Consider the following 88,315-nt stretch of genomic DNA (forward strand, 5'->3'; position numbering starts at 1 on the left):
GCGCTGCTCCTGCTTGGTCAATGCGGCGCTATTATAATTTATTTCTTCTACACCCTCTTGGCGGCCCAAGAGAAAGTTACTGCGCCGCCGGGCGCACATCCCGGCCTCCGCCCTCAGCGCAAGCATGCGGCTTAAAAGTCAGGACAAGGAGGCGAGGGATGAAGCCAGGGGCGCGAACTCAAAACTCCCAGTTATCAATCAACCGCGTAGCCCCCAACCGCGCCGCCCCCAACACCACCAACGTCCCCACAGCATCCTCGGCCCTGGCCGGCTGCAGATCCACCCGCCGCCTTACCGTCAGATAGTCCGGCTGCCACCCCCGCGCCCGCAATCCATCCATCGCCTGCTTCTCCAATTCCACCCCTGGCTGCTGCCCCCAGCGCACAGCCAGCTGGCGCAAGGCCTGCGACAAGGCCACCGCCTCCTGCCGCTCCTGCAGGCTGAGGTAACCATTGCGCGAACTCAGGGCCAGGCCGTCGGGCGCGCGGCAGGTCTCGCCGGCGACCACGGTGATGGGCAGTGCGAACTGGCGCACCATCTGGCGGATCACCAGGAGTTGCTGGTAGTCCTTCTTGCCGAACACCGCCGTGCCGCCGCTCTGGCCGAGCACGCAGGCAAAAAGCTTCATCACCACCGTCGCCACTCCGGTGAAGAAACCGGGGCGGAAGTGGCCTTCCAGCAGGTCGGCCAGGGCCGGGTCGGGGTGCACCTTGAAGGTCTGGGGCTCGGGATACAGGTCGGCCTCGCGCGGGGCGAAGAGCACCTTGCAGCCTGCGGCCTGCAGGCGGTTGCAGTCGGCCTCCCAGGTGCGCGGGTAGCTGTCGAAGTCTTCGTGCGGCAAGAACTGCAGTCGGTTCACGAAGATGCTGGCCACTGTGACGTCGCCCAGGGGCAGCGCCTGTTCGACCAGTGCGATGTGGCCGTCGTGCAGGTTGCCCATGGTGGGCACGAAGGCCGGGCGGCGGTAGGGGGCCAGGGCCTGGCGCAGGTCGTCGATGGTGTGGGCGATCAGCATGGCGAATCAGCAAGCAAAAAAGAAGAAAGAAAAGAGAGAGGGGAAAAGCGTGTACGCCCGGCTACCAGGCATGCAGGGCGTTGTCGGGAAAACGTCCCTCTTTGACGGCCAGTACATAGGCCTCGATGGCGCCGCGCACGCTGCCGGCGTCCTGCATGAAGTTGTGGACGAACTTCGGGTTCTTGCCCAGGTTCATGCCCAGCATGTCGTGCAACACCAGCACCTGGCCGGCCGTGCCGTTGCCTGCGCCGATGCCGATGGTGTGGCAGCGCAGCAACTCGGCCGTGAGGTCGGCGGCCAGCACGGCGGGCACCATCTCCAGCACCAGCATGGCGGCACCCGCATCCTGCAACTCGTGCGCGTGCTTGCGCAGGGTGCGCGCGGCATCGTCGCTGCGCCCCTGCACGCGGTAGCCGCCCAGGGCGTGCACCGTCTGGGGAGTCAGGCCGAGGTGGGCGCAGACCGGCACGCCGCGCTGCACCAGGAACTCCACCGTGGGCGCGGTCCAGCCGCCGCCTTCGAGCTTGACCATGTGCGCGCCCGCCTGCATCAGCACGCAGGCGCTGCGCAAGGCCTGCTCGCGGCTTTCGGCATACGTGCCGTAGGGCAGGTCGGCCACCAGCCAGGCCGTGCCCTGCACGCGGTGCAGGCCGCGCGCCACGCTGGCCGTGTGGTAGGCCATGGCCTCCAGCGTCACGCCCACGGTGCTGGGCAGGCCCTGGCAGACCATGCCCAGCGAATCGCCGACGAGGATGCACTCCACGCCCGCAGCATCGGCCACCGCCGCAAAGGTGGCGTCGTAGGCGGTAAGCATGCACATCTTCTCGCCCGCATCCCGCATCTGCGCCAGGCGCGGCAGGCTCATGGGGCGGCGCTGCGGTAGGGGAGACGCCGGCGGCAGCGTGCCGTAGGGGGTGGCAGAAGGCGTTGGATCGGTCATGGGGCTCCTCTGGGCAAAATTGCGCGAGTGTAGGGTGTATGCAGTCGGGACAGCGGTGTCCCAAACCCCGGTCCCAGAAGCCGCTATGCTCGCGCCCCATGACCCATCCCAGCGACGATGAAAAAAGTGCCGAAGTGGCCGCCCTGGCCCGCGCGGACGTGTCCCGCGCCCTGGCAGAAGACGTGGGCAGCGGTGACCTGACCGCCGGCCTGATCGACCCTGCGCGGCGCGCCCGTGCGCGCATCCTGGCGCGCGAGGCCGCCGTGATCTGCGGCACGCCCTGGGTCGAAGCGGCCCTGCGTGCCCTCGACCCGGAGGTGCAGCTCACCTGGCAGGTGGCCGAGGGCCAGCGCTGCGCGCCCGACCAGGTGGTGCTGGAGATCGAGGGCAGCGCCCGCGCGCTGCTCAGCGCCGAGCGCACAGCGCTCAACTTTTTGCAGCTGCTCTCGGCCGTGGCCACCAAGACGGCCACCTATGCCGACGTGGTCGCCGGCACCCGTGCGCGCATCGTGGACACGCGCAAGACCCTGCCGGGCCTGCGCCTGGCGCAGAAGTACGCCGTGCGCGTGGGCGGCGGCACCAACCACCGCATCGGCCTGCACGATGCCGTGCTGATCAAGGAAAACCACATCGCCGCCGCCGGTGGCGTCACCGCCGTGCTGCGCGCCGCGCAGCAGGTGGCTGCGCAGGCCGCCTTCATCGAGATCGAGGTCGAGACGCTCGCACAACTGACCGAGGCGCTCGACGCAGGCGCCACCATGGTGCTGCTCGACAACATGCCCCTGCCCCTGCTGCGCGAGGCCGTGCGCACCAATGCCGGCCGCGCCATCCTCGAAATCTCGGGCGGCGTCACGCTCGACGGCCTGCGCGAACTGGCCGAGACCGGTGTGGACCGCATCTCCATCGGCACGCTGACCAAGGACGTCAAGGCCACCGATTTTTCGATGCGGCTGCAGGAACTGTCATGAGCAACACGGCCACGCTGAACCGCATCGACGTCGAGTACGACCAGCCGCTTGCGGTGCTGGAGGACGGCGGCGCTGTCTGCTCGACTAAGCACGCCTGGGCCCGCGTGCCGCCCGAGCCCTCGCAGGCCGAGCGCGCAGCGCTCAAGGACCGCATCCGCCGCCTGCTCAAGGAGAAGAATGCGGTCATGGTCTCGCACTACTACGTGCACCCCGATCTGCAGGACCTGGCCGAGGAAACCGGCGGCCTGGTCAGCGATTCGCTGGAGATGGCGCGCTTCGGCCGCGACCATGCGGCGCAGACCCTGGTGGTCTCGGGCGTGCGCTTCATGGGCGAGACGGCGAAGATCCTCTCGCCCGAGAAGACCGTGCTCATGCCCGACCTCGATGCCACCTGCTCGCTCGACCTGGGCTGTCCGGTCGACGAATTCAGTGCCTTCTGCGACGCCCACCCGGACCGCACCGTGGTGGTGTATGCCAACACCAGTGCGGCCGTGAAGGCGCGGGCCGACTGGCTGGTCACGTCGAGCTGCGCGCTCGAGATTGTCGGCGCCCTCAAGGCGGCGGGCCACAAGATTCTGTGGGCGCCCGACCGCCACCTGGGCGCCTACATCCAGCGCGAGACCGGCGCCGACATGCTGTTCTGGAACGGCGCCTGCATCGTGCACGACGAGTTCAAGGCCTTCGAGCTGGAGGCGCTCAAGCAGGCGCACCCTGGGGCCAAGGTGCTGGTGCACCCGGAGAGCCCTGCGGACGTGGTGGCGCTGGCCGATGCGGTGGGCTCCACCTCGGCCATCCTCAAGGCCGCGCGCGAGATGGATGCGCGCGAGTTCATCGTCGCCACCGACAACGGCATGATGCACAAGCTGCGCACCCTCAACCCCGGCAAGACCTTTTACGAAGCCCCCACCGCCGGCAACAGCGCCACCTGCAAGAGCTGCGCGCACTGCCCCTGGATGGCGATGAACGGCCTGGCCGACGTGGCGCGCGTGCTGGAAACGGGTGCCAATGCGGTGTATGTGGACCCGGCGCTGATCCCGCGCGCCCGCCAGCCCATCGACCGCATGCTGGCCTTCACGGCCGCGCTCAAGGGCGGGCAGCCCGCCGCAGGGCTGGTGCCGCACCTTGGCGCTGCCTGAACCTGCAGACACGGCTGCCCGCAGAACCGGGTGGCGAGATTCCTTCCTGTGACCACAACTGTCCATTCGCGTATCGATTTCACCCAGCCGCAGGAGCCCGGCACACTGCGCCTGCGCCACGCTTTCGGTCCGCCGCGGCAGGTGCTGGCGGCGCATGCTCTGCACGAGGTGCGCGGCGTGCTCGATGCGGTGTACGCCGCCGCACAGGGTGGGGCTTGGTGCGTGGGCTATGTACGCTACGAGGCTGCGGCGGCCTTTGACACCGCCCTGCGGACCCACACGGCGCAGGGCCCGTTGGCTTGGTTTTCGGTGCACGATGAAGCCCTGCCTTGGCCGGATGGACCACAGCCCGACGCAAGCGCCGAAGTGACATGGGCCGATGGCCTGCCGCGTGCCGACTTCGATGCCTCGCTGGCCCGCATCCACCAGGCCATCGCCGATGGCGAGGTCTACCAGGTCAACTACACCGCACCCCTGCAGGGCCGTGCGCAAGGCAGCGCACAGGCGCTGTTCGAGGCACTGCACCGCACCCAGCCCGAGGGCTACTGCGCGCACATCGATGCCGGCGATACCCAGGTGCTGTCGGTATCGCCCGAGCTGTTCTTCGACTGGACCACCGATGCGGCGGGCGGCGACATCCTTGCTCGCCCGATGAAGGGCACGGCCCCGCGTGGCGCCACGCCCGACGCCGATGCCGCCCAGGCCGAGTACCTGCGCACGGCGCCCAAGGAACGGGCCGAGAACGTGATGGTCGTGGACCTGCTGCGCAACGATATCTCGCGCATCGCGCAGTCGCACAGCGTGCGCGTGCCGTGCTTGTTCCACACCCAGGCCCTGCCCACTGTGTGGCAGATGACGTCCGACGTGCAGGCCCGCACCCGGTCGGGCACCACGCTGGCCGATGTGTTTGCCGCACTGTTCCCCTGCGGCTCGGTCACGGGCGCGCCCAAGGTGCGTGCCATGCAGCTGATCCGCGATCTGGAGCCCGCGCCGCGCGGCGTGTACTGCGGTGCCGTGGGCGTGGTGCGCCCGCACGGGCCACCGGGCCAGGGCGGCGTGGCCGCGACCTTCAACGTGCCCATCCGCACCGTGGTGCTGCAGGCGCGCGATGGCACGGTGCAGGCCACCTGCGGCATCGGCAGCGGCATCACCTCGGGTGCCGAGGCCGAGGCCGAATGGCATGAATGGCGCCACAAGCGCGCCTTCGTGGAGCGCGCCAGCGCAGCGTTCGACCTGCTCGAAACCCTCGCGCTCGAGGGTGGGCAGTTCCGCCACCTGGGCGAGCACTTGGCGCGCATGGCCGTGGCCGCTGGGCACTTCGGCTATGGGTGGGACGCCGATCGCGTTCATGCCCGCCTGCAGGCGCTGGCCGCGCAGCACGCCAGTGGCGCATGGCGCGTGCGCCTGCTGCTGGACAGCCGGGGCGCACCCCGCGCCGAGGCCTTCGCGCTGCAGCCCACGCAGGTGCCTGTGCGCCTGCAGCTCGCCGGCCGTGCCTTCGACGAGGCCGACAGCGAATTCGTGCGCCACAAGACCACGCGCCGCGCGCACTACGCGGCGTTTGCGCCCACCGCGCCCGGCGTGTTCGATACGGTGCTGTGGAACCGTGCCGGCGAGATCACCGAGGGCACCTTCGGCAACCTGGCCCTGCGGCTCGATGGCCGCTGGGTCACGCCGCCGCTGGCCTGCGGCCTGCTGCCTGGCGTGGGGCGTGCGGTGGCCCTGCGCGAGGGCCGCGTGGCAGAGGCCGTGGTGCGGCTCGACGACCTGCCGCATGTCGATGGCTGGGCCTTCATCAACAGCCTGCGCGGCTGGCTGGCCGCGCAATTGATGGCCTGAGCCGCAGGGCTGCACGCGCTTGCGTGCACTGTGCACTCGCCTTCGCGCTCGGGCGCTTGCCTGTGCGTATACACCAGGCTGCGAGAGGATCGCTATGCATGCTTATTTCCCGCACTGGTATGCAAGGGTTTACCCCAGGACTGTCACACAGCTTTTTTCTAATGAGCCCAGCGCCCCACCATGGGGTGCCGACCGGTAAGACGCCTGCCCTGCGGTATGCCCATGTCCCGGTGATCTGCCCATTTCGAAGAAGTGAACTCCATGAAACTCAAGCTCCTTGCCCTCGCGGCCCTGACCCTTGCCGCCGGCGCCCATGCACAGTCCAGCGTCACCCTCTTTGGCGTGGTCGACGCCTCGGTGGTCCACATGTCCAGCAACACCAACAGCGTCACCGGCCTGTCCAGCGGCGGTCAGTCCAGCAGCCGCCTGGGCTTTCGCGGCGTGGAAGACCTCGGTGGTGGTCTGAAGGCCGGCTTCTGGTTGGAGGGTGGCCTGGCCGCCGACAACGGCACCGCCGCCGGATTCCGCTTCGACCGCCGTTCCACCGTGAGCATTTCGGGCGGCTTCGGTGAAGTGCGCCTGGGCCGCGACAAGTCGCCCGCCTACCTGAACATCGAGACCTTCGATCCTTTCGGCGATTCCGGCGTGGGCGGCAACAACGGCGCCAACATGGTGGGCAGCGCCACCTCGGCCGCCGGCACGCCCGAAGGCAGTGCCCCCAAGCGCACCAGCAACGGCCTGAACTACCTGCTGCCCGAACTGGGCGGCTTCTACGGCCAGCTGCAGTACGCCCTGGGCGAGCAGCTGTCGAACCAGGTCAACGACCGCATGGGCAACTCGCTGGCCCTGCGCGCTGGCTACGCCAACGGCCCCCTGAACGTGGCCGTGGCCTTCGGCGAGACACGCGGCGGCGCCGCCACTGCCAACTCGGTCGACTACAAGGCCAGCAACGTGGGCGTGTCCTACAGCTTCGGCGTGGTCAAGCCCATGGCCTTGTTCGCCACCGAGCGCGGCGCCGGCCGCCGTGTGGACATGTTCACCCTGGGCGCCACGGTGCCGCTGGGCGTGGGTGAGCTGCGTGCCTCGTACGTCAACTTCAAGCGCAAGGACGTGAACAACGCCGACTCGCAGAAGTTCGCCATCGGCTACGGCCACAACCTGTCCAAGCGCACGCAGCTGTACGCCACCGTGGCGCGCATCAGCAACGACGGCGCCGCAACGCGCGGTCTGGCCGTGTCCTCCTCGTCGCTCGGCAGCCCGACGATCGGCGCCGGCAACGACGTGACCGGCTACGAGTTCGGCGTTCGCCACACGTTCTGATGGCGGACGGGCCAGGGCACCTGTTGCAGCGGGTGCCCTGGCCTTGAGGCCGTGCTGTGCGCCTTCCACCTGGTGGGGATGCGAGGGGGGCGCAGCACGGACTTTCCTGCGTTACAGCAATGACAAAGCCGCCCAGGGCAGTGCCCGGGGCGGCTTTGTCATTGGGGACTGCCTGCCAGGCAGATTCTTACAGCTTTTCCTTGGCGTACGAGCCGCGGTCCATATCCACGATCTCCACGCTCAGCTGCACCAGCACTCCCTGCGGCTTGGGGGTGAGTTCGCGCAGCACGCCGGCGATCAGGTCCGACAGCTCCTTCTTGGCCTCGGGCGTGCGGCCCGAGAGCACGCGCAGCTGCGCATGCACGAAAGCGCGCTGCGCCGGGGCGGTGCCGATCTCGAAACTGTCGGCCACCACGAAGCGGGTCTTGAGGTCCAGCTCGTCCTGCACCTGGGGGTGGGCGCACAGCGCGGCATTGAGCGCGGTCAGCGCTTCGGCCTCGGGGTAGTGCGGCAGGTTGCCGGAGTATTCGACGATGAGATGGGGCATGGCGGTTCCATGAAAAATCGGTGCGCCCTGCAGTGGGCCGGCGCGGTGATCGAAAACGCCACGGGTGTGCGCGGCGCAGGGAGGCTGAGTTTATCGGCTTGGCGTGACATTGGCAGGGCCGGCGGTGTCTGTGGCGCTGGCACCCCGGGGGCTTGCCAGCAGGAACCCGCTGAACAAGAATCGCACCGGCCTGGTTGTTCTCCGGGCTGTGGCAACGTGCACCACCCGGTGCCGTTCCTGACGTTCTCCGCCCGCCGCCTGTTTCCACACGTTGAAGGACGCGCCCGCATGCGCATCCCCATGCAGGCAGGGTGGTGCCATCCGTTTTCGCTATCAATCAAAACCATGACATACCAGACATTGATTCGACACATGGCCCTGGGTTGCCTGACCCTGTGTGCCGCCCTGGCCCACGCCGAGGGGCATGCTCCGCATTGGGACTACAAGGGCAAGCTCGGTGCCACCCATTGGGGCGCACTGGATGCGGGCTTCGAAGCCTGCGCCCGCGGCACGGCCCAGAGCCCTGTCGACATCCGCAAGACGGTCAAGGAAGCCTTGCCGGCGCTCGACTTCCAGTACGCATCCGGGGCACCCACCCTGGTCAACAACGGCCACACGGTGCAGGTCAACATGCCCGCTGGCAGCAAGCTGGTGGTGGGCGGCCGGGCGTTGGAGCTGCTGCAGTTCCACTTCCATACCCCCAGCGAGGAGGCCGTGGGCGGCAAGCGCGCAGCGATGGTCGCCCACTTCGTGCACAAGGCCGAGGACGGCGGCCTGGGCGTGGTGGCCGTGCTGATCCAGCCGGGCAAGAAGAACCAGGCCTGGGAGCCCATCTTCGCGCACCTGCCGCGCGTAGGCGAGCAGGTCACGGTCGATGGCCTGGCGCTGCATCCCGCCGCCCTGCTGCCGGAAAAGCACGGTTACTACAGCTTCGAAGGTTCGCTGACCACGCCACCCTGCTCCGAAGGCGTGCAGTGGATGGTGCTCAAGGAGCCCGTCAAGCTAAGCGCGCAGCAGATCAAGTCGTTCCGCCGGGTCTACAGCGCCAATGCACGGCCGCTGCAACCGCTGCATGGGCGCGTGGTCAAAGAGAGCACCTAATTTGACAGCAAGATCCGTGCAGCCACTGGCTGCACGGACTCAAGCCACGGCGGGTGCGTGCGCCGCGTGCCGGTGCAATGCCTGCAGCAGCTGGTCGACGTCCTCGGCGGTGTGCGCTGACGACAGCGCAATGCGCAGCCGGGCAGTGCCGGCCGGCACCGTCGGCGGCCGTATCGCGGGCACCCACAGGCCCTCTGCTCGCAGGCTCTCCATTACCGCCAGTGCGGCCTCGTTGCTGCCGATCACCAGCGCCTGCACGGCGGTGTGCGAGGGCAGCAGGCGCCAGCCCAGTGCGTCAGGCAGGGCTGCAAGCCCGGCGCGCAGTTGCGCGATCCGGGCGTCAAGCTGCTGGCGCCGGTCATCCGCAGCCGCGATCAGCTCCAGGCTCTTGCGCAGTGCACTGGCCAGCAGCGGTGGGGCGGCGGTGGCGAAGATGTAGGTGCGCGTCTTTTGCAGCAGCCATTCGATGAGCGCGCCATCGCCCGCCACGAAGGCACCCGCCACCCCGGCGGCCTTGCCCAGCGTGGCCATGTAGAGCACCCGGCGCGATGCGGTGGCACCCGTGAGGCCTGCCTCGGCGAGGCTGCCACGCCCCTGGGGGCCCAGCACGCCAAAGCCATGGGCGTCGTCCAGCAGCAGCAGGGCATCGAAGCGTTCGCACAGGGCCAGCAGGGCCGGGATATCGATGAGGTCGCCGTCCATGCTGAACACGGCATCGCTGACCACGAGTTTGCGCCGCGCTGTGCTGGCGGCCAGGGCCGCCTCCAACGCGGCCAGGTCGGCGTGCGGGTAGCGGTGGATGGTGGCGCGCGACAGGCGCGCACCGTCGATCAGGCAGGCGTGGTTGAGCGCGTCCGAGAACAGCGCATCGCCTTCGCCCACCAGCGCCGGGATGATGCCGGTGTTGGTGGCGTAGCCGGCGTAGAAGTACAGGGCCCGGGGCAGTTGCACGAAGGCCGCCAGCTCATGCTCCAGCGCCGCGTTGGCGGCGCTGTGCCCGCTGACCAGGGGCGAGCCGCCCGAGCCCACGCCAAAGGTGTGCGTGGCTTCGCGCGCAGCTGCGGCCAGCGCCGGGTGGCTGGCCAGGCCCAGGTAGTTGTTGCTGCAAAAGGCCAGCATGGGCTGCCCATCCACCAGCAGGTGGGCGCCGCCTGCGGGCTGCACCACGCGGCGGCGGCGCAGCAGATGGGCGCGCTCGATGTCGGCCAGGCGTGCCGGAATCTCGTCGAGCCAGGAGGGTGGGGAAGAGGGGGCGAAAGGGGTCGTCATAGCCAGTGGGCAGGCAGTTCGAAGACCAGGCCGCGCGCTTCCGGCAAGGCCTGGTAAGGTACGTCGGCGAGCAGGGGAGCTCCCAGGCGCGCACACAGGTAGGCCTTGTTCTCCTCCACGGCTTGCATCGCGGGGTCTACCTGGTTGGCCACCCAGCCGGCCAGCGTGAGGCCGCGCGCGCGGATGGCCTCGGCCGTCAGCAGTGCATGGTTCAGGCAGCCCAGGCGCAGGCCCACCACCAGCACCACGGGCAGGGCCAGGGCCAGGGCCAGGTCGGCGCCGGTCGTGGTGTCCGACAGCGGCACGTGAAAGCCGCCCGCACCTTCCACCACCACCGCGTCGGCCTGGGCCGCCAGTGCCTGGTAGCAGTGCACGATGGCGGCGATGTCGATCTGCACACCGGCGCGGGCCGCCGCGATGTGGGGCGAGAGCGGGTCGGGCAGCAGCACCGGGTTGTCCAGCGCGGCCGGCACCGCCACGGTCGATGCGGCGCGCAGCGCAATCGCGTCTTCGCTGGCCCAGTCGCCGCCCCAGGGCACGACGCCGGCCGCCACCGGCTTCATGCCGACCACGCGGCGGTGGTGCGGCGCCAGCGCATGCAGCAGGCCGGCGGACACCAGCGTCTTGCCCACGCCGGTGTCGGTACCGGTCACAAAACATCCAATCATCAACAGATTTCCTCTTGCAGGGTGGCGTTCAGCGCGTCGAGCGCGCCGCTGGCCAGGCAGTCAACCGCCTCGCCGTCGAGCACATAGGGTGGCATGGCATACAGCGTGTTGCCGATGGGGCGCAGCACCAGCCCCCGCGCCATGGCCTGCTGGTGGTAGCGGCGCGAAAAATCGGGCAGGGTGGTGTCGATGTCCCAGGCCCAGACCATGCCCAGGCGGCGCGCATGGCGCAAGCGCGGGTGCTGGGCCAGGGGCGCGCAGGCGGTGTCGATGCGCTGCGCCAGCCCCGCGTTGGCCTTGAGCGCATCCAACTGCTCGAACAGCTCCAGCGTGGCCAGGGCCGCACGGCAGGCCAGCGGGTTGCCGGTGTACGAGTGCGAGTGCAAAAAGCCGCGCGCCACCTCGTCCGCATAGAACGCCTGGTACACCGTGTCCGTGGTCAGCACCGCCGACAGCGGCAGGGTGCCACCCGTAAGGCCCTTGGACAGGCAGATGAAGTCGGGCCGGATGCCCGCCTGCTGGTGCGCGAACATGCTGCCCGTGCGGCCAAAGCCCGTGGCGATCTCGTCCACCACCAGGTGCACCTCGTAGCGGTCGCACAGCGCGCGCGCCAGGCGCAGGTATTCGGGGTCGTGCATGGCCATACCGGCCGCGCACTGCACCAGGGGCTCCACGATCAGCGCGGCAGTGTCGGCGTGGTGCTCGGCCAGCCAGGCGTCAAGGGCGGCGGCGCTGCGCCGGGCCACATCCTCGGGGGATTCTCCAGGCGTGGCCTGGCGCGCATCGGGGCTGGGCACGGTGGCGGCCAGGCGCACCAGCGGGGCGTAGGCCTCGCGGAACAGCGCGATGTCGGTCACCGCCAATGCCCCCACGGTCTCGCCGTGGTAGCCACCAGCCAGGCCCACGAAGCGGCTCTTGCCCGGGCGGCCCGTGTTGCGCCAGTAGTGGGCGCTCATCTTGAGCGAGATCTCGGTGGCGGCCGCGCCATCGCTGCCGTAGAACGCGTGGCCCAGGCCCGTGAGCACACCCAGGCGCTCCGACAGCTCGACCACCGGCGCGTGCGTGAAGCCGGCCAGCATCACATGGTCGAGCCGCTCCATCTGGTCGGCCAGGGCGGCCTTGATGTGCGGGTGGCTGTGGCCGAACAGGTTGACCCACCAGGAGCTGATGCCATCGAGGTAGCGCCGGCCGTCGGTGCCGTACAGCCAGGGGCCTTGCGCGTGCGCGATGGCCACGGGCGGCTGGGCCTCGTGCCGCTTCATCTGCGTGCAGGGGTGCCAGACGTGGGCCAGGCTGCGAGCGACCAGGTCTTTCCTGGCCGTCTTGGGTGCGGTGGTGAACGCCATCACTGCAGCGTGAAGTCGAGCGCGCAGCTGTCGCCCAGCGCCTCGCGCCACACGCGCACGCGGCTCACGCGCGGGCGCAGTTCGGCAGGCAAGGCCTGCGCGATGAAGAGGCACAGGTTCTCGAGCGTGGGAATGCCCAGCCCGGATACCTCGTCGAGCATGTGGTGGTCGAGCTGCTCGCGCACCACCTCCAGCCCCCGGCGCAGCAGGCCGAGGTCCAGCACCATGCCGGTAGCGGGGTCGCGCGGGCCGCTGAGCGAGACCTCGGCATGGTAGGTATGGCCGTGGATGCGGCGGCTGCCTTCGGCCTCGATCTCGCGGCGCAGGGTGTGGGCCGCGTCGAAGAAGAAGCGCTGGGAAATGGTGAACTGCATAGCTATCGGATGCCGCTGATCTTGTGGGTCTGCAGGCTCAGCCGCCAGGCGGGCTGTTCCATGCAGGTGGCAATACAGAGGGCGATGTGGGCGGCCTGGTTGGGGCCATCCATGGGCTGTAGGAAGCGGTGGGCGAACTGCCCCGTCTGCCCGATGGCCGCAAGGTCCATCCCGGCCTGGGGCCAGACCAGCTTGAGCTCCTGGCCCTGCTGCTGCACCCAGGGCGCGCCGGCCTTGGGGCTCACGCACAGCCAGTCGATGCCCGGCGGCGCGGCCACCGTGCCATTGGTCTCCACGGCAATGCGGAACTGCCGTGCGTGCAGGGCCTCGATCAGGGCCGCATCCACCTGCAGCAGGGGCTCGCCCCCCGTCAGCACCACCAGGCGGTGATCGGCATCGTGGGCCGGCCACTGGGCCGCAATGCGTTCCGTCAGGGCATCGGCCGTGGTGAACTTGCCGCCCAGGGTGCCGTCGGTGCCCACGAAGTCGGTGTCGCAGAAGCGGCAGATGGCGCTGGCGCGGTCGGCCTCGCGGCCACTCCAGAGGTTGCAGCCCGCAAAGCGGCAGAACACGGCGGGCATGCCCGCCTGCCCGCCTTCGCCCTGCAGGGTGTAGAAGATTTCCTTGACGCTGTAGGTCATACCTTGTCAGGCCACCGGTGGCACGAGGATGGTGGGGGCCGCAGGGGCGGCCAGCTCGGGGTAGTCGCGGCTGAAATGCAGGCCCCGGCTCTCGCGGCGCATCTGCGCCGAGCGCACGATGAGCTCGGCCACCTGCACCAGGTTGCGCAGCTCCAGCAGGTCGCGCGTGACGTGGAAGTGCGAGTAGAACTCGTGGATCTCGCCCTGCAGCAGCGCAATGCGGTGGGCCGCGCGTTCGAGCCGCTTGTTGGTGCGCACGATGCCCACGTAGTCCCACATGAAGCGGCGCAGCTCGTCCCAGTTGTGCGAGATGACCACGCACTCGTCGGCATCGGTCACGCGGCTGTCGTCCCACTGGGGCAGCTCGGGCAACTCCACGGCTGGCGCTGCGGCAATGGCCTGGGCGGCCGCGCGTGCGAACACCATGCATTCGACCAGCGAATTGCTGGCCAGGCGGTTGGCGCCGTGCAGGCCCGTGCAGGCCGTCTCGCCGATGGCGAACAGGCCCGGCAGGTCGGTGCGGCCTGCCAGGTCGGTGAGCACGCCGCCGCAGGTGTAGTGGGCGGCCGGCACCACGGGGATGGGCTCCTTGGTGATGTCGATGCCCAGTTCTGCACAGCGCGCGAGGATGTTGGGGAAATGCTCCTGCAAAAATTCCGGGCTCTGGTGCGAGATATCGAGGTGCACGCAATCGAGGCCGCGCTTCTTCATCTCGTAGTCGATGGCGCGGGCCACCACGTCGCGCGGCGCCAGTTCGGCGCGCTCGTCGTGCTGCGGCATGAAGCGCGTGCCGCCGGCCGATGCAGGCAGCTTGAGCAGGCCACCCTCGCCGCGCACGGCCTCCGTGATCAGAAACGACTTGGCGTGCGGGTGGTACAGGCAGGTCGGGTGGAACTGGATGAACTCCAGGTTGGCCACGCGGCAGCCCGCGCGCCAGGCGGCCGCGATGCCGTCGCCCGTAGCCGTGTCGGGGTTGGTGGTGTACAGGTAGACCTTGCCCGCGCCGCCCGTGGCCAGGATGGTCTGGGGTGCGCGGAAGGTGAGGACCTCGTCGGTGGCTTCGTCCAGCGCGTACAGGCCCAGACAGCGGTCGGAGCCCTTGGCACCCAGCTTGCGTGCCGTGATCAGGTCCACCAGCGTGTGCTGCTCGAACAGCGTGATGCCCGGCGTGGCGCGCACCACGTCGATCAGCGTGCGCTGCACCGCCGCACCGGTGGCGTCGGTGGAATGCACGATGCGCCGCGCACTGTGGCCGCCCTCGCGCGTGAGGTGCAAGGCGCCGTCTTCCAGCGAAAAGGGCACGCCCAGTTGCTGCAGCCAGGCAATCGCATCGGGCGCGTTCTCCACCACGAAGCGGGTGGCGGCCAGGTCGCACAGGCCGGCCCCGGCCACCAGGGTGTCTTCCACATGCGCGCCAAAGCTGTCCCCGTCGGCCAGCACGGCCGCAATGCCGCCCTGGGCCCAGGCGCTGGCACCATCGTGCAACTGGCGCTTGGTGATCACCGCCACGCGGTGCGTGGGCGCCAGGTGCAGCGCGGCCGAAAGCCCGGCGAGGCCGCTGCCTACGATGAGAACGTCGAAGTCGTGAGATGCCATGGCTTGCTGGGATGGAGAGGTGGTGGGACCATGGCCGCCCGCCATGGCCAGAAATCAGGCGGCGGTGTTCAGGCGGGCGTGTACGCCAGTCGCACGTAGATCGGCGCGAAGGCCTCGGCCTGGGTGATCTCGATCAGCGTCTCTTTGGCCAGTTCCAAGAGGGCGATGAAGGTCACCACCAGCACGGTGCTGCCGCGCTCGGGCTCGAACAGCTCCTCGAACTCCACGAAGCGGCGGCCCTGCAGCGTCTTGAGCACCATGCTCATGTACTCGCGCACCGAGAGTTCCTCGCGCGTGATCTTGTGGTGCTGCACCAGCTTGGCGCGCTTCATGATGTCGCGCCAGGCCTCCTGGAGCTCCACCACGTGCACGTCGGGAAAGCGCGGTTGCAGGCTCTGCTCGATGTAGACCTGGGCCTTGAGGAAGTCGCGTCCGTACTGCGGCAGCTGCGACAGGCGCATGCCGGCCATCTTCATCTGCTCGTATTCGAGCAGGCGGCGCACCAGCTCGGCCCGGGGGTCCACGGGATCTTCGCCCTCGGCCTGCTTCTTGGGCGGCAGCAGCATGCGCGACTTGATCTCGATCAGCATCGCCGCCATCAGCAGGTACTCGGCGGCCAGCTCCAGGTTGCGGCTGCGGATCTCGTCCACATACGCCAGGTACTGCTTCGTGACCCCCACCATGGGGATATCGAGGATGTTGAAGTTCTGCTTTCTGATCAGGTACAGCAGCAAATCCAGCGGCCCTTCGAAGGCTTCGAGGAAGACTTCGAGCGCATCGGGCGGGATGTACAGGTCGGTGGGCAGGGCGAACAGCGGCTCGCCGTACAGGCGCGCCAGGGCAACCTGGTCCACCACGTCGGGCATGCCCTGGTCCTGGACCGCGGCATCGGCTTCGCTCGCGCTGTTCATCAATTTGCTATGAAATAAAGAGCTTCAAACGCTTTGTGAAAAAGCGATGGAAGCCGTTTTCATGCGGAAAATTCGCTCAGTCGGCGTTGGTCTGGTAGACGTAGGGCTTTTGCTCGACCTGGCCTTCGCGGTACTCGCCCCAGATCTTGCGGTCCACCTGCTTGTCCCACAGCAGGGCGCGGCCTGCCACCTGCTGGGCGTCCAGTTCGGGCCGGCTCGCCTTGAGCTGGTTGATGAACTGCGTGGTGTCGGATTGGTAATCGGGGCGGCGGAAAATGGACATGGACTGGTAACCTCTTTTCCTTGATTTTACCGGGATGACCCCATGCCCCCATTTTTTCGTGCCGTGGCAGCCGCCATCACCACCCTGGCGCTGCTCGCCGCCGCTGGCTGCGACCCCCAGCGCATCAGCGAACTGCAGCCCGGCGTGTCCACCGAGGCGGACGTGCGCGACCGCTTCGGCGTGCCCGAGAACACCTGGAACGAGGCCGACGGCACCCGCACCTTCGAGTACAACCGCCAGCCCGCCGGCCAGGTCAACTACATGATCGCCATCGGGCCCGACGGCAAGCTGATCGCCGTGCGCCAGGTGCTCACGCCCGAGAACTTCGCCAAGGTCCAGCCCGGCATGGGGATGGATGCCGTGCGCCGCTTGCTGGGCAAGGCGGCCAAGGTGGTGCCCTACCCGCTCAAGGGTGAAACCCATGTGCAGTGGCGCTTTGCCAACGCGCGCAACGAGCCGCAGGTGTTCACCGTGGTCCAGGGGCCGGGCGCCCAGGTGCTGCGCACCGAGACCGGGCCCGACCTGGATGCCCCGGAATTCAAGGGCGGCAAGTAGCCACTCATACATTGATGCCGGTACTGCCTTGCGCGGCGAGCCGGTCGGCAAAGCCAGAGCGCTCCATCAGCGAGCGCGGCTGCTCGTGCAGATGCACGATCTGCAGATGGCCGCCGCGCTGTGCCACCGCCTTGAGCACCTGGCCGAGGGCATCGAGGCCGGTGGTGTCCAGCGCCACGAGCTCGCTTGCGTCCAGCACCAGGTCCACGCCGGCGGGGACGGTCTCCACCGCTTGCACGATGGGGTCGATCTTGGCCGCCGCGCCGAAGAACAGCGCGCCGTGCAGGCGCCAGGTCTGGGTAGCCCGCCCTGGCGTTGCCGCGGCAGGCGGCTGCAGCTCGGCCCTGAACAGCCCGCTCATGCGCCGCACGAACAGTGCGCAGGCCATGAACAGGCCCACCTCCACCGCCACCGTGAGGTCGAACACCACGGTGAGGAAGAAGGTGCCCAGCATCAGCAGCCGGTAGTGGTTGCTGAAGTGGCGCAGGCGCACGAACTCGTGCCACTCGCCCATGTTCCATGCCACGAACAGCAGGATGCCTGCCAGCACCGCCAGTGGAATGTGCAGTGCCAGCGGCGCTGCAGCCAGCACGATCACCGCCAGCGTCAGCGCGTGCACGATGCCTGCGATGGGGGAGGTGGCGCCCGATCGGATGTTGGTCACCGTGCGCGCAATGGTGCCCGTGGCCGGCATGCCGCCGAAGAAGGGCACGACCAGGTTGGCCAGGCCCTGGGCCATGAGTTCCTGGTTGGGGTCGTGCTTGCGGTGGTGGGGGTCGGTGGCCAGCTGGTCGGCCACCCGGGCACACAGCAGCGATTCGATGGCGCCCAGCAGGGCGATGGTGAGCGTGGGCGTGACTAGCAGGCGCACGGTCTCCCATGAGCATCGATCAGCCGGGGGTGGAAGGCGAAGGACAGCTGCATGGGGCGGTGGGTTCCAGTGTATTCCCCAGGCCGGTGAGCGCAACCATGGGTCGCTGGGCCAGACGGGTGTGGGGTGCGCCGAGAATGCAAGCATGTCCTGTGCCGGTGCTTGCACCACCCTTCTGGCGCAGTGCTTGCTTGTGCAAATGCATGCCCCCCGGTGGGTTGCCGCTGTATCCTGACGAACCGACCATGCCTGACACCCCCGCCCCGACCACCGAAACCGACACCCCCCCGTCGTTGCGCCATGGCACCTATGAGGACGCCCAGGCCATCTTCGCCGGCACCTTGTTCGTGGCGATGGCGCTCATGCTGTTCAACCAGGCGGGCCTGCTGGTGGGCGGCACGGCGGGCATTGCCTTTTTGCTGCACTACGTCACTGGCGTTTCGTTCGGCAAGCTGTTCTTCCTCGTGAACCTGCCGTTCTACTGGTTCGCCTGGACGCGCATGGGGCGCGAGTTCACCATCAAGACCTTTGTCTCGGTGGCGCTGCTGTCGGGGCTGACCGAGCTGTTCCCCCATGTCATGCATGTGGACTACCTCAACCCCCTGTTCGCCTCGCTGCTCGGTGGCCTGCTGCTGGGCACGGGCTGCCTGTTCCTGGCGCGGCACCGCTCCAGCCTGGGCGGGGCCACGGTGCTTTCGCTGTACATGCAGGACCGCTATGGCATCCGCGCCGGCAAGGTGCAGATGGGCATCGACTGCGCGGTGGTGCTGCTGGCGCTGTTCATCGTGCCCGTCGACCGGGTGGCGTACTCGGTGCTGGCGGTGCTGGTGATGAGCGGCTTTCTGTGGATCAGCCACCGGCCTGGGCGCTACGTGGGGCACTGAGCCCCTTGGGTCAGAACCGGTACAGGTAGCCCGCCGTCACGGCCGGCTGGCTGGACCGATTGACCAGCGGGCTGTCCTTGATGGCGCTGCCCAGCCGGGTGGCGCCCACGTCCACGAACACCCACTGCCGCGGCGCCAGGGTGTAGCCCACGCGCACGCCGGCCTGCAGGTTCAAGGCCGAGCTGCCTTCATAGGCCGGGCGGCCCAGTAGGGCCTCGGTACCCTCGACGCCATAGTAATAGTCCACATATTTGCGGTCCTGCTGCTGCAGCGCCAGGCGCGGCGTGATGTCCCAGGCGCCCAGCTGGAAGCGGCGCTCGGCCTTCAGCGTGAACTGGCGCCCCTTGCTGTGGCCCGAGGCATCGGCCAGCAGCTCGGCCGACAGCTGTACCGGCCCGGTGTCCCAGGTCGCGGCCGCACCCAGCCAGAGGCTGCCCTTGCGCTCGCGCATGCCGGCGAGCCAGGGCGAATCCTCGGCCTCGTAGCCATCGAAACCAAAGCGCGAGCGCAGCCGCAGGCCCACCGGGCCCAGCGAGGGCAGCTTGACGTCCACGCCCGGGCCGGCAATGTGGATCCAGCGGTTTTCATAAGTCAGCAGGGGCAGCGGCTGCAGCTTGTCGTCGAAATCGCGGTAGGGCTTGCGGTCGGCGGCCACGGCCAGGCCCAGGCCCCAGGAGGAGGCGGCGCCTGCCTCCTGGGCCTGGCTGCTGGCGGGCGCCAGCAGGGGCAGTGTGGCGGCCAGTGCCGCCAGGGGGCGGAGGATGGAATGCGGGAGGCGAAGCGTCATGGTCTCAATTTCCACAAGAAGAAGGGGATACGGGGCAGGTCAGGCCTGCGTGGACAGGGGGCCGTCGCGGTGGTAGCTTTGCCGCGGCGGGCCGGTGGACTGTAGGAAGGCTTTCTTAGCCTGCGGTTAGCCCCATGGATGGTCAGGGCAGGCACTGCTCATGGCGGGCTAAGAAACCCGCGCTACGCTGTGGCCAGCCCTGTTCTTTCGAGGAGACCCCGTTGCGCGCATTGCTGGTGGAAGACGACGACATGATCGGGCGCGGCCTCACGCACGCCCTCAAGGGCGCGGGCTGGTCGGTGGACTGGGTGCGCAATGGCGACTTGGCCCACAGCGCCCTGGCCGACGGCGACTACAGCTGCGTGTTGCTGGACCTGGGCCTGCCGGGGCTGGACGGCACCGAGGTGCTGCGCCGCGCGCGGGCGCGGGGCGACCTCACGCCGGTGGTGGTGCTCACGGCGCGCGACGGCGTCGAGGACCGGGTGCTCGGCCTGGACATCGGGGCCGACGACTACCTGCTCAAGCCCTTCGAGATGACCGAGTTGCTGGCGCGCATGCGCGCCGTGGTGCGCCGGCGCAGTGGTGCGGCCCAGTCCGTGGTGGGCAACGGGGTGGTGCAACTGGACCTGGCCACGCGCGAGGTGCTGCAGGGCGGCGTGCGCGGTGCCCTCACGGCCCGCGAATTCGCGCTGCTGCACGCGCTGCTGGAGCGGCCCGGCGCCATCCTCTCGCGCGAGCAGCTCGAAAACCGCATCTACGGCTGGGGCGAGGAGGTCAGCAGCAACGCCGTGGACGTGCTGATCCACGGCATGCGCCGCAAGCTCGGGCCCGATGCGATCCGCAACGTGCGCGGCCTGGGCTGGCGGGTGGCGGCGCCATGACGGGCGCTGTGCCCGAGGGGGGCGCGCGCTGGTACCGCCCCCGGTCGCTGCGCGGGCAGATCGTGCTGTGGCTGGCGCCCTGGATCCTGGCGGGCGCCGTGGTGGCAGGCGGGGCCTTCTGGGCCAGCTACAGCGCGCTGATCCATACCTTCATGCAGTACCAGATGGAGATACTGGCGCGCTCGCACCTGGCCGGCGGGCCGGTGCGGGCAGGCCAGGCAGAGGCTGTGGTCGAGCCGCTGCCGATGCTCAGCCGCACCAACATCGTGGAATGGGGGGCCTTCGTCGTGCAGGTCTGGTCCGCCGACGGGCGCCTGCTCGCCACCTCCGGCCCCGACATCGGCGTGCCCCTGCAGGCGGCGCCCGGCCACCAGCGCCTGCACACCAGCGATGCCTGGGCGCCGGGGTGGCGCGCCTACACCACACCCGCGGCCGGGCCGCACCAGCACCGCGTGCAGGTGCTGCAGAGCGAGCAGTTCCTGCAGGAAGAGGTGGCCGTGCGCACCCTGTACGCCATCGTACCCCTGGCCCTGCTGGTGCCCGCACTGCTGTTCACGCTGTGGCGGGTGGTGGGGCGTGCGTCGCGCTCGCTGCGGACGGTGGCCGACGAGGTGGCGCAGCGCAACGACCGCAGCCTGGGCGCCATTCCCGTGGGCCGCGTGCCCGAGGAAATCGTGCCGCTGGTCGGCTCGTTCAACGCCCTGCTCGCGCGCCTGGACGAGGCCTTTGCCGCCCAGCGCCGCTTCGTGCAGGACGCCGCGCACGAGCTGCGCACGCCCATGGCCGCCATGGCGCTGCAGATGGAGAACCTGCAGCCCCTGCTGCCCCTGGGCGAGGCGCAGCAGCAGTTTGCCCAGCTTGATGCCGGCATGCGCCGGGCCCGGCACCTGATCGGCCAGTTGCTGCGGCTCTCGCGCCAGGAGGCACCGGCGTCCACGGGGCTGGCTGCGCAGCCGCTGGACATCACGGCCCTGCTGCGCGAGAGCGTGGGCCAGCTCATGCCGCTGGCGGACCAGCGGCGCATCGAGGTGGGTTTCAGCGGTGCCTGTGCCGTGCATGTCGACGCCGTGGCCAGCGACCTGCGCAGCGTGTTCGACAACCTGCTGGACAACGCGCTGCGCTACACCCCCGAGGGTGGCAGCGTCGAGGTGCGCCTGCACCCGCTGGCCAGCGGCCCGGTGGTGGACATCATCGACACCGGGCCCGGCATTGCTCCCGAGCTGCTGGAGCGGGTGTTCGACCGCTTTTTTCGCGTGCCCGGTGCCGCCGCCGACGGCAGCGGCCTGGGCCTGGCCATCACCCGGGCCGCGGCGCTGCGCCAGGGGCTGCGGGTGGAACTGCTGGCGCGCGACGATGGTGCGGTGGGCCTGGTGGCGCGGGTGCACCTGCTTGCTCATTCAGCGGTAAGCCAGGGCTAATTCCCGCCTGAGTCGCGCTTTCTAGAGTGGATGGATTCCCATTCTCTCAAGGTATCTGCGATGAAAACACGCCTCTTTTCCTCCCCCGCCCTGGCCTGGTCCTGGGGCCTGCTGGCGCTCTCAGCGCTGGCCATCGGCCTCTTTTCGCTGCGCTATGCGCTGCCCGGCATGCCCTTGCCGTCGGACCTGCCCAGCCTCGCACTGTCGCCTCGGCCCTTCGTCGTGCATGCGGTCAGCGCCTCGCTGGCGCTGGTGCTCGGGCCGCTGCAGTTCGTTCCGGCCTGGCGTGCGCGGTTTCCGGCCCTGCACCGCTGGGTAGGGCGCGCCTATGTGCTGTCGGTCGCTGTCGCCTGGCTGTCGTCGCTGCCGCTGGCCGTGAACGCCATGACGGGCGCGGTGGCCGCCGCCGGCTTCTTCGCGCTGGGCCTGGCGTGGATCGTGGCGACCGGCATGGGCCTGGCACGCGCGCTGCAGCGGCGCTTCGCCGAGCACCGGCGCTGGATGCTGCGCAGCTTTGCGCTCACGGCGGCCGCCATCACGCTGCGCATCTACCTGGGCGCCAGCATGGCAGCCGACATCGACGAAGCGCTGTCCTACCCTTTCATCGCCTGGCTGTGCTGGGTGCCCAACATGCTCGTGGCCGAGTGGTACCTGCGGCAAGGAGGCCAGCCGCAGCGCCCGCAGGCGCTGCAGTTCTGAAGGTCAGCGCACCCGCATGCCCGGCGTGGCGCCGGGCCAGGGGTTGAGCACGTAGATGCCGGGGTTGGCCTTCTCGTCGCCATGGCTGGCGGCGAGCACCATGCCCTCGGAGACGCCGAACTTCATCTTGCGCGGGGCCAGGTTGGCCACCATCACCGTCTGCTTGCCGATCAGGTCGGCCGGCTGGTAGGCGCTGGCGATGCCGCTGAACACGTTGCGCGTGCGGCCTTCGCCCACGTCCAGCGTCAGGCGCAGCAGCTTGGTCGAGCCTTCGACGGGCTCGCAGTTCACGATCAGCGCGATGCGCAGGTCGATCTTGGTGAAGTCGTCGATGGTGATGGTCGGTGCCAGTTCCTCGCCGCCGGGGGCTGCCACTTCTTCCTTTTCGGGTTCGGCTACCACCGGAGGCTCGAATAGAGCGTCCAGCTGTTTGACATCTACGCGCTGCATAAGGTGTTCATAGTCAGCCAGGGTATCGCCAGCGTTGAGACGCTGATGAAAGAGGTGTTGACCAATGTCGTTCGATGCTCCGAAGAGTTTTGAGACTGCTGCCACCGTTTGGGGAAGGACGGGAGCCAAACAACGACTCGCGGCCGCAAATGCGTTCAATGCTGTGGAGAGCACGGTGTGCAGTTGCTCACGTTGCTCTGGCTTCTTGGCAAGATCCCATGGTTTTTTGATGTCTATGTATCGGTTGACTTCGTCGATAAATGACATAACCAAACGTATGGCTTTGCCATATTCGCGGGTTCCGTAGCAACTTCCCACGTAGCTAGCAAGACTAATCACACTAACGGGCGCGTCATGCAAAGCTGCAGGGTGTTCTGACCTTGAAATGGGCAGTTGGAGCTCATCAGGGTCTACGGTTCCGATTACTCCGTCAAAGTGCTTCTTCAGTAGCGTTGCACATCGACTAGCAATGTTGACATATTTGCCGACCAAGTCACTATTAACTCGCGCCATGAAGTCATCGCGGTTGAAGTCGATGTCCTCATTGCGATTGCTCAGCTTGGTAGCTAAGTAGTAACGTAGCCACTCTGCATTCATCCCGAGGCTCAGGTACTTGAGCGGGTCCAGACCTGTACCACGGCTCTTGCTCATCTTCTCGCCGTTGTTCACCGTGAGGAAACCGTGCACGAACACGTTGTCGGGCGTCTTGCGGCCGCTGAAATGCAGCATCGCGGGCCAGAACAGCGTGTGGAAGGTGACGATGTCCTTGCCGATGAAGTGGTACTGCTCCAGGGCCGGGTCGGCCATGTAGGCGTCGTAGCTCTCGCCGCGCTTTTCGAGCAGGTTCTTGAGCGAGGCCAGATAGCCCACAGGCGCGTCGAGCCAGACGTAGAAGTACTTGCCCGGCGCGTCGGGGATCTCGATGCCGAAGTAGGGCGCGTCGCGCGAGATGTCCCAGTCGCCCAGGCCCTCGCTGGTCGTGCCGTCCGGGTTGGTGCGGACGGTGAACCACTCCTTGATCTTGTTGGCCACCTCGGGCTGCAAATCAGGATTCCCTTCTTTCTTGGGATTTTGAGTCCAGTCCTCGAGGAACTCCACGCAGCGCGGGTCCGAGAGCTTGAAGAAGAAATGCTCCGAGCTCTTGAGCTCGGGCTTCACGCCCGACAGGGCCGAGAAAGGGTTGATCAGGTCGGTGGGCGCGTAGACCGAGCCGCAGACCTCGCAGTTGTCGCCGTACTGGTCCTTGGCGTGGCACTTGGGGCACTCGCCCTTGATGAAGCGGTCAGGCAGGAACATGTTCTTCTCGGGGTCGAAGAACTGCTCGATGGTGCGGGTCTCGATCAGCGAGCCGTCGGCGCGGTCGCGCAGGTCGCGGTAGATCTGGCGCGCCAGCTCGTGGTTTTCCGGGCCGTCGGTGCTGTGCCAGTTGTCGAAGCTGATGTGGAAACCGTCCAGGTACTGCTTGCGGCCGGCGGCGATGTCGGCCACGAACTGCTGGGGCGTCTTGCCGGCCTTTTCGGCCGCGATCATGATGGGCGCGCCGTGCGTGTCGTCGGCACCCACGAAGTTGACCGCGTTGCCCTGCATGCGCTGGAACCGCACCCAGATGTCGGCCTGGATGTATTCCATGATGTGGCCAATGTGGAAATTGCCATTGGCGTAGGGCAGGGCGGTGGTGACGAACAGTTTGCGTACGGGCGACGACATGGGGCGGCTTTCTCTGCGGGCACTTTCAGGCGGAACCGCTAATTTTAGGGCACGCTGAACTACCGCCGCCGCGCAGGGCCAACCCCGGCAGAACTCAGGCGTGCTGGAGTGTTTTCACTTCGGCGCCAGTGTCCGTCCAGCCAAAGAACTTGCACACCTCGGCGCGCATGGCCAGGGTGTCCTCACGGCCCAGGGCCATGAGTTCGCGCGTGTAGCCCGACTCGAACAGCAGGTAGCTGGCCAGCGCCGCGCCGCGCACGTCGGCCATGTTGGAGGTGACGCCCAGGGCGCCGAGCATGGCGCGCACGGGTGTGGGCAGGTTGCCCACATGGCGCGCGGCCACCGCGTCCAGCCGCTGGGAGGGCGCGATCACCAAGAGCTCGATGGGGCGCAGCGCGCTCTTGGCGCGCACCTCGGGCGGAATGAGCGACAGCGTCTGGTTCACGCGCAGCACGCGCTCCACGTCGACCGACAGCGCATCGAGGAAGATGTTGGAGAGTGCGTGCCCTGCGATCTGCGCCAGCGAGGGGTAGGTGGGCGTGGGGTTGGCGGCCGCGTCACCCTTGGGCTCGTGCATGCGGCCGGCGCCCACCACCAGGATGCGCTCGGCCCCCAGGTGGATGGCCGGCGCAATCGGTGCCGACTGGCGCATGGAGCCGTCGCCGAAGAACTCCATGTGGTCCCCGATGCTGATGGCCTTGGCCGGGAACACGAAGGGGATGGCCGAGGAGGCCAGCAGGTGCTCGTGCGTGATGCGGTCGCGTGCCGCCTTGCGCTGCGAGCGCACCCAGGGCTGCAGCGGGGCATCGGTCTCGAAGAAGGTCACGTGCTCGCCCGAGCTGTAGCTCGACGCCGTGACGGCCAGGGCCTTGAGGTGGCCCTTTTTCAAAAGGCGCGGCAGGCGCACCAGCGGCACCATCTTGACCAGCAGCTTTTCGAGCGGCGCGTTGTCCAGCAGCGAGCGCGGGCGCATGCGCCGCCAGCGCGCCAGGGCCCAGCCCAGCGACAGCAGCGAGAGCCAGCGCGCGCCGCTGCGCAGCACGCTCAGCGAGTCGGCCCTGTACACCTGCTGCGCATGGAAGTCGCGCCATACGCGGGCGATGCGGCGCACGGCCCGGTCGAAGTTGTCGGCCCCGCAGGCCAGCGCCGCCGCATTGATGGCCCCGGCCGAGGTGCCGGTGATGATGGGAAAGGGGTTGGGCTCGTCACCCGCGCCGCAGGCCAGGCGCAGATCGGCAATGGCTTCGAGCACCCCCACCTGGTAGGCGGCCCGGGCGCCGCCGCCCGTCAGCAGAAGGCCCGTGGCAAGGGGGGCGGGCGCGGCGGGGCTGTCGGGTGATTGCATCGGTGGACGGGGTGTGTGGCGTCAGGGCCCAGTGTGCTGCGTTGCCCGCAGGCCGCCACTTGGGGAAACCCGCATGGCGGGCGGCCAGATCAGTCCTTTGCGAGAAGGAGGGCGGCGACGCCCGGGCCCTGCAGCACGGTGATGCCGTTGTCGCGCGCAAACAGGCGGGCGTTGTCGGAGAGCTGTCCCTGGGTCATCACATAGATCCCTGCCGAGGCCCCTTGCGCCTGCATGGCGGCCTGCAGTTCGCGCATCGGCTCGACGCCATGGGTCGCGGCCTTCCAGCGTTTGGCGCTGACCAGGGTGGCCTGGCCGCCCTTGGCCACGCGCAGGTCCACGGGGCCGGACCGGGGCTTTTCCACCGTGCAGCCATCGCGCACCCAGGCGGCCTCCAGCGCATCGCAGAAGGTGCGCCAGGGCATGCTGTTGATGGCGCCCAGCATTTCCTCGACCTTGGCGGGGCTCGGGGCCCTGAGCTGGCGCCAGGCCGCAATGCAGCCCACCACGAAGATCGGCAGCGTGCCCACGGCGCCGACATAGGCGTACTCGCGCGGCAGCAGCGCGCCGGCCGCCAGTGCGATCACTCCCACCACCAGGAAGCTGACCCACCAGGGCGAGCGCAGCAGCACGGCGAACAGGGATTTCTCGGCCATCTTGAATTTCACGGGGCGTCTTTCGGGAGTCTGTAACGGGAGGGAAGCGGGTGGGCGACGCGCATTGTCCCGCACTTACGCAGGGCGGGGTCCGTTGGATAGACTACCCGTCCCACAGGAGTTAATTGCATGGCAGTCACCGAACAAGGCCTTCTGGCCGCACTTTCCAGCGTACAAGACCCGCACACGGGCAAGGACTACGTCAGCACGCGGGCGCTGCGCAATGTGCAGATCAACGGCGGCGACGTGGCGTTCGACGTGGAGCTGGGCTACCCGGCCAAGAGCCTGGTGCCCGAGCTGCGCCGCAGCCTCGTGGCGGCAGCCAAGGGCGTGGCCGGGGTGGACAACGTGTCCGTGAACATCACCACCAAGGTGGTGGCCCACGCCGTGCAGCGCGGCGTGCAGCTGCTGCCCCAGGTGAAGAACATCATTGCCGTGGCATCGGGCAAGGGCGGGGTGGGCAAGAGCACCACCGCCGCCAACTTGGCCCTGGCCCTGGCCGCCGAGGGCGCCAGCGTCGGTGTGCTCGACGCCGACATCTACGGCCCGAGCCAGCCCATGATGCTGGGCATCAGCCGCCGCCCTGAGAGCGAAGACGGCAAGACCATGGAGCCGCTGGAGAACTACGGCGTGCAGGTCATGTCCATCGGCTTCCTGGTCGACCAGGACGAGGCCATGATCTGGCGCGGCCCCATGGCCACCCAGGCGCTGGAGCAGCTGCTGCGCCAGACCAACTGGAAGGACCTCGACTACCTCATCATCGACATGCCGCCCGGCACCGGCGACATCCAGCTCACGCTGTCCCAGCGCGTGCCCATGACGGGTGCCGTGATCGTCACCACGCCGCAGGACATCGCCCTGCTCGACGCCAAGAAGGGCATCAAGATGTTCGAGAAGGTGGGCGTGCCCATCCTGGGCATCGTCGAGAACATGGCCGTGCACGTGTGCACCAACTGCGGCCATGTGGAGCATATCTTCGGGGCCGATGGCGGCAAGAAGATGGCGGCTGACTATGGCATGGACTACCTGGGCGCCCTGCCGCTGGACATGCAGATCCGCCTGCAGGCCGACAGTGGCAAACCCACCGTGGTGGCCGACCCCGACGGCGACGTGGCGCAGATCTACAAGCAGGTGGCACGCACCGTGGCCGTGAAGATCGCCCAGCAGTCCAAGGACTTTTCGTCCAAGTTCCCGACCATCGCGGTCAGCAAGGACACGTAACCGGGTGGCACCGCTGCCTGCCTGGCCATGAACCTTCTGGCATCCCTGCGCTACCTGGTGGCGCTGCACGAGCACCGGCATTTCGGGCGCGCTGCGCAGGCCTGCCACATCACGCAGCCGGCCCTGTCAAACGCCCTGCGTGCACTGGAGAAGGAGTTTGGCGTGGTGGTGGTGCGCCGCGGCCGCAGCTTTGAAGGCTTTACCCCCGAAGGCGAGAGGGTGCTGGCCTCCGCCCAGCGCATGCTGCACGAGCACACGGTGCTGCAGCAGGAGCTGAGCAGCGAAGCCGCGCACCCGCGGGGCACGCTGCGCCTGGGTGCCGTGCCCACCGCCATGCCCATCCTGGCGCGCTTTGCCGCCCTGTTGCAGGCGCGCCATCCCGGCATCGTGCCGGTGGCACTGTCGATGAGCTCGCAGGCGCTCGAAGCCGGGCTGGAGAGCATTTCGCTGGACCTTGCGCTGGGCTACACCGAACGCATGCCGGCGCTTGGCGGGGCCCTGCGCTCCTGGCCGCAGTACGTGGAGCACTACTTTTTGCTGCGGCGTGCAGGCCAAGCCCAGGGCCGTGGGCTGCAGATCGGTCCGCCCATTTCCTGGCTGGATGCGGCACGCTCCCCGCTGTGCCTGCTGACCCCCGCCATGCACAACCGCAGCCTGGTGGATGCGGCCTTTCGCAGTGCCGGGGCTTCGGTTCAGCCCGCGATGGAAACCGACTCTGTGCTCACGCTGGCGCTGAGCGTGGTGGCGGGTGAACTGTGCAGCGTCTTGCCGGGTGCCTTGGTGGATGCCGTGCGGGGCCATGAAGGGCTGGAGGCATTGCCCTTGACCGGCCCGGTGCTCACCACCCCCATCGGTTTCATGTCGCACCGCCAGGTACAGCCCACGCGCGCCCTCGACGCGGCGCTGGCACTGGCCCTGGACGCGGGCTGGCTGCGCCATGCGGCACAGCACAGCGGCTTGCTGGTCCCCTGAGTTTTTTGCAGTGCTGCGTTCGGCGGCAAATGGTCTTCATTTGTTTTTGTGATCGCTCCATGTGCGTAAGCAATTTGACGGGCTGTCCCGGGCTGCTGGACACTGAGGGCCATGGGGGTCTGTGCGGGCTCCTGCATACCTATTCCACGATTGCGGTCCATGAACCTTGCCCCCGAAGCGCCCACCGTGGCAGCTGTGTCCGTCAGCGACATGCGCGAGCGCATCCGCCGCAAGAGCCGCCTCAAGGGCCGCCAGCCCGAGGATGGGGCGATGGCCGATGTGGCCCGGTTGCTGGGCGAGCGCCCTGCCGAGGGCTTTCGCCGCGACTGGCTCATCGAGTACCTGCACCGCCTGAACGACCACTTTGGCGCTCTCCACGACCGGCACCTGGTGGCGCTTGCGCGGCAGATGAATGTGCCCATGGCCGAGGTCTACGAGGTGGCCAGCTTCTACCACCACTTCGACATCGTGCGCGCCGATGCCCAGGTGCCGCGCCTGGTGCTGCGGGTGTGCGACAGCCTCGCCTGCAGCATGGCCGGTGCGCGTGAGTTGCTGGCGCAACTGCCAGAGCGCCTGCGCGCGGCTGGCCAGGGCGATGTGCAGGTGCAGGCCGTGCCCTGCGTGGGCCGCTGCGAGCAGGCACCCGTGGCGGTGGTGCACCAGTGCCCGGTGCCGCAGGCCACGCTGGAGCAGGTGCTTGGCGTGCTGCAGGCCAAGCCCAGCCGGGCGCTGGCGCAGCACCCGGCACCCGCAGCGGCGGCCCCTTTCGAGCTGTCTGCGTGGGCGCAGCGCAGCCTGCCCGATGGCGCGCGCGAAACCAGCCCCGCCTGGACGGACCTTGCCACCTACCGCGCACACGGCGGCTACCAGTTGGCCGCTGCGGTGGTCCAGGGGGAAATGAACGCCGAGGCAGTGCTGGGCGCGATGGAGGACTCCGGCCTGCGGGGCCTGGGCGGCGCGGGGTTTGCGGCGGGCCGCAAATGGCGCATCGTGCGCGAGCAGTCCGCCCCACGGGTGATGGCGGTGAACATTGACGAGGGAGAACCCGGGACCTTCAAGGACCGCACCTACCTGGAGCGCGACCCGCACCGCTTCCTGGAGGGCGTGCTGATCGCCGCGCAGGTGGTGGGCACGGAGGCCGTCTACATCTATCTGCGCGATGAATACTATGGCTGCCGTGCCCTGCTGCAGTCCGAGCTGTCCAAGCTGCAGGCCGACCCCCCTTGCCCCCTGCCGCACATCGAACTGCGCCGGGGTGCGGGGGCCTACATCTGCGGCGAGGAGTCGGCGATGATCGAGAGCATCGAGGGCAAGCGCGGCGAGCCCCGCATGCGCCCGCCCTACATCGCCCAGGTCGGACTGTTTGGCCGGCCCACGCTGGAACACAATTTCGAGACGCTGTACTGGGTGCGCGATGTGCTGGAAAAGGGGCCGCAGTGGTTCTCCGCCTTCGGCCGCCATGGGCGCAAGGGCTTGCGCAGCTTCAGCGTCAGTGGGCGGGTGCGGCAGCCGGGCGTCAAGCTGGCACCTGCAGGCATCACGGTGCAGGAGCTGATCGACGAATACTGTGGCGGCATGGCCGAGGGCCACGAACTCTATGCCTACCTTCCGGGTGGCGCCTCGGGCGGCATCCTGCCGGCCCGGCTGAACCAGATTCCCCTGGACTTCGACACGCTGCAGCCCTATGGCTGCTTCATCGGCTCTGCGGCCGTCATCGTGCTCGGCCAGCACGACCGGGCACGCGATGCGGCGCTGAACGTGATGCGTTTCTTTGAACATGAAAGCTGCGGCCAGTGCACGCCCTGCCGGGTCGGTACGGCCAAGGCGGCCCGGTTGATGCAGGCGCCGCAGTGGGACAGCGACACCCTGGACGACCTGGCGCAGGTGATGGCCGATGCCTCCATCTGCGGGCTGGGGCAGGCCGCCCCCAACCCGATCCGCTGTATCCACAAGTACTTTCCTCACGAGGTGGGTGAAGGGCCGTGGCCCGGCGATCTGCCCCCTCCACGCCGCAGCGCGATGGCGGAGCAACTGCCCCAGGGGCTGCAGCCATGAGTGCGGTGTTGTCGCCCGCCTGCGCCAAGGCTCCCGCCGCCATTGCCTTCGAGCTCGATGGCCAGCCCGTGCTGGCCTTGCCTGGCGAGAGCCTGCTGAAAGCGGCGCAGCGCCACGGGGTGGACATTCCCCACCTGTGCTTCCAGGATGGCCTGCGCCCCGACGGCAATTGCCGCGCCTGCGTGGTCGAGATCGAGGGCGAGCGCGCGCTGGCCCCCAGTTGCTGCCGCGCCCCCGCCCCTGGCATGAAGGTGCGGGCCACCAGTCCCCGCGCCGTCAAGTCGCAGCAGATGGTGGTGGAGATGCTGCTGTCGGACATGCCAGACAAAGGCTACCGGTGGAACGACGAAGGCCATCCTGGCCAGGCGCATGCCGGGCAGCATGGTGAGCTCAGCGCCTGGGCTGACCGCCTGGGTGTGGCGGTGCGTCCCGCGTTGAAGGCATTGCGTCGGGACCAGCCTGCGGCGGATCTGAGCCACCCGGCCATGGCCGTGAACCTCGATGCCTGCATCCAGTGCAACCGCTGCGTGCGGGCCTGCCGGGAGGAGCAGGTCAATGACGTGATCGGCTACGCGCTGCGCGGGGCCGACAGCAAGATCGTCTTCGACCTGGACGACCCCATGGCCGAGAGCACCTGCGTGGCCTGTGGCGAATGCGTGCAGGCCTGCCCCACCGGCGCGCTCAGCGCCAAGACCCACATTGGCCCGCAGGCGGTGGACCGCAAGGTGGACTCGGTCTGCCCCTTCTGCGGCGTGGGCTGCCTCATCACCTACAACGTCCGGGACGAGAAGATCGTCAGCGTCGATGGCCGCGACGGCCCTGCCAACCATGGCCGCCTGTGCGTCAAGGGGCGGTTCGGCTTCGACTATGCGCACCATCCCGAGCGGCTCACGGTACCCCTGGTGCGCAAGCCCGGGGTGCCCAAGGACTGGCAGGGCCAGGCGCGCCCTGCGGATTGGCGCGAGCTGTTCCGCGAGGCGACCTGGGAGGAGGCGCTGGAGCTGGCGGGTGGTGGCTTGCGCGCATTGCGCGACCAGCACGGCCCCAAGGCACTGGCGGGCTTCGGCTCGGCCAAGGGCAGCAATGAAGAGGCCTACCTCTTCCAGAAGCTGGTTCGCACCGGCTTTGGCAGTAACAATGTGGACCACTGCACGCGCTTGTGCCATGCCTCCAGCGTCGCTGCGCTGCTCGAAGGCGTGGGCTCGGGCGCGGTGAGCAACCCGGTCAACGATGTGGAGCATGCCGAGCTGATCTTCGTGATCGGCTCCAACCCCACTGCGAACCACCCGGTGGCGGCCAGCTGGATGAAGAATGCCGCACGGCGCGGCGCCCGGATCGTGCTGGCCGACCCGCGCGTGACCGACATTGGCCGCCATGCCTGGCGCACGCTGCAGTTCAAGGCCGACACCGATGTGGCCATGCTCAACGCGCTGATCCACACCGTGATCGACGAAGGCCTGGTGGACGAGGCCTTCATCCGCGACCGGGCGCACAATTTCGAGGCGCTCAAGGCGAATGTGCTGGCCTGCAGCCCGGAGGCCATGGCCCCCATCTGCGGCATCCCCGCCGAAACCCTGCGCGAAGTGGCGCGGGCGTTCGCGCGCGCCAAGGCGTCGATGATCCTCTGGGGCATGGGCGTGAGCCAGCATGTGCATGGCACGGACAATGCCCGCTGCCTGATCGCGCTGTGCGCGGTCACGGGCCAGATCGGCAAGCCCGGATCGGGCTTGCACCCGCTGCGTGGCCAGAACAATGTGCAGGGCGCCAGCGATGCGGGGCTGATCCCCATGATGTTCCCCAACTACCAGCGCGTGGACAACGCCCAGGCGCACCGCTGGTTCGAGGACTTCTGGGGAACCCCGCTCGACGCCCAGCCGGGCTACACCGTGGTGGAGATCATGCACAAGGCCCTGGCCGAGGACAGCGATCCCCACAAGGTGCGGGGCATGTACATCATGGGCGAGAACCCCGCCATGAGCGACCCGGACCTGAACCACGCACGCCATGCCCTGGCGAGCCTGTCGCATCTGGTGGTGCAGGACATTTTCCTGACCGAGACGGCCTGGCTGGCCGATGTGGTGCTGCCAGCGAGCGCCTGGCCCGAGAAGACCGGCACGGCCAGCAACACCGACCGCATGGTGCAGATGGGGCGGCGCGCGCTGAACCCTCCTGGCGACGCCCGGCCCGACCTGTGGATCATCCAGCAACTGGCGCTGCGGATGGGCCTGGCGTGGAACTACGAGGGCCCGGAGTCCGGCGTCGCCGCCGTCTACGAAGAAATGCGCCAGGCCATGCATGCCAGCATCAGTGGCATCACCTGGGAGCGGCTGGAGCGCGATTCCAGCGTGACTTACCCCTGCCTCGGCGCAGACGACCCGGGCCAGCCCATCGTGTTCACGGAGCGGTTTCCCACAGCCACCGGCCGGCTCGGACTGGTTCCGGCCAGCATCATTCCTGCGGCGGAAAAGCCGGATGCCGACTATCCGCTGGTGCTGATCACCGGCCGCCAGCTGGAGCACTGGCACACCGGCAGCATGACGCGGCGCAGCACGGTGCTGGATGCCATCGAGCCCATGGCCACCGCGTCCATGCACGGCGACGACCTGGCGCTGCTGGGGGTGGAGCCTGGCGCGCTGGTCAGCATCCGCTCGCGCCGGGGGGGCGTGCAGGTGCGCTTGCGCCGTGACGACGGCACGCCCACCGGAACGGTGTTCATGCCCTTCGCCTACGTGGAGGCGGCGGCCAATCTGCTGACCCATGCGGCGCTGGACCCATTCGGGAAGATACCGGAGTTCAAGTACTGCGCGGTGGCCATCGAGCTGCTGGGAGAGGCATTGCAAAACCCAGGTTGAGTGCCTGCAGGGCTTTTGCCCGCAGCTGCCGGGCCATGGCCCACGACAGGGTACAGTCAGCTTCCATGACCGCCCGCCCCACCATCGAAGTCGCCGTCACCATGCGCCGCGAGCGCCTGGACAACCGCTGGCAGCCCTGGCGCTGGGTGCTGGACGACGTGGTGCCCGCAGAATCCGCCTTTGGCGGTGTGCCGCGCCTCTTGCGCCAGGACGATAACCAGGCCCTGTGGCTGTTCCCGGGCTTTGCCGTAGAACTGTTCAAGGACGACGGCGAGGGCTACCACCTGAACCTGTCCGCGCCCGCACCCTGCTGGTTCGTGCTGTGGCGCATGGACGAGGAGGGCAGAGTTCCCGAGCCGCTGGCCCGCCCCGTGGCCGTGAGCCTGAGCTACCACGATGCCGGCCGCTGGCTCGATGCGCAGGAAACGGTGGAGCAGGTGCCCGCGCCGGCGGCCGTGCTGCAGGCGCTGCAGGCCTTTGTCGACGAGCACTACGCGCCCGAGCCCAAGCGCCGCAGGCGGCCCGACAGCTTCCAGTCGCTGACCGACCGCTTCGGCAACCCGGCATCGGTCTCCACGGACAAACAGCGCGGTGGCCGGGGCGGCCCGCACCATGGCTGACGGTTTTCTCTCGCGCTGGTCGCGGCGCAAGCAGGAGGTGGCTGCGGGCAGGCCCGTGCAGGAGCCTGAGCCATCGCCCCCATCAGAGGCCTTGCCATCCGCCGCCGCCATGCCTGCCCCGGAGCCGGTGGCCGTGCCTGCCGCCGCTGAGCCAGAGCTGCCCACGCTGGCCGATGCCCAGGCCTTGACGGCCGAGTCCGACTTCAAGCCCTTCATGGGCCGCGGCGTGGCGCCCGATGTGCGCAACACGGCCATGAAGAAACTGTTTGCCGACCCGCATTTCAATGCCATGGACGGCCTGGACATCTATATCGACGACTACTCCAAGCCCGATCCGCTGCCCGAAGGCATGCTGCGCCAGATGGCCAGCGCCCACTTCATGGGCTTCTTCGATCATGAAAAGGACGGTGCCGGAGAGGCTGTGCCGCAGCCCGCACAGGCAAAGGCCCCGCAAGACCCTCAGCCTCGGGATGATGCGGAGACGCCAGCGCTGCCAGACGTGGCACAGTCCGAGGTATGCACCGCCATTCCTAGCTCGCCAGAACTGGCCTCAGTCGACCCCGCTGGGGGCGATGGGGTCAGGGTAGCCAGCCATACCGAACATGACCACGCTGATCTGCGACTGCAACCAGACGATGCCCCTCGACGCGAAGGCGTTGGGCGCGGCCCTGCATGAGGAACTGACCCTCCATTCCACGCTGTGCCGGCGCGAGGCCGGCGCCTTCCAGGACGCCATCCGCACCGGCCAGGAGGTGGTGGTGGCCTGCACCCAGGAGCAGCGCCTGTTTGGCGAACTCGGCGCGCAGACCGAAGGCGCGGTCTCACCGATCCGCTTCGTGAACATCCGCGAAACCGGGGGCTGGAGCCGCGATGCCCGCGATGCAGGCCCCAAGATCGCTGCCTTGCTGGCCGCAGCCCGCCTGCCCGAGCCGCCGCCGGTGGCCACCGTCAGCTACAAGAGCGCCGGGCGCCTGCTGGTCATCGGCCCGCTCGATGCCGCCGAACAGGCTGCGGCCTTGGTGGCCGATGTGCTCGACGTGACCTTGTTTGCACAGGGCCCGGGGCAGGCAGGCGGTGCGCAGGCACGGCGTTTCCCCGTGCTCGGCGGGCGCCTCACCGGGCTGTCGGGCTGGCTCGGGGCCTTCGACGTGCAGTGGTCAGCCGACAACCCCATCGACCTGGACCTGTGCACGCGCTGCAATGCCTGCATCGTGGCCTGCCCCGAAAACGCCATCGGCCTGGACTACCAGGTGGACCTGTCCGCCTGCGATGCGAACCGCGCCTGCGTGCGCGCCTGCCAGGTGGCGGGCGCCATCGACTTCGGCCGCGAGGCCAGCGCGCAACAGGAGCGCTTCGACCTGGTGCTGGACCTGCGCCCGGCCACGGCCGTGCCCACCTTCACCCAGCATGCACCGCCCCAAGGCTACTTCCGCAGCGACGGGCGCGACATGGCCGTGCTGCTCAAGCTGCGCGAGATGGTGGGCGAGTTCGACAAGCCCCGCTTCTTCGCATACAAGCAAAAGCTCTGCGCCCACAGCCGCAACGAGACCGTGGGTTGCAATGCCTGCATCGACATTTGTTCTGCCGAGGCCATTTCCAGCGACAAGAGCCGCCAGCAGATCAAGGTCAATCCCCACCTGTGCGTGGGCTGCGGCGCCTGCACCACGGTGTGCCCGACGGGTGCACTGTCCTTTGCCTACCCGGGTGCCACAGAGCAGGGCGCGCGCTTCAAGGCCTTGTTGTCCACCTATGCGGCGGCAGGCGGCCAGAGCGCCGTGCTGCTGCTGCACAGCCAGGAGCAGGGCCAGGCCTTGGTCGACGCACTGGGCCGTGCCGCCCAGCTGCGGCGTGCCCAGGGCGTACCCGCCAATGTGATCCCGGTGCCGCTGTGGCACACCGCCAGCACCGGCGTGGACCTGTGGCTCAGTGCGCTGGCCTATGGTGCTTCGCAGGTGGTGGTGCTGGCCACGCACGAGGAGGCGCCCCAGTACCTGGATGGTGTGCAGGCGCAGATGGAGGTGGCCCAGGCCATCCTGCATGGGCTGGGCTACACCGGCAGCCACCTGCGGCTGCTGCGCGCGGGCGATGTGGCGGCGCTCGATGCCGCCCTGCAGTCCCTGTGCAACACCCGCCAGCTGCGGCCGCCGGTGGCGGCGCGCCATGGCGTGGCCCAGGAAAAGCGCGCCACGCTGGAGATGGCGCTGGACCATTTCATCGCCCATGCGCCACTGCTCCAGGAGGGCTTGCCCGAAGCCATCGCCCTGCCCGCAGCCGGTGCGCCGCTCGGGTCCATCACGGTCGACAAAAACCGCTGCACGCTGTGCCTGAGCTGCGTGAGCGCCTGCCCGGCCGGTGCCCTGCAGGACAACCCGCAACTGCCCCAGCTGCGCTTTCTGGAAAAGAACTGTGTGCAGTGCGGCCTGTGCGCCACCACCTGCCCCGAAGACGCCATCACCCTGCAGCCGCGCCTGCTGCTCACGCCCGAACGGGCGCAACTGCGCGTGTTGGCCGAAACCCAGCCCTGGGCCTGTGTGCGCTGCAGCAAACCGTTTGGCACGCTCAAGGCCATCGAAGCCATGCTGGAGCGGCTCTCGGGCCACGCCATGTTCCAGGGCGAGGCGCTGGAGCGCCTGAAGATGTGCGGCGACTGCCGCGTCATCGACCTCTATTCTTCCCAGAGCGAAGCGAAAGTGACGGACCTGTGAGCGCCACCGCACCCCTGACCATGGCCGCCAGCGCCGCCCTCGACGAGGAAACCGCGCGTGCCGAACTCTATGGCCTGCTGGCGCAGCTGTACTACAGCGCCCCGGCGCCCGGCCTGCTGGCCACCCTGCGCGTGGCCGTGACCCAGGCGCCGGCCGAAGGTGGCTTGCTGGAGGAGCCCTGGCAGCAACTGGTGGGGGCCGCCCGTGCGCGGGAGGACGCGGCCATTGCCGCCGAGTTCGAGCGCCTGTTCGGCGGCATGGGCAAGCCCGAGGTCTTCCTCTACGGGTCGCACTACCTGAGCGGCTTTCTCAACGAGAAGCCGCTGGCACGCCTGCGCAGCGACCTGGATGCCCTGGGCCTGGCGCGCAGCGAGGCCATGCCCGAGACCGAGGACCACCTGGCCTACCTGTGCGAGGCCATGCGCTACCTGATCGCTGGTGACGACATGGCGGTGTGCAACCTTACGACACAACGGGACTTTTTTGCCGCCCACCTGCAGCCCTGGGTGCCGGCCCTGTGCGATGTGCTGGAGGCCCACCCCGCCGCCCCCTTCTATGGCGCGCTGGCCCGCTTCACACGGGCTTTCGTGGCTGTGGAAGCCCAGGGTTTCGACATGCTGGAATGAGCCGCTGCGGGCGCCTGCGAAGGTGTGCCAAACCCGAGTGAAGTTCCATGGGGTGGCCATACCCGATTGCAGTGGGCCAGACACTCGCATAGACTGTATGAACGACATTGCATAGCCGCAAGCCCTCCTGGAGACAATGATGCAGGACAGCCAGCCCCAACCTTCTCGCCGCCGGTTCTTTGCAGGTGCAGCCACTGCGGGGGCTGCTGCTGCCGCCGTCGTGGCCTTGCCCCACATTGCAGCCCCAGGTGCCACCGCTGCAGCCGAGCCCGTGCCAGCACCGCCTGAGCGCGGTGGCGGCTACCGCCTCTCGGCACACGTGCAGCAGTACTACAAGACCACCCAACTCTGACCGCGGGGCGCGCCATGTTGCTCACCAAGAAGTCTTCCCACGCCCGAGAGGGCGCTGCGGCCACCTCCTCGTCCTCTCCCTTCGTCCACAGCCTGCAGCGCGGCCTGGCCAAGGCCCTGCCCACCATGGACCGGCGTGCCTTCCTGCGCCGCTCGGGCCTGGGCGTCGGCGTGGGCATCGCTGCCTCGCAGCTCACCCTGGTCAAGAAGTCCAGCGCCGCGGAGGGCGCCAAGGTCGGCCTGGGCGACAGCAAGATCGAGGTGCGCCGCACCATCTGCACCCACTGCTCGGTGGGCTGCGCGGTGGACGCCGTGGTCGAGAACGGCGTCTGGGTGCGCCAGGAGCCGGTGTTCGACTCCCCCATCAACCTGGGCGCGCACTGCGCCAAGGGCGCCGCGCTGCGCGAGCACGGCCATGGCGAGTACCGCCTGCGCTACCCGATGAAGCTGGTCAACGGCAAGTACGAGCGCATCAGCTGGGACACGGCGCTCACCGAGATCACCGCCCGCATGCAGGACCTGCGCAAGGCCAGCGGGCCCGACAGCGTGTACTTCGTGGGCTCGTCCAAGCACAACAACGAGCAGGCCTACCTGCTGCGCAAGTTCGTGAGCTTCTGGGGCACCAACAACTGCGACCACCAGGCCCGCATCTGCCACTCCACCACGGTGGCCGGGGTGGCCAACACCTGGGGCTACGGGGCCATGACGAATTCGTACAACGACATGCAGAACAGCAAGGTCGCCATGTACATCGGCTCCAACGCGGCCGAGGCCCACCCGGTGAGCATGCTGCACATGCTGCACGCCAAGGAGACCGGCTGCAAGATGATCGTGGTGGACCCGCGCTTCACCCGCACGGCGGCCAAGGCTGATGAGTTCGTGCGCATCCGTTCGGGGTCCGACATTCCCTTCCTGTTCGGTTTGCTGTACCACATCTTCAAGAACGGCTGGGAGGACAAGCAGTACATCAACGACCGTGTCTATGGCATGGACAAGGTGCGCGAGGAGATCCTGGCCAAGTGGACGCCCGACAAGGTCGAGGAGGCCTGCGGCGTCAAGGAAGAGCAGGTGTTCAAGGTCGCGAGCCTGCTCAACGCCCACCGCCCCGGCACCATCGTCTGGTGCATGGGCCAGACGCAGCACACCATCGGCAACGCCATCGTGCGGGCCTCGTGCATCCTTCAGTTGGCTCTGGGCAACGTGGGCAAGACCGGCGGCGGCACCAACATCTTCCGCGGGCACGACAACGTGCAGGGCGCCACCGACGTGGGCCCCAATCCCGACTCGCTGCCTGGCTACTACGGCATTGCCGAAGGGGCGTGGAAGCATTTCGCGGCGGTCTGGGGCGTGGACTTCGAGTGGATCAAGGGCCGGTATTCGAGCCCGGCCATGATGACCAAGTCGGGCCTCACGGTCTCGCGCTGGATCGATGGGGTGCTCGAAAAGAACGAGCTGATCGACCAGGACTCCAACCTGCGCGGCGTGTTCTTCTGGGGCCATGCGCCCAACTCCCAGACCCGGGGGCTGGAGATGAAGCGCGCCATGGACAAGCTCGACCTGCTGGTGGTGGTCGACCCTTACCCTTCGGCCACGGCCGCCATGGCGGCCATGCCCGGCCGGGCTGAAGACCTGAATCCGAACCGTGCGGTCTATCTGCTGCCTGCAGCCACGCAATTCGAAACCAGTGGTTCGTGCACGGCATCCAACCGCTCGCTGCAATGGCGCGAGAAGGTGATCGAGCCGCTGTGGGAGAGCCGCTCGGACCACATGATCATGTACCAGTTCGCGCAGAAGCTGGGTTTCGACAAGGAGCTGGTCAAGAACTACAAGCTGCAGAAGGTGCAGGGCATGGACGAGCCCGTGATCGAGGACATCCTGCGCGAGATCAACCGCAGCGTCTGGACCATCGGCTACACCGGCCAGAGCCCCGAGCGTCTGAAGGCGCACATGAAGAACATGCACCTGTTCGACGTGAAGACCCTGAAGGCCAAGGGCGGCAAGGACAAGGAAACCGGCTACGACTTCACCGGCGACTACTTCGGCCTGCCCTGGCCGTGCTACGGCACGCCCGAGCTCAAGCACCCCGGCTCGTCCAACCTCTATGACACTTCCAAACATGTCATGGATGGCGGCGGGTGCTTCCGCGCCAACTTCGGTGTCGAAAAGGATGGCCAGAACCTGCTGGCCGAGGACGGATCCTACTCGCTGGGCTCCGACATCACCACCGGCTACCCCGAGTTCGACCATGTGCTGCTCAAGAAGCTCGGCTGGTGGGACGAGCTCACCGACGCGGAGAAGAAGGCCGCCGAAGGCAAGAACTGGAAGACCGACCCCACGGGCGCGATCATCCGCGTGACCATGAAGAACCATGGCTGCCACCCCTTCGGCAACGCCAAGGCGCGCGCCGTGGTGTGGAACTTCCCCGATGCCATTCCGCAGCACCGCGAGCCGCTGTATGGCACCCGGCCCGACCTGATGGCCAAGTACCCCACGCACGATGACAAGAAGGCGTTCTGGCGCCTGCCCACCCTCTACAAGAGCGTGCAGGACAAGAACATCGCCGACAAGGTGCACGAGAAGTTCCCGCTGATCCTGACCTCGGGCCGTCTGGTCGAGTACGAAGGCGGCGGCGAGGAAACCCGCTCCAACCCCTGGCTGGCCGAGTTGCAGCAGGAGTCGTTCGTGGAGATCCACCCCAAGACCGCCGGCGAGCGTGGCGTGCGCAACGGCGAGCGGGTGTGGCTCAGTTCGCCCACGGGCGCCCGCATCAACGTGCAGGCCCTGGTGACCGAGCGCGTGGCGCCCGACACGGTGTGGATGCCGTTCCACTTTTCGGGCCGCTGGCAGGGCGCGGACATGCTGGACCACTACCCCAAGGGCGCAGCGCCCATCGTGCGCGGCGAGGCCGTGAACACGGCCACCACCTATGGCTACGACAGCGTGACCATGATGCAGGAAACCAAGACCACGATCTGCAACGTGGAACGGGCATGAACACGCAGCAGCGACCAGGAGACACCCCATGGCACGAATGAAATTCATCTGCGATGCAGAGCGCTGCATCGAATGCAACGGCTGCGTCACCGCCTGCAAGAACGAGCACGAAGTGCCCTGGGGCGTGAACCGCCGCCGCGTGGTCACGCTCAACGACGGCGTGCCGGGCGAAAAGTCCATCTCGGTGGCCTGCATGCATTGCAGTGACGCCCCCTGCATGGCCGTGTGCCCCGTGAACTGCTTTTACCGCACCGACGAAGGCGTGGTGCTGCACGACAAGGACGTCTGCATCGGCTGCGGCTACTGCAGCTATGCCTGCCCGTTCGGCGCCCCCCAGTTCCCCTCGCAGGGCACCTTCGGCGTGCGCGGCAAGATGGACAAGTGCACCTTCTGCGCCGGCGGCCCCGAAACCCACGGCAGCCAGGCCGAGTTCGACAAGTACGGCCGCAACCGCCTGGCCGAGGGCAAGCTGCCGGCCTGCGCCGAGATGTGCTCCACCAAGGCCCTCTTGGCCGGCGATGGCGACGTGGTGGCGGACATCTTCCGCAACCGCGTGGTGCAGCGCGGCAAGGGTGCCGAGGTCTGGGGCTGGGGCACGGCCTATGGCTCCAAGCAGGCCGGCCAACCCACCCCGGGAGCCAAGTCATGACCGGGCGCACTGTACTGATCCTGGGCGCAGCCTGTGGGCTGCTGGCGCTGGTGGCCTGCACCGAGAAGCCGCAGACCGGCGGCGGCGTGCGCATCGATGCGCCGCCCTATGCCGGCACAGGCAGCAATTTCACGCAGCCCGGCTGGAAGGCCGGCGACAAGGCTGGCTGGGAGCAGCAGCTCAAGGCGCGCCAGCAGTACGGCCAGAACGAATACACCCGCACCACCCGGTAGAGCGAGGCCTGCCATGAAAAACTTCCTGTGCAGCATGGCGCTGTTGGCCGGCCTGGCCTGGGGCACGGCAGGGGCCCAGGCCCCGGCCAGCGCGCAAGCGGCCTCTGCCGCGACGCCAGCGGCGGCGCCCGCGGTCGGCGGCATCCAGGGCCAGAACATCTTCCAGGTCAAGCCCGATGCCAGCGAAGAGCCGGGCTACGCCCAGCAGAACAACGGCGAACGCGCCAAGGTGCAGCCGGGCAACAACGCGCCGATGTGGCGCCAGGTGGGCGAGGGCGTCACGGGCTACAGCAGCCTGCCCAAGAGCCAGGCGCCCGAGGCCGGCAACCTGATCCAGCCCTTCGTGCAATACCCGGGTTCGCGCGTGACCAACGCGGGCGAGGCCTGGCGCCAGGTGCGCAACCAGTGGATCATTCCCTACGGCGGCTCGCTGCTGCTCATCGTGGCGGGGGCCATCGCCCTGTTCTATTGGCGCAAGGGCACGATGCAGCTGCACGGCGCCGAGACGGGCCGCAAGATCGAGCGCTTCACGCCCTTCGAGCGCTCCGCCCACTGGGCCAATGCCATCGCCTTCGTGGCACTGGCCATCTCGGGCCTGGTGATGGCCTTCGGCAAGTTCTTCCTGCTGCCTATCCTGGGTGGCACGCTGTTCGGCTGGCTGGCCTATGCCCTCAAGAACCTGCACAACTTCGCCGGGCCGCTGTTCGCGGTGTCGCTGGTCATCGTGTTCTTCACCTTCCTCAAGGACAACTTCCCGCGCCGGGGCGACCTCACCTGGCTGCTCAAGGGCGGCGGCATGCTTTCGGGCACCGAGGTGCCTTCGCACCGCTTCAATGCCGGCGAGAAGCTGGTCTTCTGGGGTGGGGTGCTGTTCCTGGGCGCCATCGTCGTGGCCTCGGGCCTGGTGCTGGACAAGCTCATTCCCGGGCTCATCTACGAGCGCGGCACGATGCAGATCGCACACATGGTCCACGCCGTGGCCACGGTGGTGATGATGGTCATGTTCATGGGCCACATCTACCTGGGCACCATCGGCATGCAGGGCGCTTACAAGGCCATGAAGACCGGCTACGTGGACGAAACCTGGGCCAGGGAGCACCACCAGCTCTGGTACGACGATGTCAAGGCCGGCAAGATCCCATCGCAACGCAGCAGCAGTGCAGAGCCCGCGGGCGAGGCCGCTGCCGCCAAGCCCGTTCAGGCATGAGGCCCACCATGACGATGAACAACAAGCCTTCTTTCCTTCGCCCCTTGCTGCTGGCCCTGTGCGCCGCCTGCGCCTGCAGCGCCGCGCTGGCCAAATTGCCGCCGCCTGCGCCCGAGGCAGCCGCCAAGGCGGCCGAAGCCGCTGCCAAGGCCGCCTGGGCCGGCAAGGTCGACAACTACAAGCTGTGCCAGTCGCAGGACCGGGTCGCGGCCCACTACCGCAAGACCAACACCGCCGCCAAGCCTGCCGCCGCAGTGGGAGCCGCCTGTGCGGACCCGGGCCCCTTTGTCTACACACCGCCCGAGGCCAAGCCCCTGGAGGCCGCCGGCGCGCACTCGCCACCGGGCACGGCCAGCAGCCCGCCCAGCACCCAGACGCCTGCAGCGGCCGCTTCGGCGCCCAAGTCCTGAGCACCGCCCGGCACTGGCGGGTGCCTGTCCGCTGCATCGCGCGGGGATGCGCTACGCTGTCCCCATGACCATGCCCGTGCCCGCCACCGCCGCCCCCCGCCTGCCGCGCCTGACCCAGGCGCAGGCGCCGCTGACCCACCGCGTCGAGGTGGTCAACGAGCATGGCGAGCGCGAAGAGCTGTCCATCCCCGCCGAGCGCCCGCTGACCGTGTATGTCGACAACCGCGAGCTGGTCACGCTGATGACCCTGGGCGCGCACCCCGAGCTGCTGGTGCTGGGCTACCTGCGCAACCAGCGCCTGGTGGAGTCGGCGCAGGACATCGAGTCGATCACGGTGGACTGGGAGGTCAACGCCGCCGCCGTGCGCACGCGCCACGGCATCGCGCGCATCGAGGAGCGCACGGCCAGCAAGGTGGTCACCACCGGCTGCGGCCAGGGCAGCGTGTTCGGCGGCCTGATGGACGAGGTGGACCGCATCGTGCTGCCCGAGGCGCGGCTCACGCAGGGCCAGCTGTACGGCATCGTCAACGCCATCCGCCTCAAGGAGAGCACTTACAAATCGGCCGGCTCGGTGCACGGCTGCGCGCTGTTCCAGGGCGAGGAGCTGCTGGTCTTTGTCGAGGACGTGGGCCGCCACAACGCCATCGACACGATTGCGGGGTGGATGTGGATGGCCGCCGGGGACGCGGCACCGATGGTGGGCGCCGACAAGGTGTTCTACACCACGGGCCGGCTGACCAGCGAGATGGTCATCAAGTCCGCCCAGATGGGCGTGCCCATCGTGGTCTCGCGCAGCGGCATGACGCAGATGGGGCACGCCGTGGCCGAGCAACTGGGCCTGTGCGCCATCGGCCGCGCCACCAACCGGCGCTTCGTCTGCTACAGCGGCATGCAGCGGCTGGTGCTGCAGCCTGAACTGGCGCAGGCCACCACCCCTTCATCCTCCGCCACCTGACACCGGGCCGCCGCGCGGCGATGGCATGATCGGGCGATGCGCGATCAGAAATCCCCCAACGCATGGCCGGACACCCTGCCCAGCCAGTTTGGCCCCTACGACCCCGACGAGGTGCCGGACACCCATCGCATCCCCGTGCCCCAGGGGCCCGGGGAGCCCGATGCGCCCGTATCCGCGGTGACCGAAGCGGTAGATTTGCCGCGCCTGCCGCTCGGGCAGTGGTGGTGGCAAGGGCTGCGGGCCGCCGTGCTGTTGGCGCCCCGAACGGGTGCGGCCGTGCCCAGGCCCCTGCAGTTGATCGTTCTGGTGCTGCTGTGCAGCGGGGTTTTGCTGGGGTTGGAGCGTCTGCATGTGGCGGGCCCGGCCCATTTCAACCTGCGCGGCTGGCTGCTGACATGGTGGTCGCTGCCGCTGCTTGCCTGGTGTGCCTGGTGGGCGCTATCTCCCGCTCGGCGCCAGGATTCACCGGCGCAGGTGACCGGTGGCCTGGCTGCCTGGCTAGCGCTCACCAGCGTGGCCGTGCTGCCCGCGTCGGTGGTGGCCTACGCATTGATGGCGTGGGGGGCGCACCAGCCTGCTCGCTGGTCTTCGGGATACGGCCCCACGGTTTTCTGGGTCATCTATGCGGCGACGCTGCTGTGGATGCTGGCGGCCGATGTCCGGGTGCTGTCCCGCTTCGTGCGTTCGCATGTGCGCACGGGCTTGTACGCACTGTTGCTGCTGGCTGTGCTCGGGGTGGGTATGCAGTACGCATCCAGCCGCTCCTGGGTGCCCGACACCTCCGGCGACGACACGCCCGCCCCAGCCCGCCTGCATCTGTCCCAATCGCTGTTCGAATCTCAGCAGGACCTGATGCAGCAGCAGGTCGACGCCCTGGTGCCCGAGCGTCCTGGCGTGACCGATGTCTATGCCCTGGTGTTCGCTCCCTACGCCCGCGAGAACGTGTTCCGCCGCGAGAGCACCATGGTCAGCGACCTCTTGCAGGAGCGCTTCGACGCGCAGGGCCGGGTGCTGCACTTGCTGAACCACGCCGAAACCGCCGACACCCATGTCTGGGCCACGCCCGAGAACCTGGACCGGGCGGTGACGGCCCTGGCCGCACGCATGGACAAGGAGAACGACGTGCTTGTGGTCTACATGACCTCGCACGGCGCCCAGAACCACCAGCTCGCCGCCTCGCACTGGCCGCTGGAGGTGCCTCCCATCAGCCCCGAGATGCTGCGCGAGGCGCTGGACACGTCGGGCATACGCCACCGCGTGATCGCGATATCCGCCTGCTACTCGGGCGGCTGGATCGACGCCCTGGCCACGCCCTCGACGCTGATCATGACGGCGGCGGACGCGACCCACACCTCCTACGGCTGCGGCGCCCTGTCGGAGCTGACCTTCTTTGGCCGCGCCGTGTTCGACGAACAGCTGCGCAGTACGCATTCCTTCGAGGAGGCGTTCAAGAAGGCCGTGCCCCTGATCCAGCAGCGCGAGATCGAGGCCGGCAAGAGCGACGGCTTCTCGAACCCGCAGATCCGCGTGGGCGCCGAGATCACCCCGGTGCTCAAGGGCCTGGAAGAGCGGTTGAACGTCGCTCCCCGTTAGGGTAGAGGGCCCTTAGAGCCTGTTCAATGTCTTTTTGCAGCCGCGTTGGGGCGCAATCGGGATGAGTGGATGCTTCGGATGCGCCGCATGGGCTCATGCCCATGCAAGCAGCCTGGGCGTCCAATCGCCCGATTTCGCCCCAACCCTTCGGGCAAGTGCCTTTTCGGGCGGTCTGCGGCGTTGCGGCGCTTGCCAATAGCCGAGCTATTGGCTGCACTCCGCGCCTTGCATCCCATCCCGAAAAGGGACTTGCGCGGCTTCAAAAAGACGTTGAACAGGCTCTTAAAGGGCCTGCACGCCGGCTGGAAATGTTTCATTGCCGCGGATTGGCGGGCTTTTGCGCTAATGTCACGCCCATGAACCTTTCTTTTATCCGCCTGGGCTGGCGCACCTTGTTGCGCGACCTGCGCGCGGGCGAGCTGCGCCTCCTGGTCGTGGCCGTGACATTGGCCGTCGCCGCACTCACCTCGGTGGGCTTCTTTGCCGACCGCCTGCAGGGCGGCCTGCAGCGCGACGCCTTGCAACTGCTGGGCGGAGACGCCGTGGTGGCCAGCGACAACCCCACGCCTGCCACCTTCGTGGAGCGCGCCAAGGCCCTGGGCCTGCAGAGCGTGACCACCATGGGCTTTCCCACCATGGGGCGGGCCACCGATGCCAAGGGCGGTGCCAGCAAGCTGGTGGCCCTCAAAAGCGTGCAGCCGGGCTACCCGCTGCGCGGCACCCTCACCGTGGCCGTGGGCCCGGGGGCGGCCGAGCAGACCACGCGCGACATCCCGGCGCGCGGCGAGGTGTGGGTGGATGCGCCGCTGCTCGAATCGCTGGGCCTGGCCATGGGCGACCAGTTGCTGCTGGGTGATGCGCAGCTGCGCATCACCCGCATCATCGTCATCGAGCCGGACCGGGGCGCCGGCTTCATGAGCTTTGCGCCGCGCGTCATGCTCAACGAGGCCGACGTGCCCGCCACCGGCCTGGTGCAGCCCGCCAGCCGGTTGACCTACCGGTTTGCCGTCTCCGGCGCCCCGGCGGCCGTCAAGGCTTTCAGCCAGTGGGCTGCCGACGAGGCCAAGAAGCCCGAGCAGCACGGCGTGCGCGTCGAGTCGCTCGAAAGCGGCCGCCCCGAGATGCGCCAGACGCTGGACCGGGCGCAGAAATTCCTGAGCCTGGTGGCCCTGCTGGCCGCGCTGCTTTCGGCGGTGGCCGTGGCGCTGGCCGCGCGCGGCTTTGCCGCCGACCACCTTGACGCCTCGGCCATGCTGCGCGTGCTGGGGCAGAGCCAGCGCACCATCGCCGGCGCCTACACCACAGAGTTTGCGCTGATCGGGCTGTTCGCCAGCGCGCTGGGCGTGGCCGTGGGCTACCTGGTGCACTACGTCTTCGTGCTGCTGCTGGCCGGGCTGGTGGAGTCGGCCCTGCCCGCCGCCAGCCTGTGGCCCGTGGCCTTCGGGCTGGGCATGGGGCTCACGCTGCTGTTCGCCTTTGGCCTGCCGCCCGTGCTGCAACTGGCCCAGGTGCCGCCGCTGCGCGTGATCCGGCGCGATGTGGGTGGGCTCAAGCCGGCCTCCATGGCCGTGCTGGGCGTGGGCGTGGCCGGCTTTGCGGCCCTGCTGCTGGCCGTGAGCAGCGACATCAAGCTGGGCCTGATCGCCGTGGGCGGATTTGCCGCTGCCGTGGCGCTGTTCGCGGGCCTGAGCTGGGTGGCCGTGAAGCTGCTGCGCCGCAGCGTCAACGAGGCCACCGCACCACGCTGGCTGGTGCTGGCCACGCGGCAGATCTCGGCGCGCCCGGCCTACGCCGTGGTGCAGGTCAGCAGCCTGGCCGTGGGCCTGCTGGCGCTGGTGCTGCTGGTGCTGCTGCGCACCGACCTCATCAGCAGCTGGCGGCAGGCCACGCCGCCCGATGCGCCCAACCGCTTCGTGATCAACGTCATGCCCGAGCAGTCCGACGCCTTCCAGCAGAGCTTGAAGGATGGCGGCGTGAAGCGCTACGACTGGTACCCCATGATCCGCGGCCGCCTGCTGGCGGTGAACGGCAAGGCCGTGGGCCCGGCCGACTACACCGACGACCGCGCCAAGCGCCTGGTGGACCGCGAGTTCAACCTCTCCACCGCCGTGCAGCAGCCGCCCCACAACCAGATCGTGGCCGGCCAATGGACCGAGAACGAGCAGGGCACCATCAGCGTGGAAGAGGGCATTGCCGAAACCCTGGGCCTGAAGATGGGCGACAGGCTGCAGTTCGACATCGGCGGTGTGCAGAACGAAGCGCGCATCACCAGCCTGCGCAAGGTGGACTGGGGCTCCATGCGCGCCAATTTTTTCGTGATGTACCCCGTGGAGCACCTCGAAGGCGTGGCCGTGACCTACCTGGCGGCCTACCGCGCACCCGACAAGGCCGGTTTCGACAACGCGCTGGTGCGCCAGTTCCCCAACATCACCAATGTGGACATGGGCGCCACCATCACCCAGGTGCAGCGCGTGCTCGACCAGGTGATCCGCGCGGTGGAGTTCCTCTTCGCCTTCACCCTGGCCGCCGGCCTGGTGGTGCTGTTCGCGGCCGTCACCGCCACGCGCGAGGAGCGTGCGCGCGAGTTCGCCATCATGCGCGCCGTGGGGGCCCGCGCCAGCCTGCTGCGCCAGGTGCAGCGCGCCGAACTCATGGGCGTGGGCCTGCTCGCGGGCTTTCTGGCCAGCACGGTGGCCGTGGTCGTGGGCTGGGCGCTGGCGCGCTTCGTGTTCGATTTCACCTGGACGGCATCGCCCTGGGTGCCGCTGGCCGGTGCGCTGGCCGGTGCCGTGCTGGCGCTGGCCGCAGGCTGGTGGGGGCTGCGCGATGTGCTGCGCCGCCCCGTGGTGGAGACCTTGCGCCGCGCCTCGGAGTAGGGCGACCGGAGGCAGCACGTAGGCTACCCTTGGCAGCCCGGCGAGGTCTCCTTCCGGTGCATCGGCCAGGGCGGCTTCCAACTGAGAAATATGAACATCCCTGCTCTTGCAACCAAGCTCGCCAGACATGCCTGGCGCAGACTGTGACCCCCATGGACGACGACACCCCCGACAACACCACCCCCACCACCACGCCCTTCGAATGGATCGGCGGCGAAGAACGCGTGCGCGCCCTGGTCGAGCGCTTCTACGACCTGATGGACCTGGAGCCCGGCTATGCCGAGTTGCGTGCCGCCCATGGCAGCGACCTCGCCAGCGCGCGGCAAAAGCTGTTCTGGTTCCTGTGCGGCTGGCTAGGCGGGCCGTCCTACTACACCGACCAGTTCGGCCACCCGCGCCTGCGTGCGCGCCACATGCCGTTTTCCATCGGCACTCAGGAGAGCCGCCAGTGGGTGGCCTGCATGGACCAGGCCATGGGCGAGACGGGCGTGCCCGAGGCGCTGCGCACGCGCTTGCGCGAGAGCTTCACGGGCACGGCGGACTGGATGGTCAACCAGCCCCTGGTGGCCAAGAAACTGATGTGAGCGGCTGTGCGGGCCCGCGGGCCTGCGCTCCTGGATGCGCCCGCAGGCATACTGCGGTTGTCCATTCCACCGAAGGAGCCCGTGCCATGAAGCGTTCCCTTGTCCTTGCCGCCAGCTTGCTGGCCTGTGCCCTGACGCATGCCCAGCCGGCCCCCGCCGCTGGAGACACCTGGGGCAGTGCGCCGCCCGCGTCGGACGACCGCTTCACCAACCCCAAGAGCAAGCTCTACTCGGGCCCCAACGGCTGGCACAACTTCGGCGAGGTGCGGGCCGAGGTGGCCAATGCCGCCAAAACCCGCTATGGGTTCAAGACGGGGCTCAACTACCTCGCCACCTCCAAGTCCTTCGTGTTTGCCACCAACTCCCAGACGCAACTGGTCGAGGTGGACTTTGGCACCGACCAGCCCGCACCGGGCACCTACGAAGTGGCTGCCAAGCCCGATCCCGCCCAGAAAAAGGCCCTGGTCTCGCTCACCGATGCATCGGGCGGCAAGCTGCTGGGCTGGCAGAGCGGCGACAAGGCCGGCACCGTCACGGTGTCCAAGGTCAACGGCTACCTGTACTTCACCGCGCGCAACCTGCGCCTGGCGCCCGTGGGCATGAGCAACAAGGGCGATCTCAAGCAGCCCATGTCGCTGGGCTTCGAGGGCGCTGTCGCACCCGAAAAATGATCCTTGTTGGAAAGCACCCCGCCCATGTCATGCGATGAACGCTTCGCCCAGGAGGCCCAGGCGCTGGGCTACAGCTTCGACGGCGAGATCAAGATCGGCGGCAACTACGTGCCTTTGGTGCGCGATGGCCGCCATATTTACCTGAGCGGCCAGATCCCCCGCGTGGGCGACACCGTGGTGGTCACGGGTGCTGCAGGGGCAGATGCGTCGCTGCAGGATGCGCAGCGCGCAGCCAAGGTCTGCGCCATGCGGGCGCTGGCGCTGCTGCAGCGCGCTTTGGGCACGCTCGATGCCGTCACGGCGGTGCTGCGCATCACCGTCTACGTGCAGTCGGCCCCCGGCTTCACGCAGCAGAGCGAGGTGGCCGATGGCGCCTCGGAAGTGCTCTACCGCGTGCTCGGCCCGGTGGGCGCGCACACCCGCACCTCGGTGGGGGTGCTGCAGCTGCCCAAGAACGCTACGGTCGAGGTAGACCTGATCGCCGCAGCGGATTGACACCGGGGCGCAGTGCGCGCGAGCCCACCGCGCCTTCACGGGCCACTGCCCGAGGCGCGCACGCGCCTATGGATTGCGTGGAACCACGGGCTGCAACAGCACCAGCAATGCGCCTGCGCCACCATCGACGGGCCGGGCCTGCACGAAGGCCAGCACCTCGTTCTTCTGCACCAGCCAGCGCTGCACCCGGCCCTTGAGCACGGGGCTCTTGCCGGGCGAGCCCAGGCCCTTGCCGTGCACCACGCGCACGCAGCGCAGCCCGTTGCGGTGGGATTGGCGGATGAACTGGCCCAGGGCCTCGCGCGCCTCGTCCACGCGCAGGCCATGCAGGTCGAGCTGGCCCTGGATGCTCCAGTAACCCGAGCGCAGCCGCTGCGTGACCTGCACGCCGATGCCATGGCGCCGGTAGCTCAGCGCGTCGTCGGTGTCGAGCAGGGTGCTCACGTCGAAGTCGTCGCTGATGGATTCGAGCAGCACGCGCTCCTCGTCCAGCCAGTGCTGCAGCGGCAGCGGCTGGGGCAGGCGGCGCTGCAGGCGCGCCAGGTTGCGCACGCGCAGCGGGGTGATGGGGCCCACGCTGCGGCTGAAGAACTGGTTCTCGGCCTCCTGGCGCGCAGCGGCCTCGCGCCGGGCCTTCTCTTCGGCCTGCTCGCGTTCGTGCTGCTCGCGCAGCTGGCGGGCCACCGTGGCCAGCTCCTGCAGATCGGCGATGCGCTGGCCGGCGCGCCGGGGCGCGGGGGCCGTCCGTCGTTTGGGTGTGGCGGTGGGACTCGGTGCTGTGGCGGGTGGCCTGGGCACGCGCGCCGGTCGGGCCGCCGCCAGCCGTGCCGCTGCCGATGCGCGCCGGGCGGCGCGCGTGGGTTCGGGTACCGCTGGCACGGATACGGGCAGGGCCGCTGCCACGCTGGGGGGCAGGGCCTCCTTGCCTGCGGTGTCGGCGGCGCGGGCCAGGGCGGTCTGCAGCGCGGTGGGGGCCGCAGGCCGTGGACTGGGCAAGGGCGGGCGCGCCGGTGGTGCCGGGCTCACATCAGACCCTTCTCGGCCATCGACAGCGCCTGGCCCGGCGCCACGATGACATGGTCGAGCACGCGCACGTCGATCAGCGCCAGCGTGGTCTTGAGCGTCTGGGTAAGCGCCTCGTCGGCGCGGCTCGGTTGCACGCTGCCGCTGGGGTGGTTGTGGGCCAGCACCACGGCGGCGGCCTGGTGGTGCAGGGCGCGCAGCACCACCTCGCGCGGGTAGACGCTGGCCTGGGTCAAGGTGCCGCGAAACAGTTCTTCGAGCGCCAGCAGGCGGTTCTGGCTATCGAGGAACAGCACGGCGAACACCTCGTGCCCCTTGGCGGCCAGGTGCAACTGCACATAGTGCTTGACGGTGTCGGGCGAGTCGAACACCTCGCGTTCGCGCAACTGCTGGGCCAGGGCGCGGCGTGCCAGCTCCAGCACGGCCACCAGCTCGGCGCGTTTGGCGGGGCCCAGGCCCTTGATGCGCGCCAGGTCGTCCGCACTGGTGTGCAGCAGGCCGGCGATGCCGCCGAAACCGCCCGTGAGCTTGCCGGTGGCGGCATCCAGCACCGGCGGGTCGAGCAGCTCCTGCGCCATCTGCAGCACTCCCTTGCCCACAATGCCGGTGCGCAGCAGAATGGCCAGCAGCTCTGCATCGGCCAGCGCGGCGGGGCCGCGCGCGAGGAGTTTTTCGCGCGGCTGGGCGTCCGGGGGGAGGTCTTTGATGGCCATGGCGTGCAGGAAATAAGGAGTCTCGGACACCCAGCCATGGGGGCTTGCCCGTTTTTCTACAATAGAGGCCAGTTTATCGGGACTTTCATGACCTCTACCGCCACAGCCCTTCCCACCGTACAGCCGGGCTCCTTTCTCACGCTGCACTATCGCCTGGCAGGCCCGGCGGGGGATGTGATCAACACCTTTGCCGACAAGCCGGCCACGCTGTCGCTGGGCACGGGCGAGCTGTCGCCCGCCATGGAGCAGCACCTGCTGGGCCTGGTGGAGGGCACGCGCGCCACCTTCGAGCTGCCTGCGGGCGAGGCCTTTGGCGAGCGCAACCCCGACATGCAGCAGTGGGTGGCCAAGAAGCTGCTCAACGAGCTGGGCAGTGCCGACGAAAAATACAGCCCTGGCGATGTGGTGCAGTTCCCCACTCCCGACGGGATGGGCAGCTATGCCGGTGCGGTGATGCAGGTGCGCGAGGACGGCGCCGTGCGCTTTGACTTCAACCACCCGCTGGCCGGCCAGCCCGTCACCTTCGAAGTGCTCGTGATCGGAATCCTCTGATGCAGACCCCCCAGGAAATCCTGCTGGCCGAGCCGCGTGGCTTTTGCGCCGGCGTGGACCGTGCCATCGAAATCGTCGAGCGCGCGCTGCAGAAATTCGGCCGCCCCATCTACGTGCGCCACGAGATCGTGCACAACACCTATGTGGTCAACGACCTCAAGGCCAAGGGTGCGATCTTCATCGAGGAGCTCTCGGACGTGCCCCCGGGCGCCACGCTGATTTTCAGTGCCCACGGGGTGAGCAAGGCCGTGCAGGAAGAGGCCGTGGCGCGCGGCTTTTCCATCTTCGACGCGACCTGCCCGCTGGTGAGCAAGGTGCACGTCGAGGTGGCCAAGCTGGCCAAGGAAGGCTACGAGTTCATCATGATCGGCCACAAGGGCCATCCCGAGGTGGAGGGCACCATGGGCCAGCTCGACCATGGCATCCACCTGGTGGAAGACGTGGCCGACGTGGCCCGCGTGCAGCCCAGGCAGACCGCTAAGCTCGCGGTAGTCACCCAGACCACCCTGAGCGTGGACGACGCCGCCGAAATCTCTGCCGCGGTGCGCGCGCGCTTCCCCCAGGTGCGCGAGCCCAAGCACCAGGACATCTGCTACGCCACGCAGAACCGGCAGGACGCAGTCAAGGTGCTGAGCCCGCAAGTGGATGTGGTCATCGTCGTGGGCAGCCCCACCAGCTCCAACAGCAACCGCCTGCGCGAACTGGCCGCCAAGCTGGGCACCACGGCCTTCATGGTCGACAGTGCCGAGGAACTGCAGGCCGAGTGGTTCACCGGCGTGGCGCGCGTGGGCCTCACGGCTGGCGCCTCGGCGCCCGAAATCCTGGTCAAGCAGGTCATCGACCGCATCAAGGCGCTGGGCGCCGTGTCGGTGCGCACCATGTCGGGCATTGAGGAGACCATCAAGTTCCCGCTGCCCAAGGGGCTCAAGATCGATGCTGCCACAGGCTTCGAGATCAAGGAGCGCCAGCCCGAGACAGGGCCGACCGGCCATTGACGCAACGCAAGTAGGCGCTCACAGCGCCACTGCCGGACCGCTCCACAGGTCCAGCGGCGGGTCGGCCGCCACGGCGCGCAGGATGTCGGTGCGCGAGATGAAGCCGGTGAGCCGGCCCGAGTCATCCGTCACCGGCAGGCCGGGCAGGCCCGTGTCCAACAGCACGGCCGCCACGCGGCGCAGTTCGGTGTCGGCCGCCACGGCGGGCACGGGGCTCACCATCACCTCGGACACGGGCCGCCGGGCCAGGTCGATGGCCTGCTTTACCGCGCCGGGCTCGGGCAGCAGGTCCAGCGGCGCCATGTCGGCGCGCAGCAGCAGCCCGACCACGCGGCCCTGGGCGTCCACCACCGGCGCCTGTGCCACATGGTGCTCCGCCAGCGTCTGCCAGGCGGCGTTCACGATGGCATCGGGTTGCACGGTCACGGCCTCCAGGGTCATCACGTCGCTCACCAGCGTCAGCGGCTTGCGCACCTGCTGGGGGCCTTGTTCGGTCTGGGCATAGGCGCTCACGGCATCCTGCAGGCGCAGGTTCACGGGCAGGGCGGCGGCGCCGGTGGGGGGCGTGGGCAGGTCGGGCTCCCGTGCCTGCACGTCCAGCGAGCGGGTGCGCAAAGCCTGCGGGCGCTGCACGCGCCGCACCGGTGCGATGGTGGCCAGGTTTTCAGGCCCGCCACGGTACATCTGCCCCGAAGGGCCGAACACAAAGAACATGCGATCAACCTCCTGAGGGCACGCCCGCAACAAGCGGCGGCCCATGCCCATGTTATCGGCAGCCAAAAGGCCTGGGCACAGCCCAGGGTGTATCTGTGTGTGTGCTGCGGTGCGCAACGGGGCATCTACACTCCCAGGTTGTCTTGAACCGGGCCTTCGGGCCCCCGCATTTCCATGATCGACCGCGCCGCCATCTCCGCCGCCCGCACCCAGCTGGCCTCCCGCCCCGACTTCCTGCGCACCACGCCGCTGCTGCGGTTGAGCGGCCGATCCCTGGGCGTGGACTGCGCCGAGGTCTGGCTCAAGCTCGAGCACCTGCAGGTGGGTGGCAGCTTCAAGGCCCGCGGCATGCTGTACCGGCTGATGGCCAACCCCGTGCCCGAGAGCGGCGTGATCATCGCCTCCGGCGGCAATGCCGGCATTGCCGTGGCGGCGGCCGCCAAGGCCCTGGGCGTGCGCTGCGAAGTCTTTGTGCCCGAGGTCTCGCCCGAGGCCAAGCGCGCCCGGCTGCGCTCGCTGGGGGCTGAGGTGGTCGTCACCGGCGCCGCGTATTCCGAAGCCTTCGAGGCCTGCGTGGCGCGCCAGAAGACCACCGGCGCGCTGCAGGCCCATGCCTACGACCAGCCCGAGGTGGTGGCCGGTGCAGGCACGCTGGCGGCCGAGATCGAGGAGCAGGGCGGGCGCCTGCCCGACACCGTTCTCGTCAGCGTGGGCGGCGGCGGCCTGATCGGCGGCGTGGCCGCCTGGGTGGAAAGCCGCGCCCACGTGGTGGCGCTGGAGCCCGAGCGTGCCCCCACCCTGCACGCGGCCCGCGCAGCCGGCATGCCGGTGGACGTGGAGGTGGGCGGCATCGCCGCCGATTCGCTGGGTGCGCGCCGCATCGGCGCTATCGGCTGGGAGGTGAGCCAGCGCCATGTGCACGAATCCCTGCTGCTGCCCGACGAGGCCATCCGCTCGGCCCAGCAGTGGCTGTGGAAGGAGCTCAAGCTGGCCGTGGAGCCGGCGGCCGCGCTGGGCCTGGCAGCCCTGCAGACCGGCGCCTACAAGCCGCAGCCGCAGGAGACCGTCGCCATGATCCTGTGCGGCGCCAATTTCGACCCGACCGGCCTTGCCTGAGGCCCGTTGCGCGTCCACCTCTAAAATCGACCCCATGCTAGACATTCTTCTTCTCCGCAAAGACCTCGATACCGCCATCGCGCGCCTGGAAACCCGCAAGAAGCCCCAGGCCTTCCTGGACGTTGCCGCCTTCCAGGGCCTGGAATCCGAGCGCAAGACCCTGCAATCGCGCACCGAAGAGCTGCAGTCGCAGCGCAACCAGCTCTCCAAGCAGGTCGGCATGCTGATCAGCCGTGGCGACAAGGACGGCGCCGAGGCCGCCAAGGCCCAGGTCACCGCCTCCAAGGCGGAGCTGGAGCAATCGGCCGCGCGGCTGGAGCAGATCCAGGCCGAGCTGCAAACCATGCTGGCCGCCGTGCCCAACCTGCCGCACGAGAGCGTGCCCGTGGGCGCTGACGAATCGGGCAACGTCGAAGTGCGCAAGTGGGGCACGCCCGGCACCTATGCCTTCGAGGTCAAGGACCATGTCGACGTGGGCGCGCCCCTGGGCCTGGACTTCGACATGGGCGTCAAGCTCTCGGGCTCGCGCTTCACCGTGATGAAGGGGAACATTGCCCGCCTGCACCGCGCGCTCGCCCAGTTCATGCTCGACGTGCAGACCCAGGAGCATGGCTACACCGAGTGCTACGTGCCCTACGCCGTCAACGCCGACTCGCTCAAGGGCACGGGCCAGTTGCCCAAGTTCGAGGGCGACCTGTTCGCTGCGAAGAAGGGCGGCCAGGACGGCGAGCCCGTGCCCGACAACGCGGCGCTCTACCTCATCCCCACCAGCGAGGTACCGCTGACCAACTTCGTGCGCGACGTGGTCGTGGCCGAGGCCGAGCTGCCGATCAAGCTCACGGCGCACACGCCCTGCTTTCGCTCTGAGGCCGGCAGCTACGGGCGCGACACGCGCGGCATGATCCGCCAGCACCAGTTCGACAAGGTCGAAATGGTGCAGATCGTGCACCCCGACAAGAGCTACGACGCGCTCGAAGCCATGACCGGCCACGCCGAAGCCGTGCTGCAAAAGCTCGGCCTGCCCTACCGCGTGATGAGCCTGTGCACCGGCGACATGGGCTTCGGCGCCGCCAAGACCTATGACCTCGAAGTCTGGCTGCCCGCGCAGAACACCTACCGCGAGATCAGCTCGGTGAGCAACTGCGAGGCCTTCCAGTCGCGCCGCCTGCAGGCCCGCTTCAAGAACGCCCAGGGCAAGAACGAGTTGCTGCACACCCTGAACGGCTCGGGCCTGGCCGTGGGCCGCACGCTGGTGGCCGTGCTGGAAAACTACCAGCAGGCCGACGGCAGCGTGACCATCCCCGAGGTGCTGCGCCCCTACATGGGCGGCCTGGCCGTGCTGGCGCCGCAAGCCTGAGCGGGATTCCTGCGCTCTTGGGACAACGGGCCTTCTGGCCCGTTTTTCATGCCCGCTGCGGGTCTTGAGGCGCCGCGAGCAGCATCCAGCGCGTTGTGGTGCAATGCGCTTCCGACAGCGTGCCAGGCTCTCAGAGCGCGCGTCGTTCCCCTCACCCCCTTTCAGGATAGACCCTCCATGACCTACCCCATGCACACCTCCAGCATCCCCGTGTTCCGCCAGATGCTGGGCGCCCTGAAGGACGTGCTCGCCAAGACCGAGGCCCATGCCACTGCACGCAAGATCGAACCCGACGCGCTGCTGCAGGCCCGCCTGTACCCCGACATGTTCCCCATGGCGCGCCAGGTGCTGATCGCCTGCGACTTCGCCAAGGGCGTGTGCGCCCGCCTGGCTGGCGTCGAGGTGCCCTCGTTCCCGGACGGCGAGCACCCCGGCTTTGCCGACCTGAACGAGCGCATCGACACGGTGCTGGCCTTCATCGAAGGCCTGCCCGCCGAGAACTTCGCCGAGGCCGCCACGCGCCAGATCACCCTGCAACCCGGCACCCCGCGCGAAAAGCAGTTCGTGGGCCAGGCCTACCTGCTGCACTACGGCCTGCCGCAGTTCTTCTTCCACGTGACCACGGCCTACGCCCTGGCGCGCCACAACGGGGTGGAGCTGGGCAAGCGCGACTACATGGGCAAGGCCTGAATCTCAATGCACGCCGCGCTCGTTGCAGAGCGCAAAAAAAGCCTGCTATAATCGCAGGCTTCGACACATAGGAGAGGTGGCAGAGTGGTCGAATGTACCTGACTCGAAATCAGGCGTAGTGGCAACACTACCGTGGGTTCGAATCCCACCCTCTCCGCCACTGACAGAGCCCCGATGCTATCTAAACCATAGCTCGGGGCTTTTTCTTTTGCCGGGCTGCTGGCTACGGGGCTGGCCTGCGAGTTGGCTTTTGGCCTGTTGGCGGTGGCCATGCCTTCACTGTCAAGAGCCAGCCCACGGGCCAGCGTTGCACGGTGGCGAGGGGCACAGGAGCACTGTCAGCGGACTCCCCTTCAGTGCTGCTCGAGTGCGCGCAACTGCCCAACGAGCGCAACACCCTGGGCGGCATCATCAGCGGCGTGCCCACTGGAACCTCAGTGGTATTGGTCAATGGCCGGGAAGATCTGCCGCTCACCGCCGACGGCGGCTTCACCTTCTCCACTCCGTTGGCCGCAGGTTCTGCCTATGCCGTCACGGTCAAGACCCAATCTCAGGGCACTGGCTGCGTGGTGCGCAATGGCACGGGTGTCATCGGCGCCGCCTCTGTGGACACGGTTGCGGTGCGGTGCGCGGTCCTGGGATCCTTGCAACTGGCTTCTGGGAGCAGGACCAGTGCGTCCCCGGCCCGGACGGCACTGGCCTGAAGAACGGTTGGAGCCTATCGCAGGCCATGCCGGTGGTACTGGTGCGCAAGGGCAATCACCTGTGCTTGCTGGATCACACAGCCACCCCCTCGGTCTACCCCAATGTGGCCAGTACGGCGAGTGCGGTCACGGCGGCGATCGCGTCAGGCGCGTGCTACACGCCCCGTTGACCGCGGGGCACGCAGGGTGCCGCCATGTGCAAAAGGCCGTATGAAGATAGTGCCCACCGTGGCTTCCGCGCGGGCCTGGCTCGCCCATCGCCCGGCATCACCCAAATGGGTGTGCGCACCTCTTTGTGACACCCGGCACAGACGGATCACCACTGTTCGACAAAGATCGGTGCAGCCCTGCCTTGTGTGCGGGACTCACCGCACCGCCGCACCGCCGCACCGCCGCACCGCCGCACCGCCGCACTGCTGCACTGCTGCACTGCTGCACGCGCTGCACAGGTGGACTGTCTTTTTTATCTTTTGAACCGAGAGGGTTTCGACCATGCCAGTGACGACCACCACACCGCCCCGATTACCCAGCCCTTCTCGCGGTCTCGCCAGCAGCAACAGCACCGCCGCAGCGGCCGCGTGACTGCAGCCCGCGTAGCGCTGGCGGCACTGCCGCTGCGTGAAAGACAGATATCCCATACAAGGCGACTCATGACACAACAAGCACCCAAAAAGCGACTGCAACGCATCGGCCTTTTAGCCGTATTGATTCCCATGCTCTCCGCATGCGGAGGCGGTTCCGACAGTTCGGTCGAATCGCCTGCCCCACCACCCGCTTCTTCGGCCACCTTGTCCCTTCTTGCTGGTTATACGCTCAGTGAAGGCAATCAGGACGGCCCCACAAGCACGACCGCGAGCTTCAGCACGAACGTGGGGGGAATGGCCTTGACCAGTTCGGGGGAGGTGGTCATCGCAGATACCAACAATAACCTGGTACGTAAGCTCAGCGCCAATGGCGAGCAAGTCACTACCTTGGCCGGAGGCTGGGTGCCTTCGGGCGCCACTCCCGGCACCCCATCCAGTTATTCGGACGGCAATGGCCAGAACGCGCGGCTCTACCGCCCCGCTGCGGTTGCCGTGGACGCAGCAGGAAACACCTATGTGGCCGATACCGCGAATCACCTGGTGCGCAAGATCAGTGCAGCAGGACTCGTGACCACCCTGGCTGGCCGGGCAGGGGTATGTGGCAATCAGGATGGTGTGGGCAACGGCGCCGCCCTGTGCAACCCCAGCAGCATCGCCGTAGACAAGACAGGTACAGTCTATGTGTCAGAAGCTTATCTCCCTGGTCAAACTCAAACAGGGCGAATCCGCAAGATCACTGCGGATGGTGCAGTGAGCACAATCGCCAGCCAAACCAGAGGACGCAACCCACTCCTCGCCACTGATTCTGCGGGGACTCTCTACGCAGCAGACGCCGGACTGATCCTCAAGTACTCGGCAAACGGCCTGGCCACTGCGGTGTCGGGCACCGAAGGGCAGCTCGGCAACACCATCGTGGCCATCACATTCGACCCAGCTGATCGCCTGATCGTGCTGGACAAGGAGGTGACCACCCAACTTATGCTCGGCCCCCCGTCCATACGGTATGTACGGCTTGGCATTCGCCATGTCGGCAGCGATGGACGTGTCACGACCCTGGTCAGCGCCCCATCCGACTGCCACAATTACAGCGGACGCAGCAACGATGACCTGTGTCAGGCCATTACCATGGTGGCCAAAGCCGATGGCCAATTCCTGGTGGCCGAAGGCATCGGCGGCAGCAGTACCTCCTATAAATACGTGCAGTTGCGCAACTACACACAGCGGGGCACGTACACGGTGGTCGCAGGCCCGGTTTCTCCCACAGGTGCCAAAGATGGGCCAGGCGATGCCGCGCGCTTTGACCAGCCTTCGGCGCTGGCCTTCGATCCATCGGGGATGCTGTATGTGCGCGACAAGGGCAACGACACCATCCGCACTGTGCAAGCAGACGGTCTGGTAGGCACCCTGGGCCGGCCCGGAGGGCGGTGCACTTCGATCACAGGCCTGGGCAAGGAATTTCTTCCAAGTGGAATAGCCACAGTCCCCGGATCGGCCTTGGCCGCTGACGGAGCAGGCAACCTTTACACCTATATTGATTCCCGCATTCTGAAGTTGCGCAATTGCGAGGCCGTGCTTCTGGCGGATGTGAATCCATTGCTGATTGTGGATCCATCGACGGGCACGGGCAGACCCGCCGTCAACCCCATCACCGGCATTGCTGCGGACAGCACAGGCAACGTCTATGCGTCCTCCTACCAAGGAGTCATTTTCAAAATAGATACCAAAGGGACAGCCACATTGTTCGCAGGCAGCGAAGCGCAGTGGGGGCACAGGGATGGCCAAGGCCAAGCCGCAAGATTTTCGTGGCTGGGCAACATGACCACCGATGCAGCCGGTAACCTCTATGTGGTCGATAGCCTGAATAACTTCAAGAGCTTGGGTCCAACCATCCGCAAGATCACTCCGTCTGGGCTCGTCAGCACTTTGGCAGGTAACCCTGATGCCCCCCCCGGCCATGCCGATGGCCTTGGTTCAGCGGCACTGTTCTCGGTTGATTGGCAAGAGGAGCCAAAGACCGCCAGCCTCGCGGTGGACAACAAAGGCAACGTGTATGTCTCCGATCCTGCCAACAGTGTGATCCGCAAGATCACTCCTGACGGCCAGGTCAGCACCCCCGTGGGACAGGTGGGACGCCGGGGATTTGCAGCGGTGGATCTGCCAGGCAGCATCGGCCGCCCCGCCGGTATTGCAATCCGTGATTCCAGGCTCTACGTCTCCGTCCCCCATGGGGTGATCCAGGTCAGGCTTCCTGATTGATCCCAGGAAACCGAATCTCCTTGATGGCTTCCTTCATGGGAGCCAGCGAGTGTCCCCCGGAGTACGGTCCGTAGGTGATGCGTGGCTTCTCATGGCCCAAGTCGGTCGCCATACGTGTTGAAGCTCAGGTTGGATAGGATGCATCGCCCTTTTGTCGGATGGCGGGGTTGGGTGAAAAGATGCATCCTTGGGTTCCTGTGCGTGACGCATGTACGGGCGGTTCTGCGCTGGTTGGGTTCGGGCCGCCCGCCTGCATGCTGGCTTGTGCAAGAATTTGTAGTTGCCGATACGTTTCACTTCACCGTTTCTTTCCCCGCAAAGGATGTGCTTCATGATCTCCCTCCGGAATTCCGCTCTCGCACTGGCCGTCGCCATGGCTGGCCTGGCTGCAGCACCCGCGCATGCGGCCGACCCTGCCGTGTTCGACGCGGCTACGGGCCGCCTGCGCTTTCCCATCCTGCAGATCGACGGCAACCTGAAGTTCCGCGACGTGGTGATCCAGCTGGTCTCGCCCGGCCAGCTGCGCCTCAACGATGCCAGCGTGGGGGCGGACATCAGCTTCACCTCGGCGGGCAATGTGCTGCGCATTCCGCAGCTGAGCTTCGGTGGCGTGGTCTACCCCGCCGTCAGCCTCACCAGCCCTGCCTTCTCGCTGGTGAGCTTCGGTGATGTGGTGATCGATGCAGGTTCGCCCAGCAACTACACGCTGGATGTCCGGGTGACGGCCCAGGGTACGCCCGTGCCCCTGATCACGATCAACAACGTGCCCAAGCCCGCGAACCAGACCGCGTTCTGCAACGACCCGGCGCTGCAGCAGACGGTGCTGCAGAACGCAGGCGCGGCGCAGGCCACCTGGACCATGTCGGGCTGCACCTTCAACGGCAACTCGGGCAGCATGACCGGCACGCTGACCATCACCACCCCCGTGGCGGCCGCCATCCCCATCGTCGCGAACTTCACCTACCGCTGATCGGCCGGCGCATCACCGAGGCGTGGGCCATTGCGGGGCAGGGCCACCTGCCCGGTTACGGGCCCCGTTCAGCCACTTCCGCCGCCTGCACCAGCGCCTTGTGCAAGGCCTTGGCAAAGCGCGGGTCGGTTACCGCGCCCACGTTGAAGCGCGACCAGCGCGAAGTCGCCGCGAAGTCCACCGAGAAGATGCACCCCGGCGCCATGACGATCTTGCGCGGCAGCATCTGCTGCGCAAAGGCCAGCGAGTCCTGCACGCCCGGCAGGGCCACCCATTGGTACAGCGACTGCGGGTTGCGCGTGAACACCTCGGCGCCCACGGCGTCGAAGATCTGCAGCGCGCTCTGGGTGGCTGCGGCCAGACGCTCGCGCAGGCGCTGGATGTGGCGCTGGTAGTGGCCCTCGCTCAGGATCACGTCCACCGTGCGCTCGCTGTACTCCGAGCTGCTCACGTGGATCAGCGCCTTGAGGTCGGCAATGTCGCTGGCCAGGTCGGCCCCGCAGGCGATGTACCCCACGCGCAGCGCCGCGGAAAATGACTTGGAGAAGCTGCCGATGTAGATCGTGCGTTCGAGCTGGTCCAGCGAGGACAGGCGTGGCGCGCTGGTGGGCTTGAAGTCGGCCAGCGGGTCGTTCTCCACGATCATCAGGTCGTACTTCTGCGCCAGCTGCAGCACCCGGAAGGCCTTGGCTGCGGTCAGATCAGACCCCGTGGGGTTGTGCGCCACCGACTGGGTGAAGAAGAGCCGGGGCTTGTGCACGATGAGCAAGTGCTCCAGCGCCTCCAGGTCCGGTCCGTCGGCCAGGCGTGGCACGCCGACGATGTGCGCGCCGGCCAGCTTGAGCTTGCCGAACAGCGGGTAGTAGCCCGGGTCGTCCACCAGTACCGGCGCCCCGGGCGGAACGAAGTAGCGGATGACGATGTCCATGGCCTCGTTGGCCCCGTGGGTCAGCACGATCTGCCGCGGCTCGGTGCCTATGCCCAGGTCCGCCAGCTTGCGCACCAGGTGCTGGCGCAGGGGCTCGTAGCCGAACCGGTTGCCATAGCGAAAGAGGGCCCCGAGGCCGGTGCGCACCACCTTGTGGTGGAACTTGTCCAGGCGCACGTCGGCCAGCCATTCCACGGGCGGGAAGCCATCGCCCACGGCCAGCGCCCCCGGCTCGGACTTGAGCTGCTCGCGCATCAGCCAGACGATGTCCATGGCGCGGCCGAGCGAGCCGGCCTCTTCCTCCTTGGCCTGGGCCCTGGGCTGCTCGCGCACGAAGTAGCCCGAACCCCGGCGCGGCTCGATCAGGCCGCGCGCCACCAGCATCTCGAAGGCCGCGACGATGGTGTTCTTGGCATAGCCGTGCAGTTGCGCCAGCTCGCGCAGCGAGGGCAGCTTGTCGCCGGCCCGGTAGGCGCCATCCCGTATCTGCCGGTCAATGGAATCGGCCAGGGCCTGGGTGACGGAGGCGGGCTTGGAGGCTTTCATGCGCGGGCGGTGCAGTGGTCTGGGGCGGTTCGCTGGACTATGACACGGCCCGCCTGTACCTGGACAGTTGCACGAAGTGTCCCTGCAAACTGTACCCATTGCGACTGGTACAGATGGCCTAGAGTCCGCTCCATCACATCCCGAGGACATCCCACCATGGTCGCCGACTCCCGCCTCCCCAACTTCCGCGCACTGAGCCCTGCACAGCGTTTCGACCACGTGGTGCGGGCCGCCGGGCTCACGGCCGACGAGGCCGCGCTGCTTGGCCAGCCGGGCGCCCTGGGCGTGGAGCGGGCCAACGGCATGATCGAAAACGTGATCGGCACCTTCGAGCTGCCGTTGGCGGTGGCTGGCAACTTCCAGGTCAATGGCCGCGATGTGCTGGTGCCCATGGTGGTGGAGGAGCCTTCAGTGGTGGCCGCCGCCTCCTACATGGCCAAGCTGGCACGCGAGTGCGGGGGCTTCCAGGCATCGAGCACCGGGCCGTTGATGCGTGCCCAGGTACAGATCCTCGGGCTGGCAGACCCGCACGGCGCGCGCCAGGCCCTGTTGCTGCAGCGCGAGGCAATCCTGGCCGTGGCCAACAGCCGCGACAAGGTGCTGATCGGCCTGGGTGGCGGCTGCCGCGACATCGAGGTGCATGTGTTCGACGATGCGCCGCGCGGCGCCATGGTGGTCATGCACCTCATCGTGGACGTGCGCGACGCCATGGGCGCCAACACCGTCAACACCATGGCCGAGGCCGTCTCGCCGCTGGTCGAGAAGATCACCGGCGGCACGGTGCGCCTGCGCATCCTCTCGAACCTGGCCGACCTGCGCCTGGCGCGGGCGCGGGTTCGCCTCACGCCCGAGGTGATGGCCACGGCGGAGCACAGCGGCGAGCGCATCATCGAAGGCATCGTCGACGCCTGCACCTTCGCCGTGATCGACCCCTACCGTGCGGCCACGCACAACAAGGGCATCATGAACGGCATCGACCCCGTCATCGTTGCCACCGGCAACGACTGGCGCGCGGTGGAGGCCGGCGCCCATGCCTATGCCTGCCGCAGCGGGCGCTACACCTCGCTCACGCGCTGGGAGAAGGACGCCAGCGGCGCCCTGGTCGGCACCATCGAGATGCCCATGCCCGTGGGCCTGGTGGGTGGTGCCACCAGGACCCATCCGCTGGCGCGCCTGGCGCTGCGCATCCTCGGCGTGCAGTCGGCGCAGGAACTGGGCGAGGTGGCCGTGGCCGTGGGCCTGGCGCAGAACCTGGGCGCCCTGCGCGCGCTCTCCACAGAAGGCATCCAGCGCGGCCACATGGCGCTGCATGCCCGCAACATCGCGCTGGTGGCAGGGGCCACGGGCGAGGAGATCGACCGCATCGCCAGGCAGATGGCGCAGGAGCACGACGTGCGCGTGGACCGCGCGCTGGCGTTGCTGGCAGAGATCCGGGGCTAGGGCGTCAACACGTTCTGGCCCGGCCGGGCAGGCCCGCAAAGGGCCGCCATTTTTAGGATAACGACAGGAGACATGACATGAAGCTGAACCCCCGCATCCCTTCCCTTGTGCGGCCGCTGATCGCGGCTGCTGCGCTGGCCCTCGGCCTGTCTGCGGCCCAGGCGCAGGACATCCGCTTCGGCTTCAATGCCGACCAGTCGGGCACCGGCGCGGCCGAGCTGGGCGTGGCCGCGCGCCACGGGTTCGATCTGGCCATCGAGGACATCAACAAGGCTGGCGGCCTGTTGGGCCGCAAGGTCGTGGGCATCGTGCGCGACGACACGGGCCAGCCGCCCAAGTCCATCCAGAACATGACCGAGCTGATCGACAGCGAGAAGGTGGCCGCCGTGGTCGGGCCCACCAACTCGGGCAATGCGCTGGCCTGGCTGCACATACCGCAGCAGAAGAAGGTGCCCGTGATCGTGCCCGTGGCCACGGCCACCGACATCACCCGGCGCTACGCCAATGAAGCGCAGAACTACATCTACCGCGTCTCCATGGTGGACCGCGAGCAGGTCGCGCTCCTGATCGCCTACGCCGTCAAGGCCACGAAGAACCAGAAGATCGCCTTCATCGCCGATTCCACGGGCTTTGGCCAGCAGGGCGTGAAGGACCTGACCGAGGTGTTGGCCCTGCATGGCAACAAGGCCGTGGCGGTGGAGAAGTTCGGCCCCAAGGACACCGACATGACCTCGCAGCTGGCCAAGATCCGCGACGCCGGGGCCGACACGCTCATCGTCTACGGCCTGGCCGACGCCAATGCCCAGCTGCTGCGCAGCATGGAGAAGATCAACTACATGCCCACCACGCTCGGCACCTGGGGCAACATGAGCACGCCGCTGCTCAACACGGCGGGCAAGAAGCTGGCCGAGCACATCATCTTCGCCACCTCCACGGCCGAAGACAGCAACCCGCGCGCCGTGGCCCTGGCCGCCCGCGTGCGCGAGCGCTACCCGCAACTGCCCACCTTCGTGGCCGCCGCGCAGTCCTACGATTCCGTGATGCTGCTGGCCGCTGCTGTGAAGAAGTCCGGCAGCACCGATGGCGAGAAGCTCGCCGCCACGCTGGAGAACGGAGTGCCCGACACCCAGGGCGTCGTGAAGCTCTACCAGAAGCCCTTTGCCAAGGGCGACCACGAGGCGCTCTCGGTGGCCGACTTCCACCTGGCCCGGTGGCGCGATGGCAAGGTGTCGGCCTATGAAGACGCCATCACCAAGGCGCTGACGCCGGCAGACTACAAGAAGTAAATCTGCCCCAGCATCGCGGGCCCCGGAGACAGCACCATCACCATGACCAACGTACTGCAAGCCTTGCTGAGCGGCCTGGCCCTCGGCGGAATCTATGCGCTCGTCGCCTTGGGTTTCAGCATCACCCACACGACGACCAAGACGCTGAACTTCGGCCAGGGCGAGTTCCTGGTCGCGGGCTCCTTCATCGCGGTGGCCGCCTTGCTGCTGCTCTCGGGCAAGGGCCACACCGGGGTGCTGGCTGCAGCGGATGTGACCTTCGCCCGCTACGGACTGGCGTTGCTGGTCTCGCTCGCGGTGCTGGGCCTGCTCGGCGTGGTGCTGTACTTCACGGCGGTGCGGCCCTTCGTGGGCGCCACCGGCATGGCCTGGGTCATGAGCACCATCGGCTTCGGCATCATTGTGCAGAACACGGCGCTGGCCATCTGGGGACCCGGCTCCATGGCCATGCCCTCGCCGCTGGGCGACGAGGTCATCCGCATCGCCGGAGCTGGTATCCGCGCGCAGGAGATCCTGGTGCTGGGCGTCACGGCGGTGGTCATGCTGGTGCTGGACTACGTGCTGCGGCGCACCAAGGTCGGCAAGGCCGTGCGCGCAGTGGCGGTGAACAAGCAGGCTGCGGCCCTCATGGGCATCAACGTGGGCGCCATCGTGGTGCTGGCCTTCGTGATCTCGTCAAGCCTGGCGGGGCTGGCCGGCCTGCTGATTGCGCCCATCACCACGGCCTCGGTCTTCATGGGCCTGGCGATCGCGCTCAAGGCCTTCTCATCGGCCATCGTAGGTGGCCTGACCAACCCGCGCGGCTGCATTGCGGGGGGCTTCATGCTCGGCTGCATCGAGGCGCTGGTGGGCCTGTGGCGCGCGGAGATGCGCGAGATCACGGTCTTTGCGCTCATCATCCTGGTGCTGGTGGTCAAGCCCGAAGGGCTGTTCGGCCAGAAGCCGTTCGAGAAGGTGTGACGCCGCCATGCGCATTTCTACCCATACCATGGCGTTCATCGCCGTCGCCGCCGTTGCCGTGCTGGCGCCGCTGGCGATCAGCAACGACTTCTATCTCAAGATCATTTTCACGGCGGGCATGTACTACCTGGCCGCTGCCGGCCTGAACGTGCTGGTGGGCTGGAGCGGGCAGAAGTCGCTGGGCCACGCCGGCCTGTTCGCTGCCGGGGCCTACACCGCCGCCTTGCTCACGACGCAGGCGGGTTGGAACCCCTGGCTGGCGCTGGTGGCCGCAGCCGTGGTGGCGGGGCTCTTCGGTGTGCTGATCGCGCTGCCCTCGCTGCGCGTCAAGGGGCCCTCGCTGGCCATGGTGACCATCGGCTTCGGCATCGTGGTCGAGAAGATCGTGACCGAATGGCAGGTGCCCTTCGGCGGGCAGCAGGGCATCTACGGCATCGTGCCGCCCTCCACCGGCGGGCGCATGCTGGACATGCGCGGCTGGGCCTGGCTGGTGCTGGCCTTCGCCCTGGCCACGCACCTCATGCTGCGCACGTTGCTGGGCGGCAAGTACGGCCGGGCCTTCCAGGCCGTGCAGGCCGCCGAGGTGGCGGCCGAGAGCGTGGGCATCCACGTCTACCGCATGAAGGTGCTGGCCTTCGTCATCAGCGCCGTCACCTGCGGTGTGGCCGGCGCGCTGGTGGCGCAGCAGAACCAGTACATCAACTCCGACTTCATCAGCTTCAACCTGTCGATCTTCCTGCTGCTGATCGTGCTGTTCGGCGGGCCCTCCATCATGGGGCCGGCGGTGGGCGCAGTGGCGCTCACGCTGCTTGATGCCTTTCTGGCGCGCTGGCCGGGGCTGCAGCACTTCACCTACGGGGCGCTGCTGCTGTTTGCGCTCTATGCCATGCCGCAGGGCCTGGCCGGTGCGCTGCAGCGGCTGGGGCGGCGCCTGTGGCCTCGGCTGCACCAAGCGCCGCCATTGCCGGTGGTGCAGGGCGAGTGGTTGCCGCGCCAGGCGGCGGGTGCCCCTGCCGAGGGCGTGGTGCTGAGCGCCAGTGGGCTCTACAAGGCCTATGGCGGCGTGGTGCCGACCAACGGTGTCAGCCTGTCGCTGCGCTCGGGGCATGTGCATGCGTTGATCGGCCCCAACGGCGCGGGCAAGACCACGCTGCTCAACATCCTGTCGGGCATCGTGGCGCCAGACCGGGGCAGCATCGAATTTGCGGGCCAGGGCATCGCCCGCGTGCGCGCCAGCCAGATCTGCCGGCTGGGTATAGGGCGCACCTTCCAGAACCTCAAGCTGTTCACGCACATGAGCGTGCTCGACAACGTGCTGGTCGGCCTGCACCCGCACCTGCGCGTGGGTTTTGCGGCCAGCCTGTTCGGTCTGCCCGCGGCAAGGCGCGAAGAGCGCCAGGCGCGCGAGGAGGCCGTGCGCCTCTTGCAGTTCGTGGGCATGCTGGACCGTGCCCACGACGAGGCCGGCAGCCTGCCCTATGGCCTGCAGCGCCGGCTGGAGCTGGCCCGTGCGCTGGCCACGCAGCCGCGCCTGCTGCTGCTCGATGAGCCGGCCGCGGGCCTGAACCCGCAGGAAACGCAGGAGCTGACGAGACTCATCCGGCGCATCGGTGCCCAGGGCATCACCGTGCTGCTGATCGAGCACCACATGGACCTGGTGATGGCCGTGTCCGACCATGTGGTGGTGCTCGACTACGGCGCCAAGATCGCGGAGGGTGCGCCCGCCGCCATGCAGGTGGACCCCCGCGTGATTGCCGCCTACCTGGGTGTGGATGACGAGGACGAGAGCCCCGCCACACCAGCCCATGCCCTAGCCTGAGGCGACCAATGCTCCAAATCGAACAACTCGCAGTGAACTACGGCGCCATCCATGCCTTGAAGGGCGTGAGCCTGGAGGTGGCCGCCGGGGAGGTGGTCACCCTGATCGGCGGCAACGGCGCGGGCAAGAGCACGCTGATGAAAGCCATCTCGGGCCTGGAGCCCTGTGCCGGCGGGCGCATCGTTTTCGAGGGCCAGGACCTGGCGCGCGTATCGGCGCACCGGCGCGTGGCCCTGGGCATTGCCCAGTCGCCCGAGGGGCGCCAGGTGTTCCCGGACCAGAGCGTGCGCGACAACCTGCTGCTGGGCGCCTACCTGCGGCCCGCGGCCGATTCCGCGATCGAATCGGACATCGAGGAGCAGTTCACCACCTTCCCGCGCCTGCGCGAGCGCCAGCACCAGATGGCAGGCACCCTGAGCGGCGGCGAGCAGCAGATGCTGGCCATCAGCCGCGCGCTGATGGCGCGCCCGCGCCTGCTGCTGCTCGACGAGCCCTCGCTGGGCCTGGCGCCGCTGATCGTCAAGGAGATCTTCGGTGTGATCCGCGCGCTCAAGCAGCGCGGCATGACCATCCTGCTGGTGGAGCAGATGGCCAACCAGGCGCTCAAGGTGGCGGACCGCGCCTACGTGCTCAAGACCGGGGAGATCGCGTCTTCGGGACCGGCGCAGGCCTTGCTGGCGGATCCTGCCGTGCGCGAGGCCTATCTGGGCAAGCACTGATCGCGCTCCTTCGCGCCCGGTGGTCGCAGTCCTACAGGCCTATGCGCCTTCGAAGAGGTGGGAAAACCCGCAGTCGAAAATACGATGGAGCCAGCACACACACACAGACCTTGTGGTCGAAAGGCTCCTATGAAAAGTTGGTACAAATTGTCGCTGGGCAACGATGCCCAGGCCTTCGAGCCCACTCAGCGCATCCAGCAGATGTTCATGTCGCAGTTCCTGATTTCGCCGGCAGGCTCCAGGCGGGCGCTGTTCTCGTGCTACGACAAGCAGGCCGACAAGCTGTGGCTGTTCTTCTCGCCCGCCGCGCAGGACATTGCCTTGCGCGTGTACGCTGAGCCTTGCGATCCGCCCACGGCGCTCGACTGCATCGGCCTGCTGGCCGGGGAAGGCGATGCCCTGGCCGACCAGGTGCACCTGGAAGCCGAAGCCACGGCCTGATCGGCCTCGCTGCGATTCAATCGGGCGGTGCCTCGCCCTGCGGCAGCACCAGCCTGAACTCCGCGCCCTTTCCTTCGTCGCTCTCGACCTCGATGCTGCCGCCATGGCGCTGCACCACGGTGCGCACCAGGGCCAGCCCGAGGCCCACGCCGGCAATGCCGGGGTGGCTGCGGTCATGCAGCCGCTGGAACGGGGCGAACAGCTTGTCCTGCAGAGCCGGCGCAATGCCCGGGCCTTCGTCGCGCACGGCAATGGCCCAGTGACCCGGTCGAGCCACCAGGGCGCAGCGCACGGTGCTGCCGCGTGGGCTGTACTTGATGGCGTTGTTGACCACATTGGCCAGCGCCCGGCACAGCAGCGAGCGGTCGCCCATACACGGGGCGGTTTCCGGCGCATCGGCCACCAGCACCTGCACATCGGCATCGCGCGCCAGCACCCAGGCCTCGTCCACGGTCTGGTGCAGCACGTCGGCCAGGTCCAGGGGTTCCCGCCGCATCGCCTGTGATTCGGCACTGGCCAACTGGATGAAATTCTCGGCCATGCCCAGCGAGCTCTTCGCGTAGCGCGCGATGAGCTGCATGAGTTCCGCGTCCGACATGCGGCCCGGGTAGGCCTGGTGCATTTCGAGCAGGGTGAGGATGGACGCATTGGGCGCGCGGATGTCGTGCGAGATGAAGTGCATGGCCTCGTCGCGCTGCTGCAGGGCGCTGCGTATCTCGGTCAGGTCCACCAGGGTCACGAGCCAGCCCGATTGCGCCAGGTCGGTGAACTGGCGGCTTTGCACCAGCACGCTGCGGCCCTTTGCGTCGCGCCCCTCCCGGCGGGCCGGGAGGTTGCCGTTGGCCAGCCGCTCCTGCGTCACCAGTGGCTGTTCGGTGGCGATGTCGATCAAGTCGCCCAGCACGTCAGTGATCTGGCGGCCCTGCAGGGGCCAGACCATGGGGTCGCCCTCGACCTCGGCCATGCCCAGCACATGGCGCCGTGCGGCCGTGTTGGCCAGCAGGATGCGGCCGTCGGTGTCGCAGACCATGGTGGGTGAAGGCAGTTGCTGCAGGCTCTCGCTCACGAAATGGTGCATGTCGCGCAACTGGCGCGAGGCGTATTCCACCGCGTTGATGCGCCGCTCCAGAAAGTCGCCGCTGCTGGCCGCCGGGCCACGCAGCGGGATCACCAGCCCCTGGCGCTGCAGGGTTTCCATCTGCAGCCTGAGGAACTGGGCTGCGGCACTCAGGCGCCGCCAGCTCCACAGCGGATAGGCCAGCACCAGCCCGATGAGTGCGGCGGCGGGCGCGAACTGGATGCCGCTCCACACCGGCAGCACCACGGCCATGGCCAGGGTCAGCGCGCCCAAGGCAATGCTGGTGAGCAGGGCCGTGAAGGGCCCGAGCAGCAGCAGCGCCACCAGCGCCAGCACCACCGGCAGCAGGTTGAAGGCCATGTTCAGCGCGGGCGGCGCGCTGTGGATCTGCACCCCCGCCAGGTCGGCGTCGAGCACCTGGGCGATCACTTCCACACCCGGCATCAGGCGCGATTCCTGGCCTACCGGGGTGGCGAACATGTCGCCCAGCCCGGCGGCAATCGAGCCCACGAGCACGTATTTGCCGCGAAAGGCATCGGCTGGCACTTCGCCGCGCAGCACGTCGATGTAGGAGTAGGTGGTGAAATGCCCCGGCCCGCCCGCATAGGGGATGAGGCGACGGCCTGCACGCTCCCAGCGGGCGCCATCCGCAGGCGGATCGCTCCAGCGCGCTGGCGGGCAGCCACCAAGCGACGGCGTGGCCACGCAGCGCATGGCGATGCTGAAGTGCTGCCAGGGTGCACTGGCCGGCCCTTCGCGCGCGTACAGGCTGCGCACCACGCCATCCTCGTCCGCGGCCACGTGCACATGCCCCAGCCGGGCGGCGGCCTGCTCCAGTGCAGGAATGGGGCGGTCCGCCCCGTCGCCCGGCTCGGACGGGCCCTGGCGCTGCATCACCGGCAGTACCACCCGGCCGCTTCGGGCCACGGCATCGGCCAGCAGCAGGTCGTCCTCGGGGTAGTCGAGGTCTTCCTCGTTGAACAGCACGTCCATGCCGATCACCCGCGGTGCCTGGCGCGACACGTTCTGGACCAGCTGTGCGTGCAGTGCGCGCCGCCAGGGCCAGCGGCCGATCACGCCGATGCTGCGGTCGTCCACCGCGATCACGGCGATATCGGCTTGCGCCGGGCGCGACACCAGGCGCAGCCCGGTGTCCTGCACCAGGTGGTTGGTGCGCGGCAGCATGCTGGGCGTGCTCAGCCAGGCGACCAGGGCCAGCAGCGTCAGCGCGATGGCGGCCCATTCGACCCGCCGCTGCTGGTTTCGCGTGCGGGAATGCGGCGTGGGCATCGACCGCAAGGGCTCAGGGGCGGCGCACGGGCTCACCGCCCATGGTGGACAGGGGCAGCCCGGAGCTGGTATTCAGCCCCGTGCCCACGCGGATGCTGCGCGGCGGTGAGAACTCGCTTTGCAGCCCCGAGGGGTCCAGCACCTGGATGCGCACGAAGTAGGTGCCTGCAGCCAAGCCATCCGCAGAGGTCCAGCGGGGCTCGTCGAGCTGGATGTCCTGGATGATGGTCTTGAACTCCAGGTCCGGTGCCAGCTGCACGCGAAAGCGCTGGCCGGCCTGGGCGGGCCAGTGCAGGCGCACGATGGTGTCGCCATCCGTCGCCTGCATGGCCGACAGGTCCAGCGCAGCGGGCTGCTGGGCCACGGCGAAGGGCTGCGCGGGTGCGAACGGTCCCTGGTCCAGTGCGCCACCGGCGGGCTCTGCGATGGTGGCCGCGCGCCAGAAGTAGTTGCCCAGGGGCAGTGTGGCCAGCGTCAGCTGGCAGGTGCCGAGGCGGCCCTCGTCCAGCAACGGTGTGGCGAAGTCGGCGCTGGCCGCCACCTGGATGCGGTACCAGCGGGCACCCGGGACCTCGGTGCAGCGCAGCGCGCCGGTCACGCGCGGCAGCACGGCGCCGGGGGCCGGCTGCTGGTACAGCGGCGGCACCGGCCGGGTCTTGATGGTGATGGGGCGCGTGGCCGGCAGGCCGGCAATGCCGGCCTCGTCAACGGCGCGCACGGCCAGGTGGTAGCTGCCATCGTCGAGTGCCGCCCAGCGCAACTGGCCATCGGCAAAGCGGCCGCTGCGCAGCACCTGCGTCATGGCCGCATCGCGTGCCACCTGGGCGGTGAAGGCCGTGGCGCCAGGGGTCGCAGGGACATTGATGGCCAGCAGGCCCAGGTCGTGCAGCTGGGCGGGTACGGTGGACAGATCGGGCGGCGCCAGCAGGTTGCGTGGTGCACCCAGCGTCCCATCGGGCGCGACGGACAAACCCTGGCCACGGGCCAGCAAGGTGGTGTCGGGGGCCGGTTGCGCGGCATTCTCGGCACGCGACTGCACGGCCACCGAGCCTTCCAGCACCGAGGCCGTGGCCTGGCCCGAGGCCGCCAGCGCCACGCCGAACTCGGTGCCGCGCACGCTGGTCACGGCGCGCGGCGTGCGGATCTCAAAACGGCGCAGGGCATCGGCGCTAGGCGTCACGCTCGACTCCACACTGCCGGCGCGCATCTCCAGCACCGATTGCACGCTGCCTGCGCGCCCGCGGCGGCGCAACTGGCGCAACTGCAGGTCGGACTGGGCCTGCACGCGCACCAGCGTGCCGTCGGCCAGGCGCACGGCGATATAGCTGTCCGGCCCCACCTGCAGGCGGGTGCCTTCGTCCAGGCGGGCACCTGGCGCCACAGGCTGGGCTGCGGCCTGGGCGCCGGGCTGTGCCGTGGCGCTGCCGTGCACGAATTCCACCTGGGCCGAGGCCTTGGGCTGCAGGCGCACGGGGATCCACACGGTGGAGCCCGGCTGCAGGCGCCTGGGGTTGGCCACCTTGTTGCGCTGCTGCAGCAGCAGCCACTGGCGTGGATTGTCCAGGTAGGTGTTGGCCAGGCCTTCGAGCGTGTCGCCGGCCCGCACGGTGTGCGGGATTTCGTCCGTCTGCGTGTCGGGGGTGGTTTGCGCATGCGCGCAACCGAGGCCCGCCGTGAGCAGGGCAACGGCCGACAAGGGCAATGCAAGGCGGTGGATGACCACGTCAACTCTCCTAGGTGCCGCAGAGGGCGGCAAAGCTTCATTCAGAACCGTTGTATCCATGGCGCCATGGGACGCCAGGTGCAGCACTAGCGACCAGGCTCGACCGCTTCGAACCGGTAGCCCACACCATACACGGCGGTGATGAAGTAGCCGTTGGCCGGGCGCAGGTCCAGCTGGGTGCGAAGGCGCGAGACATGGGTGTCGAGCGAGCGCGACAGCACGTCCGAACCCTGGCCCCAGATCACCTCCTTGAGGTGGTCGCGCGAGAGCAGGCGCCCCATGTTCTGGAACAGGAACAGGGCCAGGTCGTATTCGCGGTTCTTGAGTTCGGCAGGCGTGCCATTGATCTCCAGCGAGCGCGATTCGGGGAAGAACCTGTAGCGCCCGAAATCGAGCGCGCCACCGGTGCTCTGCGGGTAGGCTCGGCGCAACAGCGCGGCCACGCGCGCATTGAGCTCGCCAATGCGCACGGGCTTGACCATGAAGTCGTCCGCCCCGCTGCCCAGGCCTTCGACGATGTCGCGCTCTTCCTGCCGGTTGGTCACGAACAGGATGGGCAACTGCTTGCCCACGTTCTCGCGCACCCAGCGCACCACCTCGGGGCCGGTGGTGTCGGGCAGGTGCCAGTCCACGATCAGGAGGTCGAAGGTTTCGCGGCGCATCTCGCGCATCAGCGCGGCACCGGTCAGGTGGGTATGGCACACATGCCCCATCGCTTCGGTGGCCTGTTTGATCAGATCCAGCTGAAGCGCATCGTCGTCTAACGCCGCTATGCGCATGGTTCGTTCCATTCAAGATTAACTGTGCATTATTCGCGATGTGCGGCGGCCCATTCCATGCCCCATCTTGGGGATCGCCAGGTTTGACAGTTGTTCACCGTGCCACGGGCGATGACAGGCGGTGCGTGGCTGCCGGGCGCGGGCCGGGCCGGGCGGCTGCGGAGGGCGCGATTTCGCGCAGCAGCCGCATGCCCACCAGGGTGTAGCGGGTCTGCGGGCTGTTCCAGTTGCGGTAGCCACAGCGTGCGTAGAAAGACCAGGTGTGCCAGGAGCCCCCGCGGCGCACGCGCACGCTGCCCTCGGCCGGGCCCCCGGGGTCCACGACCGGTGATTCGGCGTAGTAGGTGTCGCCATGCCAGTCGGCCACCCACTCCCAGGCATTGCCCAGCATGTCCTGCAGGCCGAAGGCATTGGGCGCGTAGCTGCCTACGGGGGCGGTGAAGGCGTGGCCGTCGCTGCCGCGCAGCGCATGCTGCTGCCAGCGCAGCCAGTAGGGGGCTGCGTCCTGGTCGAAGGTGTTGGCGTTCTTCAGCAGCCCCTCCGGGTCGTCGCCATGCGGGTAGCGGGTGCGCGTGCCGGCGCGGCAGGCGTATTCCCACTCGGCCTCGGTCGGCAGGCGGTAGCGGTGGCCTTCGGTGCGGCTGAGCCACTGGGCCAGGGCCTGGGCGTCGTTCCAGGTGACGTTGACCACGGGGTGGTCGTCACCCTGCGGGAAACCCGGGTTGTGCCACGAGTAGCGCGGGTCGCGCCCTTCGAAGGCATCGCCGCGCCGCGTGGTGGCCGGGTCGTACAGAGCGTTGTAGCCATAGCCGCCGGTGCCGTCGGCCTCCGATTCGGGCTGGTAGCCCGACGCTGCGAGGAAGCGCCGGAACTGGCCTACCGTGACTTCGTGCTGCCCCAGGTAGAAGGCCTGGCCGATTATCACGCGGTGGGCCGGGGCCTCATCGGTCAGTTCGGCAAAGCGCTTGGGCTCCAGCAGCGGATAGGCTTGTGCGAGCACATCGGGGGCCTCGACACCGCCCATCACGAAGCTGCCCGCGGGCACCTGCACGAATGGCATGCCCAGGCTGTTGGTCCACACCGGGTGTTGCCGGTCGTGGCGCACCTGGGCCAGCGCGGGCAGACCCGTGGCCAGCGCGAGCACAGCGGCGACGGCAGCAGTTCGGCACCTGGCCATCGGGCTCAGCGATTGGGGTTTTCGCTCACGCACTCGAAGACGAGGCGCGAGCCCTCGTTGCGCAGCAGCTTGGGGAACAGGGCCAGCTTCTGGCATTCGCGGGTGGCCGCGTTGTAAGCCGGCGAGGCGTCGGCGCCATACACCGGTACGCTGAAGGTCCGGTCCCGGCCCGAGGCCATGGGGCCCGAGGGCGGGCGGGTGGTGGCCGATTCGCAGCCCGCGAGCAGAGCCAGCAGGGCGGCGGATGCAATCAAGGTTTTCATGGAAGTCTCCGGTAGGCGTCGGGCCAGTCTAAGCCAGTGTGGGCGGATAGACAGCAGGCTTTGCTGCAGCGGCGCCCTGGGATACAGTGCGTTACATATGATGGGAGTTGTATGGCCTGGATCCGGTCGGCGTTGGCAGGGGATGCGGGGCGCCAGTGGGCGCTGCGCCTGCTGGTGCCGCTGGTGCTGCTGGCCGTGCTGCACCTGCTGCCGGTCTGGCAGCCGCTGCAGCGCCTGGAATACGATCTTTTCAGCAGCCTGACGGCGCCCGTGCGGCCCGATGCCGGTGTGGTGGTCGTCGGTATCGACGAGCCCAGCCTCGCGGCCCTGCAGGCCGCGCCTCCGCTGCCCCGGCGGCTGCATGCGCAATTGGTCGACGCGCTTTCCGCGTCCGGCGCAGCGGGGCTCGGCATCGACCTGCTGCTGTCCACCGCCCAGTCCCCTGAGGACGACGCGGCCCTGGGCCGAGCCCTGCAGGGGCGTATGCCGGTGGTGCTGGCCAGCGCCCAGGTGGCCGTGCAGAGCGGGCAGGTGGCGCAGTACCAGCAGACGGTGATGTCCGTCTTCGACCAGGCGCGCCACGGCGACGTGGGCATGCACCCCGACGATGACGGCGTGCAGCGCAGCGCACCCGGGCACAGCGATGCCATGTGGCGTGTGCTCGCGCAGGCGGCGGGCCGCACCATCGTGGCACCGCCACCCGGCGCGCTGCTGCGCTACTACGCCCCCGAGGTGGCATTGCCTTACGTGCACTACACCCAGGCGCTGGACCCGGCGCGGCAGCTGCCGCCTGGCGCACTGCAGGGGCGCCTGCTGCTGCTCGGCCAGAACACACCGGTGGGCGGGGTGGACCAGTTCACCACGCCGCTGCGGGCGCTGGGCCAGGGCACGCAGTCGGGCGTGCTGCTGCATGCCACGGCACTCATCAACGGCCTGACCGGTGACTGGATCGTGCCCGCGCACCCGGCGGGCCCGCTGCTGCAGGCGGCAGCGGCCATTGCCCTGGTGGCGGCGCTCACGCGGCGCTGGCGCGCCTGGCTGGCCGTGTGGCTGAGCGTGGCACTGGCCCTGCTGGCGCTGATCGGCGGGCTGTGGGCCTACCTGCAGGGCGCGTGGTGGCCCACGCTGCCCACGCTGGTGGCGCTGGCGCTGCACTTCAATGTGGGCGCGACCGACAGCTACTGGCGTGAGCGGCGCCAGCGCGAGCGTCTGCGGCTGGATTTCGGGCGCTACGTGCCGCCGGCCGTGGTCAGCGCGCTGATCGCCAGCGGCGCCGCGCCGGCCATCAGCGGCGAGCGCCGCGTGCTCACGCTGCTGTTCTCGGACCTGGCGGGCTTCACCTCGGCCAGCGAGCACCTGCCACCCGAGGCGGTGGCGCGTGCGCTCAACGCCTACTTCACGCGCATGACCCATGCCGTGCACCGCCATGGCGGCACGCTCGACAAATTCATCGGTGATGCTGTGATGGCCTTCTGGAATGCACCCGTGGCCGAGCCGCAGCACGCGGCACGCGCCCTGGCCTGCGCGCAGGAGATGCAGGTGGAAATGAACGCCTTGCGCAGTCAGTGGGCAGGAACCCCCTTTGCCGGGCTGCAGCTGCGCATTGGCCTGCACACGGGCGAGGCGGCCGTGGGGCACCTGGGCTCCGAAGGCCGCTTCACCTACACCGCCGTGGGCGACGCGGTGAACACCGCCGCCCGGCTGGAAGGCGCCAACAAGGCCTTCGGCACCGGCATCCTGCTGTCCGAAGCCACGCGCAGCGCGCTGCCGCAGGAGGGGGACCAACCACTGCCCTTGCTCTGGCTCGACGCCGTGGTGCTGGCCGGCCGCAGCAGCGGCATCGATGTCTACACCCCGTGCGAGGATGCGCCGCTGGTGGCCACCAGCCTGGCTTTGCAGACCCATGTGCGTGCGGGCCGCTGGAGCGAGGCCCTGGCGTGCTGCGACGAGTGGCGGGCACGGGCCGTGCACCTGGCGCCGCTGTGGGCCGCCCAGGCCGACCGGCTGAAGACGCACGTGCAGGGTCTGGCCGATGCCCAGGGACCTGCTGCGGCCGGTGCTGACGCATTTGCGCACGCGCTGGAAAAATAACCCTGAAAGGCCCGCTATGCCGTCGACACGCTTGTGGATCACGACCCCGGTTGCCCTGGGAGCGTGCGCCTTGTGCCTTCCCGGTGCCTGGGCCCAGTGTGCGGGGGTGTCCGTCGCCCCCGACGCTGTGGCTGCGCAGGTCGTAGCCCTGGCCGGGCAAGGCCAGACTCGGCCGGCAGGCCAGGGCCCCTGGTCGCCTGCCGCGCTGGCCCAGCAACTGGGCGCGGGTGCGGGCGTGCGCACGCTGGAGTTGTCGTCGGCCGCGCTGCTGCTGGCCGACCGCACGCAGATCCGCATGTCGGCCAACGCGCAGCTGCGCCTGTGCGAATCGCAGCCCGAGCGCACCCTGCTGGAGCTGGCCGCCGGCCGGCTGTGGGCGCGCACCAAGAAAACCCCGGCCTCGCTGCAGCTGCAGACCCCGGCTGCCCTGGCCGTTGTGCGCGGCACCGACTGGGATGTGGAGGTGGATGCGGCGGGCCGCACGACGCTCACCGTGCTCTCGGGCCAGGTCGACCTGGCCAACGATTTCGGCCGGGTGGAGCTGGGCCCGTCGGAACAGGGCACTGCGGAGCCTGGCAAGGCACCGGTCAAGCGCGTGCTGGTGCGCCCGCGTGACCGGGTGCAGTGGGTTATGGCCAACCCGGTGGATGCCGCGCGCTGGGCCGAGCTGCAGGGCCCCGATGTGGCGCCCCCGTTGTCCTCCATCCGCGACGACCTGCGCACGGGCCAGTGGCCGCGCGCGCGGGAGCGGCTACTGGCGTTGTCCGCCAGCGGGCAGGGCGGGGCGGTGGTGGAGTTGCTGCTGGCCGACCTCGAAGTCTTCGACGACCGCATGGACGCGGCCCAGCAGCGCCTGGCCAACGCCTGGCAGCGCACGCAGGATCCGCGCACGGCAGCGCGCCGGGCCGAGCTGCTGATGGTGCTGGACCAGGGCGCACAGGCACGCGCCTGGCTCGATGCCGCGCGCGTCCAGGCACCCGAGGCCACGGCGCTGTTGCTGGCCGATGCCGATTGGCACCGCCTGGAAGGGCGTGGCGAGGAGGCCATCGCCCTGTACCGGCGTGCCGTGGCCGGTGCCGAGGCACGCCAGGAGCCCGCTACCGACCAGGCCGCTGCCCAGTGGGGCTTGGGGCGCGCCCTGCGTGAGCGCGGCGACCTGCGCGGTGCGCGCCAGGCCCTGGCAAGCGCTGTAGCGCTGGCGCCAGAGCACCCGGCCTACCAGGGCGAGCAGGCCACGCTGGCGGCCGAGGCCTTGAGGTTGCTCGATGCCCAAAGCGGTTTCGCGGCAGCCCTGGCCCAGGCGGGTGACGACTATGTGAGCCTGGCAGGCGCGGGCCTGCTGGCACTGCAGCAGGGCGACCCCGCCGCCGCCCGCACCCAGCTGCTCAAGGCCCTGGTGATCGAGCCGCGCTACGCCCGCGCCCAGGTGTGGCTGGCCGTGGCCGAGTACCAACTGGGCGAGCGCGCGGCCGCGCTCGACTCGCTGGCGCGCGCCCGCGTGGCCGACCCAAACGACCCGCTGCCCTGGCAGATCGAGTCGGTGCTGCGCAATGACCAGGGTGAGCCTGTGGAGGCGATTTCCGCCGCGCGCGAGGCGCTCACGCGGCTGCCCTACCTCAAGTCGCTGGACCCGCTCACCAGCGACAGCCAGGGCTCGGCCAACCTGGGCAAGGCGCTTGGTGATTTCGGCATGGAGCACTGGGCGCGGGCCTATGCCAGCGCTTCGTACTACCCGCTGTGGGCGGGCAGCCACTTCTTCCTGGCCAATCGTTACGAGAGCGATTTCAGCCGCAATTCCGAGCGCTACCAGGGCTACTTAAGCGACCCGACGGCCTTCGGCGCCAGCGAAAAGCAGGCGCCGCTGATGCTCACGCAGGGGGGCGAGTGGCTGTGGATTGCCAGTGCCGAGCGCGGCCCGGTGCAGGACAAACTGGCCGCCGATGTCGGCCACCATGGCTTTGCCGCCGCGCCGGTGCCCCTGGCCTGGCAGGTGCGCACCAACGGCGTGCAGATGTGGCCGAACAACGGCGGCGCTCCCAGCTACCGCCTGTCCTCGCCGGGTTTCGACCTGGCGCTGGGCATGCGCCCCACGGAGAGCCTGGGCCTGTTCCTTCTGCACACCGAGGACCGGCTGCGCTACAGCTTTCCGCAAGGGCGCGATTTCGGCAACGGCATCACCTTCAATGGCCTGGCGCGCCAGCGCTCTGAGCGAACGGACCTGGGTGGCTCCTGGCGCTGGTCACCCGATGCGCAGACCTGGCTCAAGCTGCACCGCGCACGCTTTGGCCAGGGCCTGGTGCTCGACGATGCCACCTACGGCCCGCAGGATTCACGCATCACCGATTCGGACGACGGCGTGCTGCTGCGCCACACCGTGCAGTGGGGCCCCCGGCGCCTGAGCCTGGGCTGGGAGGGCACCCGCGCAGCATCCGATTCGGGCCTGTCCGACCCGGTGGTCACCTCCACCCAACGCACGCAGGCGCGCTTTCAGATGCCCTGGCTGGCCGGCGAGTGGCGCGATGGCCCCTGGACCTGGCATGCCGAAGCCTACTGGCCGCGCCTGGCCGTGCGCTACGGCGAGCGCTTCTACGATTCGCTGACCGACGAGGACCTGGCGGACCCCACTGCCGAGCGCGGCGGCCACGCGCGCCACCCCTTGCCCCGGCTGGGCATGTCCTACCGCATGGGGCCGGGCCGGGCGCTGCACCTGGCCTACGTCGAAAACGTGCGTTCGCCGAGCGCTCACACGCTCTCGCCTGTCGCGCTGGGGGCCATCGCCATTGACCACCATTACCAGTTGCCCGGCAGCTTCGGGCGCAAGCGCGCGGCGCAGCTGGACTGGGAGTTCGACGAGCGCAGCTTCGGCTTCGCCATGCTGTCCAGCCAGGACATCGTGAACCCCACCTTTGCCAACGGCAGCCTGGTGCTGCCGCCCCGGGGCCTGGTTAACCTGGACCGCGTGGGCAGCCTGGGCGCGCAGATCCAGTCCGGGCAGACGGTGGTCGATCCCTACAACGAGAACCCGGTGTTCAGCCAGGGCCGGCTGCACCAGGCCCGCGTGGCGCTCAACCGGGTGCTGGCCCCGCGCTGGAGCGTGCTGGGCAGCTACACCTGGGCGCAGTCACGCAACCTGGGCCGCCAGTTCGGTGGCAACGCGCTGCCGGGGTTTGCCAGGCATACACTGGCGTTGGCCAGCGTCTGGAAGCATGGCGGGCGCGACCTGTCGGCCGGCTCGCTGGTCTACAGGGGCTCGCGTTTTGCGGACGAAGCCAATGGCATTGCCCGCAGGCCGGGCTGGGATTTGGTGCTGGTGCACTCCATGGATTCGGCGGACCGGCGCTGGTCCTTTATCGCCACGGCGCAGGCACCGCTCAATGGCGACACCCGGCCGACCCTGTGGGCGCGCGTGCGCTACAGGGATTGAAGGGGCGCGGCTGTATCAGCTGGCAGCGGCTGCATCCGCCAGTGCCTGCAGCGCCGCCGTCACGTCGGCCGGTTCTACTCCGTCCACTGGCGCCAGCCGGGGTGCCAGCGCCTGCAGGGCATCGCCACCCTTTTGCAGTTGGCCGATGGCCTGGCCGGCCTCCTTGGGGGCGTCAAAGCCTGTGCTCTGCAGCAGCAGGCGGCCGTCGGCCGCCACGAGCTTGAAGTAGAACTTGCCATCGGCCTCGCGGTACTGCTTGAACGAGGGCAGGGTCACCTTGGCTGTCTTGGCCGCTTTGGTGGCTGTGCCGGCCTGCACCAGGCTGCGCAGGCCCACGGCCGAGCGCAGCTCCCGGATGAAGGGAGTTGCCAGCGCGCGGGCGCGCTCGGCACCGGCCAGCAGCGTGGCTTCGATGCGGGCAGGGTTGTGGATCAGTTCCTCGTACTGCGCGCGCATGGGGGCGATCACCTGGTCCACGCGTTCGAGCAGCACCTGCTTGGCATCGCCCCAGGCAATGCCGTCGGCGTACTGCTGGCGCAGCGCGGCGGTCTCGGCCTCGGTGGCGAAGGCCTGGTAGATCTGGAACAGGGCCGAGCCCTCCACTTCCTTGGCCTCGCCGGGCGCGCGCGAGTCGGTCAGGATGCCGCCGATGAGCTTCTTGAGCTGCTCGCGCGAGCTGAACAGCGGGATGGTGTTGTCGTAGCTCTTGCTCATCTTGCGGCCGTCCAGGCCGGGCAGGGTGGCCACATGCTCGTCGATGGCGGCCTCGGGCAGCACGAAGTGCTCGCCATACAGGTGGTTGAAGCTGGCGGCCATGTCGCGGGCCATCTCGATGTGCTGGATCTGGTCGCGTCCCACGGGCACCTTGTGCGCCTTGAACATCAGGATGTCGGCACCCATGAGCACGGGGTACATGAACAGGCCGGCGGTCACGCCGTCGTCGGCATCGCGCTCGGCCGCCGTGTTCTTGTCCACGCTGGCCTTGTAGGCGTGGGCGCGGTTGAGCACGCCCTTGCCGGTCACGCAGGTCAGCAGCCACGTCAGTTCGGGAATCTCGGGGATGTCGGACTGGCGGTAGAACGTGACCTGCTCGGGGTTCAGCCCCGCCGCCAGCCAACTGGCCGCGATCTCCAGGGTGGAGCGCTGGATGCGTGCCGGGTCCTCGCACTTGATCAGTGCGTGGTAGTCGGCCAGGAAGTAGAAGCTCTGCACGCCGGGCGTGAGGCTGGCCGCCACCGAGGGGCGGATGGAGCCCACGAAGTTGCCCAGGTGGGGCGTGCCCGTGGTGGTGATACCGGTGAGAAAGCGCGTGGTGCTCATGGGGGAAACGAATTCAGCGAAAAGAGGGGAAAAGACAAGGCGCTCAGCGCAGCAGTGCCATCAAGGGCGTGAGCAGCAGGTTGATGGCAGCGTAGCCCAGGGTCATCAGCGGGCGCAGCCAGATCGTGCCCACCACGCCGGCCACTACCAGGCCCATCACGATGAAGAAGCCGAAAGGCTCGATGCGCGAGACCATGTGGGCCGCCTTCCAGGGGAGCAGGCCAACGAGGATGCGGCCGCCATCGAGCGGGGGCAACGGAAACAGGTTGAACGCCCACATCACGAGATTGACCAGCATGCCGGCGCGCGCCATCTCGATGAAAAAGCGCTCCTGTACTCCGGCACCGATCAGGCCCACCAGGACCAGACCCCAGAAAACGGCCTGAACGAAGTTGGATGCCGGTCCTGCCAGTGCCACCCAGACCATGTGCCGCTTGGGGTTGCGCAGGTTGCCAAAATTCACCGGCACCGGCTTGGCATAGCCAAAAAGGAAAGCCCCCGAGGTCGCAAAGTACAGCACCAGCGGCATCAGGATGGTGCCGATGGGGTCGATGTGCTTGAGCGGGTTGAGGGTGATCCGGCCCATCATGTACGCGGTGTTGTCGCCAAAGTGGCGTGCCGCATAGCCATGGGCTGCCTCGTGCACGGTGATTGCGAAGAGCACCGGCAAGGCATAGATCAGAACGGTTTGGATGAGATTGGAGATGTCCACAGGTCCAATTGTCTCAGACACGCGACATCCGCTCTTGCAAGCAGGTTCCTGGCGGGATTGTTACCATGCCATGGCTGTTTCAAATGGATACAGGCGTGGCAGACTGGGCGCAGGCCCTGCCCGCGCTACATTGAGCGCGACGGTCGCCGTATATATACATACAACATTGATATCGGAGATGAATCCCATGGGCCTGGATCGTTTGAAGATTGGAACCCGCCTCATATTGGCGTTCGGCCTCATCGGCCTGATGGTGGCCATCCTGATGGCCGTAGCCCTGAGCGGGGTCGGCAATGCGGAAGATGCGTACAAAGCCTCGGTGGCGGCCGCCACTGGTCTGACCGACGCGCAGCGCGGTCCGCTGGAGCAGGCCATCCGCCAGGGCCATGGCCACCTGCAGAGCGTGCGCACCTGGGTCTCGGTGCTGGGGGCGGGCGTGTTCATCGTGGCGCTGGCGGCCTTCGTGCTGCTGCGCAACGGCATCGTGGCACCGCTGAACCAGGCCATCCTGATCGCCGAGACGGTGGCTTCGGGCGATTTGAGCCAGGAATTCTCCTCCGAACTCGAAGGCGACTTCGGCCGCCTGCTCACGGCGCTGGGCACCATGGAGGACACGCTGACCGAGCTGGTCTCGGGCATCAAGCAGTCCACGGACTCGATCACCGAAGCGGCGGCGGACATCGATTCGGGCAATTCCGACCTGGCGCGCCGCACCGACGACCAGGTCAGCTCCCTGGCCGACACGGCCGGCAGCATGGCCGAGTTGACCACCACCGTGCGCCAGAACGCCGAGCGTGCCCGCTCGGCCAGCAGCCTGGCCGTAAACGCCTCGCAGATCGCCGAGCGCGGTGGCGCCGTGGTGGGTGACGTGGTGCAGACCATGCAGGCCATCAGCGGCAGCTCGCGCAAGATCGTGGACATCATCCAGGTCATCGAAGGCATTGCCTTCCAGACCAACATCCTGGCGCTCAATGCCGCCGTGGAAGCCGCCCGCGCCGGCGAGCAGGGCCGCGGCTTTGCCGTGGTGGCCAGCGAGGTGCGCAGCCTCGCGCAGCGCAGTGCCGTGGCGGCCCGCGAGATCAAGACCCTGATCAGCCAGTCGGTGGACCAGGTCGAGAGTGGCGCCGGCCACGTGGGCCGCGCCGGCAAGACCATGGAAGAGATCGTGGGCGCGGTCGGTCAGGTCAGCACGCTGCTGGGCGAGATCTCGGGTGCGCTGCACGCCCAAAGCTCGGGCATCGAGCACGTGAACGGCGCCGTGGCGCAGATGGACAGCGCCACGCAGCAGAACGCGGCCCTGGTCCAGCAGGCGGCCAGCGCCGCCTCGGCCCTGTCGTCGCGCGCACAAGACCTGCAGCGCGCCGTGGGCGCCTTCAAGCTGGATTGAGGCGGCAGGCCCTAGGCCTACAGGCCCAGCGCCTGCAGGCTGCCGCGGCCTTCGCGCACCACTTCGGGGTCGCCGCCCGTGCCCATGGGCGTCAGGTCCACCACCGTGGTGGGCTCGCGGGGGCAGGCCCCGGCATCCACGATGGCATCCACCAGCTTTTCGTAGCGCTCGCGGATTTCTTCCGGGTCGTTCAGGGGTTCGGTTTCGCCGGCAGGGATCAGTGTGGTGGCCAGCAGCGGGGCACCATGCAGCTCCAGCAGCAACTGCAGGCCCTTGCGGTCGGGCACACGCAGCCCGATGGTCTTGCGCGAGGGGTGGCTCACGCGGCGTGGCACTTCCTTGGTGGCTTCGAGGATGAAGGTGTAGGGCCCGGGCGTACCCAGCTTGAGCAGGCGGTACTGCCGGTTGTCCACGCGCGCGTAGTTGGCCAGCTCCGAAAGGTCGCGGCACAGCAGGGTCAGGTGGTGCTTGTCGTCGACCTGGCGGATGCGGCGCAGCCGGTCCACCGCATCCTTGTCATCGAGGTGGCACACCAGCGCATAGCTCGAATCGGTGGGTACGGCGACGATGCCGCCTTTTTGCAGCAGTGTCGCCGCCTGCTTGAGCAGCCGGGGCTGGGGGTTGTCGGGGTGGACTTCGAAGTACTGGGCCATGGAAAAGAAGAATTCAGGTCAGGCGGCGGCCGCCTGGCGGATGCGGTCGGCCAGCAGTTCCCACACGGGGGTCAGCGTGCCGGGCAGCGGGGGCAGCGTGCCCAGGTCGGTGTGCGACTCGTCCGGGCTGTGGAAATCGCTGCCGCGCGACGCGGCCAGGCCGAACTCCTGGGCCATCGCGGCGTAGGTCACATACTCCGGCGGGCTGTGGCTGCCGGTCACCACCTCCACGCCGCGCCCGCCATGGGCCTTGAATTCCGAGAACAGCGCATACTCTTCGTTCGCACTGAACTTGTAGCGTGCCGGGTGGGCAATCACCGCCACGCCCCCGGCCTCGGTGATCCAGCGCACGGCATCGCCCAGGCTGGCCCAGCGGTGTGGCACATAGCCGGGTTTGCCCTCGGTGAGAAAGCGGCGAAACACCTCGGAGGTGTCCCGGCAGACTCCCGTCTCGACAAGAAAGCGCGCGAAATGCGTGCGCGAGATCAGCGCCGGGTTGCCCACGAACTGCAGCGCACCCTCGTAGGCACCTGCGATGCCGACCTGGGCCAGTTGCTGCGCCATGTCCTGGGCGCGTTCGCCGCGCCCGCCGCGGGTGGCTGCCAGACCGGCGGCCAACTGGGTGTTGTCGGGATCGAAGCCCAAACCTACGATGTGGACGGTGGTGTCGGCAAAGGTCACCGAGATCTCCACACCCGTGAGGTAGGCCATGCCCTGTGCGCTGGCCGCCACTGCGGCCCGGTGCTGGCCGCCGATTTCGTCATGGTCGGTCAGCGCCCACAGCTCGACCCCGTTGGCCTTGGCACGGGCAGCCAGGTCTTCGGGGGTCATGGTTCCGTCGGATACCACGGAATGGCAATGCAGGTCGGCGTTGAGCAGGGTGGTCACGGGGTCATTTTAGGGCTTGTACCGATAACGCGGCGTGCTGATTCCAGCAACACTGGTTACAAGCAGGCCAAGGCACCTCCCGGTGCCCGCTTGCTGTCTTGGCAGCTATCGCTGGTTTGACGGTTTTCCTAAGGCAAATACCCACAAAGCCGGGCCAGTCCCCTGTCCCGGCAGAGCGTAAGGATCAACCATGAATTTCAACAACCTGCGCGTAGCCCACAAGATGTGGAGCGTGATCCTGGGCCTGCTGGCACTGATGCTGGTCACGGCCATCTGGACGCAGTGGTATGGGCGGCAGGTGACCGCCGAGACCGAGATGGCCGTCGGGAAATACGAGTCCGCCATCACCACGGCAGTCAGCTGGCGGGGGCTGGCCGAGGTGGCCGTCACCATGTCGATGGCCAGCTTCGTGACCACGGACGCAGCGCTCAAGGCCGATTTCGACACGCGCGTGGCGGCCCTCACGGCCCGCATCACGCCGGTGCAGGAAAAGATTGGCAAATCCTCGGTGTCGGCCGACGACAAGGCGGCCCTGGCCCAGGTGGCGGCCACGCGCGCCGACATTCGTGGCCAGACCGACAAGCTCAAGGCGCTGACCGATGCCGGTGACGCGGCCGCCAAGCAGGAGTACCTGGCCAGCGTCTACCGCCCGAAGGCGGTGGCCTACCTGGAGTCGATCGACAAGTTCGTGGCGGTCCAGGAGCGCCAGCGCGACCAGGCTGTGCAGGCAGCGCGTGATTCGCGCGCCAACCTGGTGCTGATCGCTGCTGCTGCAGCCCTCGCCGTGGTGGTTCTGGGCATGCTGATGGCTGCCTTGCTGGTGCGTTCCATCACGCGGCCGCTCGACCGGGCGGTGACCCTGGCCGAGGCCATTTCTGCGGGAGACCTGACGCAGGACATCCAGGACGAGCGCAAGGATGAGCTGGGGGTGCTGACCCGCGCCCTGTCCACGATGTCCACCCGCCTGCGCTCCGTGGTGAGCGAGGTGCGGGTCGGCGTGAATTCGGTCTCCTCGGCCTCGGTGGAGATCGCCAACGGCAACCATGACCTGTCGGCACGCACCGAGCAGACGGCGTCCAACCTCGAAGAAACAGCGGCCAGCATGGAGNCAGCTGACGGCCACGGTGTCGCAGTCTGCCGATACGGCGCGCCAGGCGAACCAACTGGCCGGCACGGCCGCCCAGGCCGCAGCGCGCGGTGGCGAAGTGGTGGGCCAGGTGGTCAGCAGCATGCAGCAGATCACCGACAGCTCGCGCAAGATCGCCGACATCATCGGCACCATCGACGGCATCGCCTTCCAGACCAACATCCTGGCGCTCAACGCGGCGGTGGAAGCAGCCCGCGCGGGCGAGCAGGGCCGGGGCTTTGCCGTGGTGGCCAGCGAAGTGCGCAGCCTGGCGGGCCGCAGCGCCGAGGCTGCCAAGGAGATCAAGGCCCTGATCAG

General features: G+C 68.3%; 77 protein-coding genes, 1 tRNA gene and 2 pseudogenes. 50 read left to right on the top strand and 30 right to left on the bottom strand.

Annotation, left to right across the window (positions count from 1 at the left end; all coding sequences use genetic code 11):
* Positions 1-178: 178 nt before the first annotated feature.
* Complete coding sequence (gene panC / locus ASE28_RS20490; protein ID WP_057268283.1) at positions 179-1,015, bottom strand: pantoate--beta-alanine ligase; 837 nt, start codon at positions 1,013-1,015, stop codon at positions 179-181.
* Positions 1,016-1,076: 61 nt separating this feature from the next.
* The gene (gene panB, locus ASE28_RS20495; protein ID WP_057268284.1) at positions 1,077-1,955 is read right to left on the bottom strand and encodes a 3-methyl-2-oxobutanoate hydroxymethyltransferase; all 879 of its coding nucleotides are present in this window, start codon (positions 1,953-1,955) and stop codon (positions 1,077-1,079) included.
* A gap of 98 nt (positions 1,956-2,053) precedes the next feature.
* Between panB and nadC the strand changes: the two genes are divergently transcribed.
* The 4 genes from nadC to ASE28_RS20515 all read left to right on the top strand — a co-directional run bounded on the left by nadC (position 2,054) and on the right by ASE28_RS20515 (position 7,218).
* Positions 2,054-2,923, top strand: coding sequence for a carboxylating nicotinate-nucleotide diphosphorylase (gene nadC / locus ASE28_RS20500; protein WP_057268285.1), 870 nt, complete (start codon positions 2,054-2,056; stop codon positions 2,921-2,923).
* A complete protein-coding gene (nadA, locus tag ASE28_RS20505) occupies positions 2,920-4,059 on the top strand; it encodes a quinolinate synthase NadA (RefSeq protein ID WP_057268286.1) in 1,140 nt (379 codons plus the stop codon). The genes nadC and nadA overlap by 4 nt, the downstream gene beginning before the upstream one ends.
* A gap of 48 nt (positions 4,060-4,107) precedes the next feature.
* Positions 4,108-5,898, top strand: a complete 1,791-nt coding sequence (locus ASE28_RS20510) for a chorismate-binding protein (protein ID WP_057268287.1) — start codon at positions 4,108-4,110, stop codon at positions 5,896-5,898.
* A 261-nt stretch (positions 5,899-6,159) separates the two neighbouring features.
* Positions 6,160-7,218: a porin gene (locus tag ASE28_RS20515; protein WP_057202504.1), complete on the top strand. Its 1,059-nt coding sequence runs from the start codon at positions 6,160-6,162 to the stop codon at positions 7,216-7,218.
* 187 nt (positions 7,219-7,405) lie between these two features.
* Here ASE28_RS20515 and ASE28_RS20520 read toward each other — a convergent pair whose 3' ends face one another.
* Positions 7,406-7,765: a 5-carboxymethyl-2-hydroxymuconate Delta-isomerase gene (locus ASE28_RS20520; protein WP_057268288.1), complete on the bottom strand. Its 360-nt coding sequence runs from the start codon at positions 7,763-7,765 to the stop codon at positions 7,406-7,408.
* A 345-nt stretch (positions 7,766-8,110) separates the two neighbouring features.
* Here ASE28_RS20520 and ASE28_RS20525 point away from each other — a divergent pair, with 345 nt between their 5' ends.
* On the top strand, positions 8,111-8,866 hold the full coding sequence (locus ASE28_RS20525) for a carbonic anhydrase (RefSeq protein ID WP_057268289.1): 756 nt from the start codon (positions 8,111-8,113) through the stop codon (positions 8,864-8,866).
* Positions 8,867-8,905: 39 nt separating this feature from the next.
* Here the strand turns inward: ASE28_RS20525 and bioF are convergent, their stop codons facing one another.
* The 8 genes from bioF to ASE28_RS20565 form a co-directional block, all read right to left on the bottom strand.
* Positions 8,906-10,135: an 8-amino-7-oxononanoate synthase gene (gene bioF / locus ASE28_RS20530; protein ID WP_057268290.1), complete on the bottom strand. Its 1,230-nt coding sequence runs from the start codon at positions 10,133-10,135 to the stop codon at positions 8,906-8,908.
* Positions 10,132-10,803: a dethiobiotin synthase gene (gene bioD, locus ASE28_RS20535; RefSeq protein ID WP_057268291.1), complete on the bottom strand. Its 672-nt coding sequence runs from the start codon at positions 10,801-10,803 to the stop codon at positions 10,132-10,134. Before bioD ends, bioF begins: the two co-directional genes overlap by 4 nt.
* Positions 10,803-12,149 (bottom strand): adenosylmethionine--8-amino-7-oxononanoate transaminase, encoded by a 1,347-nt coding sequence (gene bioA / locus ASE28_RS20540; RefSeq protein ID WP_057268292.1) that lies wholly within the window; start codon positions 12,147-12,149, stop codon positions 10,803-10,805. Before bioA ends, bioD begins: the two co-directional genes overlap by 1 nt.
* The gene (locus ASE28_RS20545; protein ID WP_057268293.1) at positions 12,149-12,523 is read right to left on the bottom strand and encodes a 6-carboxytetrahydropterin synthase; all 375 of its coding nucleotides are present in this window, start codon (positions 12,521-12,523) and stop codon (positions 12,149-12,151) included. The genes bioA and ASE28_RS20545 overlap by 1 nt, the downstream gene beginning before the upstream one ends.
* Before the next feature lie 2 nt (positions 12,524-12,525).
* Entirely contained in the window at positions 12,526-13,164 is a 639-nt protein-coding gene (gene queE, locus ASE28_RS20550; RefSeq protein WP_057268294.1) for a 7-carboxy-7-deazaguanine synthase, read from the bottom strand.
* Positions 13,165-13,170: 6 nt separating this feature from the next.
* Entirely contained in the window at positions 13,171-14,760 is a 1,590-nt protein-coding gene (gene nadB, locus ASE28_RS20555; RefSeq protein WP_057268295.1) for an L-aspartate oxidase, read from the bottom strand.
* Between the two features lie 68 nt (positions 14,761-14,828).
* Complete coding sequence (locus tag ASE28_RS20560; protein WP_057201891.1) at positions 14,829-15,671, bottom strand: ScpA family protein; 843 nt, start codon at positions 15,669-15,671, stop codon at positions 14,829-14,831.
* Positions 15,672-15,747: 76 nt separating this feature from the next.
* Positions 15,748-15,954 carry a DUF3460 family protein gene (locus ASE28_RS20565; RefSeq protein ID WP_007861239.1) on the bottom strand — a complete coding sequence of 69 codons (207 nt, stop codon included), beginning with the start codon at positions 15,952-15,954 and terminating at the stop codon, positions 15,748-15,750.
* 42 nt (positions 15,955-15,996) lie between these two features.
* Here ASE28_RS20565 and ASE28_RS20570 point away from each other — a divergent pair, with 42 nt between their 5' ends.
* Entirely contained in the window at positions 15,997-16,509 is a 513-nt protein-coding gene (locus tag ASE28_RS20570; protein ID WP_057268296.1) for a hypothetical protein, read from the top strand.
* Positions 16,510-16,513: 4 nt separating this feature from the next.
* Here the strand turns inward: ASE28_RS20570 and ASE28_RS20575 are convergent.
* Positions 16,514-17,392 (bottom strand): annotated as a pseudogene (locus tag ASE28_RS20575) (SulP family inorganic anion transporter); the annotation flags it as partial.
* A 233-nt stretch (positions 17,393-17,625) separates the two neighbouring features.
* Here ASE28_RS20575 and ASE28_RS20580 point away from each other — a divergent pair.
* Positions 17,626-18,264 (top strand): YitT family protein, encoded by a 639-nt coding sequence (locus ASE28_RS20580; protein WP_057202508.1) that lies wholly within the window; start codon positions 17,626-17,628, stop codon positions 18,262-18,264.
* A gap of 10 nt (positions 18,265-18,274) precedes the next feature.
* Here the strand turns inward: ASE28_RS20580 and ASE28_RS20585 are convergent, their stop codons facing one another.
* Positions 18,275-19,051, bottom strand: a complete 777-nt coding sequence (locus tag ASE28_RS20585; protein ID WP_057268297.1) for a MipA/OmpV family protein — start codon at positions 19,049-19,051, stop codon at positions 18,275-18,277.
* A gap of 221 nt (positions 19,052-19,272) precedes the next feature.
* Between ASE28_RS20585 and ASE28_RS20590 the strand changes: the two genes are divergently transcribed.
* The 3 genes from ASE28_RS20590 to ASE28_RS20600 are packed head-to-tail and all read left to right on the top strand — an operon-like array spanning position 19,273 to position 22,049.
* Positions 19,273-19,932 carry a response regulator transcription factor gene (locus ASE28_RS20590; protein WP_057268298.1) on the top strand — a complete coding sequence of 220 codons (660 nt, stop codon included), beginning with the start codon at positions 19,273-19,275 and terminating at the stop codon, positions 19,930-19,932.
* A complete protein-coding gene (locus ASE28_RS20595) occupies positions 19,929-21,350 on the top strand; it encodes a HAMP domain-containing sensor histidine kinase (protein ID WP_057268299.1) in 1,422 nt (473 codons plus the stop codon). The genes ASE28_RS20590 and ASE28_RS20595 overlap by 4 nt, the downstream gene beginning before the upstream one ends.
* Positions 21,351-21,410: 60 nt before the next feature.
* A complete protein-coding gene (locus tag ASE28_RS20600; protein ID WP_162262273.1) occupies positions 21,411-22,049 on the top strand; it encodes a DUF2306 domain-containing protein in 639 nt (212 codons plus the stop codon).
* 3 nt (positions 22,050-22,052) lie between these two features.
* On the opposite strand, the gene metG is transcribed toward ASE28_RS20600, so the two are convergent.
* The 3 genes from metG to ASE28_RS20615 all read right to left on the bottom strand — a co-directional run bounded on the left by metG (position 22,053) and on the right by ASE28_RS20615 (position 26,216).
* Positions 22,053-24,206, bottom strand: coding sequence for a methionine--tRNA ligase (gene metG, locus ASE28_RS20605; protein ID WP_057268300.1), 2,154 nt, complete (start codon positions 24,204-24,206; stop codon positions 22,053-22,055).
* 94 nt (positions 24,207-24,300) lie between these two features.
* Entirely contained in the window at positions 24,301-25,551 is a 1,251-nt protein-coding gene (locus ASE28_RS20610; protein WP_057201898.1) for a patatin-like phospholipase family protein, read from the bottom strand.
* An 89-nt stretch (positions 25,552-25,640) separates the two neighbouring features.
* Positions 25,641-26,216, bottom strand: a complete 576-nt coding sequence (locus ASE28_RS20615) for a restriction endonuclease (RefSeq protein WP_235516184.1) — start codon at positions 26,214-26,216, stop codon at positions 25,641-25,643.
* 117 nt (positions 26,217-26,333) lie between these two features.
* Here ASE28_RS20615 and apbC point away from each other — a divergent pair, with 117 nt between their 5' ends.
* The 20 genes from apbC to ASE28_RS20715 all read left to right on the top strand — a co-directional run bounded on the left by apbC (position 26,334) and on the right by ASE28_RS20715 (position 50,273).
* Positions 26,334-27,425, top strand: a complete 1,092-nt coding sequence (gene apbC / locus ASE28_RS20620; RefSeq protein WP_057268302.1) for an iron-sulfur cluster carrier protein ApbC — start codon at positions 26,334-26,336, stop codon at positions 27,423-27,425.
* Positions 27,426-27,452: 27 nt separating this feature from the next.
* A complete protein-coding gene (locus ASE28_RS20625) occupies positions 27,453-28,397 on the top strand; it encodes a LysR substrate-binding domain-containing protein (RefSeq protein ID WP_057268303.1) in 945 nt (314 codons plus the stop codon).
* A gap of 159 nt (positions 28,398-28,556) precedes the next feature.
* Entirely contained in the window at positions 28,557-30,452 is a 1,896-nt protein-coding gene (locus tag ASE28_RS20630) for an NAD(P)H-dependent oxidoreductase subunit E (RefSeq protein ID WP_057268304.1), read from the top strand.
* Positions 30,449-33,304: a formate dehydrogenase subunit alpha gene (gene fdhF, locus ASE28_RS20635; RefSeq protein WP_057268305.1), complete on the top strand. Its 2,856-nt coding sequence runs from the start codon at positions 30,449-30,451 to the stop codon at positions 33,302-33,304. Before ASE28_RS20630 ends, fdhF begins: the two co-directional genes overlap by 4 nt.
* 65 nt (positions 33,305-33,369) lie before the next feature.
* The gene (locus ASE28_RS20640; protein WP_057268306.1) at positions 33,370-33,924 is read left to right on the top strand and encodes a DUF3305 domain-containing protein; all 555 of its coding nucleotides are present in this window, start codon (positions 33,370-33,372) and stop codon (positions 33,922-33,924) included.
* Positions 33,917-34,600 (top strand): DUF3306 domain-containing protein, encoded by a 684-nt coding sequence (locus ASE28_RS20645; RefSeq protein WP_057268480.1) that lies wholly within the window; start codon positions 33,917-33,919, stop codon positions 34,598-34,600. The genes ASE28_RS20640 and ASE28_RS20645 overlap by 8 nt, the downstream gene beginning before the upstream one ends.
* Entirely contained in the window at positions 34,560-36,629 is a 2,070-nt protein-coding gene (locus ASE28_RS20650; RefSeq protein WP_057268307.1) for a 4Fe-4S binding protein, read from the top strand. Before ASE28_RS20645 ends, ASE28_RS20650 begins: the two co-directional genes overlap by 41 nt.
* 20 nt (positions 36,630-36,649) lie before the next feature.
* The gene (locus tag ASE28_RS20655; RefSeq protein ID WP_057268481.1) at positions 36,650-37,255 is read left to right on the top strand and encodes a molecular chaperone; all 606 of its coding nucleotides are present in this window, start codon (positions 36,650-36,652) and stop codon (positions 37,253-37,255) included.
* A gap of 139 nt (positions 37,256-37,394) precedes the next feature.
* Entirely contained in the window at positions 37,395-37,607 is a 213-nt protein-coding gene (locus ASE28_RS20660) for a formate dehydrogenase (RefSeq protein WP_057202518.1), read from the top strand.
* A 14-nt stretch (positions 37,608-37,621) separates the two neighbouring features.
* Positions 37,622-40,600 carry a formate dehydrogenase subunit alpha gene (locus ASE28_RS20665; protein ID WP_057268308.1) on the top strand — a complete coding sequence of 993 codons (2,979 nt, stop codon included), beginning with the start codon at positions 37,622-37,624 and terminating at the stop codon, positions 40,598-40,600.
* Positions 40,601-40,628: 28 nt separating this feature from the next.
* Positions 40,629-41,249 (top strand): formate dehydrogenase FDH3 subunit beta, encoded by a 621-nt coding sequence (gene fdh3B, locus ASE28_RS20670; RefSeq protein WP_007861300.1) that lies wholly within the window; start codon positions 40,629-40,631, stop codon positions 41,247-41,249.
* Positions 41,246-41,482, top strand: coding sequence for a hypothetical protein (locus ASE28_RS20675; protein ID WP_057201908.1), 237 nt, complete (start codon positions 41,246-41,248; stop codon positions 41,480-41,482). The genes fdh3B and ASE28_RS20675 overlap by 4 nt, the downstream gene beginning before the upstream one ends.
* Positions 41,483-41,495: 13 nt before the next feature.
* On the top strand, positions 41,496-42,689 hold the full coding sequence (locus ASE28_RS20680; protein WP_057268309.1) for a formate dehydrogenase subunit gamma: 1,194 nt from the start codon (positions 41,496-41,498) through the stop codon (positions 42,687-42,689).
* A gap of 8 nt (positions 42,690-42,697) precedes the next feature.
* Entirely contained in the window at positions 42,698-43,099 is a 402-nt protein-coding gene (locus tag ASE28_RS20685; RefSeq protein WP_200961106.1) for a hypothetical protein, read from the top strand.
* Between the two features lie 64 nt (positions 43,100-43,163).
* Positions 43,164-44,054: a formate dehydrogenase accessory sulfurtransferase FdhD gene (locus ASE28_RS20690; RefSeq protein ID WP_057268310.1), complete on the top strand. Its 891-nt coding sequence runs from the start codon at positions 43,164-43,166 to the stop codon at positions 44,052-44,054.
* Between the two features lie 36 nt (positions 44,055-44,090).
* The gene (locus tag ASE28_RS20695) at positions 44,091-45,647 is read left to right on the top strand and encodes a C13 family peptidase (RefSeq protein ID WP_057268311.1); all 1,557 of its coding nucleotides are present in this window, start codon (positions 44,091-44,093) and stop codon (positions 45,645-45,647) included.
* A 356-nt stretch (positions 45,648-46,003) separates the two neighbouring features.
* A complete protein-coding gene (locus ASE28_RS20700) occupies positions 46,004-48,523 on the top strand; it encodes an ABC transporter permease (protein WP_057268312.1) in 2,520 nt (839 codons plus the stop codon).
* 152 nt (positions 48,524-48,675) lie between these two features.
* Positions 48,676-49,107, top strand: coding sequence for a group II truncated hemoglobin (locus ASE28_RS20705; RefSeq protein WP_057268313.1), 432 nt, complete (start codon positions 48,676-48,678; stop codon positions 49,105-49,107).
* Positions 49,108-49,193: 86 nt separating this feature from the next.
* Positions 49,194-49,778 carry a hypothetical protein gene (locus tag ASE28_RS20710; RefSeq protein ID WP_057201913.1) on the top strand — a complete coding sequence of 195 codons (585 nt, stop codon included), beginning with the start codon at positions 49,194-49,196 and terminating at the stop codon, positions 49,776-49,778.
* Positions 49,779-49,802: 24 nt separating this feature from the next.
* Positions 49,803-50,273: a RidA family protein gene (locus tag ASE28_RS20715; RefSeq protein WP_057201914.1), complete on the top strand. Its 471-nt coding sequence runs from the start codon at positions 49,803-49,805 to the stop codon at positions 50,271-50,273.
* 66 nt (positions 50,274-50,339) lie between these two features.
* On the opposite strand, the gene ASE28_RS20720 is transcribed toward ASE28_RS20715, so the two are convergent.
* Both ASE28_RS20720 and radC read right to left on the bottom strand, forming a co-directional pair.
* Positions 50,340-50,975 (bottom strand): Smr/MutS family protein, encoded by a 636-nt coding sequence (locus ASE28_RS20720; protein WP_369818252.1) that lies wholly within the window; start codon positions 50,973-50,975, stop codon positions 50,340-50,342.
* Between the two features lie 320 nt (positions 50,976-51,295).
* Entirely contained in the window at positions 51,296-52,009 is a 714-nt protein-coding gene (gene radC, locus ASE28_RS20725; RefSeq protein ID WP_057268314.1) for a DNA repair protein RadC, read from the bottom strand.
* A gap of 87 nt (positions 52,010-52,096) precedes the next feature.
* Between radC and ASE28_RS20730 the strand changes: the two genes are divergently transcribed.
* A complete protein-coding gene (locus ASE28_RS20730) occupies positions 52,097-52,561 on the top strand; it encodes a peptidylprolyl isomerase (protein ID WP_057268315.1) in 465 nt (154 codons plus the stop codon).
* Positions 52,561-53,556 carry a 4-hydroxy-3-methylbut-2-enyl diphosphate reductase gene (ispH, locus tag ASE28_RS20735; RefSeq protein WP_057268316.1) on the top strand — a complete coding sequence of 332 codons (996 nt, stop codon included), beginning with the start codon at positions 52,561-52,563 and terminating at the stop codon, positions 53,554-53,556. Before ASE28_RS20730 ends, ispH begins: the two co-directional genes overlap by 1 nt.
* 18 nt (positions 53,557-53,574) lie before the next feature.
* Here the strand turns inward: ispH and ASE28_RS20740 are convergent, their stop codons facing one another.
* Positions 53,575-54,270 (bottom strand): HPP family protein, encoded by a 696-nt coding sequence (locus ASE28_RS20740; RefSeq protein WP_057268317.1) that lies wholly within the window; start codon positions 54,268-54,270, stop codon positions 53,575-53,577.
* A gap of 174 nt (positions 54,271-54,444) precedes the next feature.
* Here ASE28_RS20740 and ASE28_RS20745 point away from each other — a divergent pair, with 174 nt between their 5' ends.
* From ASE28_RS20745 to ASE28_RS20765, 5 genes are all read left to right on the top strand, one after another.
* On the top strand, positions 54,445-55,386 hold the full coding sequence (locus tag ASE28_RS20745) for a threonine/serine dehydratase (protein ID WP_057268318.1): 942 nt from the start codon (positions 54,445-54,447) through the stop codon (positions 55,384-55,386).
* A gap of 34 nt (positions 55,387-55,420) precedes the next feature.
* Positions 55,421-56,743 (top strand): serine--tRNA ligase, encoded by a 1,323-nt coding sequence (serS, locus tag ASE28_RS20750; protein ID WP_057268319.1) that lies wholly within the window; start codon positions 55,421-55,423, stop codon positions 56,741-56,743.
* Positions 56,744-56,920: 177 nt separating this feature from the next.
* Complete coding sequence (locus ASE28_RS20755; protein WP_057268320.1) at positions 56,921-57,433, top strand: DUF1993 family protein; 513 nt, start codon at positions 56,921-56,923, stop codon at positions 57,431-57,433.
* 70 nt (positions 57,434-57,503) lie between these two features.
* Positions 57,504-57,593 (top strand) — tRNA-Ser (locus ASE28_RS20760).
* 196 nt (positions 57,594-57,789) lie between these two features.
* The gene (locus tag ASE28_RS20765) at positions 57,790-58,137 is read left to right on the top strand and encodes a hypothetical protein (protein ID WP_057268321.1); all 348 of its coding nucleotides are present in this window, start codon (positions 57,790-57,792) and stop codon (positions 58,135-58,137) included.
* A 365-nt stretch (positions 58,138-58,502) separates the two neighbouring features.
* On the opposite strand, the gene ASE28_RS32260 is transcribed toward ASE28_RS20765, so the two are convergent.
* Positions 58,503-58,775, bottom strand: coding sequence for a hypothetical protein (locus tag ASE28_RS32260; protein WP_157422077.1), 273 nt, complete (start codon positions 58,773-58,775; stop codon positions 58,503-58,505).
* Positions 58,776-58,787: 12 nt separating this feature from the next.
* Here ASE28_RS32260 and ASE28_RS32265 point away from each other — a divergent pair, with 12 nt between their 5' ends.
* Positions 58,788-60,977, top strand: a complete 2,190-nt coding sequence (locus tag ASE28_RS32265; RefSeq protein ID WP_157422078.1) for a hypothetical protein — start codon at positions 58,788-58,790, stop codon at positions 60,975-60,977.
* 331 nt (positions 60,978-61,308) lie between these two features.
* Positions 61,309-61,947 (top strand): hypothetical protein, encoded by a 639-nt coding sequence (locus ASE28_RS20775; RefSeq protein ID WP_157422079.1) that lies wholly within the window; start codon positions 61,309-61,311, stop codon positions 61,945-61,947.
* A 55-nt stretch (positions 61,948-62,002) separates the two neighbouring features.
* Here ASE28_RS20775 and ASE28_RS20780 read toward each other — a convergent pair whose 3' ends face one another.
* The gene (locus ASE28_RS20780) at positions 62,003-63,421 is read right to left on the bottom strand and encodes a PLP-dependent aminotransferase family protein (RefSeq protein ID WP_057268323.1); all 1,419 of its coding nucleotides are present in this window, start codon (positions 63,419-63,421) and stop codon (positions 62,003-62,005) included.
* Positions 63,422-63,577: 156 nt separating this feature from the next.
* Between ASE28_RS20780 and ASE28_RS20785 the strand changes: the two genes are divergently transcribed.
* The 6 genes from ASE28_RS20785 to ASE28_RS20810 all read left to right on the top strand — a co-directional run bounded on the left by ASE28_RS20785 (position 63,578) and on the right by ASE28_RS20810 (position 70,086).
* The gene (locus ASE28_RS20785; RefSeq protein ID WP_057268324.1) at positions 63,578-64,861 is read left to right on the top strand and encodes a hydroxymethylglutaryl-CoA reductase, degradative; all 1,284 of its coding nucleotides are present in this window, start codon (positions 63,578-63,580) and stop codon (positions 64,859-64,861) included.
* 77 nt (positions 64,862-64,938) lie between these two features.
* Entirely contained in the window at positions 64,939-66,147 is a 1,209-nt protein-coding gene (locus ASE28_RS20790) for an ABC transporter substrate-binding protein (protein WP_057268325.1), read from the top strand.
* Between the two features lie 42 nt (positions 66,148-66,189).
* Positions 66,190-67,107, top strand: a complete 918-nt coding sequence (locus tag ASE28_RS20795) for a branched-chain amino acid ABC transporter permease (protein ID WP_057268326.1) — start codon at positions 66,190-66,192, stop codon at positions 67,105-67,107.
* Positions 67,108-67,114: 7 nt separating this feature from the next.
* On the top strand, positions 67,115-68,926 hold the full coding sequence (locus ASE28_RS20800; RefSeq protein ID WP_057268327.1) for an ATP-binding cassette domain-containing protein: 1,812 nt from the start codon (positions 67,115-67,117) through the stop codon (positions 68,924-68,926).
* Positions 68,927-68,934: 8 nt separating this feature from the next.
* Positions 68,935-69,645, top strand: coding sequence for an ABC transporter ATP-binding protein (locus tag ASE28_RS20805; protein WP_057268328.1), 711 nt, complete (start codon positions 68,935-68,937; stop codon positions 69,643-69,645).
* Positions 69,646-69,774: 129 nt separating this feature from the next.
* Positions 69,775-70,086, top strand: coding sequence for a hypothetical protein (locus ASE28_RS20810; protein WP_057201932.1), 312 nt, complete (start codon positions 69,775-69,777; stop codon positions 70,084-70,086).
* Positions 70,087-70,102: 16 nt separating this feature from the next.
* Here the strand turns inward: ASE28_RS20810 and ASE28_RS20815 are convergent, their stop codons facing one another.
* The 5 genes from ASE28_RS20815 to ASE28_RS20835 all read right to left on the bottom strand — a co-directional run bounded on the left by ASE28_RS20815 (position 70,103) and on the right by ASE28_RS20835 (position 76,396).
* Complete coding sequence (locus tag ASE28_RS20815) at positions 70,103-72,454, bottom strand: CHASE2 domain-containing protein (RefSeq protein ID WP_057268329.1); 2,352 nt, start codon at positions 72,452-72,454, stop codon at positions 70,103-70,105.
* Between the two features lie 13 nt (positions 72,455-72,467).
* Entirely contained in the window at positions 72,468-74,177 is a 1,710-nt protein-coding gene (locus ASE28_RS20820) for a FecR domain-containing protein (RefSeq protein WP_082608186.1), read from the bottom strand.
* A gap of 86 nt (positions 74,178-74,263) precedes the next feature.
* The gene (locus tag ASE28_RS20825; protein WP_057201934.1) at positions 74,264-74,956 is read right to left on the bottom strand and encodes a response regulator transcription factor; all 693 of its coding nucleotides are present in this window, start codon (positions 74,954-74,956) and stop codon (positions 74,264-74,266) included.
* A gap of 94 nt (positions 74,957-75,050) precedes the next feature.
* Positions 75,051-76,133, bottom strand: a complete 1,083-nt coding sequence (locus tag ASE28_RS20830) for a formylglycine-generating enzyme family protein (RefSeq protein ID WP_057268330.1) — start codon at positions 76,131-76,133, stop codon at positions 75,051-75,053.
* A 5-nt stretch (positions 76,134-76,138) separates the two neighbouring features.
* Positions 76,139-76,396 (bottom strand): hypothetical protein, encoded by a 258-nt coding sequence (locus ASE28_RS20835; protein WP_057201936.1) that lies wholly within the window; start codon positions 76,394-76,396, stop codon positions 76,139-76,141.
* A gap of 111 nt (positions 76,397-76,507) precedes the next feature.
* Between ASE28_RS20835 and ASE28_RS32270 the strand changes: the two genes are divergently transcribed.
* Both ASE28_RS32270 and ASE28_RS20845 read left to right on the top strand, forming a co-directional pair.
* Positions 76,508-78,487, top strand: a complete 1,980-nt coding sequence (locus ASE28_RS32270; protein ID WP_057268331.1) for an adenylate/guanylate cyclase domain-containing protein — start codon at positions 76,508-76,510, stop codon at positions 78,485-78,487.
* A gap of 106 nt (positions 78,488-78,593) precedes the next feature.
* Positions 78,594-81,911: a FecR domain-containing protein gene (locus ASE28_RS20845; protein WP_057268332.1), complete on the top strand. Its 3,318-nt coding sequence runs from the start codon at positions 78,594-78,596 to the stop codon at positions 81,909-81,911.
* A gap of 15 nt (positions 81,912-81,926) precedes the next feature.
* Here the strand turns inward: ASE28_RS20845 and ASE28_RS20850 are convergent, their stop codons facing one another.
* Positions 81,927-83,231: a tryptophan--tRNA ligase gene (locus tag ASE28_RS20850; RefSeq protein ID WP_057268333.1), complete on the bottom strand. Its 1,305-nt coding sequence runs from the start codon at positions 83,229-83,231 to the stop codon at positions 81,927-81,929.
* A 43-nt stretch (positions 83,232-83,274) separates the two neighbouring features.
* Complete coding sequence (locus ASE28_RS20855; protein ID WP_057268334.1) at positions 83,275-83,943, bottom strand: site-2 protease family protein; 669 nt, start codon at positions 83,941-83,943, stop codon at positions 83,275-83,277.
* A 187-nt stretch (positions 83,944-84,130) separates the two neighbouring features.
* On the opposite strand from ASE28_RS20855, the gene ASE28_RS20860 reads away from it, so the two are divergent.
* On the top strand, positions 84,131-85,330 hold the full coding sequence (locus ASE28_RS20860) for a methyl-accepting chemotaxis protein (RefSeq protein ID WP_057268484.1): 1,200 nt from the start codon (positions 84,131-84,133) through the stop codon (positions 85,328-85,330).
* A gap of 17 nt (positions 85,331-85,347) precedes the next feature.
* Here ASE28_RS20860 and ASE28_RS20865 read toward each other — a convergent pair whose 3' ends face one another.
* Both ASE28_RS20865 and ASE28_RS20870 read right to left on the bottom strand, forming a co-directional pair.
* A complete protein-coding gene (locus ASE28_RS20865) occupies positions 85,348-85,983 on the bottom strand; it encodes an L-threonylcarbamoyladenylate synthase (protein WP_057268335.1) in 636 nt (211 codons plus the stop codon).
* 18 nt (positions 85,984-86,001) lie between these two features.
* Positions 86,002-86,871, bottom strand: a complete 870-nt coding sequence (locus tag ASE28_RS20870; protein WP_057268336.1) for a 3',5'-nucleoside bisphosphate phosphatase — start codon at positions 86,869-86,871, stop codon at positions 86,002-86,004.
* 190 nt (positions 86,872-87,061) lie between these two features.
* On the opposite strand from ASE28_RS20870, the gene ASE28_RS33460 reads away from it, so the two are divergent.
* Together ASE28_RS33460 and ASE28_RS33165 are read left to right on the top strand one after the other, a co-directional pair.
* A partial coding sequence (locus tag ASE28_RS33460; protein WP_304439364.1) for a methyl-accepting chemotaxis protein occupies positions 87,062-87,979 on the top strand: 918 nt, incomplete at its 3' end.
* Position 87,980: 1 nt separating this feature from the next.
* A pseudogene (locus ASE28_RS33165) lies at positions 87,981-88,315 on the top strand (methyl-accepting chemotaxis protein); the annotation flags it as partial.

This window comes from Acidovorax sp. Root219 (assembly GCF_001428665.1).
GTDB lineage: Bacteria > Pseudomonadota > Gammaproteobacteria > Burkholderiales > Burkholderiaceae_C > Acidovorax.

Excerpts from the sequence above, each read along its gene's own strand:
- panC (WP_057268283.1), bottom strand. The coding sequence starts at position 1,015 with ATGCTGATCGCCCACACCATCGACGACCTGCGCCAGGCCCTGGCCCCC.
- panB (WP_057268284.1), bottom strand. The coding sequence starts at position 1,955 with ATGACCGATCCAACGCCTTCTGCCACCCCCTACGGCACGCTGCCGCCG.
- nadC (WP_057268285.1), top strand. The coding sequence starts at position 2,054 with ATGACCCATCCCAGCGACGATGAAAAAAGTGCCGAAGTGGCCGCCCTG.
- nadA (WP_057268286.1), top strand. The coding sequence starts at position 2,920 with ATGAGCAACACGGCCACGCTGAACCGCATCGACGTCGAGTACGACCAG.
- ASE28_RS20515 (WP_057202504.1), top strand. The coding sequence starts at position 6,160 with ATGAAACTCAAGCTCCTTGCCCTCGCGGCCCTGACCCTTGCCGCCGGC.
- ASE28_RS20520 (WP_057268288.1), bottom strand. The coding sequence starts at position 7,765 with ATGCCCCATCTCATCGTCGAATACTCCGGCAACCTGCCGCACTACCCC.
- ASE28_RS20525 (WP_057268289.1), top strand. The coding sequence starts at position 8,111 with ATGACATACCAGACATTGATTCGACACATGGCCCTGGGTTGCCTGACC.
- bioF (WP_057268290.1), bottom strand. The coding sequence starts at position 10,135 with ATGACGACCCCTTTCGCCCCCTCTTCCCCACCCTCCTGGCTCGACGAG.
- bioD (WP_057268291.1), bottom strand. The coding sequence starts at position 10,803 with ATGATTGGATGTTTTGTGACCGGTACCGACACCGGCGTGGGCAAGACG.
- bioA (WP_057268292.1), bottom strand. The coding sequence starts at position 12,149 with ATGGCGTTCACCACCGCACCCAAGACGGCCAGGAAAGACCTGGTCGCT.
- ASE28_RS20545 (WP_057268293.1), bottom strand. The coding sequence starts at position 12,523 with ATGCAGTTCACCATTTCCCAGCGCTTCTTCTTCGACGCGGCCCACACC.
- queE (WP_057268294.1), bottom strand. The coding sequence starts at position 13,164 with ATGACCTACAGCGTCAAGGAAATCTTCTACACCCTGCAGGGCGAAGGC.
- nadB (WP_057268295.1), bottom strand. The coding sequence starts at position 14,760 with ATGGCATCTCACGACTTCGACGTTCTCATCGTAGGCAGCGGCCTCGCC.
- ASE28_RS20560 (WP_057201891.1), bottom strand. The coding sequence starts at position 15,671 with ATGAACAGCGCGAGCGAAGCCGATGCCGCGGTCCAGGACCAGGGCATG.
- ASE28_RS20565 (WP_007861239.1), bottom strand. The coding sequence starts at position 15,954 with ATGTCCATTTTCCGCCGCCCCGATTACCAATCCGACACCACGCAGTTC.
- ASE28_RS20570 (WP_057268296.1), top strand. The coding sequence starts at position 15,997 with ATGCCCCCATTTTTTCGTGCCGTGGCAGCCGCCATCACCACCCTGGCG.
- ASE28_RS20580 (WP_057202508.1), top strand. The coding sequence starts at position 17,626 with ATGCCTGACACCCCCGCCCCGACCACCGAAACCGACACCCCCCCGTCG.
- ASE28_RS20585 (WP_057268297.1), bottom strand. The coding sequence starts at position 19,051 with ATGACGCTTCGCCTCCCGCATTCCATCCTCCGCCCCCTGGCGGCACTG.
- ASE28_RS20595 (WP_057268299.1), top strand. The coding sequence starts at position 19,929 with ATGACGGGCGCTGTGCCCGAGGGGGGCGCGCGCTGGTACCGCCCCCGG.
- ASE28_RS20600 (WP_162262273.1), top strand. The coding sequence starts at position 21,411 with ATGAAAACACGCCTCTTTTCCTCCCCCGCCCTGGCCTGGTCCTGGGGC.
- metG (WP_057268300.1), bottom strand. The coding sequence starts at position 24,206 with ATGTCGTCGCCCGTACGCAAACTGTTCGTCACCACCGCCCTGCCCTAC.
- ASE28_RS20610 (WP_057201898.1), bottom strand. The coding sequence starts at position 25,551 with ATGCAATCACCCGACAGCCCCGCCGCGCCCGCCCCCCTTGCCACGGGC.
- apbC (WP_057268302.1), top strand. The coding sequence starts at position 26,334 with ATGGCAGTCACCGAACAAGGCCTTCTGGCCGCACTTTCCAGCGTACAA.
- ASE28_RS20625 (WP_057268303.1), top strand. The coding sequence starts at position 27,453 with ATGAACCTTCTGGCATCCCTGCGCTACCTGGTGGCGCTGCACGAGCAC.
- ASE28_RS20630 (WP_057268304.1), top strand. The coding sequence starts at position 28,557 with ATGAACCTTGCCCCCGAAGCGCCCACCGTGGCAGCTGTGTCCGTCAGC.
- fdhF (WP_057268305.1), top strand. The coding sequence starts at position 30,449 with ATGAGTGCGGTGTTGTCGCCCGCCTGCGCCAAGGCTCCCGCCGCCATT.
- ASE28_RS20640 (WP_057268306.1), top strand. The coding sequence starts at position 33,370 with ATGACCGCCCGCCCCACCATCGAAGTCGCCGTCACCATGCGCCGCGAG.
- ASE28_RS20645 (WP_057268480.1), top strand. The coding sequence starts at position 33,917 with ATGGCTGACGGTTTTCTCTCGCGCTGGTCGCGGCGCAAGCAGGAGGTG.
- ASE28_RS20650 (WP_057268307.1), top strand. The coding sequence starts at position 34,560 with ATGCCCCTCGACGCGAAGGCGTTGGGCGCGGCCCTGCATGAGGAACTG.
- ASE28_RS20655 (WP_057268481.1), top strand. The coding sequence starts at position 36,650 with ATGGCCGCCAGCGCCGCCCTCGACGAGGAAACCGCGCGTGCCGAACTC.
- ASE28_RS20660 (WP_057202518.1), top strand. The coding sequence starts at position 37,395 with ATGCAGGACAGCCAGCCCCAACCTTCTCGCCGCCGGTTCTTTGCAGGT.
- ASE28_RS20665 (WP_057268308.1), top strand. The coding sequence starts at position 37,622 with ATGTTGCTCACCAAGAAGTCTTCCCACGCCCGAGAGGGCGCTGCGGCC.
- fdh3B (WP_007861300.1), top strand. The coding sequence starts at position 40,629 with ATGGCACGAATGAAATTCATCTGCGATGCAGAGCGCTGCATCGAATGC.
- ASE28_RS20675 (WP_057201908.1), top strand. The coding sequence starts at position 41,246 with ATGACCGGGCGCACTGTACTGATCCTGGGCGCAGCCTGTGGGCTGCTG.
- ASE28_RS20680 (WP_057268309.1), top strand. The coding sequence starts at position 41,496 with ATGAAAAACTTCCTGTGCAGCATGGCGCTGTTGGCCGGCCTGGCCTGG.
- ASE28_RS20685 (WP_200961106.1), top strand. The coding sequence starts at position 42,698 with ATGACGATGAACAACAAGCCTTCTTTCCTTCGCCCCTTGCTGCTGGCC.
- ASE28_RS20690 (WP_057268310.1), top strand. The coding sequence starts at position 43,164 with ATGACCATGCCCGTGCCCGCCACCGCCGCCCCCCGCCTGCCGCGCCTG.
- ASE28_RS20695 (WP_057268311.1), top strand. The coding sequence starts at position 44,091 with ATGCGCGATCAGAAATCCCCCAACGCATGGCCGGACACCCTGCCCAGC.
- ASE28_RS20700 (WP_057268312.1), top strand. The coding sequence starts at position 46,004 with ATGAACCTTTCTTTTATCCGCCTGGGCTGGCGCACCTTGTTGCGCGAC.
- ASE28_RS20705 (WP_057268313.1), top strand. The coding sequence starts at position 48,676 with ATGGACGACGACACCCCCGACAACACCACCCCCACCACCACGCCCTTC.
- ASE28_RS20710 (WP_057201913.1), top strand. The coding sequence starts at position 49,194 with ATGAAGCGTTCCCTTGTCCTTGCCGCCAGCTTGCTGGCCTGTGCCCTG.
- ASE28_RS20715 (WP_057201914.1), top strand. The coding sequence starts at position 49,803 with ATGTCATGCGATGAACGCTTCGCCCAGGAGGCCCAGGCGCTGGGCTAC.
- radC (WP_057268314.1), bottom strand. The coding sequence starts at position 52,009 with ATGGCCATCAAAGACCTCCCCCCGGACGCCCAGCCGCGCGAAAAACTC.
- ASE28_RS20730 (WP_057268315.1), top strand. The coding sequence starts at position 52,097 with ATGACCTCTACCGCCACAGCCCTTCCCACCGTACAGCCGGGCTCCTTT.
- ispH (WP_057268316.1), top strand. The coding sequence starts at position 52,561 with ATGCAGACCCCCCAGGAAATCCTGCTGGCCGAGCCGCGTGGCTTTTGC.
- ASE28_RS20740 (WP_057268317.1), bottom strand. The coding sequence starts at position 54,270 with ATGTTCTTTGTGTTCGGCCCTTCGGGGCAGATGTACCGTGGCGGGCCT.
- ASE28_RS20745 (WP_057268318.1), top strand. The coding sequence starts at position 54,445 with ATGATCGACCGCGCCGCCATCTCCGCCGCCCGCACCCAGCTGGCCTCC.
- serS (WP_057268319.1), top strand. The coding sequence starts at position 55,421 with ATGCTAGACATTCTTCTTCTCCGCAAAGACCTCGATACCGCCATCGCG.
- ASE28_RS20755 (WP_057268320.1), top strand. The coding sequence starts at position 56,921 with ATGACCTACCCCATGCACACCTCCAGCATCCCCGTGTTCCGCCAGATG.
- ASE28_RS32260 (WP_157422077.1), bottom strand. The coding sequence starts at position 58,775 with ATGGGATATCTGTCTTTCACGCAGCGGCAGTGCCGCCAGCGCTACGCG.
- ASE28_RS32265 (WP_157422078.1), top strand. The coding sequence starts at position 58,788 with ATGACACAACAAGCACCCAAAAAGCGACTGCAACGCATCGGCCTTTTA.
- ASE28_RS20775 (WP_157422079.1), top strand. The coding sequence starts at position 61,309 with ATGATCTCCCTCCGGAATTCCGCTCTCGCACTGGCCGTCGCCATGGCT.
- ASE28_RS20780 (WP_057268323.1), bottom strand. The coding sequence starts at position 63,421 with ATGAAAGCCTCCAAGCCCGCCTCCGTCACCCAGGCCCTGGCCGATTCC.
- ASE28_RS20785 (WP_057268324.1), top strand. The coding sequence starts at position 63,578 with ATGGTCGCCGACTCCCGCCTCCCCAACTTCCGCGCACTGAGCCCTGCA.
- ASE28_RS20790 (WP_057268325.1), top strand. The coding sequence starts at position 64,939 with ATGAAGCTGAACCCCCGCATCCCTTCCCTTGTGCGGCCGCTGATCGCG.
- ASE28_RS20795 (WP_057268326.1), top strand. The coding sequence starts at position 66,190 with ATGACCAACGTACTGCAAGCCTTGCTGAGCGGCCTGGCCCTCGGCGGA.
- ASE28_RS20800 (WP_057268327.1), top strand. The coding sequence starts at position 67,115 with ATGCGCATTTCTACCCATACCATGGCGTTCATCGCCGTCGCCGCCGTT.
- ASE28_RS20805 (WP_057268328.1), top strand. The coding sequence starts at position 68,935 with ATGCTCCAAATCGAACAACTCGCAGTGAACTACGGCGCCATCCATGCC.
- ASE28_RS20810 (WP_057201932.1), top strand. The coding sequence starts at position 69,775 with ATGAAAAGTTGGTACAAATTGTCGCTGGGCAACGATGCCCAGGCCTTC.
- ASE28_RS20815 (WP_057268329.1), bottom strand. The coding sequence starts at position 72,454 with ATGCCCACGCCGCATTCCCGCACGCGAAACCAGCAGCGGCGGGTCGAA.
- ASE28_RS20825 (WP_057201934.1), bottom strand. The coding sequence starts at position 74,956 with ATGCGCATAGCGGCGTTAGACGACGATGCGCTTCAGCTGGATCTGATC.
- ASE28_RS20830 (WP_057268330.1), bottom strand. The coding sequence starts at position 76,133 with ATGGCCAGGTGCCGAACTGCTGCCGTCGCCGCTGTGCTCGCGCTGGCC.
- ASE28_RS20835 (WP_057201936.1), bottom strand. The coding sequence starts at position 76,396 with ATGAAAACCTTGATTGCATCCGCCGCCCTGCTGGCTCTGCTCGCGGGC.
- ASE28_RS32270 (WP_057268331.1), top strand. The coding sequence starts at position 76,508 with ATGGCCTGGATCCGGTCGGCGTTGGCAGGGGATGCGGGGCGCCAGTGG.
- ASE28_RS20850 (WP_057268333.1), bottom strand. The coding sequence starts at position 83,231 with ATGAGCACCACGCGCTTTCTCACCGGTATCACCACCACGGGCACGCCC.
- ASE28_RS20860 (WP_057268484.1), top strand. The coding sequence starts at position 84,131 with ATGGGCCTGGATCGTTTGAAGATTGGAACCCGCCTCATATTGGCGTTC.
- ASE28_RS20865 (WP_057268335.1), bottom strand. The coding sequence starts at position 85,983 with ATGGCCCAGTACTTCGAAGTCCACCCCGACAACCCCCAGCCCCGGCTG.